Below are 112248 nucleotides of genomic sequence, written 5' to 3'. Positions count from 1 at the left end.
GGAAAAAGATCAACTGGCCGACGAACGGGTCGGTCATGATCTTGAAGGCGAGGGCGGAGAACGGATCGTCGTCTTTCGGATGACGCTCGATTTCGTTGTCGTGCTCGTCGTGACCGGTGATCGCGGGGATGTCGAGCGGCGACGGCAGATAGTCGATCACCGCGTCGAGCATGGCCTGCACGCCCTTGTTCTTGAACGCGCTGCCGCACAGCATCGGCACGATCTCGTTGGCGATCGTGCGCACGCGGATACCGTGCTTGATTTCCTCTTCGGTCAGCGTTTCGCCGCCCAGGTATTTCTCGAGCAGCTCCTCGCTCGCTTCAGCGGCGGCCTCGACCATCTTGTCGTGCCATTCCCTGGCGGTGGCCGCCAGCTCTGCCGGGATATCCTTGTACTCGAACTTGATGCCCTGGTTCTCCTCGTCCCAGACGATCGCTTTCATCTTGACGAGATCGACCACGCCCTGGAAATGCTCTTCCGCGCCGATCGGAATCTGGATCGGCACGGCGACGCCCTTCAGACGATCGCCGATCTGCCTCTGCACGCGGAAAAAGTCCGCGCCGACGCGGTCCATCTTGTTGACGAATGCAATGCGCGGCACCTTGTATTTGTTCGCCTGGCGCCACACCGTTTCGGACTGCGGCTGTACGCCGCCGACCGAGTCGTACACCATGCAGGCGCCGTCGAGCACGCGCATCGAGCGCTCCACTTCGATCGTGAAGTCGACGTGGCCCGGGGTGTCGATGATGTTGATCCGGTGTTCCGGATAGTTGCCGGCCATGCCTTTCCAGAAGGCGGTAGTAGCCGCCGACGTGATGGTGATGCCGCGCTCCTGCTCCTGTTCCATCCAGTCCATCGTCGCCGCACCGTCGTGAACCTCGCCGATCTTGTGGGTCACGCCGGTGTAGAACAGGATGCGTTCAGTGGTGGTGGTTTTACCGGCATCGATGTGAGCGCTAATGCCGATATTTCGGTAGCGCTCGATGGGGGTCTTGCGGGGCACGTGAACCTCCTTGGAATAGCGCGCCTGAAGGCGCTTGCCGGGCGGCAGTCTGTGCTGCCCGGGCAGTCTGGGTGCTGCGGTGTCAAGAATACTAGGATAGCGCGTCGGCCCGTCTTTTGCAGGAATCTTGCCAGCCGGATCCGAGCGCCTGCTGGCGGGGCTTCGGCGGCCGGAACGGCGCGCGCCGGGCAAATGAAAAAGCCGGCGCCCTGTAAAAGGCACCGGCTTTTTTGAAGCAGCGGTTGATGAAGCGGCGGGCGCCGCCATGGTCGACGCAACTTATTGCGCGGCCGGCAACCCCTGGATCTTCATCCCCGGTTTGATGCCCTTCGACGTGAACCAGCCTTTGCTCATCTCCAACGCATACACGCCGTTGTTCTTCGGGCAGTGATTGTTGGTGGTCTCGGCCTGCATCTCGTCAATGTCGGTGACCGTGCCGTCGGCGCGCATGAATGCGATCGACAGCGGGATCAACGTGTTCTTCATCCAGAAGCAATGCCCTGCGTTTTCATTGAAGACGAACAGCATGCCTTCGTTCGGTGCGAGGTTCGTGCGATACATCAAACCTTGCTCGCGATCCGCGTCGTTAGCGGCGACGGCGGCGTCGATCACGAACATGCCCGCTGTCAGCTTTGCGCGCGGAAAATCGCCGGGCTGCTTCGCACCGGCCGGCATCTGCTGCGCATGGGCGGGAAGAGCGGTAGTGGCGGCGAACGACAGTGCCGCGAGCGGCAGTGCAACGGCAAACGCGAAACGCGCAATCAACGAGCGCATGGAAAATCGCACGGCATGACTCCTGGCTGGAAATTAACCCGCGAATGTTACGCGAGCGCGTCAAAAACAAAAAGGCAGATTGCCTTGCGGCGATCTGCCTTTCAACGCCGTAAGAACGGCAATGAAGCGAGTTCTTGACTGCGTTTTTACAACAAACTTACTCCGAAGCGCCCGAAGCTGCAGCAGCTGCTGCTGCCTTCTTGTGCGACTTCTTGTGAGCGTGGTGCTTGGTGCTCTTCTTTGCCGACGAAGCTGCTGCTGCCGGAGCTGCCATCGGAGCGGCCGAAGCTGCTGCCGGTGCCGAAGCTTGTGCGAATGCTGCCGTTGCGAAGAGACCAGCGACCAGAGCGGCGATCAGTTTGTTCATTTTGTGAATCCTCAGCTTTAGTTAATTAACCAAATGACCCGGCTATATGTAGAGTCATGTCGGTAAACGTGCCATCCACCTTTCGGTTGACAGCCGCATCGAACAAATTTTTCGACGCGTCTGCTTTAGCGCTCAGACTCCCTGTGCCTCCCGCAAAAGCGGCTTGCACAAAGGCCCTTAAGGCTGAATGCCGGATAGCTTCGGGCGGCATCTGCGTCGAATAACGCGTGAGCTCGCGCACCGGTTGACGTAATTTTTCGCGAATGTTTATTCGTCGACACGCGAATGGAAATGGATCGCCAGCCAGTGCGCGTGGCCGCTATTGTTTCACGCGTGTTTCACAGCAGTTTCACGCGGAATTTTATATGCGAATACAACGAGTTAGCTTTTTCGATTCAGATGCAAAAATACACTACGTGTGTATGCAAAGTGGTTCAAACGATGCCGTCCCACGGCGCCTTAAGCGGCAATTCTGCGCTCTCGCCAGGTTGCAGCCCGAGCGAAAAAATATCGAGCGCGCCCACGCCGACGCGGACGAGGCGCAGCGTCGGAAAACCCACCGCCGCGGTCATACGGCGCACCTGGCGGTTCTTGCCTTCGGTGATCGACAACTCGATCCACGTGGTCGGAATCGCGGCGCGATAGCGAATCGGCGGGTTGCGTGTCCATAGTGCGTCAGTCGGTTCGACATATTCGGCGCGGCACGGCCGTGTGACGTAGTCGCCGAGATCGATGCCGCGCGCGAGCTTCTTCAGGGTGGCCTGATCGACCGCGCCTTCCACTTGCGCCCAATAACGTTTGACCAGTTTGTGACGCGGCTCGGCGATGCGCGCCTGGAGTGCGCCGTCGTCGGTGAGCAGCAGCAGCCCTTCGCTGTCCGAGTCGAGCCGGCCCGCCGGGTAGACGCCGGGCACCTTGACCCAGTCGGCCAGCGACGCGCGCGTTTCGTGCGGCGAAAACTGGCAGATGGTGCCGAACGGTTTGTTCAAAGCGAGAAGACGCATACGGGATCGGTGAAAGACGCGCGTGCCGGCCAGGGAAGCGCCGTTCAGGCCTTGAGCAGCGCGGGTTCAATAGTAAATGGCGGGATAATAATGCATAACAAGCGGCGGCAAGTCTTTTATCTTATATAAGACATAAAGGCAAGAAACGCTTCGGCGTGCATGTAATGTAGGAAAACCCCGACCCGCGGCCGGGCTCGCTCCAGCATCGGCGTGGGCTAGAATAGCGGCCTGGCCGCCTGCGGGCGTCCAGCATGCGCGTAGCGAGGAGCGCCCGGTTTCGCAGTCTCCCATCAGCTTTCAGCACAGCCTTCACTGGAGTCCGATCATGCCGTATCAGCACATCAAGGTTCCGACCGGCGGTGACAAGATCACTGTCAACGCAGATTTCTCGCTCAACGTTTCCGACCAGCCGATTATTCCGTTTATCGAAGGCGACGGCACAGGCGCCGACATCACCCCGGTGATGCTCAAGGTGGTGGATGCGGCAGTTGAAAAAGCGTATGCAGGCAAGAAGAAGATCCACTGGATGGAAATCTACGCCGGCGAGAAGGCAACCAAGGTGTACGGCCCGGACGTGTGGCTGCCGGAAGAATCGCTGCAGGTGCTGAAAGAATACGTCGTGTCGATCAAAGGTCCGCTCACCACGCCGGTGGGCGGCGGCATCCGTTCGCTGAACGTCGCGCTGCGTCAGGAGCTGGATCTGTATGTCTGTTTGCGCCCGGTGCAGTACTTCAAGGGCGTGCCTTCGCCGGTGCGTGAACCGGAAAAGACCAACATGGTGATTTTCCGCGAGAACTCGGAAGACATTTACGCCGGGATCGAATGGGCGGCGGAATCGGAACAGGCCAGGAAGGTCATCAAGTTCCTGCGGGAAGAAATGGGTGTGAAGAAGATCCGCTTCCCGGAAACGTCGGGCATCGGTATCAAGCCGGTGTCGCGCGAGGGCACGGAGCGTCTGGTGCGCAAAGCGATCCAGTACGCGATCGACAACGAGCGCCGCTCGGTCACGCTCGTGCACAAGGGCAACATCATGAAGTTCACGGAAGGCGCATTCCGCGACTACGGTTATGCGCTGGCGCAGAAGGAATTCGCCGCGGAGCTGATCGACGGCGGCCCGTGGATGAAGATCAAGAACCCGAAAACGGGTGGCGACATCGTGATGAAAGACGTGATCGCCGATGCGTTCCTCCAGCAGATCCTGCTGCGTCCGGCGGAATACGACGTAATCGCCACGTTGAACCTGAACGGCGACTACGTTTCGGACGCGCTGGCTGCGCAAGTCGGCGGTATCGGTATCGCGCCGGGCGCGAACATGTCGGATTCGGTCGCGATGTTCGAAGCCACGCACGGTACGGCGCCGAAATACGCGGGCAAAGACTACGTGAACCCGGGTTCGGAAATTCTCTCGGCGGAAATGATGCTGCGCCACCTCGGCTGGACTGAAGCGGCGGACCTCATCATCAAGTCGATGGAGAAGTCGATCCTGCAAAAGCGGGTCACGTATGACTTCGCGCGTCTGATGGAAGGCGCGACGCAAGTATCGTGCTCGGGTTTTGGTCAGGTGATGATCGAGAATATGTAAGCGATTCGAGCTGGTTTTCCCCAGCCTGGAATAGGACCCCGGCGCCGTGAGGCGGCCGGGGTTTTTGTTTTTTAGCGTGGAACATGGGTGGACGCGATTCAAGCGGGAGGTAAAAGCAGCTTGCGTTATGATTCTTCGACTACCTGCTTTTCGCGCATCGTACCTATTCATTCTGCAATGACCTCCGTGTGGCGAATCCTCATCGTGCTGACCCTCGCGTTGCTTGCGACGCAAGGTGCGTTCGCGCACGAACATGTCGCTGCGCCGATGCAAGGCGCTCGCGCGATGCAGACCGTCCAACCCGCCGACGGTGCGTTCGCCACCGTCGGTGAAACCGCACACCGCGCCAGCATGGCCGCCGCCGGGATGCCCTGTCGGCACGATCATTCTTTGTGCTGCTCGAACGCGTGCGGCGTGCATTGCGGCGCACTGTTCGTCGTGTTTGCTTTCGAGCCGCGCGCGTCCGGCGCGTCGCTGCCGCAAGCGCTTGCCGAACCGCAGCGCGCCGGTGTCATTCATGCGCCCCTGTTACGGCCGCCGATAGGCTGATCGTTGTGCGCGCACGCCGCGCACGCCACAAGGTGAAGGTCGCGCTTCCCATAGGCCGACCCTTGAACGATCGAGCGTGGACTCGCCCCGGCGCCTGTCCCGCTATCTGAACAAAACAGAGGAAATCATCGATGATTCGCAGGCAATTTCTCGCCCGCGCGCTGAGCGCGGCAGCCGCGTCGTTGTTCGCGCGCAGCGCGTTCGCACAGCATGACGCCGATTCGATGCACAAGATGTCAGGCATGGACGATATGAGCGGCATGGACATGTCCGATATGCCGTCGATGTCCGCGCACAAAGCGGCCAAGCCGGCGGCCGCGCCACTGGCCGCGCCTGACGCACTTCCGGCCGGCGCGCCGCTCGCCACTTTACGTACGCTCGCCAACGAAAGCCGTGAGCCTGGCGTGTTCCGCGCGACCTTGGTCGCGCAACCGGTCAAACGCAAGCTGCTGCCCGGCAAACCGCTCACCACCTTCTGGCAATACGACCAGGGCGGCGCGAACGCCGGCGTTACGCAGACCGCGGGTCCAGTCGTCGGTCCGTTGATCGACGTTCGCGAAGGCGACACGGTCGAGATCCGCTTCGTCAACCGTCTGCCGCAAGCGTCGACGATTCACTGGCACGGCTTGCCGGTGCCGCCCGACCAGGACGGCAATCCTTCGATACCGGTCGCGCCGGGTGCTTCGCATGTGTACCGCTTCACGTTGCCGCCAGGCAGCGCCGGCACCTACTGGTATCACCCGCATCCGCACATGATGTCGGCGGAGCAGGTATTTCGCGGGCTGGCCGGACCCATTGTGGTGCGCGCCGCCGACGATCCGCTTTCAGCCTGGCCCGAGCGCCATCTGTTCTTCTCGGACCTGAAACTCGCCAGTGACGGCACCATTCCGCCGAACGACATGATGGACTGGATGAACGGCCGTGAAGGCCAGTTCGTGCTGGTCAACGGCGCGCGCCGTCCACGCATCGAGGTAACGAACGACGAGCGCTGGCGTCTGTGGAATGGATGCAATGCCCGCTATTTGAGATTTTCGCTCGGCGCCGGGCAGCATTTTGCGCAGGTCGGCACGGACGGCGGCCTGCTGGAGCAACCGCGCGACGGACTCACGGAATTGTTGCTGGCGCCTGGCGAGCGCGCCGAGGTGATCGTCCGCGCGGGCGCGAACCCGTCGCAGGCGGTGCTGAGCGCCGACGTCTACGACCGTCGCAAGATGGCGATGTCGCACGGCAGCTTGCCGCCCGACCCAGCCCATGCGCTCGCCGACGTTAGCTTTAATCCGCCATCTGGCGTCAAGGCGCGCGAGTTGCCGGCGACGTTGCGCCCGGTGCCGCCGCTCGGCGCGCCGGCCGCGAAGAAATCCGTGGTGTTCTCGGAGCAGATGGACATGGCCGCGATGCACGACCCGAAGGCGTCAGCCGCGCATGGCGACACAATGCCCGCCGGTATGACTTTCATGATCAACGGACAGGTTTTCGACCCATCGCGCATCGTGTTGACCAGCCGGCGCGACGCAGTCGAACTCTGGTCGATCGAAAACCGCACCGACATGGATCATCCGTTCCATCTGCACGGCACGCAGTTTCAGATTGTCGAGCGGGAGCGGGGCGGCGCGGTCACGCCCGAGCCATATCGGGCGTGGCGCGATACGGTCAATGTGCAGCCGGATGAGATCGTGCGGATCGCCACCGTGCAGCGGATGGCCGGCGAGCGCATGTTCCATTGCCACATCCTCGAACACGAGGACCTCGGCATGATGGGCATGCTGAAAGTGGTGTGACGCGTGCGGTGAGCGCTCAACAGGTTTAGAAGGGGAAGCCAAAAAAAAGAAACCCGGCACGAAGCCGGGTTTCCAGGGAACGGGAATCGAACAGATTCAGGCGGGTGCCTGGATGTTCGATGCCTGCTTGCCTTTCGGGCCTTGCACGACCTCGAAGGTTACTTTTTGACCTTCCTTGAGGGTTTTGAACCCATTCATCTGGATGGCCGAGAAGTGTGCAAACAGATCCTCACCACCTTCATCAGGCGTAATGAATCCGAAACCTTTTGCGTCATTGAACCATTTGACCGTACCAGTTGCCATTCCAACTTCCCCTGTAACTCATGTCACTACCACGAGCCCTCGAAAAGCTCCACGACCACAATGCAGCCGCTCCCTCCTCACAAGCTCACCATCGGCATTTTTTCGAAATTATGGCTCGGTGAAAAAAGTGCCAGCTTGATTGTTGAGGCTCTTTATTCGAGTGTCAAGAAAATTTTGAGACGCTCGTTGCCCCGTTGCAAACAGTCGATTTCCAGGGTTTTTCCCGCTTTTGTTATGTGCGGTTGCGCAAGCGTGCCGTCTTGAAAAGTCGCATAATCGACTCACCTGCTGTTCTGCGGGTCGCCCGCTGCTGGCAACCCGCTCCGGCAGGTTGTGCGATACTCGATCCGACTGCGGCGCAGCACGGCCGCGAAGCATCACTGGATAGGGGCCGGCTCCGCAATCGGCTCGTGAAATGACGCACGTCTGGGGGTATTACCCATCAGGCGGCAGCGAACGGGCTCACCGGCCGGACGGTCGGGTTTTGACAGGATTGCGGGCCTGTCCTAGTTGTTTAGAATGGGTGTATGGCGATTATCCCGGACAAGCAGGACGGCACCGTACTGGAGCGGCAGGAAAAGAAGCTGAAGCCGCCTTCCATGTACAAGGTGGTGCTGTTGAATGACGACTTCACGCCAATGGAATTTGTCGTGATGATCGTGCAGGAATATTTCAATAAAGATCGTGAAACCGCAACGCAGGTTATGTTGAAGGTGCATCGCGAAGGCAGGGGAGTTTGTGGGGTCTATACGCGGGACATCGCGTCGACCAAAGTCGAGCAAGTCGTTACCCACGCACGGCAGGCCGGGCATCCGCTGCAGTGTGTGATGGAGGAAGCATGATTGCCCAGGAACTGGAAGTCAGCCTGCACATGGCGTTCATGGAAGCACGCCAGGCGCGGCACGAGTTCATCACGGTCGAACATCTTTTGCTGGCACTGTTGGACAATCCGACAGCCGCGGAGGTGTTGCGTGCATGCGCGGCCAATATCGAGGATCTGCGCCAGAACCTGCGCAACTTCATTCATGACAACACGCCTACCGTGCCCGGCACGGATGACGTCGACACGCAGCCCACGCTGGGTTTCCAGCGTGTGATTCAGCGCGCGATCATGCATGTGCAATCCACCTCGAATGGCAAGAAGGAAGTCACCGGCGCGAACGTGCTGGTGGCGATCTTCGGCGAGAAGGATTCGCACGCGGTGTACTACCTGCAACAGCAGGGCGTGACGCGCCTCGACGTGGTGAACTTCATCTCGCACGGCATTGCGAAGACCAGCAGCACGGACGCCGCGAAAGCGAGCGACGCGAATGCCGAGTCCGACGAGGCCGCCGCTCAGAAGGAAACCCCGCTGGCCCAGTTCACGCAGAACCTGAACCAGATGGCGAAAGACGGCCGCATCGATCCGCTGATCGGGCGCGAGTCGGAAGTCGAGCGCGTGGTGCAGGTGCTGTGCCGTCGCCGCAAGAACAATCCGCTGCTGGTCGGTGAGGCCGGCGTCGGCAAGACGGCGATCGCCGAAGGGCTCGCCTGGCGCATCACGCGCGGCGAAGTGCCGGACATCCTGGCGGATGCGCAGGTGTATTCGCTCGACATGGGCGCGCTGCTCGCCGGCACCAAGTATCGCGGCGACTTCGAACAACGCCTGAAGACGGTCCTCAAGGAATTGAAGGAACGTCCGCACGCGATCCTGTTCATCGACGAAATTCATACGCTGATCGGCGCGGGTGCTGCATCGGGCGGCACGCTGGACGCATCCAACCTGCTGAAGCCGGCGTTGTCGTCGGGCACGCTCAAGTGCATCGGCGCGACGACCTTCACTGAGTATCGCGGCATCTTCGAAAAAGACGCGGCATTGTCGCGCCGGTTCCAGAAGATCGACGTGACCGAGCCGACCGTCGAGCAGACGGTGGCGATCCTGCGTGGTCTGAAGTCGCGTTTCGAAGAGCATCACGGCGTGAAGTATTCGTCGGGTGCGTTGTCGGCGGCGGCTGAGTTGTCAGCACGCTTCATTACAGATCGTCATTTGCCGGACAAGGCGATCGACGTGATCGACGAAGCTGGCGCGGCGCAACGCATCCTGCCGAAGTCGAAGCAGAAGAAGACCATCGGCAAGAACGAGATCGAAGAAATCATCTCGAAGATTGCCCGCGTCCCGCCGCAAAGCGTGTCGCAAGACGATCGCAGCAAGCTGCAAACGCTGGATCGCGATCTGAAGAGCGTGGTGTTCGGGCAAGACCCGGCTATCGACGCGCTGTCGGCCGCGATCAAGATGGCGCGCGCAGGTCTCGGCAAGCTGGACAAGCCGATCGGTGCGTTCCTGTTCTCCGGCCCCACGGGCGTCGGCAAGACGGAAGTGGCAAAGCAACTGGCGTTCACGCTGGGGATCGAGTTGATCCGCTTCGACATGTCGGAATACATGGAGCGTCATGCGGTGAGCCGTTTGATCGGCGCGCCGCCGGGCTACGTCGGTTTCGACCAGGGTGGTCTGCTGACCGAAGCCGTCACGAAGAAGCCGCATTGCGTGCTGCTGCTCGACGAAATCGAGAAGGCGCATCCGGACATCTACAACGTGCTGCTGCAGGTGATGGACCACGGCACACTGACGGACAACAACGGTCGCAAGGCGGATTTCCGTAACGTCATCATCATCATGACGACGAACGCGGGCGCCGAGGCAATGGGCAAGTCGGTGATCGGCTTCACGAATCGCCGGGAAACCGGCGACGAAATGGTCGACATCAAGCGCATGTTCACGCCGGAGTTCCGTAACCGTCTGGACGCGACGATCAGCTTCCGCTCGCTCGATGAAGAAATCATCATGCGCGTGGTCGACAAGTTCCTGATGCAGCTGGAAGATCAGTTGCATGAGAAGAAGGTCGATGCGCTCTTCACCGACGCGCTGCGCAAGCATCTCGCCAAGCACGGTTTCGACCCGTTGATGGGCGCGCGGCCAATGCAGCGTCTGATCCAGGACACGATCCGTCGTGCGCTGGCCGACGAGCTGCTGTTCGGCAAACTGATGAACGGCGGTCGCGTGACCGTGGACGTCGATGCGGAAGACAAGGTGCAACTGACTTTCGACGAGCATCCGGCGCCGCGCAATCCGAATCCGGAAGCGGTCGAAGTCGAGTAAGGGCGAAGTTGACACTTCGTTTCAGTTGAAAGCAGAACGGCGCGGGTTGAATCCCGCGCCGTTCTGCTTTTTGCATTTCAATTTACTTCGCGTAGCAACCACGCCGCCAGGCGATAGATCAATGCTTGCCGGTGCTGCCGAAACCGCCCGCGCCACGCTCGCTTTCCGCGAAATCGTCGACGATGTTGAACGCGGCCTGCATGACCGGCACGATCACGAGTTGCGCGAGGCGCTCCATCGGATTCAGCACGAAGGGGGTTTCGCCGCGGTTCCACGTCGAAATCATCAGCTGCCCCTGGTAATCCGAATCGATCAGGCCGACCAGATTGCCCAGCACGATCCCGTGCTTATGGCCCAAACCCGAGCGCGGCAGGATCAAGGCCGCATAGCCCGGATCGCCGACGTGGATCGCCAGACCCGTCGGCACCAGTGCGGTGTCGCCGGGCGCGAGCGTCAATGGTTCGTCGAGGCAGGCGCGCAGGTCGAGGCCCGCGCTGCCGGTGGTTGCGTAGGCCGGGAGTTGGTCGCGCATCCGCGCATCGAGAATCTTCAGGTCGAGTTTCATGCAGGTTCGAAAGGTTAGGAGGTGGGGGCCCGGCGTCCGAGCTGGAACGCGTCGGCCAGGAGTTCATAGGAGCGCAGCCGGGCGCGATAGCTGCCCGCAACGGTGAGTACGATCAGTTCGTCGGCCTGGAATTGCGCCTGTAAGTCTTGCATGCGTTCGGTCACGGTTTCCGGTGTGCCGATGATACTGCGCGGCTTCTCGCGGTCGATGACCAGTTGCTCGCGCACGCCATATTCCTGCGCGGCGCCTTGCTCGACCGTTGGAATCGGCGCATTCAGGCCCAAGGCCATCTGCACGCGGCGCAGGTCGACCGCTTTTTCCAGGTCGGCGGCTTCCTGCTCGGTGTCCGCGCAAATCACGAACACGGCGGCGGCCAGGTACGGCTGTTCCGCGTCCAGGCTAGCCTTGAAGCGGTCACGATAAGTCAGCGCCACCTGATGCCCGAAGTGCGCGTTGATGAAATGCGCGAACGCGAAGCGGATACCAAGTTGCGCTGCCAGCAGGCCGCCGAATTCGCTCGAACCGAGCATCCAGAGTTGCGGGCGCGTGGCGACTTGCGGTTGCAGCAGCACGCCGCGCGCGAGATGGCCCTCGGGCAGCGTGCCATACATCAGACCGACCAGATCCGCAACCTGCTGCGGGAAAATGTCCCCGTGATTGTAGGCGCCGGCTGCCACCGCCTGCGCCGTTTGCATGTCTCCGCCCGGCGCGCGTCCCACGCCGAGATCGATACGATTGGGAAATAACGCCTCGAGCATCATGAATTGCTCGGCGACTTTGAACGGGCTGTAGTACGGCAGCATCACGCCGCCGGAGCCGATGCGGATACGTTTGGTCACGCTGCCGAGGCGCGCGAGCATCACCTCGGGGCAGGGGTTCGACACGCCGCGCAGGCCGTGGTGTTCAGCGCACCAATAGCGTGTGTAGCCGAGGTCGTCGGCAAGTTGCGCCAGTTCGACAGTGGCGGCGATCGCGTCCGCCACCGAGTGCCCGTCGATCACGGGCGTTTGATCGAGCACGGAAAGTAGCGTCATGTCAGTACTGCTCCAGATGATTCAGTGCGCTCGGGCGACTCGCGGCAAGGCATGCTGAATTCACAGCGTGCGTCGCAGCGGGCAGCTTCAGCGAATCAGACTAGTGTCGGACAGACGCCTGGCGATCTCCGCAATCAGCGCGCGCGCGAGCGTCTGCTTGTCGGCGCGTGGCAGCCTGGTCACGCCGCCTGCTTCGAACAGAATCACTTCGTTATCGTCGAGGCCGAAGGTCAGCGGGCCGAGATTGCCGATCAGGAGCGGCACCTTCTTGCGCACGCGCTTTTCTTCGCCGTGCACTTCGAGGTCGCCGCTTTCCGCCGCGAAACCGACCGCAAAAGGCGGATGCGGCAGCTTCGCCACCGAGGCCAGAATATCCGGATTTTCGACGAACGTGAAAGCCGGCATCGCGCGCTCGGCGGTCTTCTTGATCTTGTGCTCGCTCGCGTGATCGACGCGCCAGTCGGCGACCGCGGCCACACCGATGAAGATGTCGCAGTGGGCGACCGACTGCATCACCGCGTCGTGCATCTGCTGCGCGGTTTGCACGTCCTCGCGGAACACGCCCCATGGGGTGTCCAGCGCCACCGGACCGGCGACCAGATGTACGTCGGCGCCCGCTTGTTGCGCGGCGCGAGCGAGAGCGAAGCCCATCTTGCCGCTCGAACGATTGGTGATGCCGCGCACCGGATCGAGCGGTTCGAAGGTCGGGCCGGCCGTCAGCAACACGCGCCGCCCAGACAGAATTTTGGGTGAAAAGAATGAAGCGATCGCTTCATATGTCGCCGACGCTTCCAGCATCCGCCCGTCGCCGACTTCGCCGCACGCTTGCGGACCCGAGTCGGGGCCCAGCACTTCGATACCGTCCGCGCGCAGTTGCGCGACGTTGCGTTGTGTCGCCGGGTTCTGCCACATCTGCCGGTTCATCGCGGGCACGACCAGCAGCGGACAATCGCGCGCGACGCACAGCGTCGACAGCAGATCGTCGGCCATGCCGTGCGCGAGTTTGGCGAGGAAATCGGTGGAGGCGGGCGCGATCACGATCGCATCCGCTTCACGCGATAGATCGATGTGCGCCATATTGTTCGGCACGCGCGCGTCCCACTGGCTCGTGTAGACCGGGCGGCCCGACAGCGCCTGCATGGTGACGGGTGTGATGAACTGCGTGGCCGCTTCGGTCATCACGACCTGCACGGTCGCACCGGCTTTGGTCAGCAGCCGCGTGAGTTCGGCGATCTTATAGCAGGCAATACCGCCCGTCATGCCGAGGGCGAGGTGCTTTCCTGCGAGTTCTGCGGTTGCCAACGAAAGCCTCCGACAAAGCGTGGTGGCGAGCAGCGGCGCATTGCACCGCCGCCGGCCTTCAAACCGGACGTGAGCGCGGACCTAAGCGGACCTAAGCGGCGTTAGCGCGCGCCGCGCACACGCCGCAATTCGTCTAGCACAAGCAGGATCGCGCCGATCGTGATCGCGCTGTCGGCGAGATTGAACGCCGGCCAGTGCCACGTGCGCACGTGGAAATCGAGAAAGTCGATCACGTGGCCGTACGCCAGCCGGTCGATCACATTGCCGAGCGCACCGCCGAGAATCAGCGAGAGCGCCGTGCAGAACATCCGCTGCGCGCCGTGGCGCTTGAGCAGATAGCCGATCACCAGCGCCGCGACCACGCCGAGCGCGGTGAACGCCCAGCGCTGCCAGCCGCCCGCCATCGCGAGGAAGCTGAACGCCGCGCCGCGGTTGTACACGAGGATCAGATTGAAAAACGGCGTGACCTCGTGCGCGACACCGTACGCAAATACTTTCTGGACCGCGATTTTCGTCAGCTGATCGAACAGGATCACGATCAGTGCAACGCCGAGCCACGGCGCCAGCGAACCGTTTCCGGTTGACGATTTCGACATGCTTCTCGCCATTATGCCGCGCTCCTCGTTTCACCGTTGCCGAACAGATTGCTGAAGCAACGGCCACACAGCGTGGGGTGTTCGGCGTTCGCGCCGACGTCCGAGCGATAGTGCCAGCAGCGTTCGCACTTCAGATACTTCGACGCGATGACGTCGACGCCTTCTTCCGCTTCGCTGTCGACCTTCGCGACGTTCGCGGCCGACGTGATCAGCACGAACTTCAGGTCGTCGGCGAGGCTTGCGAGCGCGTCGTAGCGCGCGCCGCTCGCACGGATTTCGACTTCCGCCTGCAGCGACGAACCGATCAGGTTCGCCACGCGCGCTTCTTCCAGCGCCTTCGTCACGTCGCTGCGCGCGGCGCGCAGCGACGTCCATTTGTCGAGCAGGGCGCCGGCGTCCGGCACCGCCGGGAACGCGTGATAGGTTTCCGTGAAAATCGTTTCGCTGTCCGGCGAGAAGATCTTCCACGCTTCTTCGGCGGTGAACGACAGGAACGGCGCCATCAGACGCAGCAGACCGTGCGCGATGTGATACAGCGCGGTTTGTGCCGAACGGCGCGCGACGGAGTCGGCCGCCGTGGTGTACAGACGGTCTTTCAGCACGTCCAGGTAGAAACCGCCGAGGTCTTCCGAGCAGAACGTCTGCAGCTTCGCGACCACCGGGTGGAACTCGTACTTGTCGTAGTGCGAGAGGATGTCGTTTTGCAGATTCGCCGACAGTGCCACCGCATAGCGATCGATCTCGAGCCAGTCTTCGACCGGCCGCGCGTGCTGGGCGAAGTCGAAGTCCGACAGGTTCGCGAGCAGGAAGCGCAGCGTATTGCGGATGCGGCGATAGCCTTCCGTCACGCGCTTCAGGATTTCCTCGGAGATCGCCAGTTCGCCCGAGTAATCGGTCGATGCAATCCACAGACGGATGATTTCCGCGCCGAGGCGGTTCGCGACTTCATGCGGATCGATACCGTTGCCGAGCGACTTGCTCATCTTGCGGCCTTCGCCGTCGACGGTGAAGCCGTGCGTCAGCAGCGCGTTGTACGGCGGGCGGCCGTCGAGCATCGACGCGGTCAACAGCGACGAGTGGAACCAGCCGCGGTGCTGGTCCGAGCCTTCCAGATACAGGTCGGCCGGGAATTGCAGTTCGTCCTTATGCGAGCCGCGCAGCACGTGCCAGTGCGTGGTGCCGGAATCGAACCACACGTCGAGCGTGTCGCGATTCTTCTCGTACATGTTCGCGTCGTCGCCGAGCAGTTCGCGCGGGTCGAGCGTTTGCCATGCTTCGATGCCGGCCTTCTCGACGCGTTGCGCGACTTCTTCGAGCAATTCCTGCGTGCGCGGATGCAGTTCGCCGGTTTCCTTGTGCACGAAGAACGCCATCGGCACGCCCCATTGGCGCTGACGCGACAGCGTCCAGTCCGGGCGGTTGGCGATCATGCTGAACAGACGCTGCTTGCCCCACGACGGATAAAACGCGGTGTTTTCGATGCCTTCGAGCGCGGTTTCGCGCAGCGTCTTGTCGGTGTCGTTCGGCTTGATGTCCATACCGGCGAACCACTGCGACGTCGCACGAAAGATGATCGGCGTCTTGTGGCGCCAGCAGTGCATGTAGCTGTGCTCGTATTTCTCGGTGCGCAGCAGTGCGCCAGCGCCTGCGAGCGCTTCAACGATCTGCGGATTGGCCGCCCAGATCGACAATCCGCCGAACAGCGCGAGCGATTCGATATAACGGCCGTCGCCCATCACCGGATTGATGATGTCCGAATCGGCCATGCCGTGCGATTTGCACGACACAAAGTCTTCCACGCCGTACGCGGGAGACGAGTGAACGATGCCGGTGCCGCTTTCGGTCGTCACGTAGTCGCCGAGATACACCGGCGCCGTGCGCTTGTAGCCCGGATGCGCGGACGCGAGCGGGTGGTTGAAGCGCAGGTTCACGAGCTTCGTGCCCGGCGTGGTCGCGACGATCGTGCCTTCCAGGCCGTATTGCTTCAGGCATGCTTCGACGCGTTCTTCCGCGAGGATCAGCAAACCGCGCGGCGTATCGACCAGTGCGTAGACGATTTCCGGATGCAGATTGAGCGCCTGGTTGGCGGGGATGGTCCACGGCGTGGTGGTCCAGATCACGATGCCGCCTTCGTTGCGCGGCAGCGCTTTCAGGCCGAACGCATGTGCGGTCTTTTCCGGCTCGGCGAAGCCGAACAGCACGTCGATCGTCGGATCGGTCTTGTCCTTGTATTCAACTTCCGCTTCGGCCAAAGCCGAGCCGCAGTCGAAACACCAGTTGACCGGCTTCAGGCCGCGAAACACGTAGCCCTTTTCGATGATCTTTGCGAGCGCGCGGATTTCGCCGGCTTCGTTCGCGAAGTTCATCGTCCTGTACGGATTGTCCCAGTCGCCGAGCACGCCCAGACGCCGGAAGCCGACCTTCTGCTTCTCGATCTGTTCGGTTGCGTAGGCGCGGGCCTTCTGCATCACTTCGGCGGCCGGCAGCGACTTGCCGAACTGCTTTTCGATCTGGATTTCGATCGGCATGCCATGGCAATCCCAACCCGGCACGTAGACCGCGTCGAAGCCCGCCAGATTGCGCGCCTTGACGATCATGTCCTTCAGGATCTTGTTCACCGCGTGGCCGAGGTGGATGTCGCCGTTCGCATACGGCGGGCCGTCGTGCAGGATGAATTTTTTGCGGCCTTTACTGGCTGCGCGGATCTTTTCGTAGATCTTGCGCTCCTGCCATTCCTTGACCCATTGCGGCTCGCGCTTGGGCAGGTCGCCACGCATCGGGAACGATGTGTCGAGCAGGTTGACCGGGTAGCGGGACTGCGGTTTCGAATCGGCTTTCTTGTTGCTCATGATGAGATCGCGGTGAATTCTTTCTATGCGCAGCGGGGCGCGGTATGCGCAAGATGCGCAGGGCGTTGGGCGCGCCCGGCAGGCATGTCGCGTGATTCACGGACGCCCTTCGATGCGCGCAGCGAGGGTACATGCAGTGCAGACAGCGCTTGCATGTACCGCGGCGGCTATCTAATTCGGTCGGTGGCCGAGGTGGCGAAACCGGTGGAGCGGCTGCCCGGCGTGCCGGCGCCGACGGCCGCGAACCACGCGCGGGCATTGGCGACGTCGCGCGCGATGGCGGCAGTCAGCGTTTCGAGGTCGACGTACTTCTCCTCGTCGCGCAGCTTTTTGAGGAATTCGACGCGCACGAGTTTGCCATATGCGTCGCCGTGCCAGTCGAGCAGATGCACTTCGAGCAGCACACGGCCGGAATCGTCGACGGTGGGGCGCAGGCCGAGGCTGGCGACGCCCGGCAGCGGTTCGTCAGCCACGCCGTGCACGCGCACGACGAAAATGCCCGCGAGCGCCGGACGCTTGTGGGCAATCGGCAGATTGAGCGTGGGAAACCCGAGATCGCGGCCGAGTTTCATGCCGTGCACGACGTGGCCGCTGATCAGGTAGTCGCGGCCCAGCGCGACCCGCGCCGAATCCAGATCGCCCGCCACCAGTGCCGTGCGCACGCCCGAACTGGAAATGCGCGCGCCCGACGGATCGGCCACGGTTGCCATCTGCTCGACTTCGAAGCCGTACTGCTGACCCGCGGCCTTGAGCGACGCGAAGTCGCCCGCGCGCCTGGCGCCATAGCGGAAATCGTCGCCGATCATCACCCAGCGCGCATGCAGGCCGTTGACGATGATCCGTTCGACGAACGCATCCGGCGACTGGCTGGCGAAGGTGTGATTGAAATGCTCGACCACCACCCGGTCGACGCCGTTGGTGCGCAGCGCCTCGAGCTTGTCGCGCAGCATCGCGATACGCGGCGGCGCGCCAGCCGGGTTGAAGAACTCGCGCGGGTGCGGCTCGAAGGTCATCACGCAGACGGGCAGGCCGCGTGCATCGGCAGCCGCGCGCACATGGGCGAGCAAAGCCTGATGGCCGCGGTGGACACCGTCGAAGTTGCCGATGGTCAGTGCACAGGGCGCACGGCTTTCGGCATTGGGAAGACCGCGGAAGACTCTCACGATAGCGGGTTTGAGGTAGGGCGGCCGAGGTGCCGCAAAACAAATGATTATAAACGCTCAGCGCATGAGACGGCGGCGCGTCGCGGTTTCAGTGTCCCTCGAATGATAAAATCCGCGGATGAAAAAACTCGTCATCCTGATTTCCGGGCGGGGAAGCAACATGGAAGCTATCGTTCGCGCCTGTTCGCGCGAAGGCTGGCCGGCGCAAGTCGCCGCCGTGATCGCCAACCGTCCTGACGCCGCGGGCCTTGCGTTCGCGGCGTCGCACGGCATTGCCACGGCGGTGGTCGACCACCGCCAGTTTCCCGATCGCGAGCGCTTCGACACCGCGCTGGCGCGCGAAATCGACAGCTTCGCGCCCGACCTGGTTGTGCTCGCCGGCTTCATGCGAGTGCTCACGACCGGTTTCGTCGACCATTACGCCGGGCGCATGCTGAACGTGCACCCGTCGCTGCTGCCGAGCTTCCCGGGTCTGAAAACCCATCAACAGGCGCTCGACGCGGGCGTGCGGCTGCACGGCGCGTCGGTGCATTTTGTCACGTCGCAACTGGATCACGGGCCGATCGTCGTGCAGTCGGCCGTGCCCGTGCTGGCGGGCGACACCCCCGCCATGCTCGCCGAGCGCGTGCTGGCAACCGAACACATCATTTATCCACGCGCGGTGCGCTGGTTCGTCGAAGGGCGTCTTGCTCTTGACGGCTTGCGTGTCACGCTTACGCCGCCGGAGCCGCAATGGCTCTTTGCCGGTCACACCGCCGGAGAGGGCGCATGAGATTGCATGGTTTTCTGATTGGACAAACCGAGACTTTGCTGGCTGAAGTCCTGAAACTGAACGGCCCGGCCGACGCCACCACCAGCCGTTTTTTCCGCGCGCATCCGAAGCTTGGGCACGGTGAACGCGGCGTGATCGCCGAGGCGGTCTTCGCCGTGCTGCGCCGCCGGATGGAATTCGCCCACCTGGCCGAAAGTGGCGCCGGCAGCCCGGCGCGCCGGATGGCCCTGCTCGGCCTGATGCAGACGGCGGGCCGCACGGCGCTCAAGCCGTTCGTGTCCGAAGCGGAATCGAAGTGGCTCGAACACGTCGCGATGATCGACCCGGAGAGCCTGCCGCTGCGCATCCGGCTGAATCTGCCCGACTGGATCTATCAGGCGTTGACCAAGCGCTTTGAAGCCGCGGAACTGGCGCAACTGGCTGCCGCGCTGAACTATCCGGCGCCGCTGGACCTGCGCGCGAACCCGATCAAGGCAAGCCGCGACGACGTGCTGAACGCGCTGTCGAAGGTCGGCATCGAGGGCGGCGCGACGCCGTTCGCGCCGTTCGGCGTGCGGGTGGTCGGCAAGCCGCCGCTCACCAAGCTCGACGCGTTCCAGCACGGCTGGGTCGAAGTGCAGGACGAAGGCAGCCAACTGCTGTGTTCGCTGGTCGCGCCCAAGCGCGGCGAGATGATCGTCGACTTTTGCGCGGGCGCGGGCGGCAAGACGCTGGCGCTGGGCGCGGCGATGCGCTCGACCGGACGCCTGTACGCGTTCGACATTTCCGAGCGGCGTTTGGCCAAGCTCAAGCCGCGCCTTGCGCGCAGCGGCCTGTCGAACGTGAATCCGGTGCTGATCGACAGCGAACACGACGCCAAGATCAAGCGTCTGGCCGGCAAGATCGACCGCGTGCTGGTCGACGCGCCGTGCAGCGGCCTGGGTACGCTGCGCCGCAATCCCGATCTGAAATGGCGTCAGTCGCCGGAATCGGTCGCCGAGCTTGCGCCGAAGCAGGCGTCGATTCTGGCGAGCGCAGCGCGTCTGGTGAAGAAGGGCGGCCGGCTCGTCTACGCGACCTGCTCGATCCTGGAAGCGGAAAACGAAGTGGTTGTGCAGCAATTCCTCGCCGACCATCCCGATTTCGTGCTGGTGCCCGCCCGCGACGTGCTCGCGGAGCAGCGCATCGATCTGGAAATGGGCGATTACCTTTCTCTGTGGCCGCACCGCCACTCCACCGACGGCTTCTTTGCCGCCGTGCTGGAACGTCAAAGCTAAGCACAAGACACAAGAGGTTTTTTGCCGGCGCCCGCGTTCGTTCTTTGAACACGGCGCGCCGGCGCATTCGGCAACATCATGCAAAACCGTATTTTTCCTCACATGTTCGGCGACCTCGCGCGCGATTTCGGCCAGCCGGTAATGCTCTGGCAGGTCGGCGTGCTGCTCGGGACGCTGGCGATCGCGTGGCTGTTCGCACGGGTGTTGCGTCGCACGCTCGATCTGCGGCGCCAGACGCGCTACCAGACGCTGCGCTTCGGCGCGGAAAGTCTGAACCGCGCGGTTTTTCCGCTGATCGGCGCGATGCTCGTCTGGGTCGCCAAGACGATTGCCGGCCAGTTCATGCACACCTCGCTGCTCGATCTGGCGCTGGTGCCGCTGTTCGGCATCGGCTTGATTTACATCGTCTTTTTCTTTGCGCGACGGGTGTTCAGCCGTAACGGCGAGACCCATCCGTGGCTGTTTCTGGTCGAAAAGTTCGTCTCGCTGATTGTCTGGATCGGCATGGTGCTCACCGTGATGGGCATTCAGGACGACGTGATCCGATGGATGGCCAGCGTGCAGTTCCGGGTCGCCAACGCGCACATGACGCTGCTCTCGCTCACCACGGGGCTGTTGTGGGTGTGCGTGACGATGATCGTCGCGATGTGGCTCGGCTCCACGTTCGAAGACCGGCTGATGCGCTCGAAGACGCTCGACGCCAATCTGAAAGTGGTGGTGGCGCGTGTCGGCCGCGCGGCGTTCGTGCTGGCGGCGGTGCTGATCAGCCTGTCGCTGGTCGGTATCGATATCACCGTGCTGGGTGTGTTCGGCGGCGCGCTGGGCGTGGGGCTCGGGTTCGGGTTGCAGAAAATCGCCAGCAACTACGTGTCGGGCTTCATCATTCTGATCGACCGCTCGCTGCGAATCGGCGACACGATCAACGTCAGCGGCTTGCAGGGTATGGTCACGCAGATTCGCACCCGTTACACGGTGGTGCGGGGTCTCGACGGCATCGAAACGCTGATTCCGAACGAAAAGCTGATTACGGATGTGGTGCAGAACCAGTCGTCGTATCTGACCCGCGGCTATGCGAAGGTGGCGGTGCAGGTCGCGTACACGTCCGATGTCGAGCAGGCGATGGCATTGCTTACCCAGGCCGCTGGGGGCGTCGCGCGGGTATTGCGGGAACCGGCACCCACGGCCTATCTGGCGAGCTTCGGCGCCGACGGTATCAATCTCGAACTCGGTTTCTGGATCGAGGACGCGGCAACCGGTACCGCGGGCGTGCGCTCGGCTGTCAATCGCAATATCTGGCGTCTGTTCTCGGAGCACGACATCTCGATTCCGCTCGCGCAACGCGAAGTGCGAATCGTCGGCAACGTGAGCGACGCAATGCCGCGGCCGGTAACAATGACCGCCACAGCGGCGAGCCAGGCCGACAGCGCTCCCTGACGGGCACTTCGAACACGCCGGCATGTCTTAAGAAGACATCTGGTGTGTTCCTTCCGGTTGATACCGCACAAAAAAACTCTATTTGTTACAAACACTTGGAACGCTTCAAGTAGAATGTCGTCCAATCCCGCTGTATGCTTTCACTTTCTTGACATGCGCGTTTTGCGTGTGTCTCGTGTCTCTCGTTCCACAGGTAAATTGCCTTGTTGAATTCCTTGCTCGATTTCCTTGCCCATGGCCTGTTGCACTTCTCGTGGTTGCAACTTGTGCTGTACACGCTGATCGCAACGCACATCACGATCATCGGCGTGACGGTCTATCTGCATCGCTGCCAGGCGCACCGCGCGCTGGAGCTGCATCCGGTCGTCAGTCATTTTTTCCGTTTCTGGCTGTGGATGACCACCGGCATGCTGACCGGCCAATGGGCCGCGATTCACCGTAAGCATCACGCGAAGTGCGAAACCGAAGAAGATCCGCATAGCCCGCAAACGCGCGGCATCTGGAAGGTGCTGCTCGAAGGCGCGGAACTGTACCGCTCTGAAGCGAAGAACGAAGAAACGATGCGCAAGTTCAGTCACGGCACGCCGAACGACTGGATGGAGCGCAACGTCTACACGAAGTACCCGATTCTCGGCGTGAGCCTGATGATGGTGCTGAACGTCGCGCTGTTCGGTGTCGTCGGCCTGACGATCTGGGCCGTGCAGATGATCTGGATTCCGTTCTGGGCGGCCGGCGTGGTCAATGGCCTCGCGCACTTCTGGGGTTACCGCAACTTCAACTCGTCGGATGCGAGCACCAACATCTTCCCGTGGGGCATTATCATCGGCGGCGAAGAGTTGCATAACAATCACCACACGTATGCGACGTCGGCCAAGCTGTCGAACAAGTGGTACGAGTTCGATATCGGCTGGATGTACATCCGCATCCTGTCGGCGTGCCGTCTTGCCAAGGTGAAGAAGGTCGCGCCTACGCCGCGTCTGACCACCGGCAAGCTGGTGCTCGATCAGGACACGCTGCAGGCCGTGCTGGCGAACCGCTACGAAGTGATGGCGCGCTACGGTAAGGCGCTCAAGCGCGCGTACCGCCAGGAACTGGCGCATCTGAAGGAAGTTGGCGCACGTGAGAAGTATCAGGCGATGCGCGGTGCGCGTAGCTGGTTCCACAAGGAAGAGGCCGGTCTGGACGAGCCGCAGAAGCGTCTGCTGCCGCAAATCTCCGCGAACAGCCAGAAGCTCAAGACGTTCATCGAACTGCGCAACGAACTCGCGGCGATGTGGGAACGCTCCAATGCATCGCGCGATCAGTTGCTGATTCAGTTGCAAGACTGGTGTCATCGCGCTGAGCAGAGTGGTATTAAAGCGCTGCAAGAATTCGCGATGCGTCTGCGCCGCTATGCTTGACCACGAAATCTATTAAAATTTCGTTACGTCACAAAACCCCGCGTTGGCGGGGTTTTGCTTTTTGGGCCGCGGAAATTGCAACGGACAGCGATTGACAGGGCGCGGCGGCAGAGCGAAGGCAGAGGAAATCATGGAGCAGCAGGCGATCAGGAGCGTCGAGTACGACCGCCCACAGGCGCAGGGCACCGCCTGCGGAATCGGGCAGGCGTGGGCGAAGGTGCCCGACATGCCGTCGGCAGAAGAGAAGGTCGCGCTGAAGGCGCGTATTCGCGCATTGCTTGCACGTGAAAAAGCCGTGCTCGTCGCGCACTATTATGTCGACGCTGAATTGCAGGAGCTCGCCGACGAAACCGGCGGCTGCGTGGCCGATTCGCTGGAGATGGCGCGCTTCGGCCGCGATCACGAGGCGCAAACGCTGGTGGTCGCAGGCGTGCGCTTCATGGGCGAGACCGCGAAAATCCTGAGTCCAGACAAACGCATTCTGATGCCCGATCTAGATGCGACCTGTTCGCTCGATCTCGGCTGCCCGGTCGATGAATTTTCGGCTTTCTGTGATGCTCATCCGGATCGCACGGTCGTCGTGTACGCGAACACGAGCGCGGCGGTCAAGGCTCGCGCGGATTGGATGGTGACGTCGTCGATCGGTCTGGAGATCGTCGCTGATCTGCATGCGCGTGGCGAAAAAATCATCTGGGCGCCGGATCGGCATCTCGGCAGCTACATCCAGAACAAGACCGGCGCGGACATGTTGTTGTGGCAGGGTTCGTGTCTCGTGCACGACGAGTTCAAAGGCATCGAACTCGATCTGCTGCGCGCCGAATATCCCGGCGCCAAAGTGCTGGTGCATCCGGAGTCGCCGGCAAATGTGGTCGCGCAAGCGGACGTGGTCGGTTCGACAACCCAGCTGATCGACGCCGCGCAGAAACTCGACGCGACGCATTTCATTGTGGCAACCGATCTCGGCATTCTCCACAAGATGCAGCTCGCCGCGCCCGGCAAGACCCTCATTGCGGCACCGACGGCGGGCAACAGCGCGACTTGCAAGAGCTGCGCGCATTGCCCGTGGATGGCGATGAACGGGCTCGCGAATCTGGCCGACGTGCTCGAGCGTGGCCACAACGAGATTTTCGTCGATCGTGCGGTCGGCGAGCGGGCGCGTTTGCCGATCGACCGGATGCTCGACTTCGCCGCGCGTCACAAGAAGCGCGTGCAGGCGAGCGGCGATCTCGCGCGCGACGCGCAACTGTATTCGAATGTGGGGGCAGCGTAATGGGAGCGGTTGAACGCAGTCAGGTCGAGGCGGTGTCGCCGCTGTTCGCTGAAATTCGGGCGCAGTACGGCGCGGCATTCGATGCCGCGTTGGCGCGCAACGTCGCCGACGCGCTGGCCGAAGATGTCGGCGCAGGCGATCAGACTGGCCGCCTTGTGCCCGCGGACGACGTGCGCGATGCACGCATCATCGTGCGCGAAGGTGCTGTGCTGTGTGGTGTGCCATGGTTCAACGCGGTGATGCGCGAGGTCGATCCGCGCATCGACGTGCAGTGGCGCTATCGTGAAGGCGACCGGATGACGGCCGACACGCCGGTTTGCGAGCTGCGCGGCCCGGTGCGCGCGTTGTTGACCGCGGAGCGCAACGCGCTCAACTTCCTGCAACTGCTGTCGGGTGTGGCGAGCGCAACGCGCCGTTATGTCGACGCGATCGCGCACACGCGAACGCGTATCCTCGACACGCGCAAGACCTTGCCGGGATTGCGACTCGCGCAGAAATACGCGGTGCGCGTTGGCGGCGGCGCGAATCAGCGGCTTGCGTTGTACGACGGCATTCTGATCAAGGAAAACCACATCGCGGCGGCCGGCGGCGTCGGCGCGGCGATGGATGCGGCGCTTGCATTGAATGCGGGCGTGTCGATCCAGATCGAAGTCGAGACGCTGGCGCAATTGGAAACCGCGTTGGCGCATCGCGCGCAATCCATTCTGCTGGACAACTTTTCGTTCGATGCGATGCGCGATGCGGTCCGTATCACGGCAGGACGGGCGGTGCTGGAGGTATCTGGCGGCGTGAACTTCGAGACGGTGCGGACTATCGCGGAAACGGGCGTCGATCGCGTGTCGATCGGTGCGTTGACCAAAGACGTGCGCGCGACGGATTACTCGATGCGGATCGTCTGAGCGGCACGCAAGCGCTGCAGCAGCAAACGAAAGGCCATCGCGGGTTTATCCGCGATGGCTTTTTTTTACTCAGTTCGCACCAATCACACGTTGCGGTTGCGCACGTTTTCCGGCGAGAGAACCGTCGGCAGCGCCTTGGGCAAGGTTGCTGGCCAGTCGCGGCTGAAATGCAAGCCGCGACTTTCGCGCCGCGAGCGCGCGCCTTCAACGATCAGCGACGCCACGTCGACCAGATTGCGCAGTTCGAGCAGATCGCGGCTCACCTTGAAGTTCGCGTAATACTCGTGGATCTCGTCGCGCAGCAGCGCAAGACGATGTTTCGCGCGCGCAAGCCGCTTGTCCGTACGCACGATGCCGACGTAATTCCACATCAACCGGCGCAGCTCATCCCAGTTGTGCGCGACCACCACTTCTTCGTCCGGATCGGATACCCGGCTTTCGTCCCAGTCCGGCAGCGGGGCGTGAACGGCGGCGCTGAAGCCTTCTTCCTCGATTGCCTGCGCCGCGGAGCGTCCGATCACGAGGCATTCGAGCAATGAGTTGCTGGCGAGCCGGTTCGCGCCGTGCAGGCCGGTGCACGACGTCTCGCCGACCGCGTAAAGTCCCGCGAGATCCGTGCGCCCCGCCAGATCGGTCACGACGCCGCCGCACGTGTAGTGGGCGGCGGGGACGACCGGGATCGGTTCTTTGGTGATGTCGATGCCGAATTCGAGGCAGCGGGCAAGAATCGTCGGAAAGTGTTCGCGCAGGAATTCGGCCGGCTGGTGGCTGATGTCGAGATACACGCAATCGATGCCGCGTTTCTTGATCTCGAAGTCGATCGCGCGTGCGACGATGTCGCGCGGCGCGAGTTCCGCGCGTTCGTCGTGGTTCGGCATGAAGCGCGTGCCGTCCGGCAGCTTCAGGATGCCGCCTTCGCCACGCACCGCTTCGGAAATCAGGAAGGACTTGGCGTATGGATGGAACAGGCAAGTCGGATGGAACTGGATGAACTCCATGTTCGACACGCGGCAGCCGGCGCGCCACGCCATCGCAATGCCGTCGCCGGTCGCGGTGTCGGGATTGGTGGTGTACAAATAGACCTTGCCGGCGCCGCCGGTGGCGAGCACGGTGTGCGGCGCTTCGATCGTTACGGTACGGCCGCTTCGCAGATCGAGCGCGTACAAACCGTGGCAGCGGCGGCCTGGCAGACCGAGGCGGTCGGACGTAATCAGGTCGATTGCGTAGTGGTCTTCGAGCAGGGTGATGTTCGGGTGACTGCGCACGCGCTCGCTGAGCGTGGCGACCACTGCATGGCCCGTTGCATCCGCCGCATGAATGATCCGGCGATGGCTGTGACCGCCCTCGCGCGTCAGATGAAAGCCGAGTTCGGCTGCGTCGTCTTTGGTGAACGGCACCCCTTGCGCGATCAGCCATTCGATTGCCGCCCGTCCGTGCTCGACGATAAAGCGGGTGGCCGCTTCATCGCACAGGCCACCGCCGGCGATCAGCGTGTCGCGCACGTGATTTTCAATGCTGTCCGTCGAATCCAGCACGGCGGCGATGCCGCCTTGCGCCCAGTCGCTCGCGCCTTCGGTCATCGATCGCTTGGCGACCACCGCAACCCGCCGTGTTTCCGCAAGATTGAGCGCAACGCTCAAACCCGCCAGACCGCTACCGACAATCGCCACATCGAATTCCATCGCCTGCATCTCCGTCTTTCGTTTTGCCATGACGGCGCGCTATCCGCTCGCCGATAAACGAGAAAGGATACGCGCCACGGCGGACGAGGGAAAGCTGGCTGATAGGTTAAGGGGTAAAGCGCGGTTAAACGGCGCGGCAAAGAGGAGACAAAGACGAGACAAAGGCTAAAACAACGGCGCGCTGAAAACAAAAAAGCCTCGCACGAATGCGAGGCTTTTTTGCATATCATTTGCCTTCGTCAGGCAGGAGCCAAGACTTACTTGATCTTGGTTTCCTTGTACTCAACGTGCTTACGGACGACCGGATCAAATTTCTTGATCAGCATCTTTTCCGGCATGTTGCGTTTGTTCTTCGTCGTCGTGTAGAAGTGACCCGTACCTGCGGTCGATTCCAACTTGATCTTGTCGCGTGCGCCTTTTGCCATGATTTACTCCTTAGGCTTCACCGCGTGCGCGCAGATCCGCGAGCACAGCGTCGATACCGTTCTTGTCGATCAGGCGCAGGCCGGCGTTCGAAACGCGCAGACGCACCCAACGGTTTTCGCTTTCCACCCAAATACGGCGGTTTTGCAGGTTCGGCAGGAACCGGCGCTTGGTTTTGTTGTTCGCGTGGGAAACGTTGTTGCCGCTCATCGGCGCTTTCCCAGTTACTTGGCATACGCGTGCCATGAGAGCACTCCTAATACGCTAATTCTGAGTTCGAACGCCGTGAAAGTTTCCCGGAAAGAACCGCGCTGAAATTCAGTCGCTTTTCCTTTCCGGAAGGCCTTGATGGCTTCGGAACAGGGGGTTGGAAATAGGCAAACCGGAATTCTAGCAGAAAAAAAGCCGCAAAATCAAACCTTATTTGCGATGCCAGGCACGGCACTGTGCCTTTATACGCCAGGTTCAGGCCGTGTCACGGCCAGCCGGCGCGGGCGAACGAGTACGTGTGATCGGCGCCGATCACCAGATGATCGATCAGTTGCACGTCGATCAACGCCAGCGCGTCGCGCAGCGTGTGCGTCAAACGGCAGTCGCTCGCGCTCGGCTGGACGGCGCCGGAGGGGTGATTATGCGCGACGATCAGGCTGGCGGCATTCAGGCTCAGCGCCCGCCGCGCGATCTCGCGCGGATAGACCGCCATGCGCGTCAGCGTGCCCCGCGCGCTTTCCTCGCAACGGATCAGCCGGTGCCGCGCGTCGAGAAAGAGCGACACGAAGACCTCATGCGGGCGGCCGCCGATCAGGAGGCGCAGATAGTCCTGCACGGCTTCGGGCGAGTCCATGAGCGAGCGCGTGCGCATTCTGTCGATCAGCGAGCGCCGCGCCATTTCCATGATGGCGAGCAACTGTGCCTTTTTTGCCGGACCGATGCCGCGCAGGCCCTCGAAGTCCGTGTGGCTTGCGTCGAGCATCGCGCGCAGTGAGCCGAAGCGGTCGAGCAGTGCGCGCGCGACGTCGAACACGTTATGGCCCGGCAGGCCAGAGCCGAGCACCAGCACGATCATTTCGGTGTCCGACAGCACGCCCGGTCCGCCATCGAATAGCCGTTCCCGCGGCATGTCTTTTTTGTGCCATTTGCCGTTTGCAGACGGGCGGGGCGCGGGTGTGCCGGCATTCGCGGCGGCCGATGCGCAAGGCGCTCCAGGCGGCGTTGCGGACTGCACCCGTTCACGCTTCGCGGCAGCGGGCGTCCCGGCCTCGGGTATGGCCGCCTTTGGTGGCGTTTCGTATATCGTGCAGGCGCCATCGTCCATATGCTAATCCTCGTGGTTCGGGTTTGCGGCGACGGGCGGTGCCCGAGCTTCCCGGCGGCGCGCGCGACGGACCCAAGCCGCCGCCCGCTATGTGGCTTACAATAAGCATTTTGCGCACGGCACCCCGACGGTTTGCCACACGCGTCGACTGCGCCTGCGGCGCACGCGTGCTGCGCGCTTCGACTGAGCGAGCACTGCATGAGCATCATCGACATTTCCGAAGTGAAACCCGGTTCACATGTGACGCTTCACTACCGGCTTTCCCTTGCCGATGGCGCCGAAGTCATCAATACGTTTGCCGATAAGCCCGCTACGCTTCTGCTTGGGGCCGGCCAACTCGCGCCGCCGCTGGAAGATATTCTGCTGGGATTGAAGGTCGGCCACCATTCGACCTTTCAGCTAACGCCGGGTCAGGCGTTCGGCCCGCGCAATCCGGAGTTGATCCAGCGCGTATCGCTGGCAACGCTGCGTGAAAACAGCATGGTCGGCGAGGACTTTTCGCCGGGCGATCTGGTCGAATTCAACGCGCCGGGTGGCGGCCGCTACGCCGGCGTCCTGAAGGAAGTCGGCGAAACGTCGGCCCTGTTCGATTTCAACCACCCGCTTGCCGGCCAGGCGCTGGCGTTTGAAGTGAAAATCATCGGGATTCTGTAAACATGAGCATCACGGATACGACTCTTGCCGAAACCGAGATCCTGCTGGCGCAGCCGCGCGGGTTCTGTGCCGGCGTCGATCGAGCTATCGAGATTGTCGAGCGCGCCATCAAGTTGCACGGCTCGCCGATCTACGTGCGCCACGAAATCGTCCATAACGCCTATGTCGTCGAGGATCTGCGCAAGAAGGGCGCAATCTTCATCGAACAGCTTGAAGAAGTGCCGGCCGGCAATACGGTCATTTTCAGCGCGCATGGCGTGTCGAAGGCGGTACGCGCCGAGGCGGAGTCGCGCGGCCTGCGGGTGTATGACGCAACCTGCCCGCTCGTCACCAAGGTGCATATCGAAGTCGCGAAGATGCGCCAGGACGGCTTCGACATCGTCATGATCGGCCACAAGGGGCATCCCGAAGTGGAGGGCACGATGGGGCAGGCCGGCGAGGGCATGCATCTGGTCGAAGATATCGCGGACGTGCAGGCACTGACGCTGGCCGATCCCGAGCGGATTGCGTTCGTTACGCAAACTACCTTGTCCGTCGACGATGCGGCCGAGATCATCGGCGCCTTGAAGGCGAAATACCCGGCGATCCGCGAGCCGAAGAAGCAGGACATCTGCTACGCCACGCAGAACCGTCAGGACGCGGTGAAGTTCATGGCGCCGCAGTGCGACGTCGTGATCGTAGTCGGCAGCCCGAATAGTTCGAACTCGAACAGGCTGCGCGAGTTGGCCGAAAAGCTCGGTGTGCCCTCCTATATGGTGGACTCGCCGGATCAGATCGATCCGCTCTGGGTCGAGGGCAAACGCCGGATCGGCGTGACGGCGGGTGCCTCGGCGCCCGAGGCGCTGGCGCAGGCGGTAATCGGCCGGTTGCGCGAGCTCGGCGTGCGTAACGTGCGCGCGCTCGACGGCATTGAGGAAAACATCGCGTTTCCGTTGCCGCGCGGACTAGGTCTGCCTGCCTGACAGTCTGCCAACACTCTGAAAGAAAAGCGCGCCGAAGGGCGCGCTTTTTTTACGTCCGCGCGATGGCCGCTCCATCAACAATAAAGTGCCAGATCATAGGAAAGTGACGATTTCGGTGCCGCCGCGCGCAAATTATTTTGAATTGCGATCGCGTTTTTATTGAATTCGGCTTCGATGTGTCCCCGTTTATAAAGCGTCAAAGCGGTCGCATTGATTTTTGGCGCACTAAAATAGTGCGTGCGCCTTGATATCAATGGAAACGTAATACTTAGCGCGAACCACCATGAAATCAGGCGTCGCGCCGGATCGCTGCAACACTTGATGCCATTGGGCGCAAGGGTGGTGCAACTGATGCACGAAAAATAGTCGCAACCAGGTTGCGCCTTTTGGTGGATTTCGCCTCCAAAATAAGGTTGCAATGCAGGAAAACCCCACCGTTTCAACAATATTGCGCGTCGCATAATTGGAGTTACAATGCGCGCGTTCTCAAGGCCTCCGGGCCTCGAACAGCGGATTTTGCAAGGCGCAGGAGACCTACTTAATGCGAGTCAAATTTGCTTACGCCGTGTCCATCGCGGTCGCGGTTGCGATGTTGACCGCGTGCGGCAAGAAACAGGATAGCGGGGCGGGAGCGGGTGCATCGGCGGCTATGGCTGCGGCAGCACCGGCGAGCGAAGCGACTGTCGTGAAGATCGGTCATGCGGCCCCATTAACGGGCGGCATTGCGCATCTTGGCAAGGACAATGAAAACGGCGCGCGTCTGGCGGTCGAGGAAATCAACACGCGGGGCCTGACCATCGACGGTCGCAAGATCCAGTTGCAACTCGACGCGCAAGACGATGCCGCGGATCCGAAAACGGGTACGGCGGTCGCCGAAAAGTTCGTCGACGATCATGTCGTCGCCGTGGTCGGGCACCTGAATTCGGGCGTGTCGATTCCGGCGTCGAAGATCTATAGCGATGCCGGCATTGTGCAGATCTCGCCTTCGTCGACGAATCCGGGGTACACGCAGCAAGGTTTCAAGACAACTTATCGGGTGGTCGTGACCGATGCCCAGCAGGGCCCGGCGCTTGCCAACTACGCAACGAAAGTGCTTGGCGCAAAACGCATCGCGATCGTGGACGACTCGACCGTCTACGGCAAGGGACTGGCCGACGAGTTCGCGAAGACAGTACAGGCGAGCGGGGCGAAGATCGTCGCGCGCGAAGCCACGAATGACAGGGCTACGGAGTTCCAGGCGGTCCTTAAGAAGATCAAGAGTGTTCAGCCGGACGTGATCATGTTCGGCGGCATGGACGCGACGGGCGGGCCGTTTACGAAGCAGGCGGCCGCGCTCGGTATCAGGGCAAAAATCCTTGGCGGCGACGGCGTGTGTACCGACAAGGTGGGTGAGCTGGCGGGAACCGCCGTGCAGAACCTGGTCTGTTCGGAGGCAGGACTCGCGCTTTCGAAGATGGACAAGGGAGCGGACTTCGAAAAGAAGTACGTGGCCCGCTTCCACACGCCGGTGCAGATTTACGCGCCGTTCACGTATGACGCTGTGTACGTGATTGTCGATGCAATGAAGCGCGCTAATTCGATCGAGGCGCCCAAGGTGCTGGCTGCGATGCCGTCCACCGATTACAACGGGGTAATCGGCCACATCGCGTTCGACGACAAGGGTGATTTGAAAGAGGGCGCCATTACGCTTTACGACTTCAAGGACGGCAAGAAAGCGGTTCTCGACGTCGTGAAGATGTGATGACGGGACGTTCAGCCTGACGGCACCGAAACCACCCAACGGTGCCGTTTTTGCATCCGCCATCGGTTCGTCCCCGACTGCATCCCAGTCGTAAGACGAACCGGGCGGCGGATAACCCTTACCGGTCTTTTACATCAGTACCCGCAGTGCCGTTGAGATTCCGTAACGCATCACCGCCCACCGGCTGATGAATAGCGTGAATCCAGTCGCACGGGCTAAGGAGCATTAAATGGATATCTTCATCCAGCAGGTCCTCAACGGGCTGGTGCTTGGCAGCGTTTACGCCATCATCGCACTGGGCTATACGATGGTTTACGGCATCCTGGGCATCATCAACTTCGCGCACGGCGATGTGTTGATGGTGGGCGCGATGGTTGCGCTTTCAGCCATAGGCGTGCTGCAGAACCACTTCCCCGGCCTCGGCAACGTGCCGACGCTCGTCATCGCGTTGATCATCGCGGCAGTGGTTTGCTCGCTGGTCGGCTACACGATCGAGCGCGTGGCCTACCGGCCGTTGCGTAAAGCACCGCGTCTCGCGCCGCTGATCACCGCGATCGGCGTATCGATCCTGCTGCAGACGCTGGCCATGATGATCTGGTCGCGCAACCCGCTTCCGTTCCCGCAGCTGTTGCCCACCGACCCGATCAACGTGATCAAGGCCACCGACACGACGCCAGGCGCGGTGATCTCGATGACTGAAATCGTGATCATGGTCGTGGCGTTCCTCGTGATGGGCGGTCTGCTGTTGCTGGTTCACAAGACCAAGCTGGGCCGCGCGATGCGTGCAATCGCTGAGAACCCGGGTGTCGCAAGCCTGATGGGTGTGAACCCGAATTTCGTGATTTCGGCGACCTTCATGATCGGCTCGGCGCTGGCCGCTCTGGCCGGCGTGATGATCGCGTCCGAATACGGCAACGCACACTTCTATATGGGCTTCATCCCGGGTCTGAAGGCCTTTACTGCGGCGGTGCTGGGCGGGATCGGCAATCTCGGCGGGGCGATGGTGGGCGGCGTGCTGCTCGGCCTGATCGAACAGTTGGGCGCCGGCTACATCGGCAACCTGACGGGCGGTGTGTTCGGCAGTAACTACCAGGACGTGTTCGCATTCATCGTGCTGATCGTCGTGCTGGTGTTCCGTCCGTCGGGCCTGCTGGGCGAACGTGTTGCGGATCGAGCATAAGGAGTAGACAGACATGACCTCAATTCAACCGATCGAGCCGTCCACGACGCTCATCCCTGAAAAGAACCTGACGAAGACGCTGACCGTCGGCATCATCACCGCGATCTTCGTGATCGCCGCGCCGATGATCATCGGTGCCGCCGGCGGCAACTACTGGGTCCGCGTGCTCGACTTCGCGATGCTGTACGTGATGCTCGCACTGGGCCTCAATGTGGTGGTCGGCTTCGCCGGCCTGCTGGACCTGGGCTATATCGCGTTCTACGCCATCGGCGCGTACACCGCGGCGCTGCTGAGCTCGCCCCACCTGACCTCGCAGTTCGAGTGGATCGCGCACCTGTTCCCGGGCGGCCTGCATACGCCGATCTGGATCATCGTGCCGATTGCGATGGGGCTCGCCGCGACCTTCGGCGTGCTGCTCGGCGCGCCGACCTTGCGTCTGCGTGGCGACTACCTCGCGATCGTGACACTGGGCTTCGGGGAGATTGTGCGGATCTTCATTAACAACCTCGACCGTCCGGTCAACATCACGAACGGGCCGAAGGGGATCACCGGCATCGCTCCGGTGTCGGCAGGCGGCTTCAGCCTCGCGCAGACCCACACGTTCCTCGGCTTCTCGTTCCCGTCGGTGTACATGTATTACTACCTGTTCGTGCTGTGCGCGCTGTTCGTGATCTGGACCTGTACGCGTTTGCAGCACTCGCGTATCGGCCGGGCATGGGCCGCGATCCGCGAAGACGAAATCGCCGCCAAGGCGATGGGTATCAACACCCGTAACGTGAAGCTGCTGGCCTTCGCGATGGGCGCGTCGTTCGGCGGCCTGTCGGGCGCGATGTTCGGTTCGTTCCAAGGCTTCGTGTCGCCGGAATCGTTCACGTTCTGGGAATCGGTCGTGGTGCTGGCGTGCGTGGTGCTCGGCGGTATGGGCCACATCCCTGGCGTGATTCTCGGCGCGGTGCTGCTCGCCGTGTTCCCGGAATTCCTGCGCTCGACGATGGGTCCGTTGCAGAACATGATCTTCGGCCATGAAATCGTCGATACCGAAGTGATCCGTCAGTTGCTGTACGGCCTCGCGATGGTCGTGATCATGCTGTACCGCTCGGAAGGCCTGTGGCCGTCGCCGAAGCACGAAGACAAGATTGCGAAACTGGCGAAGCGCGCTGGCAAGAAGCCGGTGCGCGCCTGAGGCCGTGGGACCAGAGTAAGCGCTAAAGCGCCAACTCTGGTCGACAGCGATGCATGGGACCCGAGTAAGCGCTAAAGCGCTAACTCGGGTCGACAGGAGAAATCATATGAGCGATAACGTAAACAACAGCGTGGGCAGCGATCAGATCCGGCTGTCGGTGAAGGGCGTGAACAAGCGCTTCGGCGGCTTGCAGGCACTCTCCGAGGTCGGGCTTGAGATCAAGTCCGGCCAGATCTATGGTCTGATCGGTCCGAACGGCGCCGGCAAGACGACCTTCTTCAACGTGATCACGGGTCTGTACACGCCGGATTCGGGCGAGTTCAAGCTCGACGGCGCTGCATACACGCCGACCGCCGTCTATCAGGTGGCCAAAGCGGGGATTGCCCGTACGTTCCAGAACATCCGTCTGTTCGGCGGCATGACCGCGCTGGAAAACGTGATGGTCGGCCGTCACGTGCGCACCAAGCACGGCCTGCTCGGCGCGGTGTTCCAGACGCCGTCCGAGCGCAAGGAAGAGCGCGAGATCAAGGAGCGCGCCATCGAACTGCTGGAGTACGTCGGCATCGCGCAGTACGCGGACTACACGTCGCGCAATCTGTCGTATGGTCACCAGCGCCGGCTGGAAATCGCCCGCGCGCTGGCAACGGATCCGAAGCTGCTGGCGCTGGACGAACCGGCTGCCGGCATGAACGCGACCGAGAAGGTCGAACTGACCAAGCTGCTGGACAAGATCCGCAGCGACGGCCGCACGATCCTGCTGATCGAACACGACGTGAAACTGGTGATGGGCCTGTGCAATCAGATGACAGTGCTCGATTACGGCAAGGTGATTGCCCAGGGTCTGCCGCATGACGTGCAGAAGGACCCGAAGGTGATTGAAGCTTATCTGGGTGCGGGGGTCCACTGATGGCTACGGCAATGTTGAAAATCAAGGGCCTGCAGGTCAATTACGGCGGCATTCAGGCAGTCAAGGGTATCGACCTCGAAGTGGCGCAGGGCGAGCTGGTGACGCTGATCGGCGCGAACGGCGCGGGCAAGACCACGACGATGAAGGCGATCACGGGTCTGAAGCCGTACTCGGCAGGCGACATCGAGTACATGGGCCAGTCGATCAAGGGCATGCCCGCGCACGAACTGCTCAAGCGCGGTCTGGCGATGGTGCCGGAAGGCCGCGGTATTTTCGCGCGCATGTCGATCGTCGAAAACATGCAGATGGGCGCCTATCTGCGTAACGATACGGACGCCATCAAGGCGGACGTCGATCGCATGTTCGGCTTTTTCCCGCGCCTGAAGGAACGGGCGACGCAGTACGCGGGCACGCTCTCGGGCGGCGAGCAGCAGATGCTGGCGATGGCGCGCGCGATCATCAGCAAGCCGAAGCTGCTGTTGCTCGACGAACCGTCGATGGGTCTGTCGCCGATCATGGTCGAGAAGATCTTCGAAGTGGTGCGATCGATCTCGGCCGAAGGCATGACCGTGCTGCTGGTCGAGCAGAACGCGCGTCTGGCGTTGCAGGCGGCGAATCGCGGCTACGTGATGGACTCGGGTCTGGTGACGATGTCCGGCGACGCCAAGCAGATGCTGGATGATCCGAAGGTGCGGGCGGCTTATCTGGGTGAATGAGTCGGTGAGTAAGCTGGATTGAGTTTGCTATGCCTATGAAAAAGGCCGCATGCGAATCGCGCATGCGGCCTTTTTCTCTTCTGGGCGCGCCCGGGGCTTAAGCTGCCGATGCAGCCGCTTCACCCAGACGCTTGCCGAGACTGATCACCTCATCGGCGCGATAACCGAGCGCCTCATAAAACGCGCGTATATCGGCCTTCGCGGACAACACCTGCAAATTCAGCTTCGGACACCCGCGTTCGGTCAGCGTTGTTTCGACGTGCGCGACGAGACGCGTGCCGATGCCATGCCGACGCAGCGAAGCATCCACGGCAAGCGAATACAACCATCCTCGGTGCCCGTCGTAACCGCCCATCACCGTGCCGACAATTTGTTCGCCGAGCACGGCGACAAAGAACAGTTCCGGCTGTGTCGCCAGCTTGTTGGCGATCGACAGATGCGGATTGCGCTGCGGTTTCGTCACGTCCCGATACTCCGGGAATGCCTCTTGCCACAGCGCGACCACGGCATCGGTGTCGCTCGCGTCGAAGCGGCGGATCGATAGCGTTGCGGCCGTCGTCATACGCGCGCTCCGGGCGGTTACAGCGTGTCGAGAATCGAACGCAGCATCGCCATCATCTGGTCGATTTCTTCGTTCGTCACGTTCAGCGCCGGCATGAAGCGCAGCAGGTTCGGACGCGCCGCGTTCAACAGCAGGCCGTCGGGCTGCATCACGCGCGCTTTCTCGACGATCTGATTGCCGATGTCCTTGCCCAGCAGCAGCGCACGCAGCAGGCCTTCGCCGCGTTCGCCTGCGAAGCCGCGTTCTTCCGACAATTCGAGCAGCTTCGTGCGCAGATACTCGCCGCGCGCACGCACGCCTTCGAGGAAGCCCGGCGCCGTCAGTTGCGAGATCACCGAATAGCCGACCGCGGTCATCAGCGGATTGCCGTTGTAGGTGCCGCCCTGATCGCCCGCTTCGAACACGGCGATGCCGGCCTTTGCCAGCAGCGCCGCGAGCGGCACACCCCCGCCGATGCCCTTGCCGAGCGTCATGATGTCCGGCTCGATGCCCGACAGTTCATACGCGAACAAGGTGCCTGCACGGCCACAGCCGCTTTGCACTTCGTCGACGATCAGGAGCACGTTGTGCTGTTTGGTCAGCGCGCGCAGTTGCTGCATGAATTCGCGGGTGGCCGGAATCACGCCGGCTTCACCTTGAATCGGTTCGAGCATCACCGCGACGGTCTTCGCGGTGATGAGCTTTTCCACCGACGCGATGTCGTTCAGATCCGCCTTCGGGAAGCCCGGCACTTGCGGCGCGTAGATCGTGTCCCAGCCCGGCTTGCCGCTTGCCGACATCGTCGCGAGCGTGCGGCCGTGGAAGCTGTGGTCGAACGTGATGATTTCGAACGCGCCGTCCTTGAATTTCTTGCCCCACTTGCGCGCGAGCTTGATCGCGCCTTCGTTCGCTTCGGCGCCGCTGTTCGCGAAGAACACCTTGTCGAAGCAGCTGTGCTGCGTGAGGAGGGCGGCGAGTTGTGCCATCGGGCCGTTGTAGAACGCCGGCGACGGATTGATCAGCAGTTGCGCCTGCTTGTTCAGCGCTTCGATCATCCCGTCGTTGCAGTGGCCGAGGCTATTGACCGCCCAGCCCTGGATGAAATCCAGATATCGCTTGCCGTTATTGTCGTAGAGCCATGAACCTTTGCCGTGCGTGAAAACGATTTCGGGCCGGTTCGTGATGTACATCAGCGACTCGATCGGGTACTCATTGAAATTCATGACGGCAGGCTCCAGGCGACGGGGTGAAGGATGAATGAAGGTTTGGCCAAATGCGAAACGGGGCCGGGGGAAACGAAAAAGCAAACAAAAAAGCCACGGCATGCCGTGGCTTTCATGATTCGAACAGCTTGCGCCTTGTGCGGCGCGAATCCGTGACGAAGCCAGCGGCGTCCCTAGGGGAGCGGCGAGCGGCGACGTCGGAGTTCGGACTGGATGCGGTTCATGCGCGAAAGAATACGACAACGCGTGCGATGGTGTAAACCATGAATTTGCATGGATGCGCGTCAAGGTGGATTTTTGCGCATCCGCCTTATCGCTGACATGTTGCTCACGAATGGCCCGACCGTCATACGATCAGGCCGCGCATCCCCTCAAACCGCGTTCGCCAGATCCGCCGCGCTGGTAAACGAATCCGCATAGAACTCGTCTTCCGGCAGCCCATGATGCTGGGTGAAATCGCGCTGCGCCGATTCGACCATCACCGGGGCGCCGCACGCATACACCTGGTACGCCGACAGATCGGGCAGATCCTCGATCACCGCGCGGTGCACGAAGCCGACGCGGCCCGTCCACGCATCGCTCGCGTCCGGCTCCGAGAGCACCGGCACGAACTTGAAGTTCGGAATCTCTTGCGCCCATTGCTCGGCCAGCTCGAGCAAATACAGATCCTTCTTGCGGCGCGCGCCCCAGTAGAGCGTCATCGGCCGGTCGAGGTTCTTGAACACCGCGTGTTCGACGATCGCCTTCAGCGGCGCGAAGCCGGTGCCCGAGGCCAGCAGCACGATCGGCTTGGCCGAATCTTCGCGCAGGAAGAAGGTGCCGAGCGGTGCCTCGAAGCGCAGGATGTCGCGCTCTTTCATTGTGTTGAACACGTGATCCGTGAAGGCGCCGCCAGCCATGTGACGAATGTGTAATTCGATCGGGCCTTCGGCGTGCGGCGCATTCGCCATCGAATAGCTGCGGCGCTTGCCGTCCTTCAGTATGAATTCGAGGTACTGCCCGGCCAGATACTGCAGACGTTCGTTAGCGGGCAATTGCAGTTTCAGCACCACGACGTCGTCGGCCTTGCGCTCGATTGCGTTGACGCGGCACGGCAGCTTCTTGACCTGCACGTCGCCGACGCCGGCTACTTCGCGGATATCCACTTCGAGATCGGAGCAAGCCGTCGCGCAGCAGAAGAGCGCCATGCCGCGCGTCTTCTCGTCGTTCGACAACGCCGACGACGAATGCTGACGCTGCTCGATCTCGCCGCTGACCACGGTGCCTTTGCAAGAACCGCAGGCGCCGTTCTTGCAGCCGTACGGAAGGCCGATGCCCTGGCGCAACGCGGCGCTGAGTACCGGTTCGTCCTGTTCTACCTGAAACTGCCGGCCGCTTTGCCGGAGAGTGACGTTAAATGCCATAGAGTGTTCGTTCGAAATCGAAAAGTCGGTAATCGTTGTCGGACCCGCGGTGCCAACTGCGCGGTACCTGCCGCGCTTGACGGCTACAATGCGTCCACCATGAAAGCGACACGAAACTTCCGCCGGCCGCGCGTGTTGATCGTCGGTTGCGGCGATGTCGGCATGCGCTGCGTGCCCCTGCTGCTGCCGCGCGCGCATGTCTTCGCGCTGACCAGCCACGCCGGGCGCCGCGTCGAATTGCGCGCGGCCGGCGTGACGCCGCTGATCGGCGACCTCGACGCGCGCCATAGCCTGAAACGGCTCGCGGGCCTCGCGCCGACCGTGCTGCATCTCGCGCCGCCGCAAAAGACCGGCGATGATGACCGCCGTACCCGCGCGTTACTCGCTACGCTGAGCGCCCGCCGGAGTCGTGCTCCGCGTGCCGCGCGCGGCACGGTAGTGCCGGTCGCGCGGCTGCGCCGCGTTCGTGCTGCATGGATGGAATCTGAAGCAGCCAATATTGTACCCGACGGGGTGCGGCGAACCGCCGGCTCGCGCACCCCCGTGCGGCTGGTTTATGCCAGCACGACGGGCGTCTACGGCGATTGTGGCGGCGCATGGATCGACGAAACGCGGGCGCTGCAAGCAGCCAATCCGCGCGCCAGGCGTCGCGTGTCGGCCGAGCGGCAACTGCGGCGCGCGACGGCTCAGGGCGCGATCGCGGCAAGCATTGCGCGGATTCCGGGTATCTATGCCGGCAACCGTCTGCCGCTGGCGCGGCTCGAAAAGCGCACACCGGCGCTGATCGACGCCGACGACGTCTACACCAACCATATCCACGCCGACGATCTCGCCGCGATTCTCGTGCGCATGGCCACACACGGCCGCGCGGCGCGCGTGATTCACGCGTCGGACGACACGTCGCTGAAAATGGGCGAGTACTTCGATGAAGTGGCTGATGCGTTCGGCCTCGAGCGTGCACCACGCATCACGCGCGCGGCGGCCGAGCAGCAGATCGAGCCGACTTTGCTGTCGTTCATGCGGGAGTCGAGGCGGCTCGTGAACCGGCGCCTCAAAGAGGAATTGCGCGTACGACTGCGTTATCCAAGCGTTGAAGATTTTCTGCGTGAGATTCGCGGTACAACTGACTCTCGAACCACCGGCGAAGTTAAAGGGCGCGATTAAGCTCCACGGTTCGATCCAATGTGTCCGCCGCGAGCAAAAAGCAACCGCCCAGGCATCGCCCGGAAAAACGCGCGCCGAGCCGGCTGTGCGCCGGCCGCGCGTGACCCAGCCGACTTACGTCAACGCAGGCAGTGCCTCCAGTAACAGGAAGCACAGCAAGGCGCCGATCAAGGCGCCGATAAGGTTCGGATGATACTTGTGCCGCAGCCGCATCGTGGCCAGCAACCCGCCGATCAGGACCACCCCGAGGCACGTGAAAGCAATCATCACGTACGAGATCTCGACAGTGTCGTGGATGACCATGGCGCCCCTCCTTGAACTCTTTGTAGTCTTTGTTTAATCGAGTATAGAGCGGGTCGTAAGGAAGAGCATGCTGCGATGCAGCGCGCGACGAGGCTTCCGGCAAGGGATTTGTGCGGATGCGAACGTTTTTTTCGTGGCCGCTCAAGGCTTTAAAAGCGCGCTACCTGTTTACCCGCTCCGTAAAGATCCGAGGTCGGTTTCGTCGAGCCATTGCCACGCGCCTTCAGCGAGTGTGGCCGGCAACGCCAGTCCGCCGATCTGCTCGCGATGCAACGCTTCGCAGCGGTTGCCTGCCGCGGCGATCATCCGCTTGACCTGGTGATACTTGCCTTCCATCACGGTGAGTTCCAGCGCGTGATCGCCGCGCGCCTGTGCATTCACGGCGGCGATCGGTTTGGGTTCGCCATGCAGCAAGACGCCGTCGCGCAAGGCGCTCAGTTGAGTGTCGTCGATCGGATGGCGGGTGGTTGCGACGTACACCTTCGGCACCTTGCGCTTGGGCGACGTGAACGCGTGCACGAACTTGCCGTCGTCGGAAAGCAGCAGCAGGCCGGTGGTGTCCTGGTCGAGTCTGCCCACGCACTGCACGCCGCGTGCGGCGAACTGCGGCGGCAGCAAATTGAACACGCTCAGGTGATGCTGCGGCTCGCGCGAACATTCGTAGCCGGCGGGCTTGTTCAGCAGCAGATAGGCATGCTCGCGATACGGCCAAACGACGCCGTCGACGCTGAACTGGAAGGCGCTGTCATCGGTTGCGAAATCGGCGTCGGGATCGGTGTGGGCAATGCCGCCGATTGTTACGCGAGCGTCGGTGATCAGCGCGCGGCATTGGCGGCGCGAGCCGAAGCCTTGAGTAAAGAGGATGCTTTCGAGATTCATGGCGAGCGAAGAATAACACCGCAAGAAGCGGAGCGCCGCGCAGCGCTGACGCGGCCACGATGGTCTCCTCGTGTCCAGTCCAGGGAGTTCATCGATGCACGCCACGTCCTCTTCATCCGCAGCTCGTCTGCCAGCCGCTTTCCACCGCCTCGCATGGTCGAATCTGGTCGCGCAGTCCGCTGAACAGATCAGTCTGGCCGCCGCGCCGCTTGTCGCAGTATTCGCGCTCGGCGCCAGCGCGCGCGACACGGGTCTGCTGCAAACCGCGCAAACGCTGCCGTTCCTGTTGCTGTCGATTCCACTCGGCGTATGGGCCGATCGCCGCTCGCGCCGCACCTTGATGACGCTTGCCGAAAGCGTGCGGGTCGCCGCCATGCTGAGCGTGCTCATGCTCGTGACGGCGCACGCGCTCAGCTTGCCGCTGCTCGCCGTACTCGGGTTTGTCGCCGCGACCGGCACCGTGGCCTACAACGTCGCGGCGCCTTCGCTGGTGCCTTCGATCGTGCCGCGCGAAGCGTTCGCGAATGCCAACGGCCGGCTCGAACTCGCGCGCAGCGTCGCGTATTCGGCGGGGCCGGCGCTCGGCGGTTTGCTGGTCGGCTGGATCGGCGCGGGTTGGGCATATGGCTGTGCGGCAGCGCTGTCGGCGCTGGCCGTCCTGCTGCTGGCAGGTTTGCGCGAACCGCCGCGGGCGACCAACGCGCAACGTCACTTTTTGCTGGAACTACGCGACGGCACGCGCTTCGTGCTGCGCGATACGCTGCTGCGCCCGATGCTTGCAACGGCGGTTTTCTTCAACCTCGGTTTCTTCGTACTGCAAGCGGTCTACGTGCCGTACGCCGTGCATCGGCTGGGCTTGAGCGCCTCGGCGGTCGGCGTGACGCTTGGCGCGTACGGCGTCGGCATGGTGTGCGGCGCGCTTGCCGCACCGGCAATCTCACGGCGCCTCGCGTTCGGCCGCGTGCTGATCATCGGACCGTTTTGCGGTTTGCTCGCGTCGCTCGTGATGGTGGCGACCATCGCCGCGCCGTCGTTTTTTCTAGCGATGCTGAGCTTCTTTCTGCTCGGCGTCGGACCGATTCTGTGGGTAGTCGGCTCGACCACGCTGCGCCAGGCGATCACACCCAAACGGATGATGGGCCGCGTCTCCGCGATCAATAGCACCGCGACCTATGGCGCGCGGCCGCTGGGCGCATTGCTCGGTGCGGCGATCAGCGCACGGTGGGGAATGGAGCCCTGTCTGGTTGCGGCGGCCGCGGCCTTCGCCGTGCAGGCGCTGATCATCGTCATGTCGCCGGCCGCACGTCTTGCACAGCTTCCCGAGCGTGCCGCAGCCGCGTGATGAAAACGGATTTTCATCGCGCAGCGTTATTGCGTGGCTAGTCCCGCCCGGTCGTCGGGGAAAACCCGCGAAAATGAAAATAAATTTTTTTTGAGAAAGTTTTCATGTAAATATAATTTCATGCATTTTGATTACGCCCCGCAGGAAGTTCTCTTGGAGAACAGTGGCAGCGCCACTTCGCTCGCATGATCCATCACACATCCGCTGCATCGAATCCTGCCGAGCAGGCAATCGCCGCGCGCATCACTGCGGCGATGCCGGTTTTGACGCCGATCCATCGGCGCATGGGCGATTACGTGCTGGCCAATCTGTTTCGCTCCGCCACCATGCGGATCGACGAACTGGCCAGTGTAGTGGGCGCATCGGTGGCAACGGCGAATCGCTTTGCTCGCGCGCTCGGTTTCGATGGCTATCCCCAGTTTCGCGAAGCGCTCGTGCGCGGTTTCGAAGCCACGCTCGCTCCAGTCGAACGGCTGCGTAGCGCGCAAGAGTCGCTCGCTGCTGGCGACGATCTGATCGACGCGTCGCTGGAACAGGCGGCAACCAATCTTCACTCCACCCGCACCGCGATCGATCGCACCGCCGCTGAAGCGGCCGTCGAAGCAATCATTGCCGCGCGCCGTGTGTTCGTGCTCGGCGCGGGCTCCAGCGCGTTTCTCGCGGGCTTGATGGAGCACGGCCTGATGCCGTATCACGACAACGTGCAGTCGCTCGCGTTGATCGGCGGACCCTCGCATGCCGCGCGGCGTCTGTTCACTTCGGACGAAGGCGATCTCGTTGTCGCGATCGCGTTCCCGCGTTATGTCGAAGACACCATCGAACTCGCACGCCGTGCCGCAAGCCGCGGCGCACGCGTGCTCGCGCTGACCGACAGTCCGCGCTCGCCGCTCGCGCAATTCGCCAATCTCACGCTCTATATCCGCTCCGAACGGCGGCTTGCGGCGAACGCCGATGCCGCCGTGCTGGCCGTCATCGAAGCGCTCTGCGACGCAGTTGCGTATCGCGCGAAACGCTCGGTGAAAGCGGCAGCAGGCGTGACCGAATTCGTGTTGCCGTGGCTGACCGATCCACAGGCCGTGCCGCCCAGTACGACGGATCAGCCCGCGCGCGCTTCTACCCGTACCACCCGCACGACCAAAGCGAAACGATGAATTCCAACGCAGTCGTTGCCATTCACGGCGGGGCAGGCACCATCCTGCGCGCGTCGATGTCGGCCGGTGCCGAAGCCGAATATCACTTCGCCTTGCACGCGGTGTTGAGCGCCGGTCAGCGCGTGCTCGCCGACGGCGGCAGCGCACTCGACGCCGTCAGCGAAGCCGTGCGCCTGCTCGAAGACTGCCCGCTCTTCAATGCGGGCCGCGGTGCGGTGTACACGGCGGCCGGCACGCACGAACTCGACGCGGCCATCATGGACGGCAGCACGCTCGAAGCCGGCGCGATCTGCTGCGTGAAGCGCGTGCGCAATCCGATTCTGGCGGCGCGCCGCGTGCTCGAAGGCAGTGAACACGTGCTGTTTACCGGTGAAGGCGCGGAAGCGTTCGCGGCCGCGCAAGGTCTCGAATTCGTCGAGCCGGCGTATTTCCATACCGAAGCGCGTTATCGTCAATGGCTGCTCGCGCGCGATCAAAAACGCGCGATGCTCGATCACGACGGCGCGACGCTCGCTGCAGCGCGGTCTCCGAATGACGACGACCCGATACCGCACGAACCGATTGATCCGAATCGCAAGTTCGGCACCGTCGGCGCGGTCGCGCTCGACCGGCACGGCCATGTGGCGGCGGCAACGTCGACGGGCGGCGTGACCAACAAGCAGGTCGGCCGGGTCGGCGATACGCCGCTGATCGGCGCGGGCTGCTACGCGGACGACGCAACCTGCGCGGTCTCGACTACGGGCTCAGGCGAGATGTTCATGCGCATGGTCGCCGCCTACGACGTCGCCGCGCAGATGGCGTATCGCAACGTCTCGCTCGAAGAAGCGGCGAACGACGTAGTGATGAACCGTCTGCCGAAGATCGACGGCCGCGGCGGTCTGGTCGCCGTCGATGCGCGCGGCAATGTCACGCTGCCTTTCAACACCGAAGGCATGTATCGCGGGTTTGCCCGCGTTGGCGAGACGCCGGTGACGGCGATCTATCACTAAGTCCGTCCCGCGCAATCACGGCTGCTGCCACTTTCACCGCATGAGCCACTGCATGAACTACCGCTAGCCGCGTTCGAATTCAAAGGAATCCATCGTGCCGACTTCATCGCGCATCGCCCGCCCGCTTATCGAAACCTTGCCGCCGCAAAGCGTGCTCGCGGTCGACGATCTGTCCGTCGCGTTTCGCAGCGGCGAGACGACCTTCAACGCGGTGCGTAATCTGTCGCTGACGGTCGAGCGCGGCGAGACGCTGGCGATCGTCGGCGAATCGGGTTCGGGCAAATCGGTGACATCGCTCGCGTTGATGCGGCTGATCGAGCATGGCGGTGGGCGCCTTGCCGGCGGCAGCATCGCCTTCCGGCGCCGCGACGGCAGCGTGCTCGATCTCGCGAAAGCGTCGTCCGGGACGATGCGTTCGATTCGCGGCGCCGACATCGCGATGATTTTCCAGGAACCGATGACTTCGCTCAATCCGGTCTTCACGGTCGGTGATCAGATCAGCGAGGCGATCGCGTTGCATCAGGGCAGGAGCCGGGCCGCCGCGCATGCTGAAACGCTGCGTCTGCTCGAACTTGTGCGCATCCCTGAAGCGCGCCGCGTGGCCGCGCGCTATCCGCATCAGTTGTCGGGCGGCATGCGGCAACGCGTGATGATCGCGATGGCGCTGTCGTGCAAGCCCGCGTTGCTGATCGCCGACGAACCGACCACCGCGCTCGACGTGACGATTCAGGCGCAGATCCTGCAACTGATCCGCGGCTTGCAGGACGAGATGAACATGGGCGTGATCTTCATCACGCACGACATGGGCGTGGTGGCCGAAGTGGCCGATCGCGTGCTGGTGATGTATCGCGGCGAGAAAGTCGAAGAGGGCGCGTCGGATGCGCTGTTCGCCGCGCCGTCGCATCCCTATACGAAAGCGCTGCTCGCAGCCGTGCCGCGACTGGGCGCGATGGACGGCACCGATCAGCCCGCCAAATTCCCGATTCTGACGGTCGAACAAGCGGCCTTGACCGGCACCGAAGAAGCCGTTCGGCCCGCGGCCGCCGTAGCCGAAGAAGCGCAACCGTCGATCGACGACCGCACGCCGCCAATCCTGCGCGTGCGTGATCTGATTACGCGCTTTCCGGTCAGGAGCGGTTTGTTCGGCCGTGTGACGGGCCGTGTGCACGCGGTCGAGAAAGTCAGCTTCGATTTGCGTCCTGGCGAGACGCTCGCTCTCGTCGGCGAATCGGGTTGCGGCAAATCGACGACGGGCCGTTCATTGCTGCGTCTCGTCGAAAGCCAGAGCGGCTCGATCGAATTCAACGGCAAGGACATCAGTTCGCTGACAGGTCCTGCGCTGCAAGCGCTGCGCCGCGATATCCAGTTCATCTTCCAGGATCCGTTCGCGTCGTTGAATCCGCGTTTGACGGTCGGCTTCTCGATCATGGAGCCCTTGCTCGTGCACGGCGTGGCGCAGGGCGCGGAAGCCCAGGCGCGGGTTGCGTGGCTACTCGAGAAGGTCGGTTTGCCGCCCGAAGCCGCGCGCCGTTATCCGCACGAGTTCTCAGGCGGTCAACGGCAACGCATCGCCATCGCGCGCGCGTTGGCGTTGAATCCGAAAGTCGTGATCGCCGACGAATCCGTTTCCGCGCTGGACGTCTCCGTGCAAGCGCAGATCGTCAACCTGATGCTCGATCTGCAACGCGAACTCGGCGTCGCGTATCTGTTCATTTCGCACGACATGGCGGTGGTCGAGCGCGTCAGCCATCGCGTCGCGGTGATGTATCTCGGCCAGATCGTCGAGATCGGTCCGCGCCGCGCCGTGTTCGAAGCGCCGCAGCATCCGTACACGAAGAAGCTGATGGGCGCGGTGCCGGTGGCCGATCCGGCACGCCGCCACGCGAAACGGATGCTTGCCGCCGATGAAATTCCGAGCCCGATTCGCGCGCTCGACGACGAGCCGATCGTGGCGCCGCTGGTCGCGGTTGGACCGGACCATTTCGTCGCCGGGCATCGGATCGGCGGCGCTTATTAAATTCTGCTTATTAAACCCTGATTTTTAAACCCGACTCTTCACTCGCAACACACAACGCTGTTTCATTTCGCAGCCTGGAGCCAACCTCATGAACCTGCTGGTCCCGTCTTCTCCGTTTCGTTTGCGCGCGCTGGTCAGCGGCGGCGCGGTGGTGTTCGCGATGCTCGCGGGCAATGTGGCGCACGCCGAAACGACTGCTGTGATGGCGGTCGCCTCGACCTTCACGACGCTCGATCCGTACGACGCTAACGACACGCTGTCGCAAGCTGTTGCGAAGTCGTTCTATCAAGGCATGTTCGGTTTCGACAAGGACATGAAGCTGGTCAACGTGCTGGCCGACAGCTACGAAGCAAGCGCGGATGCGCGCGTCTACACGATCAAGTTGCGCCAGGGCGTCAAGTTCCAGGACGGCACCGACTTCAACGCCGCGGCGGTGAAGGCCAACTTCGACCGCGTCACCGATCCGGCGAACAAGCTGAAGCGCTACAACATGTTCAACCGCATCGACAAAACCGAAGTGGTCGATCCGTACACAGTGAAGATCACGCTGAAGGCGCCGTTCTCGGCGTTCATCAACGTGCTCGCGCATCCGTCGGCGGTGGTGATCTCGCCGACCGCGCTTAAGAAATACGGCAAGGACATTGCGTTCCATCCGGTCGGCACCGGACCGTTCGAGCTGGTGAAGTGGGACCCGGCAGGCGATCTGACGGTGAAGAAGTTCGACGGCTACTGGAAGAAGGGCTACCCGAAAGTCGACGCGATCGACTGGAAGCCGGTGGTCGACAACAACACGCGTGCTGCGTTGATGCGCACCGGCGAAGCGGACTTCGCGTTCCAGGTGCCGTTCGAGCAGGCCGCGCAATTGCAGTCGAGCCCGAAGGTCGATCTGATCGCGTCGTCCTCGATCATCCAGCGCTATATCAGCCTGAATGTGAATCAGAAGCCGTTCGACAATCCGAAGGTGCGCGAAGCGCTGAACTACGCGGTCAACAAGGAAGCGCTGACGAAGGTCGTGTTCGCCGGTTATGCGACGCCGGCTGACGGCGTCGTGCCGCAGGGCGTCGATTACGCAACGAAGCTCGGCCCCTGGCCGTACGATCCGGCGAAGGCGCGCGAACTGCTGAAGGAAGCGGGCTATCCGAACGGTTTCGAAACGACGCTGTGGTCGGCCTATAACTACTCGACCGCGCAGAAGGTGATCCAGTTCGTGCAGCAGCAACTGGCGCAGGTCGGCATCAAGGCGCAGGTCGAAGCGCTCGAGGCGGGTCAGCGTGTCGCCAAGGTCGAGAGCGCGCAGGACGCGGCAACCGCGCCGGTGCGGATGTACTACGCGGGCTGGTCGTCGTCGACGGGCGAAGCGGACTGGGCGATCACACCGCTGCTCGCATCGGTTTCCTTCCCGCCGAAGATGGTCAACACCGCCTACTACAAGAACGACACGGTCGACAGCGATCTGAAGCAGGCGCTCGAAACCACCGATCGCACGCAGAAGGCCGCGCTTTACACCGATGCGCAAAAGCGTATCTGGGCCGACGCGCCGTGGATCTTCCTCGTCAAGGAGAAGGTCGTGTATGCGCGCAGCAAACGTCTGTCGGGTGCTTACGTGGCGCCGGACGGCTCGTTCAATTTCGATGAGATCGCAATCAGGTGATGAGCTGACCGTTCAGCGCGGTGTGTTCCATAAGGGCACGCTGGCCGGACGGTCGCTTTCTAGCGATCCATCGTTGTCTGCACCATTGCCGGATTGGGTTTCATGCTGAACTTCCTTGTCAAACGTCTCTTTGGCCTGCTGCCGACGCTCTTTATCGTCTCGGTGCTGGTCTTCCTGTTCGTGCATCTGTTGCCGGGCGATCCGGCGCGGCTCGCCGCCGGCCCCGATGCCGACGAAGCGACCGTCGCGCTGGTGCGCGCCGACCTCGGCCTCGACAAGCCGATGCCGCAGCAGTTTGCCCACTTCTTCGTGAAGATCGCGCACGGCGACTTCGGCACGTCGACGCGTAGCAAGCGGCCGGTCAGCCAGGAAATCGGCGAGCGTTTCATGCCGACGCTGCTGCTCACGCTTGCCAGCATGGTGTGGGCGGTCGTGCTCGGCATGGGCATCGGCATTGTGTCGGCGGTCTGGCGCAATCGCTGGCCGGACCGGCTCGGCATGACGCTCGCGGTGTCGGGCATTTCGTTTCCGGCCTTCGCCCTCGGCATGCTGCTGATGGAGATTTTTTCGGTGAAGCTCGGCTGGCTGCCGATTGTCGGCGACGGTTCGTGGCAGAGCTACGTGCTGCCGTCGCTCACGCTCGGCGCGGCGGTGGCCGCGGTGATGGCCCGCTTCACGCGCGCCTCGTTCGTCGAAGTGATGAACGAAGACTTTGTGCGCACCGCACGCGCCAAAGGTGTGCCGGAGCGGCTCGTGATCGTCAAACACTGCTTGCGCAACGCGATGATTCCCGTCGTCACGATGATGGGTCTGCAATTCGGCTTTCTGCTGGGCGGCTCGATCGTCGTCGAAGTGGTGTTCAACTGGCCGGGCCTCGGACGCCTGCTGGTGGACGCGGTTTCGATGCGTGACTATCCGGTGATTCAAGCGGAGGTGCTGTTGTTCTCGCTCGAATTCATCATCATCAATCTGGTGGTGGACGTGCTGTACGCCGTCATCAACCCGACCATCCGTTTCAAGTGAGGCCCGCATGAGCACGACAGCCACCGAGGCGAATGCGGGCAAGGCCGCCCGCGCAGAACGCGCGATCCGCACTCCATGGAGCGAGTTCTGGCGCAAATTCCGTAAACAGCACGTGGCGCTCGCCGCGGGCATTTTCGTGCTGCTGTTGATCGTGGTCGCGATCGTCGCGCCGCATATCGTGCCGTACGATCCGGAAAACTTTTTCGATTACGACGCGTTGAACGCGGGACCAACGGCTGCGCACTGGTTCGGCGTCGATTCGCTGGGCCGCGACATTTTCAGCCGCATTCTGGCGGGCTCGCGTATTTCGCTCGAGGCAGGTTTTCTGTCGGTGGCGATCGGCGCGGTGATCGGCACGTTTTTCGGTTTGCTGGCCGGTTACTACGAAGGCTGGTGGGACCGCATCACGATGCGGGTCGCCGACGTGCTGTTCGCCTTCCCCGGCATTCTGCTGGCGATCGGCGTGGTGGCGATTCTCGGCAACGGCATGATCAACGTGATCTGCGCGGTGGCGATTTTCAGCATCCCCGCGTTTGCTCGGCTCGTGCGCGGCAATACGCTGATGCTCAAGCAACTGACCTACATCGAAGCGGCGCGCAGCATCGGCGCATCGGACTGGACCATCATCGTGCGGCACATTCTGCCGGGGACGATTTCGTCGGTGGTGGTGTACTTCACGATGCGTATCGGCACGTCGATCATCACGGCGGCGAGCCTGTCGTTTCTCGGACTCGGCGCACAGCCGCCGACGCCCGAGTGGGGCGCGATGCTCAACGAGGCACGCGCCGACATGGTCACCGCGCCGCATATCGCGCTGTTTCCGAGTCTCGCGATTTTCCTCACCGTGCTGGCGTTCAACCTGCTCGGCGACGGTTTGCGCGATGCGCTCGATCCGAAGCTCGATCGGCCATGAGTTTTATTGAACCTCAAAACGCGCCGCATATCGGCGTATTGCCGCGCGGCCCGCTTGGCACGATCGCCGATGTGCAAGGGGTGACAGCCGGCCATTGCACGTTGGACGAAGGCGCTGTGCAAACCGGTGTCACCGTGATTCATCCGCACCGTGGCGATCCGTTTGTCCACAAGGTGCCGGCTGCTGCGTCGGTGATCAACGGCTTTGGCAAGAGCATCGGGCTCGTGCAGGTCGAAGAACTGGGCTTGCTGGAAACGCCGATCGCGTTGACCAACACCTTTGGCGTCGCGGCGGTGGCGCAGGCGCAGATTCGCGCGGCGATCCACACGCATCCGCAGATCGGACGCGGGTGGTCGACGCTCAATCCGTTGGTGTTCGAATGCAATGACGGATACCTGAACGATATCCAGGCGCTGGCAGTCGGTGAACAGCATTACAACGAGGCCTGCGCTGCGGCAAGTGATGACGTTGCAAGCGGTTCGGTCGGCGCGGGGCGCGGCATGTCGTGCTTCGATCTGAAGGGCGGGATCGGCAATGCATCGCGCGTGGTCGGCGTAGCGAGGCAGTCCTATACCGTCGGCGCATTGGTGCTGGCTAACTTCGGCCGCCTGCCGATGTTGACGATCGACGGCGTGCCGCTCGGCCGCGTGCTGGCCGGGCGTGCCTCCAAAGCCGCCGCGGCGGCAGCGGCGCCAGGCAAGCCGGAACAAGGCTCGATTATTATGATCGTCGCCACCGACGCGCCGCTCGACGCGCGCCAACTCAAACGTCTGTCGTTGCGTGCGGCGGCCGGTCTTGCACGAACCGGTTCGGTGTACGGCCACGGCAGCGGCGATATCGCGCTGGCGTTTTCAACGGCCTACACCGTGCCGCACGATGCCGATTTTGTCGCGCTGCCGCGTTTGCTCGCAGACGCGCGCCTCGATCCGTTATTCCGTGCCTGTTCGGACAGCGTCGAGCAAGCGATTGTCGATGCGTTGTGGAGCGCCACTTCGGTGACGGGCCGCGACGGCCATCGGCGGTTATCGCTGCATGACACCGCTGCCGACCTCGCTCAACTTCTCAAGCAATCTTCCTGATGAAAGTCCTGATTTCCGCCGATATCGAAGGCGTGGCCGGTGTGTTCCATCCTGAACAAACGCGCGCGGGCAACGGTGAATACGAAGTCGCGCGCCGCTGGATGACGCTCGAAGCCAATGCCGCGATCGAAGGCGCGTTCGCCGGCGGCGCGACGCACGTATGGGTCAACGACTCGCACGGCGGTTTCCGCAACCTGTTGCCCGATCTGCTCGATGCGCGCGCCCAGGTGGTGCTGGGCAAGCCGCGCACGCTCGGCATGATGGCCGGGCTCGAATACGGCGCGGCGCTCGTGTTCATGATCGGCTATCACGCCATGTCGCAAACGCGCGGCATCCTCGCGCACACCATCAATAGCTTCGCGTTCGCGCGGGTTTCTCTGAACGGTGTCGAAGTCGGCGAGGCGGGATTGTATGGCGCGCTGGCGGAAGAATATGGCGCACGTGTGGCGCTTTTGTCCGGTGACGATGTATTCGCCGAGGAAACGTCGCCGCGTTTTCCTGGTGCCCGGTTTGTCGTCACCAAGAGCGCGACGGGGCACGCGAGCGGCGTCACGCAAACGCCGGCCGCCGTACGTGATGCGATCGAAAGTGCCGCGCGGGAAGTAGTGCAACAGCACATCAAGGCCGGTCATGCGCCGCAAGCCGCTCGCGCTGAAGTAAAACCCGTCGAATGCGAATTGCGTGTGCAAACCACCGCGCTCGCCGATCTGTTTTGCCAATGGCCGACGCTTACGCGCGTCGACGCCGTCACGTTGCGCTTTAGTGCGGCATCGGCGGAACATGCAGTCCGCATGTTGAACTGCCTGTCGGCGATGTCGTTCATGTTGCGCTAGCCGTATGCCGAAGAACGATGCCGGGCAAAGCTCGCGCATACGCCTGAAGTTGCCTACTGCTGCCGGCTGAGTTCTCTCGCCGCCCGATCGATCACATCGGCGATCGCGCCGGCATGCGACACCGGCGCGAGATGGCTCGATGAGATCGGCACGACCTTCGCACGCATCCGGTCGGCCATGAACTTTTCGACGTCGGGCGACACCGCGCGATCCTTCGTTGTCAGTACATACCAGGAGGGTTTTTCTTTCCATGCCACCTGGCTGACGGTTTCGCTGAACGCCTTCGCGGCGATCGGCTGTTGCGCGGCAGAGAGCACGCGCGTCAGGTTTTCGGGGACATCGGCGGCGAAGTCGGCGTGATAGCTGGTGCGGTCGAGCCAGAGAAAGCCGGTCGGGTCGGCGACGATTTTTTTGCCCGCGGGCATCGGCGCCGCGCGTTTCATCAGATCCATCGTCGATTCATGCAAGTCCGGCGCGATCGCCGCCACGTAGACAAGGCCGGCGACGTTCGGCGCATTCGCGCCCGCTTCGGTGATCACCACGCCGCCCCAGGAATGTCCAACCAGCATGGTCGGGCCATCCTGACGCGCGAGCACGCGGCGGGTGGCGGCGACGTCGTCGGCGAGAGAGGTGAGCGGGTTCTGTACCGAACTCACGTGATAGCCCTTCTGCTGCAGCTTCGCGACGACGCCATTCCAGCTCGACCCATCGACGAAGGCGCCGTGAACCAGCACGACGTTGCGCACGGGTCCGGTCATCGGCGCTGCGGATGGCGTGGGGGCGGCTGCGGCCGGCGCAGCGGGTGCTGCTGGTGCTGGCGCGGGTGCTGCTGCTGGCGTCGCCGGCGCTTCGGGAGCCGGTGATTGCATGTCTGGCGCGGACGCCGGTTCGGCGGCGGGTTCGGCCGTGGGTGCCGCGGTTTGCGCGATGGCGCTGGCCCCAGCGAACCAGAGACACAAAGCAGCAGCGCAAAGCAGACGTTTGGGCGACATGTTGAATCTCCGAAGGCTGAAACCTCGACTAGGGCAACATACCGAAGCGGCACGCCGTGTCAATCGATATCGTCGCGGTTAGGTGCGGCGCAGAACCAAGCACGGGTTGGTCCCAGTACTTAGGCAATATCGGCCGCGGTAAAATTTTTGGTTCTGCCCGGCCGGACCATAAGTCTGATCGGGTGATTGATATCCATACTCTGGGGCGCAATTTTGAATAGTGCACAGCAGCAAGATGGCCTGAAGCGCGGGCTTAAGAATCGCCATATCCAGCTGATCGCGCTGGGCGGGGCGATCGGCACGGGCCTGTTTCTCGGCTCCGCCAGCGTGTTGCAGGCAGCCGGCCCGTCGATGATTCTCGGCTACGCGATCGGCGGCATCATCGCGTTCATGATCATGCGGCAGCTCGGCGAGATGGTCGCGCAGGAGCCGGTCGCCGGTTCGTTCAGCCACTTCGCGTACAAATATTGGGGCGATTTTCCCGGCTTTCTGTCCGGCTGGAACTACTGGGTGCTGTATGTGCTCGTGAGCATGGCCGAGCTGACCGCAGTGGGTACCTACGTGCATTACTGGTGGCCGGGTGCGCCGACGTGGGTGTCGGCGCTGGTGTGCTTCGCCGGCATCAACGCGATCAATCTCGCCAACGTCAAAGCCTATGGCGAAACCGAATTCTGGTTTGCGATTATCAAGGTGGTCGCGGTGATCGGCATGATCCTGTTCGGCGGCTATCTGCTGATCAGCGGTCACGGCGGTCCGCAGGCCTCGATCACCAATCTCTGGGCTAATGGCGGCTTTTTCCCGCACGGTTTCCAGGGCCTGTTCATGATGCTCGCGGTCATCATGTTTTCGTTCGGCGGCCTCGAGCTGATCGGTATCACGGCGGCTGAAGCCGACGATCCGCAGCGAAGCATTCCGAAGGCCGTGAACCAGGTGATCTACCGGATCCTGATTTTCTACATTTGCTCGCTGACGGTGCTGCTCTCGTTGTATCCGTGGAATCAGGTGGCCGCCGGCGGCAGCCCGTTCGTGATGATCTTCTCGCAGATCGGTTCGACGCTGACGGCGAATGTCCTCAACGTGGTGGTGCTGACCGCGGCGCTGTCGGTGTACAACAGCGGCGTGTATGCGAACAGCCGGATGCTCTACGGTCTTGCGGAACAGGGTAATGCGCCGCGTGCGCTGATGAAGGTCGACCGGCGCGGTGTGCCGTATATGGCGATCGGTTTGTCGGCGCTCGCCACCTTTACCTGCGTGATCGTCAACTATCTGATTCCTGCCGAAGCACTCGGCCTGCTGATGGCGCTGGTGGTCGCCGCGCTGGTGCTGAACTGGGCGCTGATCAGCCTGACGCATCTGAAGTCGCGCAAGGCGATGGTCGTGGCAGGCGAGACGCTGGTGTTCAAGTCGTTCTGGTTTCCCGTCAGCAACTGGATCTGCCTCGCGTTCATGGCGCTGGTCCTCGTGATTCTCGCGATGACGCCGGGCTTGTCGGTATCGGTGTGGCTCGTGCCGGCGTGGCTGGTCGTGATGTGGGTCGGCTATGCGTTCAAGCGTCGACGTGCGGCAGCGGGGGGCGGCGTGACGGTGGCGGAGTGACAAGGGGCGTTAGGCGGCGTGGCGTGCGGTCTTCCGTGCGCACGCCGCTTGAGCCACGCGGGTGGCGCGAGTGGCTGGTTGGCTTGCAATATGTAGACTGTCGGCGAGATCGCCAGAAACGACAAACCCCGCAGGCAGAATGCGCTGGCGGGGTTCGAGGAAAAGCTGAAGACGGCGGGCTCGGCGCAAGTGAACCCGAAGTATTTGGACATGATTCGACTCCGCTTGACCAACATACTCGGCATCCATCAGCATCGGATGTGATTTTATAAACGTTTCATCGTAATCACGCATATGCGTCGGGTATCCGGCCGTGGCGAAGATCGCGGTTTGACTAAATGGAAGTTGAGAGCCTGACTCGATTAATTCATGCGGAAGGTATTCCCCAAAATGGTTGGCGTCCAGTTCGTCTCATCGGCTTCCCTAATGATCACATCGTATCGGTCAACATCGTCGGGGTCGCCGCCCGTACCTTCTCAGTCGTCTGATTGCAGCTTTGCTGGGCGGCAGGGGTTTCGCGCGGCGTTGGGCAGTGCATCAATTGCGCATCAAAGCACGTCACCTTTCGTGCTTTATGCATTTAGCGTTAGGAAATATCCGAAAATTGATGCCCGCGAGTAAAAACGCTCATCTTTCATGCCAAGATCAGTCGCATAGCCTTGCGTTATTTTCATGAAAGGGACCCATGTCGACGTCAAATTCGCCCAATGCCGATTCCGGCGATTACAAAGCCCTCGAAGTTGCGCTCTCTGAATTACAAGCAACCGCAGCTCAGTTCGCGGCCACATGCATCAGCGATTCACGCGCTCGCACGCGGTATGCACAAGACATTGCCGCCGCCGCGAACGAGTTCCGGCTGGCCGCCAACTCTGGTCGACTTTCGATGCGAGATGCGGCGGAACAAGCTCGTGCGATGCGGAACCAGATTATGGAGTTATCGCGCCTTCGTAGCAGCCCTGTGATTCGCGCCTATGCGACCCGCATCAAAGGGCAGGGGCGCTCCCTTTCATATCTTGCTGAGAAATATGCGCAGGTACGGTACAGCATCCCTTTCGGAGCGCTATCTGAACAGCAACAAACCAGCGTCTATGCGGACATCATTCGCGCGGCGGGGCGGCCAGATCAAAACGTCATGAAACTGGCTGAGAAAATGGGAAAAGCTGGTCGGCGTGTGCTGCTCGTATCGCTGGCGATCGGCGTATATGAAGTCGCAGAATCGGGCAACAAGCCGCGCGAAGTTGCTCGACAGGGGATGCTGGCAGGCGCCGGGATTGTCGGCGGCTGGGCGGCTGGCGCGGGTGCTGTAGCTGCTGGGGTATGCGTTGCTACCGCGCCGGTATGTGTCGCCATTGCCGCGTTCGTGGGAGGCATGCTGGCCGCCTGTGGTGCGGACGCTGCCTTTGGTACGCTATACCCCCGCCCCAGCCGATAAGACCGTGAGTCAACCACTGGACACCAATCGCCGCGCCCCCGTGTGGCAAGCACTCGCCGAACTCTTCGTCGGTCGCGAGTTGCAGGACCACGACTACAAATGGGTTGCTGGCATTCTGCGAACATCGAAGTATTCGCTTGATGAACTTGATCACATCCTCCGCGAAGAAGTCGCGCCAGTCTATCGACATAACATTTCCGCACTGGTGATGCCCAATGAAATCGACGGTTGGACCCTGGAAGAAGTAACAACTGACATTTGTGCCTACCTGGAGCGCCGGGGCCAAGGCTTGCGGAGGCTCTTGCAATGCTTCGCGACACGTAAGCTACCGGAACCCGTTGATATTCGTTGGACTACGGTCCGGTCGCTGCTTGACGCCTCGCATCAAACCGCGTCATCCGCGCATTAAAACGCATCACTTTTTCATGTCGAAAAACGCCCGGAGACCCGCGCCGCAAGACGCGTCCGGTCGAAGGGCGTAGCGCATTAGAACCGTTGACCCAAACAAAGCCCGCAGGCGCGGAGGGGACTGCGTTTGGGCGGCGGGGGGCGGTCGAGGCGGAGTCGGGCGCGCTGGGGAGCGTCCGTGGGAGACCGCCAGGGCTTCGCTGGCCGCCTGGATGATATTGACGCAGCCTCCATCTGGGCGAGCGGCGCACTGAGCCGCCATAGCGCCTATCCCGCGCGGGCTGAATGTGCGGCGGTCTCCATCGTATGCTGCTGTCGCCTTGAGCAGTTCCGGCACCTCAGTTTCGCTGACGCGCGCCATGTGCGTTGCGGGGCGTGTCCTGAGAGCGCCGCGAAGATCTGGCGAGGGATCGCGTTCGGCTTTGCCCGTTGCAATGGCAAAGCGGAAGATTTGCCCGCAGCTCTGGAGCGTTTTGCGCGAAGTTTCCAGTGCGTTACGCGCCTCGATCCGACGAATGTCCTGGTCTGCGGCGTACCCCCATATCGAGGAAGCCGTACCCCCTATTTTTGGGAATACTCTGGACCGTTCTGGGACAACCTGAAACAAAAAACCCGCGAAGCCTTGGGCTGTCGCGGGTTTCTGGAATTCTCTGGAACTGCTCGGAATATTTTCTGGTGCCCAGGGCCGGAATCGAACCGGCACGCCTTGCGGCGGGGGATTTTGAGTCCCCTGCGTCTACCAATTTCACCACCTGGGCAGGTCTTGCAGCGCACGCGCCAAGTCATGGCGCGCGGCGGAGACCGGGATTATGGCCGAAAATTCGACAGCGGGCAAGCCGGTCACGTCCAACGCCTCCACAGTTTTCAAACCGTGCGGGAAAACCGTTCGAGGGTTTGCTGGCCGAGGTAACGGTCGAACACCATCGCGATGTTGCGCACCAGCATGCGTCCGGCCATCTGCACTTCGAGCTTGCTGCCGCTCACCGACACCAGCCCGTCCTCCTCGAAGCCGCGCAAGCGTTCCAGTTCCGGCGCGAACGTATCGGCGAAACGAATCCCGTAAGCGGCCTCGAATTCGTCAAAGCGCAACTCCAGATTGCACATCAGTTGCGTGATCACGTCGCGACGCAGACGATCGTCCGCGGTGAGCCGCACGCCGCGCGCGATCGCGAGCCGGCCTGCGTCGATCGCCGCGGCATAGCCGGGCAGATCCTTGACGTTCTGTGCATACACATTGCCGACCTTGCCGATCGACGACGCGCCGAAGCCGATCAGATCGCATTCCGCACGCGTGCTGTAGCCCTGAAAATTCCGATGCAGCGTGCGCTGTGCCTGAGCGCGCGCGAGTTCGTCGGTGGGCAACGCGAAGTGATCCATGCCGATGTAGACGTAGCCAGCGCTCGTCAGCCGCTCGACGACCCGTTGCAGGATCGCAAGCCGCACCGCGGGCGAGGGTAGCGTGGCAGGGTCCATCTGACGCTGCATCTTGAAGAGCTGCGGCATGTGCGCATAAGCGAACACCGACAGCCGATCGGGCGCGAGCTCGAGCATCGTGTCGAGCGTGCGGCTGAAGCTGTCGACGGTTTGATGCGGCAGGCCGTAAATCAGATCGACGCCGATCGAGTGGAAGTCCGTGTCACGCGCGGCCTGCATCACCGAAGCGGTCATCTCCAGCGGCTGAATCCGGTTGATCGCGTGCTGCACCACTGGATCGAAGTCCTGCACGCCGAGGCTGAGCCGATTGAAGCCGAGCTTGCGCAAATGCGCGATGGTCTCGGGCGACGCCTCGCGCGGATCGACCTCGATCGAATACTCGCCCTCTGCATCGGGCAGCAACGTGAAGTGCCGGCGCGCCGCTGCCATCAGTTCGGCCATTTCGTCGCGCGATAAAAAGGTCGGCGTACCGCCGCCCCAATGCAGTTGCGACACCGGACGCCGCGTGTCGAAATGCGCCGCCTGCAGGGCCATTTCACGCTTCAACCGGTCGACGTACGGACGCGCGTGCGCGCGGTTCTTCGTGGCGACCTTGTTGCAGCCGCAATAGAAGCACACGGTGTCGCAAAACGGAATGTGGAAGTACAGCGAGAGATCCGTGGCGGATGCGCCTGGGTCGGCGGCGGCGCGTAAATAATCGGCGGAATCGAACTCGTCGCGGAACTGCAGGGCGGTCGGATAGGACGTATACCGTGGGCCGTTCGCGCTGTATTTGGCGAGCAGGTCGGGGCGGAATAGCGTGTCGGCGGTGGTCATGAGGGGCTCGGGTCTGACGGCCACCGTTGAAGAGGCAGGAGCCGGCGACGTCGCGCGACCGGATCGAACAGCGCAGGCACCTCTTGAGCGTGGCCTTTCGTGTCCGTCAAGTTTACGTGGGCGATTGCATGCCGGATTGTGTAAAAAGGTCGCACGTGAGGCGATGGCACAATGCGGGTCTGGTGACGTGTTGCCGATGTTCGAGTTCAGGAAAAATGCTGTGATCGATTTAGTGACAAGCGGGGTGAACAGCGTTATGAAGCGCGAGTCCCCGTTTCATGTGGACGGTCACGCGTGCCGCCCCGATTGCGGCGCGTGCTGTATCGCGCCGTCGATTTCGAGCCCGATTCCAGGCATGCCGCACGGCAAGCCGGCGGGCGTGCGCTGCGTGCAGCTCGGCGACGATCTGCGCTGCGCTATCTTCGGTCAGCCAGAGCGGCCGGCGTGCTGTTCCGGTCTGCAACCACAGACGGAAATGTGCGGCACGAGCCGCGGCGAAGCGCTCGCCTGGCTCATCGAACTTGAAACGCAAACTCAACCGCAACCGGCGATGCGCCGATAGCACGCGCGACGAACCGCCACGCAATCCAGCACGGCAAACCAGTCCAACACAACGCAACCGCATGCTCGAGAAGGCTTCCACAGGAGATTTCGCATGACTCGACCCGCTGCGCCGACCCGGCGCCGCTTCCTGCTTGCAGCGCTGACCAGCTGCACGGCGTTTGGCATCACGGTGTCGCTGACAGCCTGCGCCGCGTCGATTTTTCCGTTCATCCCGTCGCATTACACGTTCTCGCAGCAGCAGGTGCAGGACGCGGTGCAGCGTAAATTCCCGTATCAGCGCACGGTCTCGCAGGTGTTCGAGGTCGCGCTGACCAATCCAGTGGTGGGCTTGCTGCCGGACGCCAACCGGGTCTCTGTGAAGCTCGACGCGCGGCTCGCGAGCCCGTTCATGCCGCAGCCGGTCGACGGCGTATTCACGCTGTCGAGCGAACTCGCCTACGACGCCGCCAGCAAGTCGGTCGTGCTGAAGTCGCCGAACGTCGACAACGTAAGCGTGGGCGGTCAGGCGCAGGCTTACACGCAACAGATCAGCGCCGCCGCCGTGCTGCTCGCCACGCAGTTGCTGACCAACTATCCGATCTACACCTTCAAGCCTGAACAGCTGCAATTTGCCGGTGTGAACTACGAACCCGGTACAATCACCATCCTTACAAACGGCATACGCGTACAAATCGTCGAGAAGTGACGACGTGCGCGGCCGGCGGGGCCGCGCACTAACGTGCCGACCCTGTTCCGACTATCTACAGCGATAAGGGTCACGGATGGACTGGCTAATGGCTTGCAAGGCGCTGATTCTGGGCGTCGTCGAAGGGCTGACGGAGTTTTTGCCGGTGTCGAGTACCGGCCATCTGATCGTCGTGGGCAGTCTGCTCGATTTCACTGACGAACACGCGAAAACCTTCGATGTCGTGATCCAGCTCGGCGCGATTCTGGCCGTCTGCTGGGAATTCCGCCGTCGTATCGGCAGCGTGGTGGCGGGCTTGCCGAGCCGGCCTGACGCGCGCCGCTTCACGCTGAACGTGATCATCGCGACGATTCCCGCAGTCGTGCTCGGCTTGCTGTTCGAAAAAGCCATCAAGGCGGCGCTGTTTTCGCCGGTGCCGGTTGCGTTCGCGCTGGTGGTGGGCGGCGTGGTGATCCTGTGGGCGGAGGCGCGCCAACGCGCGCGAGGCGACGCCGCGCCGCGCGTGCAGAACGTCGACGATCTGACCCCGCTGGATGCGTTGAAAGTCGGCCTCGCCCAATGTTTCGCGCTGATCCCGGGCACGTCGCGCTCGGGCTCGACGATCATCGGCGGGATGCTGTTCGGTCTCGATCGGCGTGTCGCCACGGAGTTTTCATTCTTTCTCGCAATCCCGATCATTTTCGGCGCGACCGCGTACGAGCTCCACAAAGGCTGGCAAGTGCTGTCCGCCGACACGCTCGGCATATTCGCGCTGGGCTTTGTGGCCGCGTTCGTTAGCGCCTTCATATGCGTGCGCTGGCTGCTGCGCTATATCGCCGCGCACGACTTCACCGTGTTCGCTTGGTACCGCATCGGCTTCGGACTGTTGATCCTGCTGGTGGGCTACAGCGGGGCGTTGAGCTGGGCGGAATGAGCTTTTAGTCGCCGCTCGAAAGAAGTGAAAAAGGTCCGCGAAATGCGGACCTTTTTTACTTCTGGTGAACGCGCTATGGCGCTGTTTTACGCGGCTTTGCGCTTCCTGAACACCAGATCCCACACGCCGTGTCCGAGCCGCAGCCCGCGGCGCTCGAACTTCGTCACCGGACGATACTCGGGGCGCGGCGCGTAGCCGTCGGCGGTGTTTCCCAGCGCGGGCTCCGCGCCCAGCACTTCGAGCATCTGTTCGGCGTAGTTCTGCCAGTCGGTCGCGCAATGCAGATACGCGCCCGGCTTCAGACGCGAGACAAGCAGCGCGACGAACTTCGGCTGGATCAGCCGGCGCTTGTGATGACGCGCCTTGTGCCACGGGTCGGGGAAGAAGATATGCACGCCGTCGAGGCTGTCCGGCGCGATCATCTGTTCGAGCACTTCGACTGCGTCGTGTTGAATGATGCGGATGTTCGACAACCCTTGCTCGCCCATCAGCTTGAGCAGCGCGCCGACGCCCGGTTCGTGCACTTCGACGCCGAGAAAATCGTCGTCCGGACGATGCGAGGCGATCTCCGCAGTGGTCGCGCCCATCCCGAAGCCGATCTCCAGCACGCGCGGCGCCTCGCGGCCGAATACGCTGTTCCAGTCGGGCTGCTGCGGCGTGAACGGCACGACGAAACGCGGTCCGAGTTCGTCCATCGCGCGGCGCTGGCCGGTCGAGACGCGGCCGGCGCGCGTGACAAAGCTGCGAATGCGGCGTCGATGCGGTGCTGCTTCGGCGGGTGCGTCGCCTTCGATGAGTTCGCCTTCAGTTTCACCGGAATTCGGCGGGAGGTCGTCCGGCAAGCCGGCGTCGTTTGGATCGTGGATCATCGTCGATGCTGCTACAAGGGTGAGGGCTTCGAGGCTGCATGGCGTGCCGTAAGGCGCGGTCCGTGCGGTCGTGCGGCTCGGGCCGCCGCTCGCACGGGTCGTCATGCCAAACCGCCGCCACTACAAAAAAGCCGCCTTCATGGAGGCGGCTCGTGCTGGATTCTGCTGAAAGCTCAGCAGGAGGTGGAGCGGGCGTTGCAAGTGCGCGTAAGGTAGCACAACCGAAAAGGGTGCGTCCAGACGGCGGGTGGACTGAAATCGGGAATGAGATTACATTCTGATTACCGAAATTTCGATTCGTATGATCTAATTGATCTGAAAACCATCCCGTTGCAACGATTATCAAAAACGAAAATCAACCATGGGCAAATACGCACACAATCATCGTCAGACAAAAGCGGCCAAAGAGAGTTGGGTCGCTATCGATCCGACTGACGTTCCGACTACCTCGCAGAATGCGCTTCGTAAAGCGATGTCCGTTGAAGGGGTGCCGCTGACTCAATTCAACGATTTACTGTGGCTGATGGCACAGGAGTCTGGCGGCGTTGTGGACTTGCGCAATCCGAAGTCCTCCGCGCGCGGGCTTTACCAATTATTGCCGCTTCAATATGAGCTGAATCCGAATGGCGAAAAATCGTTCGGTAATGCAGTCGAAGAATGCCAGGGCGGAATTCGCTATGTTCTCGGCCGGTATTACACCGCCGCCTCCGCGCGCGTGGTATGGGAAGCGAATCATTGGTGTTGAAGCAATGAGAAGGTTTCTGTTGATGGGCTTTGTTTCCGCCATTTGCTGTATCGGTGTGGCGCGAGCGGCGGATGTCAACGCGCCGCGCTTTGAAGATTTTGCCGTCAGCGATACGTTTACCGGTAAAGCGGCGAAAGTGCCGCTCGTATTCGCGGACGATAAGGAATATGCCGCGCGGATCCGCGAAGCCAGCCATCAGAAGCCGAATTTCGCCGGGCGCTATGTGCTGGCAAGCCGGGGATGCGGGGCGTCCCGTGTGTCGAGCGTCGCGATCGATGCGAAGACCGGTCACGTCGCCTAGCTGCCTTTCACTGTGTATTGCTGGGATTTGGATGTGAAGGAGCCGATCGAGTTCCGGCGCGACAGCCGCATGATCGTGGTTCACAGCAGCAGGAACGAAACGGGCAGCGAGACTTACTACCCCGCGTTGGACAAAGGCGGCTTCAAGCTGGTCAAGGCCGTTGAGAAGACCGCGAAGAAGTGGGTTGGAACTGGCAAGTCGCCAAGGCAGGCTGGAAAGCATTGGAGCGGGCGATGGGAATCGAACCCACGGCTCTAGCTTGGGAAGCTAGGGTATTACCATTATACGACGCCCGCAGAGCGCATGATTTTACTCGGGAAAGGGCGGTTTGCGCAAATCGCGCTGCTGCCACCCTTTCCCAACCGGCGCATCGAGCGCCGTTCAGATCACGAAGTAAGTCAACTGAACGGCCACGTGCGTCACTACCATCAACAGCACCTGCACGATCACGAACAGCAGAATCGGCGACAGGTCGATGCCGCCGAGCTGCGGCACCACACGGCGCAGCGGATTCAGAAACGGCGCGGTCAGCTGATACAGGATCGGCATGGCGGGCGAATGCGGATTGAGCCACGACAGTAGCGCCATCAGGATCGTTAGCCAGATGATCAGGTAGAGCGCCCATTTGATGAAGGTCAGCACCGCAACGATCAGCAAAGTCGGCACGAGCGTGAGCGGATCGGCGCCGTTGAGCCACGCCATCAGCACCACGTAGACGATCGCGGCAATCAAGGCCGCGACGACGCTCGCCCAGTCGATATTGCGCGTACTCGGCAGGATGCGCCGCAGCGGCAGCACGATCCAGTTGGTGCCTTGCAGTACCGCGTTCGTGACCGGGTTGTACGGTGGCATGCGCACGACTTGCAGCCAGGCGCGCAGCAGCAGCGCGGTGCCAAACAGCGTAAAGACGGTATTGAGCAGAAAACGGGCGATATCGCCAAACATCTCGTGTCCTTATCCTTCGAATGACGGCCGTCGATCGGCCGCGGGGCGCTGACGCTGACCAATCGGTGCGCCGGCAAGTTCATTTGGATTCCATGCGCCGTGCCCGCGGGACTGCGTGTCCCCAGCGGTGGCGCGGTGATTCGATACCACGGTATTCAGGCAAGCCGAATCGACGGGCACCACACCGCCGAGCCGTCCTGGCTCACCGCAAATCACTGCGAAATCTTGATCTCACTGATCAGAATCGTACCGTTGCCGCCGTCGGTGTAATTGGGGATGTCGGCGACCAACTGCTCCGAAGCCGGCTTGAAGACCTTGTAGAAGTCGTCCGCGCTGTCGAACAGGAAGTGTCCTGCCGCAACATACGGCGGTGGCGTGCCCGGCGGCCCGGCGTTGATGCCGACGTCAACCGACCAGCCTTTGAGCGACGGCCCGAACAGCCTGGCCGCAAGCGGCATGTGCGTGACGCAGTAATACTCCACGTCGAAGTGGCCGTTTTCCCGGTACGGATAGAGGATGCTGACCTTGATCATTGTGCGTTCTCGTCTGTTGGTCCCGAAGCGCGGCGCTGGCGGATTGCGCGCGGCGCCGGTCGTCACATTATCACGGCTTACTTGACGCTTGCACCTGCTGCCGCCTGATTCAGCGAACGGTTAAGCGATTCTTCGACGACCTCGGCGATCGCGTCGATCGCAGCGGGTGGCTTGGCGCGGCGCTCGGCCAGCCCCACTGCGCGCCGCGACAGCAAACCGTACAGCGCGGCATGATCGCCGCCCAGACCTTCCAGCAGCGCCAACTGCTTCTCCACGACGCCAGTGTCGCCGCGCGACACCGGGCCGGCCAGCGCATTGGACAGGCCTTTGTCGCGGGCGGTTTCGATGGTGCCGGCCAGCATCGGCAGCAGCGCGCGCAGCGCGTCGTCTTCGGCAAAACCCAGCGTGCGCCACAGCGCGACGCATTCAGCGAGGCTGCACAGCGCGAAACTGGCGGCGTAGTGCGCGGCAGCGTGATACAGCATGCGGCCGCCCGCCGGGATCGACAGCGGATGGCAGCGCAACGCGACGGCCAGCGCCGTCAGCGCCTCTTTAAGCGCGCCGTCGGCCTCGATCGTGACCGAGCAGCCGGCGATCCGTTCGATGTCGGCGAGATCGCCGCTAAACAGGTACAGTGGATGAAAGCCGCCGATCGATGCGCCCTGGTCGCGCGCCGGCGCCAGCAATTCGACCGGCGAGGCGCCGCTGCAATGCACGAGCGCCTTGGCGTGCGGACCGTCCGCGGCGTCCGGGGCGAAGCGCAGTGTGTGCGCTGTCGTACCGATACTGTCATCGGGAACAGCTAAAAAGACGATATCGGCGGCGTCGACGGCCTGTTGTGGATCGTCGAATGCCGCGCAATGCTGGATTTGACTGGCGAGCCGGTTGGCCGAGGCTGCCGTGCGACTCGCCACCGCCGTGACCGGATAGCCGGCGCGAGAGAAGCCGTGCGCGAGACACCGCGCGAGTCGGCCCGCACCGATGAAACCGAGACGTGGCAGAGAGGGCTGGGACATGGTTGCCTGCTCCAGACGGGACAGTTGAACGGGAAAGCAGAAGTATCGCGCATCCGCCCGCCGATGGCGCGGCTTGGGCGCCCGCTTTCCTCAGATCAATTTGCGCGCGATATGGCGTGCCCGGCCGGTCATCCGGCGGCGTGCGTCCTGTGGACTCAAAAACTGCTCACAATTTGCTGCTGAGCCGGTTTGGCAGTTGCTGTTCTGGGTTGTTCGTCTCGCAGTCAGATTCGGGAGGTAACGATGAATATTTTTTCTTACCGAAAACACTTGCGGTTCTTGACGCATTCGCAGCGCCGTCGCTGGTGGGATCAGAGGAAGCGCTTGACCCCTCGCGTGCGCATCAGTGGCGCATACGTCCCACCTAACGTCTCCAGAGAATTCGCCTATGTGAAAGTAGGCTGAAAGCTTCGCCTGCTTGAGGGTAAGAGGTGCCCGGCGCGGTTGTGCCGGGCATTTTTCGTTTGGGCCGTCAGGATTGAAGCTAATTTGTAATCAAAGATTACTGACAAGTCAGCGCATTGCGCGCCGGGATCCGTCAGGAGGCTCATTCTCGCCCTTCGGACTCGCTTAACCCCTTAGTTTTCAGCCCGCTACGCCATCCGATCGCGGCGCGTCATACGAATGCCGCTTGCGACCTATTTCCACCGATTGCAATTTGCAACAAATGCGAACAGATACGCGATGACTTTTTCGATACATTGATTTTGTAGCATGCAAAGCATGCAAGTCGGCGACCTTAGTGGGCCGCGCCAGGAGAACAAAAGTGAAAAAGGTCGTTCCGTTTGTCGTTGCCGCCGCACTCGGCGTGGGGCTCGCCACTGCTGCGCAGGCGCACGTTTCTGTCGGTATCGGTATCGGGATTCCGATCGCGCCGGCGTATCCGGTTTACGCCGCGCCGCCGCCGGTCTATTACGCACCGCCACCGCCGGTCTACTATGCACCGCCGCCGGTCTACTATGCACCGCCTGTCGTGGTAGGCGGTTATTACGGTTATGGCCGTCCTTACTACCGTGGCTATTACGGCCACGGTTATTACGGGCATGGTTACTATCGCCGCTAATCACGGCAGAGTGAGTGTTAGATGAGTTGTTGACGGCGTAACGCCGGCTTGATCGCCGGGTTACGCCGTTGCTGTTTTGCGAGGCCGCGTTAGTCCTGAGGGCAGAGGGCCGTCGCACGAGTACATTCCAAAGCATTGTCGAAGCTGGGAGAATGGCTGTTTAGCCACCGCTCTGGAGAGTTTCGCCGATGCAAGTGCTTCCCGCCCCCACTTTCGACGATGTACTCGACGCCGCTGCACGCCTTGAAGGCGTCGCGCACCGCACCCCCGTTCTGACATCGAGCACGTTCAACGAGCGCACGGGAGCCTCGGTGTTCTTCAAGTGTGAAAATTTTCAGCGCATGGGCGCGTTCAAGTTTCGCGGCGCTTACAACGCGATCTCGCACTTCGATGCGACGCAGCGCGCGGCGGGTGTGCTGACGTATTCGTCGGGCAATCATGCGCAGGCGATTGCGTTGTCGGCGCGCCTTGCAGGCATCCGCGCGACGATCATCATGCCGCACGACGCGCCCGCCGCCAAAGTCGCGGCGACCAGGGGCTACGGTGGTGAAGTGATCAGCTACGACCGCTACACGGAGAATCGCGAAGAGATCGGCCGGCGGCTCGCCGAAGAACGCGGTATGACGCTGATTCCGCCGTACGACCATCCGCACGTAATCGCGGGGCAGGGCACGGCTGTCAAGGAACTGATCGAAGAAACCGGGCCGCTCGACATGCTGTTCGTCTGCCTCGGCGGCGGCGGCCTGATCGGCGGCAGCGCATTGTCGGCGGCGGCCTTGAGCCCGGCGTGCACGGTGATCGGCGTCGAGCCCGAAGCGGGCAACGACGGCCAGCAGTCGCTCGCGCGCGGCGAGATCGTGCATATCGACGCGCCGCGCACGATCGCGGACGGCGCTGCTTCCACCCATCTCGGCGACTACACCTTCGCGATCATCCGGAAGCTGGTCACGCAAATCGAAACGGTCAGCGACGAGCAGTTGATCGAGACGATGCGCTTTTTCGCGCAGCGCATGAAGATCGTGGTCGAGCCGACGGGCTGCCTTGCCGCGGCCGCGGTGCTCAACGGCATCGTGCCGGTGAAGGGCAAGCGCGTGGGCGTGGTGGTGAGCGGCGGCAACGTCGATCTGGCGAAGCTGGCGCAGTATCTCGCCTGATACGTCGGTTGCTACGTATTAGGCTACGGTTTTGGAAAGACGGAAAACGGCTCGTCGACGCGAGCCGTTTTTTTTAGCTCGCCGCGTGCGCCGTCTGCACGATCAGATCGCGATACCCGTTGACGATCACGCTATACGAGAAGTACGCGAACAGCAGTGCCGACAGCACGTGACAGGCGCGCAGCAGACCGGTGCCGGCGCGTTTGCGTCCGTGGCTGCCAAGTCCGCAGATAAAGATCGTCCAGCACAGGCCGCCGAGAAAGAAGCCGCCGAGGAACACCGGCGCGGTGGTCACGCTGGTCGCACCGGCTTTCGCGATCAGCGCGCCGCCGACTGCCGCGAACCACAGAATCGCAGACGGCGACGACACCGCCAGCAACACGCCGCGCAGAAAACCGCGCCACGCTGACAGATGCGGCGCATTCGGGTCCGCCTCGCCTGCAACCGGCGGCGCCGATGCCGGGAACATCGCTTCGCGCGCCATCTTCCAGGTGAGAAACAGCAGAATCGCCGCGCCGCCGATCCACACGACCCAACGGACCGATTCGAACTGTAGCAACGCCGCCATGCCCGCGAGCGCGAGCGCCGCGTAAATCAGATCGCCGATGCAGGAGCCGAGACCCAGCCAGAAGCCCGGTTTGAAGCCGTGCGAGAGCGTCAGCGAAATCATTGCGACGTTGACGAGACCGATATCCAGGCACAACGACAACGACAGAAAAAAGCCATCCGACATCATTGAAAAGGCATGCATTCGCGCAACTGTTCCATCAGTTTTGTTATTCAGACTTGTTCTGTTTTACAGGCTCGCGTTACAGGTCCAACTCGTTCCAAAGCGTGTCGATGCGATGTTTGATCGCGTCGTCCATCACGATTGGGCGGCCCCATTCGCGATCGGTTTCGCCGGGCCATTTGTTGGTCGCGTCGAGTCCCATCTTCGAACCGAGCCCCGCCACCGGCGACGCGAAATCCAGATAGTCGATCGGCGTGCGATCGACCAGCACGGTGTCGCGCGCCGGATCGATGCGCGTGGTGATCGCCCAGATCACTTCCTTCCAGTCGCGAATATTCACGTCCTCGTCGACCACGACGATGAACTTCGTGTACATGAATTGCCGCAGGAAGCTCCACACGCCGAACATCACCCGTTTGGCATGGCCTGGGTAGCTCTTCTTCATCTGCACGATCGCCATCCGGTAGCTGCATCCTTCAGGCGGCAGGTAAAAATCGGTGATCTCGGTGAACTGCTTCTGCAACAGCGGCACGAACACTTCGTTGAGGGCGACGCCGAGCACGGCGGGTTCATCGGGCGGCTTGCCGGTATAGGTGGAGTGATAGATCGCGTCGCGCCGCATCGTGATGCGCTCGACCGTGAAGACGGGGAACCACTCCTGCTCGTTGTAATAGCCGGTGTGGTCGCCATACGGGCCTTCCAGCGCGTGTTCGTACGCGGCCGAGGCGCCCTTGGCCGGACGCGGCGGCGCACCGGCCGGGGCAGGCGAGGGCGCGCCTTCCTGCGGATAGATGAAGCCTTCGAGCACGATCTCGGCGCGCGCCGGCACCTGCAAAGTGTCGACGCCCGGCGTAATGCACCTGGCGAGCTCCGTGCGCCCGCCGCGCAGCAGTCCGGCGAACTGGTATTCGGACAGCGTGTCGGGCACCGGTGTGACCGCGCCGAGGATGGTTGCCGGATCGGCGCCAAGAACCACGGCCACGGGATACGGTTTGCCCGGATTCTGCAGCGCGAATTCGCGGAAATCGAGTGCGCCGCCGCGATGGGCGAGCCACCGCATGATCAATTTATTGCGGCCGATCAGTTGCTGGCGGTAGATGCCTAAGTTTTGGCGGCTCTTATTCGGACCTTTTGTGACAGTCAGGCCCCATGTGATCAGCGGTCCCGCATCGCCCGGCCAGCAGGTCTGAATCGGCAGCTTCGCGAGGTCGACATCGTTGCCTTCCCAGACGATTTCCTGGCAGGGCGGCGCGCTCACCGTTTTCGGCGCCATGTCCCAAACAGCCTTCGCAAGCGAAAACAGTTTGCCGGCGTCCTTGAGCCCCCTGGGCGGCTCCGGTTCCTTGAGTGCCGACAGCAGGCGTCCGACGTCGCGCAGCGACTCCAGCGCGGCGCCATCCCCTTCACCGGCTTGCGCGTCGACACCCATGCCGAGCGCGACGCGGCGCGGTGTGCCGAACAGGTTGCCGAGCACCGGGAACGCATGCTCCTGCTTGCTCTCAAACAGCAAAGCCGGACCGCCGGCGCGTAGCACGCGATCGCACAGTTCGGTCATTTCCAGGATTGGCGAGACGTTTTGCGGGATACGGCGCAGTTCCCCGATCGTTTCGAGACGGCCGACGAAGTCGCGCAGGTCTTTGTATTTCATCTGGTCCGGTTCAGTGCCGCGCGAGCGGCTGGAATGAAGGGCGCAGCAGGTCTTTGCAGCGCCAAAACGATTGTCGATTTTACCTGTGTTGACTGGGGCACGTAGATCAGCCGAATGATCCTACTGGCTGGCGCTAATCGAGATAGCCGAAGAGGCGCGTACGGCGCGGTTTTCCACGCGCTGAACACTGTTCATTATTACAATTAGTTATACATTTACCTGTCTATAGTGTTGACGATCTATAAAACCCTGCATAGAATCCGTCCACATTGGTTGCAGGGCGTGAACCTTTTTACCACCGCCCCCGGTCCCTTCAGACGCAACGCGTCACCGTTTACCGACCCCCCTGCACGGTATTTGACGGTCTTACTGAAGTCCTCGCCAGCGCCTGTTGACGCTGGTTTTTCGCGTGGGAGCCTCCGCCTGCATGTTTTTTTGGCATGCCGCGGTCTCTTTGCAAGATGGCTCCCCACAAACGGTATTTGCCGTTTTCCCGACGTCGCAGCTGCCCTAACCAGACAGAGCGCGCGATGTCTTGACTCTGCGAATGTGTGTTACCGCCTGTTCAACTGGCGGAGTTCGCGGATCATGCAACATGGGAGATCTGAATGAACGCCTGGTTATCGTGGCGTCCCGATGAGCGTATCGCGCAAGTTGTGCGTGGTGCGTTGCGTCGCGGGACGCGAATGAGTCATCACCTGTTCAGCATCGTCGGCGGTTTCGCTGTCGTGCTGGCACTCGCGCTGTGGCTGATGCCGGCCTGGCGCGGAACACTCGCCGCCAAGTTGATGCCGGTCATTTCGGCCGCTGTGCAAGCCGGTCCCGCCCGTCTGCTGCAGGGCAACCCGCTGCCGGCTTTCGGGCCGCCCGCCGGCGCGTCCTCTGAAGACTCGCTGTCCGCGAATTCGACCAGCAACGACGCCGCTAGCGGCTCGAACAACGGCAACAATGGCGTTACCGCCAGCAACACCAGCTTCGACGGCGCTTTCGACGGTAGCGGCACGGCCGGAATGGGCGTGGCGGCGCTAAACGGGCTCGACCCGCGCACCATGCACAGCGTCAGCGCGCTGGCGCGGCTGATTCCGCAGCAACGCGTCTCGGCCGACGCACGCGACGATCGCGTGCTGGTTTCGAGCCGCGAGCAGGATCTGGTCTCTTCGTACCTGGCGCGGCGCTATCGCGTCGCTCAGGGGCCGGTCGGCGAGCTCGTGAAAGCGGCGTTCGACACCGGCCGCGAAGTCGGTCTCGATCCGCTCCTGCTGCTGTCCGTGATGGCGATCGAATCGGGCTTCAACCCGTACGCCGAGAGCGGCGTGGGCGCGCAGGGCCTGATGCAGGTGATGTCCAAAGTGCATTCGGACAAATTCCAGTATTTCGGTGGCCAGAGCGCGGCGCTCGAACCGGTCGCGAACATCAAGGTGGGCGCACTGGTGCTGAAGGATTGCATCGCACGCGGCGGTTCGCTGCCGGGCGGCTTGCGTCTGTACGTCGGCTCGACCTCGCAGGACGATGGCGGTTACGGCGCCAAGGTCATGGCCGAGCGGGGCCGTCTGCGCGATGTGGCGCGTGGCCGCAAGGTGCCGGTCAACGCACCGCAGGCGCCGGCTCTGACCGCGTCGACCACGGCTACGGCTACCGCAGCGGGTAACGGCAAGCGCGTGCAGGTAACGCTCGATAATAGTCATCCGCTGAGCGCGGCAGCACCGGTGAAGGCGCCGGTTTCGGAGCAGGACGACGCTAGCTCCAACGCTACCAAGCATGTGGCGTCGGCTTCGGAGTTGGGCGCCTGAGGTTGCTGGCTCCCGGTCGGCGTGACGCGAGAGGCGGCTCCAATAAGAAAAAGGACACCCTAGGGTGTCCTTTTTTCGTTTGGCACTGCGCCGCGCGGCAATCAGTCTCGTCAGACCTTGCTGCCGTTCCGTGCCTTCGATCAATGCCGCCCGAACAGCTTTGCCAATCGTTCGACCGCTTCTTCCAGCTTCGGATAGGCGGTCGCATACGAGAGCCGGATGTACGCCTTCGGCGCATGCGTGCCGAAGTCCATACCGGGGACCAGCACCACGCCCGCATCGTGCAACATTGCCTTGGTCAGCGCCGCGCTGTCGCCGGCTGCCGGATGCGCGACCGTGCCGCAATCGGCGTACACGTAGAACGCGCCGTCAGGCATGACCGGCACCGAGAAGCCCAGCGATTCCAGCGCCGGTGCAATGAAGTCACGGCGGCGTTTGAATTCGAGGCGGCGCGCTTCGTAAATCGCGATCGTTTCCGGTTCGAAACAAGCCAGCGCCGCGTGCTGCGCGAGCGCCGACGCGCAGATGAACAGATTCTGTGCGAGCTTTTCGAACGCGCCGACCATCGCCGGCGGCACCACCAGCCAGCCCAAACGCCAGCCGGTCATGTTGAAGTACTTCGAGAAGCTGTTGACGGTGATGACGTCGTCGCCGAAGGAGAGCGCCGAAACGGGTTTCGCGTCGTAGCTCAGGCCCTGGTAGATTTCATCGACGATCGTAAAGCCGCCGCGTGCGCGTACGGTCTTGACGATGCGCTCGAGTTCGGCCGGTTCGATCGACGTGCCGGTGGGGTTCGACGGCGACGCCAGCAGCACGCCTCGGGTGCGCTCGTTCCACAGACGCTCGACATCGGCGGTGGTCAGTTGGAAACGTTCGGCCGGGCCGCTCGGCACCATTACCGGCTTGCCTTCGGCGGCGATCACGAAATGCCGGTTGCACGGATAGCACGGGTCGGGCATCAGCACTTCGTCATCGCGGTCGACCAGTGCCGCGCACGCTAACAGCAACGCGGCGGACGCGCCCGCCGTGACGACGATCCGCGCCGGATCGACGCTGACGCCATAGGCCTCGGCGTAATGCGCCGAGATCGCTTCACGCAGCGCGTGCAGGCCGAGTGCATTGGTGTATTGCGTGACGCCGCGGCGCAGCGCGCTGGCGGCGGCCTCGATGACCGGCTCAGGGGCGGTGAAATCGGGTTCGCCGATTCCCATGTGAATGATGTCGCGCCCATCGCGCTCCAGCAGCGCGGCTTCCTTGGCCAGCTCCATCACATAGAAAGGCTGGATGGCGTCGACGCGGGCAGCAAGCCGCACCAAGGGTTCGGTCACGGAGTTCATACGATCCAATCCAATTCAGAAGCAAAGGCGGGACGGCGCCCCGCGCATGCGTTCATGCGCGCAGCGGCGTCCTTGCGAACGGTCCAGCGGTCCAGTTGCCGGCACTCCGGCGTTTCCAGCGAGGCGCATGGCGCATGCGCCTCACGCTCAATGCTTGCGAGCCGCCTGCGTTTCAGCGGCGCGCAGTTGCGCTGACAGCTTGTCCAGCACGCCGTTCACGTATTTGTAGCCGTCCGCGCCGCCAAACGTCTTGGCCAGTTCGACCGCCTCGTTGATGACCACGCGATAGGGGATATCGACGTGATTCTTCAGTTCGAATGCGGCGACCAGCAGCACCGCGCGTTCGACCGGCGAGAGCTGGTCGATCGGACGGTCGAGGCACGGCGCGATATCGGCTGAGAGCGCTTCCGAGTCACGGATCACGCCGTGCAGGATGGCGTCCAGATGTTCGTGGTCGGCCTTGTCGAAGCCCTGCGCGCCGCGCAGTTGCGCGTCGATTTCACCGCCGGGCGAGCCCGACAGCAGCCACTGGTAAAGCCCCTGCGTGGCCAGTTCGCGGGAGCGTCGGCGTGCGCTCTTCATGCCTCTTCCTCTTCTTCGTCTTCTTCTTCGTCATCGCCGCCGAGTTGCTCGAGCGCGACAGCGAGATTGGCCATTTCGACGGCCACGCGCGCCGCGTCACGACCCTTTTCGGTCATGCGTGCGACAGCTTGCTCGTCGGTTTCGGTGGTCAGCACGGCGTTGGCGACCGGAATGCCGAAATCGAGGCCGATGCGCGTGATGCCCGCGCCGCTCTCGTTCGACACCAGTTCGAAGTGGTACGTCTCGCCGCGAATCACGGCGCCCAGCGCGATCAGTGCGTCGAATTGCGCGCTTTCGGCGAGCTTTTGCAGCGCCAGCGGGATTTCCAGCGCGCCCGGCACGGTGACCAGCAGCACGTCTTCGCCGGTGACGCCAAGGCGTTCGAGTTCTTCAATGCAAGAATCGGCGAGGCCGTTGCAGACGGGTTCGTTAAAACGCGCCTGGACGATGCCGATGCGCAGTCCGTCGCCGTCGAGATTCGGTTGGTATTGTCCGATTTCCATGTGAATTCCGTAGTGTTTTGAGTGAGCGCTAAGCGCGTGAATGGTCGGATCAGCCTTGATGCGGAACCGGCGCGGTGCTGCCCGGCATTGGCACGAAGCCGGTGACTTCGAGGCCGTAGCCCGACATGCTGCCCAGCTTGCGCGGGTTCGACAGCACCTGCATCTTGCCGACCCCGAGTTCGCGCAGAATCTGCGCGCCGATACCGTAAGTCTTGAAGTCGACCGGCCGGCGTTTGAGCGCCTCGGCTTTTTCTTTCGAGTCGAACGCCTTGAAAACGTCGATCAGGTGGTCTTTCGAATCGCCGCAGTTCAGCAGCACGATCACGCCGAGGTCGCGCTGGGCGATCTCTTTCATCGCCGCATCCAGCGTCCACGAGTGGGTCGATTCGCCGACTTCGAGCAGGTCCAGCACCGACAGCGGCTCGTGCACCCGCACCGGCGTGTCCAGCTCCGGGGTCGGCGTGCCGCGCACCAGCGCGATATGCGGCTGGCCGCTCGGCTGGTCGAGATACATTACCGCGCGAAACGCGCCGTGCGCGGTTTGCATGGTGCGTTCGCAAATGCGCTCGACGATCGATTCGGTGCGGCTGCGATAGTGAATCAGATCCGCGATCGTGCCGATTTTCAGATCGTGCTCTTTGGCGAATTCCATCAGGTCCGGCAGGCGCGCCATCGTGCCGTCGTCCTTGATGACTTCGCAGATCACCGCGGCCGGCGTGAGGCCTGCCAGCGCGGTGAAGTCGCAGCCGGCCTCGGTGTGGCCGGCGCGCACCAGCACGCCGCCGGGCTGCGCCATGATCGGGAACACGTGGCCCGGTTGCACGATGTGCTCGGCTTTCGCGTCCGGCGCGACCGCGGTGGCGATCGTGCGGGCGCGGTCGGCCGCCGAAATGCCGGTGGTGACGCCTTCGGCTGCTTCGATGCTGACGGTGAACGCCGTGCCGTACTGGGTGCCGTTGCGGTAGGTCATCAACGGCAGGTTCAGCAGCTTGCAGCGTTCCTGCGTGAGCGTGAGGCAGATCAAGCCGCGGCCATAACGGGCCATGAAGTTGATCGCTTCCGGCGTGACGAATTCGGCGGCGATCACGAGGTCGCCCTCGTTTTCGCGGTCTTCTTCGTCGACGAGGATCACCATCCGGCCTGCTTTCAGTTCGGCAATGATCTCTGGAGTGGAGGCGAGCGTCATGTTGGCAAGATTTTCGAAGAAAGCGCGTATTTTACGCCACGCGCGCCTCCAAGTCGCCTGCGCCGGATGGCATAGGCCGTTTGGCTGACTGGCGGGCGCCAGGCATCTCGATGCACGCCGCCAGCGAGGGCGCTCGCCGCGGTCGATAGGACGGTTTAATCCAGCGCCGTTACTTACAGCGCAAGTCGACCATTACCCCGCGTTTTGCGACGTCGACAGCATGCGCTTCACATACCGCGCAATTGCGTTGAATCTAACGGCAAACGCTTGGCCTGCAAGGCGGTTACGCAAAAATGTGGCTGGTATACCGTCGGAAATACCGTCAAGTGGCAGCGTCTGTCGCGAGACTGCAATGGACGCAAATGACGCTTCACATGATGCGGGCGTTTTGTTTCACTCGTTCTGCACCGAGGGCGATCACTACTCCGTTGCTCACCGCTTTGGCTCCCACATATACCCAGCCTTCGTCAACCGGGTAACCCAGGCCCTGCGTTTCCCGTGCTGCGCCATCAGTCGTACAAGCCGGCGTCGAAATGTCGCCTCGCGTTTGGCGCCTGAGTACGCTTCGGCAAGATCCTGCAGTGCCCGGAAAGCCTGATCATAGGACGATCCTGATCCACGCTGGAGCTTTGTATCGATGGCGGACCAGGCGCTGTCCTCATCTTCAAGTAGCGACGTAAGGTAGCTGGTGCGCTCTGCCTTGCGTCGCGCTTCGGCGGCCTCGCGCGCCTTGCGCTCTTGATGTTCGCGAATGGCACGGTGAGAACCGACCTGTGCGGCAATCTCGACTACAGATCGGCGTTCGGGCAGTGCGGCACGATTGGGCACCCGTGCCTGCTCCCGCATGAGGAACCTGCGCCGAAGGGTTCGTTCGGCTTCCTGGCTCCGTCCTTCGAGCAGCATGCACAGCGCAGCCCGCATTTCATCTTTCGTCAACTCGAGCAGCCAAGGATCGAACCGGCCATTATCGTCGGACCCGGCAGCCAGTGGAGCGCTCGTTTCTGCCGCAGCGGCGAGCCAGTCCGGATCGAGCATCAGGAATTCAGCAAGGGCGTTTTGCGCAGGCGTCAGTGTCTTGAGTCCGTCCGGCAACTGCGGTTCACAATCATCGTCGCGCAATTCGCCATTGCCTAGCCGGGCTAGCCAGCCGAGATAAAGCGGACGTGTATCGCCTCTGAGCAGTTCGTCGCGGATGGGCAGCAGCCGCACCATCCACCCTTCGCCGCCAGCTTCTTCCGAGAAGTGAACGTGCTCTCCAGCGTCGCCGTTGAACCACCAGTCGAGGAGGCAATGTTCGCCGGCGTCGATGACATCGAATGCCTTCGCAAATTGCGACCGTATCGGGCGCTTCCTGCGACCAGTGTATTCGAGCAGCGACCGTGCATCGAATATTGCCCGCGGCAGTCGCAAGAGAAGGCGGCAGCTACCCCAGTTAGCGGAGTAGACGTGGGCGTCGAAATAGCGCTCTACCTAGTCGAGCGGATCACCTTTGAGATTGCCCCAGTGGTATTCATTGACGAAGCTGGAGGCGGTGATCGTCGCGCGCGTGGAGCGGTTTCGCAACTCGGCTTGCTGTTGCCCGGTAAGCGGTCGGTCGACTGCGGCAAATTCGTAATATTGGTATTCGCTCACGTTTCAATCTTCGTTGTCGATGTCGGCAGTTACTGTTCGCTACGTTGCTGCTGGCTGAACCTTTGCACCTCCGGCCTCTGGACGACCACTATAGAAGCCGGTGGGTCGGGTTTGGACTATCTATCCTATATCCCATTGCCCGATAGCCGGCCTGGCGCTTGTCCCACATCCGAAGCAAGCCCGGATGCCCTGTGTCGACGAAGTCGATGATACGAACATCCACTTTCGTTATGTGCTCGCGGTGTAGTCGTCCAGCGTATTGCTGGAGGGTACCTTTCCACGAAATGGGCATTGCGAGGACGAGCGTATCGAGTGGCGGATGGTCGAAACCTTCGCCCACGAGCTTGCCGGTTGCCAGAATCACTCGTGGAGCATCTGCCGGCAACGCTTCGAGTTCGGCGATTACGAGATTTCGTTGTTTCTTCGACATGCGCCCATGCAGCGTGAAAATCTTTCCCACTCTTTCGGTCAGGACTTCTCCGATGGCGGTGACGTGTTCGGTGCGCTCGGTCAGAACGAGAATCTTGCGCCCGCTCGAAAGCGCATTGACCACCTCGTTCCCGATGGCCGCTGTACGGTGCGGGTCGGTAGCGACATGCCGGAAAACATCCTGAATGCCTGCTTCGGCGGGCAGATCAATCGTCGCGGACTGGATTCGGGGAATGACCTCAAGGTCGTGTGGCGCTGTGTCCGGTCGTGAGGCTGTATGGCGGATCGATCCGCACTGCATGAATATGATCGGATGCTGACCGTCTCGCCGGATCGGCGTCGCGGTAAGCCCGAGCACATACTTTGCCTTGGCGCGCTTCAGCAATGCCTCGAATGAGACGGCGGAGAGATGGTGGCATTCGTCCACGATCACATGCCCGTAGTGCTCGATCAACTCGTCCGTGTCGCCCTGACGCGAAAGCGACTGCATGACGGCAATATCGATTTTCCCGCTTGGCTTCGCCTTGCCACCGCCAATTGTGCCGACCATGCCTTTGCCGGCACCCAGAAACGCACGCAGCCGTTCCTGCCATTGCCTGAGCAGTTCGGTTCGGTGTACAAGGACCAGCGTGTTGACCCCGCGTCGGGCGATCAGGGCTGCCGCGGTCACTGTTTTGCCGAATGCGGTTGGAGCACATAGCACCCCAGTGTCATGTCGAAGCATCGCCGCGATGGCGTCTTCCTGGTCGGCTCGCAACGTGCCTGAAAAGGCAACATCAAGCGGCTTGCCTGAAAACCGCTCGTCGTGGAGTTCGCAGCGAATCCTGTTGTCACGAAGCAACTTGCGGGCAGCGTCGAGACATCCGCGCGGTAACGCGATGTGCTTCGGGTAGTTTTCCGCACAACCGATAACCCGTGCTTTGTCCCAGACAGGGAAACGCATGCTCTGGGCCTTGAAAAATTCGGGATTTGGAAAGGCGGCAAGGCGGATCAGCCGGTTTAGCAGGGGTTGGGGGAGGTGCGCCTTCTCGAAATAGACGAGATTGGCCGCGGTGACAGAGAGCGAAGCCGGCATAGGACGCGGCAATGCGTCTTGCCGGCTTCTGCGCATTTTCCACGGTTCCTGCTGGTCCTCCTCGGTGAAGGTTATGTCGAGAGGGTGAGTGCCGCCCGTAGCATCCACGATGGTCTGCTCGATCGAGTCAGCTGCCATCGACTGGATCGACGCCAGATAGGCCCACTGGTCCGCGTAGGGCTGGAAGTCCCCGTCGACGAAAACGCTGCAACCCTGCTCACGCGGCGTCTTTTGCAGGGGCAGTGCAATCAGGTTGCCGAAACCACCCTTCGGCATCGTATCTTGGTTTGGGAAAAGCCGATCGTAGGACGCCAGTTTAAGTTGCCGCATCCGCGCGCATGTGTGGCTGATAATCGCGGTGCCAAGGCGCCTTGCATCCCGTGCAGGGACGGCAGACTGGAAGAAAATCCAGATGTGCGCGCCATTGCCGGAGCGCGATATTTCGAGCGCGGCCGGTACGCCTAGTTCGGTGCATGAAGATCTGAAAGCCCGCGCATCTTCCCGCCAGTCGGCCTCATCGAAATCGACGGCAAGAAAACGACAGGTATCATCAGCCAGCAAGGGGTAGACGCCAATCGTATGCTTACCGGCAAGGTGGTCATAGATGATCTGATCGGATAGCGGTATCAGAAGGCGGTGGCCGCAGTCGGCGCATTTGATGCGTGGCTTTTCACAAATGCCGGGTCTCCATTCGTTGGCACACGCGGGCGAATAGCCAGATTTGCCGGCCTTGCTTTCCCACCTAACCGGATATGCGTCTGTACGACCCTGAAACAGACGACGGAACAAAATGATTTTCTCGTCCGTGCTCAGGCGAGATGGCTCGGGCCGCTGCAGGGCAACAGGTACCGCCATCGACGGTCGCGCGTCAATGCCGTGCGCTTCGAGCAAGGCACGGAGTCGCGCGTTTTCGGCTCGTAGCTGCTTCAACTCGTTTATTTCAGGGGGCGTGGCAGCGTCGCGAATGGGATGGTCATGTTTCTGCCCCTGAACACGAACTGGGGGGAAGCCGCTCAATCCTTGTCCTTTTGGTGATTGGCTGCTATATAATAATCATTATATAGTGCGGAGGGCGTCATGCTTACATTCAAGGTCACGACAGTCGGGGCTTCGGCAGGTTTCATTCTTACCAAGGAGGCGATGGTACGGCTCAAGGTACAGAAGGGCGATACGGTGTATCTGACCGAGGCACCTGAAGGTGGCTACCGGATTACGCCGTACAACCCGGATTTTGAACGCCAAATGAAACTTGCGGAAGAGATCATGCACGATGATCGCGATATCCTGCGAGCGTTGGCCAAATGACGGCATGGCGGTGGGTTCGTGCCGATTTGACCTACGCTGTCCATGATCGACAACTGGCTGAGCACGGCGGCCTTGATGGCGTGCGCGACAAAGGGGCTGTGGAATCAGCGCTGGCGCGGCCACAGAATCTCGATGTGTATGCGGGTGCGGACGCGGCGGCGCTCGCCGCCGCGTATGCCTACGGGTTGGCGCGGAATCTTGGCTTCGCGGACGGCAACAAGAGAACCGCTTGGGTGGTTGCGCGCCTTTTCCTTGCAGACAACGGCTATCGGCTGAAGTTTGATCCCGCTGACGCGGTCAGGACTATGGAAATGGTGGCTGCTGGCGCGCTCGAAGAAGCTGCGCTGGCGGAGTGGTTCCGGCAGCGGATCGCCGAGTAAGTCGGCGACGATTAAACCCAAAACTCGGTCTGGTTCAACAAGTTACGAGCGTCCTGTGGGTGACGCTGCCGACAGCATGCGCTCCACATATCGCGCAATCAGATCGATCTCCAGATTCACCTGCGAATCTTCATGCAGATTCTTCAGCGAGGTCACCTGAACCGTATGAGGAATCAGGTTGATCGAAAACTCGCAGCCGTCGTCGCGATCTTTAACCGAGTTGACGGTCAGGCTCACGCCGTTGACGGTAATCGAGCCTTTGTACGCTAGATAGCGGCCGATCTCACGCGGCGCTAAAACGCGCAGTTCATGCGATTCGCCAACCGGCGCGAAATGCGTGACCGTGCCGAGGCCGTCCACATGCCCGGACACGATATGGCCGCCGAGCCGGTCATGCGCGCGCAGCGCCTTCTCGAGATTCACCTCGCCGGGCTCGCCTAAGCCGACCGTGCAGTTCAGGCTTTCGCGCGACACGTCGACTTCGAACGAATGCGCGGTTTTTGCAACGACCGTCATGCAGGCGCCCTGGATCGTGATGCTGTCGCCCAGTTGCACGTCGTCGAGATCGAGGCCGCCGGCTTCGACGTTCAGGCGCACGCCCGCGTCGCCGTCTGTCTTGCCGTCGTCAGCGAGGGGTTTGACTGATGCGATGCGGCCGACCGCCGCGACGATTCCTGTAAACATCGTGCTGGTTCCTTGATCAATTCGAAGTAGGTTGGGGTGCGGGTCCGGGCTCGGTTTCGGGTGCGGGATGAGGCACGAAGCGCGCGAGAATCCGCAGATCGTCGCCGATCCGGTCGACCGCGTGGAAGTTCAGTTGCACGCGGCCCTCGAGCGTGTCGGGCGCGAGCAGATTGAACATGCTCATCGAGTCCGTGCCGAGCAGACTCGGGGCGAGATAAACCAGCAGTTCGTCGACACAGCCTTCGCGCAATAGCGAGCCGTTCAGCTTGTAGCCCGCCTCGACATGCAGTTCGTTGACGCTGCGTTCGCCGAGTACTTTCAGCATCGCGGGCAGGTCGACCTTGCCGGCCGCATTGGCCAGTTGCACGATCTCCGCGCCGCGATCGCGCAGCGCGTTAGCGCGTTCGGTATGACGCTGATCGAGATTACCGCAGAAGATCAAGGTCGGCGCGCCCGCCAGAATCTGCGCTTCAGGCGGCACGTCGAGCTGGCTGTCGATCAGGATGCGTTGCGGCTGGCGCGGCGTGTCGACGGCGCGCACGGTCATGCGCGGATCGTCTTCCTTGACGGTGCCGATGCCGGTCAGAATCGCCGATGCACGGGCGCGCCACGCGTGACCGTCGGCGCGCGCCGCTTCGCCGGTAATCCATTGACTGGCGCCCGAGGGCAAACCGGTGCGGCCGTCCAGCGACGCCGCCACTTTCATGCGTACCCACGGGCGGCCGCGCGTCATGCGCGACACGAAGCCGATGTTCAGTTCGTGTGCTTCGTTGGCGAGCAGCCCGCAACGCACTTCGATGCCGGCATCGCGCAGCATCGCGAGGCCGCGCCCGGAGACCTGCGGATTCGGGTCTTCCATCGCCGCGACCACTCGCTCGACCTGCGCGTCGATCAACGCATTCGCGCACGGCGGCGTGCGGCCGAAGTGGCTGCACGGCTCGAGCGTCACGTAGGCCGTCGCGCCGCGCAGGTCATGGCCGCGCGAACGCGCGTCTTTCAGTGCGCGGACTTCGGCGTGGTCCTGGCCGGCCGGTTGCGTGAAGCCTTCGCCGATCACCTCGCCGTTCTTGACCAGCACGCAACCGACACGCGGATTCGGGTCGGTCGTGTACATGCCGCGCCTGGCCAACGCGAGCGCGCGTTCCATATGGACGAAATCGGTTTGCGAAAACATCGGTGTCCGGTCGGGTACGGTAACTAGGCTGTCGTTGAGTGTCGGGTTCGCGTTCGTGTTGTCGCCGGCCTCAGGCCGCAAGCGAGGCGAACGCGCCACGCGCTGCGTCGATCGTGGCGTCGACGATCGCCTCGTCGTGCGCGATCGACACGAAGCCGGCTTCATACGCCGACGGTGCGAAGTACACGCCCGCGTCGAGCATCTTGTGGAAGAACGCATTGAAGCGCGGCACGTCGCTCTTCGTGACTTCGGCGAAGCTCGTCGGGATCGACTCGGTGAAGTACAGGCCGAACATGCCGCCGAGCGAATCGGCCGCGAACGGCACCTTCGCTTCGTGCGCGACATTCGCAAGACCTTGCACGAGACGCGTGGTGCGCGCGGCGAGCGTGTCATAGAAGCCCGGCGCCTGAATCAGTTGCAGCGTCTTCAGGCCCGCGGCCACCGCGATCGGATTGCCCGACAGCGTGCCCGCCTGGTAGACGCCACCGAGCGGCGCAAGGTGAGCCATGATGTCGCGCCGTCCGCCGAAGGCTGCCGCCGGCATGCCGCCGCCGATTACCTTGCCCAGACACGTGAGATCCGGCGTGATGCCGTAGACCTCTTGCGCGCCACCCAGGGCGACGCGGAAACCGCACATCACTTCGTCGAAAATCAGCACCGAGCCGTACTCGGTGCACAGACGCCGCAATGCTTGCAGGAATTCGGGCGTGGCGCGCACGAGGTTCATGTTGCCCGCGACCGGTTCGACGATCACCGACGCGATCTCGTTGCCGAACGCCTTGAACGCTTCCTCGAGTTCGGCGACGTTGTTGTATTCGAGCACGGTGGTGTGCTTGGCAATGTCCGCCGGCACGCCTGCCGAAGTCGGATTGCCGAACGTGAGCAGGCCCGATCCGGCTTTGACGAGCAAACTATCCGCGTGGCCGTGATAACAGCCTTCGAACTTGACGATGCGACTGCGGTTCGTGAAGCCGCGCGCGAGACGCAGCGCGCTCATGGTCGCTTCAGTGCCGCTCGATACCATGCGGACCTGCTCGATCGACGGCACCAGTTTGCAGATTTCTTCGGCGATTTCCACTTCCGATTCGGTCGGGGCGCCGAACGAGAAGCCGTTCACCAGTACGCGCTGGACCGCTTCGAGGACTTCCGGGTGGACGTGGCCGAGGATCATCGGGCCCCACGAGCCGATGTAGTCGATATAGCGGGTTTTGTCGGCGTCCCAGAAGTAGGGGCCTTCGGCGCGCTCGATGAAGCGAGGGGTGCCGCCTACTGAGCGGAATGCTCTTACCGGCGAGTTCACGCCGCCTGGGATGGTGCGCTGTGCGCGGTCGAAGAGGGTCTGGTTTTTGGACATGGGTGGTGGCGATGCCTTTGAATTCGGGATTGCGCAGCGGCGCGGGAGGATGCCTTTTTTGCGCTTCGCGCGGCGCTGGGGTTGGTGGGGAAATTGTACCGGAGTCAGCGTGAAGAGGTTTTGTGTTTGCCCCTCTGGGGTGGGGGTGCTGTTTCCTGTGCTTTTTCCTGATTTTCTCTGCCTTCGCGGCGCTTTATCTCTGTGTGCCTGTGGTGTTGCCTTTCCTTGCTTTTTTATTGGTTTATTGGCGCTGCCCCTGTGCGGGGCGGCACCTACTTTTCTTTGCCGGCCGCAAAGAAAAGTAGGCAAAAGAAAGCGGCTTCACACCGCTGATATGACTCCCGGTGTCAATCGGGATCGGTTTTTCGGTTTCTCAAATTCATATTTACCTGAATTTCCTGAGGGCGACGTAGCAGTACATCTCGACGGTGGATCACGCTGATATCCGCGGGTTGGGTACCGCATTACAGAGGTCCGCCCAATGAGCCTGCCGCAATCTAAAGCCGCAAGTCGGATGCAATCCGTTGCGTAGCGGTGTCGCGGGTTACTCGTGTGCCGGGCTACGCCGCCTTCAGGAAACTCCTCCAGTGTCAGGTTGGGGCAACGGGGCTGGATGTTGCATCATGCCAGGCGCACCTCGTGCGGTACGGCCAGCGACATCGCGAGCCGGCTGACGTCCCAGATAAAACCTGCCAGTTCGCGGGCAACCGCGACCACCGCGATGTTCTTCTGCTTGCCGCGCGCGATGAGCTTGCGATAGCGTCGGCACAGCCGCACCTGTGCGTCCCAGGCGCGATCAACGATCGGCTTGGGGATGCCTTCGTGGCGGCGCTGGATGTCGGGACTGACACGGGCCGTATGCCGGTAGCTCCAGGCAGCTTCGACGAGCAGCTTTCTCGCGTAGCTGTTGCCGTTCTTCGTGATACTGCCCTGACGGCGCTTCTCGCCTGACGAGTGTTCCGAGGGCGTCACGCCCAGCCAGGCCATCAACTGGCGCAGGTGTGCAAAACGTGACAGCTCACCCAGTTCCGCGAGCATGCCCACGGCCGTGGTGAACTGCACGCCGCGCATGGTCTGCAGGGCCAGCACGGCCGGATAGAAGCGCCAGTTGACGACGGCCTCGCGCAGCGCGGCTTCGAGGCGCTCGCATTGCGCGAGGCGGTCCTCGATCGCGCGCCGATGTTCCTCGAACGCCAGCTGCTGCCATGCACTGTCGAATGCATGCGCGCCCAGCCAGCGCCGGTGCGCCGCTCCCCAGTCGGCGCGGCCTGTATAGCGCACCCCATGCGAGAGCAGAAAGGCTTTCAGCCGTTGCCGCGCACGCTTCAGATCGTCTTTGGCACTGACCCACGTACGCGCCAGATCGCGGAACGCTTCATCCTCCACGGTGGGCACGTACACGGCTGACAGGTCGCCTGCGCGCAGTGCGCACGAGCTTCACGGCATCACGTCGATCGGTCTTCACACGTTCACCGGGCTTTCTGGGAATCAGTGAAGGTGCGCACACCATGCAGTCGAACCCTTTCTGGATGAGTTGCCGGTAAAGCCCATAGCCGCACGGGCCCGCCTCGTAGACGACGCGGATGCGGCGCGCCTTGGACTGCAGGCGCTTGCACAGGCGATCGATATCGGTCCGCGTCGTACCGGTCTTGCCGAGCAGCTGGACCTCGCCCGAGCCGAGGGCATAGGCAACCGTGATCGAGTCCTTGTGTACGTCCAGACCGACGTACAGCGTGCTATCGTCTTCCATGCTGGCCTCCGAGTGGAAATCGCCGGGTGTGGCCCTGTCCACACCGCGCGGCTCTGGCAGCAATGCTAACCCGCGTTTGATTCCTCACGGCAGGCCAGCCTTCGCCTCACGGGAGTCATACTGTCTAACGCTTAAGCGGGTCTCCTGGCTTGGAGGGGGTAGTGGAGCATCTGGAGTCGGTGTCCTCGCGCACTCCACGTGAGTGACAAGGCAGTCATTCTTCCGGCGGCGCTGCACGCGCCGAACGGTACTTCGCAAACCGTAGGTCTGACTTGGCCTTGCGGTTGCTCCTCGCCGTCGATCAGATTTTGCGCGTTTGTTTCGTCGCCGGCGCTTTGAGCCTTGGCTCGGCGTGGCCTTTCGCAGCGGTTTTCTCGGCCGCTGCCGCGTGGGCCGTTGCCTTGCTGGAGCGTGTAGGTCCCGTCGGGGCGTCGAGCTTCGGTGGTTTGCGCTTGCCGGTTAGCTCGGCCCAGCGCTTTTCCAGCGCGCCTTCAGCGATCGGCTTGATGATCGTGCCCGAACTCTGTGCGTCCCACGTCTGTACCGAAAACGGATGCGTGCGCAACATCTCGCGCGGGATCACAACCCCCTCGTGTGCGTCGACAAGCCAGTCGTACACGAAGTCGATGCATAAGCGGTAGCCACGCCTGGTCGCCGGGTCGGGGACTTCGTACGGGGCTCGCGTCACATAGCCGGAACCGAAGACGCCCTTGGGTTCCTGCGCGACACGGTGCAGGAACACGCGGTCGCCAGGCAGGATGCCGCGCGCAAACCCGCAACCCCACACGTCCGCTACCGCCACGCCCGCGGCAACACGCTTCGCCACGTCAGGTAACTCGGGCCACGGCCATTTTTTGGGGCTCCAGATCAGCAGGAAAGCAGTCATGACAAGGTCGGGAGAAAGCGATGAAGAGGGCGCAACGGCGCATGTTCGCATTGCGCAAGAATCGTTCAGGCGGCAGCTTAACCGATCGGCGCCGTGCTTGTCGTAGCGCTCGGACGCCCCGCTCTATACGGACGGGACGCGGCGATTGTTGTATCCCTCGCGTACAATTGACGCCGTCAAGCTGCTGTTTTCCCCGTTTCACCGTGTTTCGCTGCCAATGACGGCGGAGCGCTTCATCTGGATTCCCATGTCTCACGTCACCAGACGCCGGCCTGATGGCCGGCTGATTCTGTTGCTCGGCGCGCTTGCCGCGTGCGGGCCGATTTCCATCGACATGTATCTGCCCAGTCTGCCGACCATTGCGCAGGCCTTCGCGGTCGGCACCGGTACCGCGCAGACGACGCTCACCAGTTTCATGTTCGGCTTTTCGATCGGCATGCTGTTGTACGGTCCGCTATCGGATACGTACGGTCGACGCCCCGTGCTGCTCGGCGGCATCGTCATGTATGCGCTGGCGAGCGTCGCGTGCGCGCTGTCCTTCTCGATCGGGTCGCTAGTGACGTTCCGTTTCGTGCAGGCGCTGGGCGCGGGCGCGGCCTCGGTGCTGGCGCGCGCCATTGCCCGCGATGCGCACGGGCCGTCCGACGCCGCGCGCGTGCTGTCGATGCTCGCCATCGTGACGTCGATCGGGCCGTTACTGGCGCCGCTGATCGGCGGGCAGTTGCTGCTGCTCGGCGGCTGGCGCGTCGTCTTTGTCGTGCTGACGCTGTTCGGTGCCGTGTGCGCCGTCACTGCATTCCTCAAGGTGCCGGAAACGTGGCCGCGCGAAAAGCGTGCACAGTCGGCGTTGCTGCAATCGTTCGGCGCCTACGGCAAGTTGCTGCGCGATCCGGTCGCGTGGGGACACATGTTATGCGGCGGGATGGCGTTCGCGTCGATGTTCGCCTACATCACGGCGACGCCGTTCGTGTACATCGAGTACTTCCATGTGTCGGCACAGCATTACGGGTTTCTGTTCGCACTGAATATCGTAGGCATCATGTTCGGCAACTTGATGAATACGCGTCTGGTCGGCCGGCTCGGCTCGCTGCCGATCATTTCGTTTGCGGCTACCGTCAGTTGCGGCGGGTCGTGGTTTGTCTGTCTCGTGTCGTTGACCGGCTGGGGCGGCTTGTGGTCGATCGTGTTCGGCCTGTTCTTTGTGGTCGGCGTGGTGGGGCTGCTGTCCGCCAATTGCACCACCGATCTGATGCATCGCTATCCGATGAATGCCGGCGCTGCGGCCGCCGTGTTCGGCGCGGTGCAGTTGGCGCTTGGCGCTCTGTCGAGTCTGGCCGTTGGGCTCTGGCAGGACGGCTCGCCCAAGGGAATGGGCATCGTGATCGGTGTCGCGGGCACGCTGTGTTACGTCGGCCGGATTCTGGTGGTCAGGTGGCATGGAAAGAAGGCGCCCGTGGTTGCTGCCTGACGGCGCTCTGCTCGGCGACAGCGATCCGGTTTGCCTGAATGAACTGCGCAACGGCTCCTGAGCCAACGCGCAGGGTGCTTCCGCCAGCCCGCCCTGCACGTAGCAGAGCGACTACGGAAAACACCAGGTGTTGCGTGCGCGCGACCGTGCGGTTCAATTTGCGTTGCTATGATGGAGACACTGTTCCTCGGAGCGGCAATCATGGCGATCAGAGATTTGATGAACGGCGAGCGGCAACATGCTGCCTTCGCCGAAGCGCAGAAGCTGGCAGACAGCGGCGTATATCACGATTACACGGACATCGAATACGTCTTGCGCTTTGATTACGGTTTGTCTGACGTATCGACACTGCTCGATAGTCAGTTGATGCACCGTGACCTGAATCGCCGTTGCGCGGACGCGCGCGAAAAGCTGGATCTGCTTGGCGTTTGACGCGTGCGGCGCGTGGTTTGAACGGATTTGCTCGGTGGATCACGCGAGGCGCTGCATCGTCCGCAGCGGTAAAGTCTCGCGTGACGCCTTCAGTGCTTTCGCGAAAGAGGCGCGGCCGCGTCGGTAACTCGCGTGCAGCGTCATGCGCATAGCCACGCGCCGTCATTTGGAGTTGCTTCATGGCTGGTACCCAGCACAGCACGCCTCTGCCGCACACGGATAACCCCGCTGGTCTCGCGAAGCCGGGCGGCCACTATAGCCACGTCGCGATCGCAAATGGATTTGTGTTCGTCTCAGGACAGTTGCCGATCGACGCGCAGGGCGAGAAGCGCTCCGGCGCTACGTTCGAGGTTCAGGCCGAACAGGTGCTGGCTAATGTGCAGGCTGCGCTCGAAGGAGCGGGCAGCAGCATCGCGCAACTGGTGCAGGTGCGGGTCTATATCGTCGATGTCGAACACTGGGCGAGCTTCAATCAGATCTACGCGCGCTGGGCGGGTGAAGCACGGCCGGCGCGCGCGGTCGTGCCGGTCCCTCAATTGCATTACGGCTTGAAGATCGAGGTTGAGGCGACTGCGCTGGTTTAGGCCGGACGAGGTCGGACGCGGCGTCGAGTTGTCGCCGGCCGCGGTACAGCGTTGATCTGGACGCGCCCTTTGCTGGCGCGCAGAGCGTCATTCATTGAGGAAGCCGATGAGGCGACTGCTCGCATGGTTTGCTGCCCAACGCTGGCGGCTCTCGCTGTCTCACTGCGTTGAAGGGCTGCTGATTCAAATCCCGCTCGGCCTGCTGTTCGATTTCCGGGTCGGCGCGCTCGCCGTGGTCGTTTGGTACTGGTCACGCAAGAAGTTAGAGATGGAAAGCGCGACCAAGACGCCCGGCGCATCCGACACCACGGTCTGGGCGGTCGGATGGTTTCCGTGGCAGTGGGATAACTATAAGGTGCTCGACGTGGTGCTGCCGGCGTTGTCCTCGAGCGCGATTGCGTACGTGGCGATGACCTGTCGCGGCATCGCAGGGTGCTGACCGGGACTGTCAACCGTGATCGTCCAACGTTAGTACCCGCGGCGGATGCCGATGGCTCGGTATTGGCGGGTTCTTTGCCGGGAACAAATGAAAAACGGGCCGAAAGGCCCGTCTTCACTGATTGTCCTGGCGGAGGCGGTGAGATTCGAACTCACGGAAGGATCACTCCTTCGCCGGTTTTCAAGACCGGTGCCTTAAACCACTCGGCCACACCTCCAAGCCCGAAATTGTAACCTGAAAAATCCCGGCTGCGTCGTCCTGAAGAGCCGCAATCACTGCGGATCTTTCAGAAACAACGCCTGCAGATCGTTCAGAAAGGCCTGACCGAGCGGCGTCGGTGCAATCTTTTCGTGATCGCGCGTAATCAGCTTGCGCCGTTCCGCCTCCTGCAAAGCCGGCTCGATCGACGTCATCGACAGCCCCGTGCGCTCGATAAACCGATGCACCGGAAACCCTTCCACCAGCCGCAGCGCGTTCAGCATGAACTCGAACGGCAGATCGCGCGGCCCGACCTCGTGTTCTTCCTGTACCGCCGTGCCGGCCTTGGCCTGCTCGATGAAGGTGGTCGGATGCTTGTAGCGCGCCTGACGCAGCACGCGGTTCGGAAACGACAGTTTGGTATGCGCGCCAGCCCCAATGCCGAGATAGTCGCCAAAGCGCCAGTAGTTCAGATTGTGCTTGCTTTGCCGGTGCGGCTGCGCATACGCCGATACCTCGTAGCGGGTGTAACCGGCCGCCGTCGTACGCTCGTGAATCCAGTCCTGCATGTCGGCGGAGGCGTCGTCGTCGGGCAGCGCGGGCGGAAATTTCGCAAACAGCGTGTTCGGCTCGAGCGTCAGGTGATACAGCGACAAGTGCGGCGGCGCGAACGACAACGCCGTTTCAACGTCGGCCTGACATTCGGCAAGCGTCTGCTGCGGCAGCGCGAACATCAGGTCGAGATTGAAGTTGTCGAAGGTGGTCGATGCCACTTCGACCGCGTGGCGTGCTTGCGTCGCGTCGTGAATCCGGCCGAGCGCTTTCAGATGCGCCTCATTGAAACTCTGAATGCCCACCGACAATCGATTCACGCCGCTCGCGCGAAACTGCGCGAACTTCGCGGCTTCGAAGGTGCCGGGATTGGCCTCGAGCGTGATTTCCGCGTCGGCGTCGAGCGGCAGCAGTGCGCGCACGTCGGACAGCATCCGGTCGAGCCCGGCCGCCGACAGCAAGCTGGGCGTGCCGCCGCCGATGAACACCGTATGCACCTGACGGCCCCACACGAGCGGCAAGGCCATCTCGAGATCGGCGCGCAACGCATCGAGGTATTCGGTCTCGGGAAACGTGTCGCCTTTCCACTCGTGCGAATTGAAATCGCAATACGGGCACTTGCGCACGCACCACGGAAAATGCACGTACAGCGCCAATGGAGGCAGCGACGTCAGACGAATGCTGCCCGGCGACGTAAATGCCTTGATGACGCCATTGCCGATATCGGTAGGGGCCGGTTTGATCGGAATCACGCTTCCTCCGTCAAACGCGCGAGCAGATGCCGCAACGCTATCGCGCGATGGCTGCTGGCGTTTTTCACCGAGGGTTCGAGCTCAGCCGCGCTCGCGTTCAGCGACGGCAAGAAAAAGTGCGGGTCATAGCCGAAGCCGTTGGCGCCACGCGGCGTATCGAGAATCTCGCCTTGCCAGCGGCCTTCGGCGATCAACGGTTCGGGATCGTCCGCGTGACGCACCAGCGCCAGCACGCAGTAGTAATACGCACGGCGATCGGCTTCGCCTTGCAGCGCCGAGACGAGGCGCGCGTTATTCGCCGCGTCGCTTTTCTCGCCGCCGGCAAGCTGTGCGTAACGCGCCGAATAAACGCCCGGCGCGCCGCGCAACGCGCGCACGCACAGGCCGGAATCGTCGGCGAGTGCGGGCAGGCCGGTGAGCTTCGCCGCATGACGCGCCTTGGTCAGCGCGTTTTCGACGAAGGTTGGATGCGGCTCTTCCGCCTCGGGCACGTTCAACGCGCCTTGCGTAATCAGCTCGATGCCGGCCGCGCCGAGCAGCGCCGCGAACTCGCGCAGCTTGCCCGCGTTGTTCGACGCCAGCACGACTTTCCGCAACGGCGAGCCTGCAGCAACGCCGCCGTTGGTTTGATGAACCTCACTCACCCTTGTGCTCCAACGCTGCCTTCTGCTTCGCGATCAGCGTGTTGATGCCGTCGCTCGCGAGATCGAGCAGCGAATTCATTTCGTCGCGCGAGAACGGCACGCCTTCGGCAGTGCCCTGAATTTCGACAAAACCGCCGGCGCCTGTCATCACGACGTTCATGTCGGTGTCGCATTGCGAGTCTTCCTCGTAGTCGAGATCGAGCACCGGCACACCGTCGTACACGCCGACCGAAATCGCCGCGACGTAATCGCTGATCGGCGAGCTTTCGATGCGGCCGGTCGCCAGCAGTTTCGACACGGCGTCATGCGCGGCGACGAACGCGCCGGTGATGCCGGCGGTGCGCGTACCGCCGTCGGCCTGGATGACGTCGCAGTCGATATGCAGCGTGCGGGCACCGAGCTTCTCGAGATCGAACACCGAGCGCAACGCGCGGCCGATCAAGCGCTGGATTTCCTGCGTGCGGCCGGTCTGCTTGCCGCGCGCCGCTTCGCGGTCGCTGCGCGTGTGAGTGGCGCGCGGCAGCATGCCGTATTCGGCGGTCAGCCAGCCCTGGCCGCGATCGCGCAGGAACGACGGCACCGTTTCAGCGATGCTGGCCGTGCAGATGACCTTGGTGTCGCCGAATTCGACCAGCACCGAGCCCTCCGCATGCTTCGTGTAGTGGCGCGTGATGCGCACGTCGCGCAGCTGATCGGCCTGGCGGCCGCTGGGGCGTTGAGTGTTATTGGTCATGTTGGGAATGGTCTGGAAGAACCGCGGGAGGGAAAACACAATTTTACCGCTGATCGTGGGCGCAGCCATCCGCCGGGCAGCTGCCCGCGTGTGCCGGGGCTCTCCAAGGGGTCTTACCGTCAAAAATGGGATAATGCCGATTCTCCGCCCCGCGTCTCGTACACGCCGGGCGATTCGACTCTACGGCCATCGTCGAACGCATGGCCACAATCGCGAGATATACGATGATCTACAGCATGACTGGCTATGCGAGCGCCACGCGCGAACTCGTCGCGGCCTCAGGCACAGGTGGCGTGAGCGTATCGGTCGAACTGCGCACGGTGAACTCGCGCTTTCTCGATCTGAACTTCCGCATGCCGGAAGACGTGCGCGTCTGCGAGCCGACGCTGCGCGAAATGCTGATGAACAAGCTCTCGCGCGGCAAGGTCGATATTCGTATCAACCTGCAGCGCAGCGAACAGTCGGCCAACGCCGGCTCGGTCAATCGCGATGCGCTGACGCAACTCGCGTTGCTCGAGCGCACCGTACTGTCGACGTTCCCGGAAGCAGGGCGTCTGCGCACCGGCGAAATTCTGCGCTGGCCGGGCGTGCTGGCCGAAACCGGCGTCGCGCCGGAAGTGCTGCGCGATGCGGTGCTGGCATGCGGCAAGCAGGCGATTACCGATCTGATCGACGTGCGTGCCCGCGAAGGCGCGCAACTCGCGACGATGCTGCTCGCCAACGTCACCGAAATGGAAGCGATCGTCACGAAGATCACGCCGCTCGTGCCGGAGTTGATCGCCAGGCATCAGCAGAAGATCGTCGAACGCTTGCAGGAAGCGCTCGGTATCGCCGCGCCGGATACGGCCGCGACGACGGTCTCGCGCGAAGAAATCAACGAACGGATTCGTCAGGAAGTCACGATGTACGGCATCCGCATCGACATCGCCGAGGAACTGTCGCGCCTTACGGCTCACCTGAACGAAACGCGTCACGTGATCGAGAAGGGCGGCAAGGTCGGCAAGCGCCTGGACTTCATGATGCAGGAGCTGAATCGCGAAGCGAACACGCTCGGCTCGAAGGCGGCCGCGAAGGAACTGGCGGATTCGTCGATGACCTTGAAGCTGCTCATCGAACAGATGCGCGAGCAAGTACAAAATCTGGAGTAAGGCTGGAGCACCGACAATATGACCGACCACACACGCGAAACCAGCGCACCGCGCAATCCTTACGCCGGTGCCTATCCCGGCAACCTGTTCATGGTGGTCGCGCCTTCGGGTGCGGGCAAGTCGACGCTCGTGAACGCGCTGCTCGCCAGCGACGAAGCGATCCGTCTGTCGATCTCGTACACGACGCGCCCGCCGCGTCCGAAGGAGCAGGATGGCGAGCACTATCACTTCACGACCGTCGACGATTTTCTGACGCGTCATGCCGCCGGCGAGTTTCTGGAAAGCGCGGAAGTGCACGGCAACTACTACGCGACCTCGCGCGTGTGGATCGAAGAGCAGATGAAAAGCGGCCACGACGTGCTGCTCGAAATCGACTGGCAGGGCGCGCAGCAGGTGAAGAAGCAGTTTCACAACGCGGTCGAAATCTTCATCTTGCCGCCATCGCTCGACGCGCTCGAAGAGCGTTTGAAAAAGCGCGGCCAGGACGAGCCGAATGTGATTACGCGGCGTCTGCTTGCCGCCGGTAGCGAGATGGCGCACGCGGCCGAAGCGGAGTACGTCGTGATCAACGAAAACTTCGATCGCGCGCTCGGTGAACTGCGGTGCCTCGTGGCCGCGACGCGTTCGCGCTTCGCCTCGCAATACGCGCGCCACACGCAGCTTTTCGTGCAGCTCGGCATTCACCTGCCGCACGCGTGAGCGCGGCGGTGTACCGAGCACATAAGGTAGAATAAGCAACATACTGAGAAGGAATCCAACATGGCCCGCATTACCGTCGAAGACTGTCTCAAACAGATCCCGAATCGTTTCGAACTCGCGCTTGCCGCAACCTATCGCGCGCGTCAGCTCGCTCAAGGCCACACGCCGAAGATCGAAAGCCGCGACAAGCCCACGGTCGTCGCATTGCGTGAAATCGCAGCTGGCCAGGTCGGCGTCGAAATGCTGAAGAAGGTGCCTGTTTAAGGCGCACTGTTCCGTTTTCGATTGCCATGTAATTGCATCAACGTGCAGACCGGCGTCCAACCCTAACCGCTACGGAGGCGAAAATGAGTGCTACCCCGCCCGCCGCCACGGAAGTGGAACACGACGCCGACTCGCCCTCGTCTGCACGGAAGTACATCGACGCGGTCCTCGAACAGTCGTTTCGCCATCTGTTCGGGCCGACCGCCACGCCGGAGCAACCGCGCCGGCATGACGTCGTTTCGATCGCCAGGCTGACGTCCGTCTTGTCCGGCTACCTCCAGCCGGAAGAGATCAAAGAGATCAAGGCGGCGTTCCATTTCAGCGACGAAGCCCACCTCGGCCAGTATCGCCAGAGCGGCGAACCCTACATCACGCATCCTGTCGCCGTCGCGGAAATCTGCGCCGGCTGGAATCTCGACGCCCAGGCGATCATGGCGGCGCTGCTGCATGACGTGATGGAAGACCAGGGCGTGACCAAAGCCGAACTTGCCGAGCGATTCGGCGCGAAGGTCGCGGAACTGGTCGACGGGTTGTCGAAGCTGGACAAGATGGAGTTTCGTAATCGCGAAGAGGCGCAGGCGGAAAATTTCCGCAAGATGCTGCTCGCGATGGCGCGCGACGTCCGCGTGATTCTGGTGAAGCTCGCCGACCGGCTGCACAACATGCGCACGCTGGGAGCGGTGCCGCATGAAAAGCGCCGCCGCGTGGCGCGCGAAACGCTGGATATCTACGCGCCGATCGCGCACCGGCTCGGCTTGAACAACACGTATCGCGAGTTGCAGGACCTGAGCTTCGCGAACTTCAACCCGCATCGCTACGCCACGCTTGAAAAAGCGGTGAAGGCGGCGCGCGGCAACCGTCGTGAAGTGGTCGGCAAGATTCTCGAGTCGGTGCAGCGCGCGATTGCCGACGCGAAGCTCGACGCCGAAGTCACCGGCCGTGAGAAAACCATCTTCAGTATCTACAAGAAGATGCGCGACAAGCAGTTGTCGTTCTCGCAGGTGCTCGACGTGTATGGCTTCCGCGTGGTGGTCGAAAGCGCGCTGGAGTGCTACACCTGCATCGGCGCGCTGCATGCGCTCTACAAGCCGGTGCCGGGCAAGTTCAAGGATTACATCGCGATCCCGAAGGTCAACGGTTATCAGTCGCTGCACACCACGCTGGTCGGCCCGTTCGGCGCGCCGATCGAGTTCCAGGTGCGCACGCGCAAGATGCACGAGATCGCGGAAGCGGGCGTGGCCGCGCACTGGCTGTACAAGAATGGCGGCGCGGATCTGAACGATGTGCAGAAGCGCGCGCATCAGTGGCTGAAGTCGCTGCTCGACATTCAGAGCGAAGCGGGCGACTCGAGCGAATTCCTCGAACACGTGAAGATCGATCTGTTCCCGGATGCGGTCTACGTGTTTACGCCGAAGTCGAAGATCATGGCGCTGCCGCGCGGCGCCACCGCGCTCGACTTCGCGTATTCGATCCACAGCGACCTGGGTAACCAGTGTGTCGCGGTGAAGATCAACAACGAACTGCTGCCGCTGCGCACCGAGCTGAAGAGCGGCGATATCGTCGAAGTGATCACGGCGCCGTATTCGAAGCCGAATCCGGCCTGGCTGGGTTTCGTGCGCACCGGCAAGGCGCGTTCGGCGATCCGCCATTACCTCAAGACGATGCGGCTGAACGAATCTGTGCAGCTCGGCGAGCGCCTGGTCGATCAGGCGCTGAAGGGCTACGGGCTGGCGCTGTCGGACGTGACGCCGGAAGCGTGGGAAAAGCTGGTGCAGTGGACGGGTAACAAGAACCGTCAGGAAATCTTTGCGGATATCGGCTTGGGCCGGCGTGTCGCCGCGGTGATGGCGAAGCGCATCGAAGTGCTGATGAGCGGCCGGGATGCCGACGACGACGGCTCGCGTTCCGACGGCTCGGCGCCACATGCGCCTCCAGTGGTCATCACCGGTACGGAAGGTATGTCCGTGCAACTGTCGGCGTGCTGTCGTCCGATCCCGGGCGACGACATCATGGGCTACATCGGCATCGGCCTCGGCATGGCGATTCACACCACCGACTGCCGCGTCGCGCAACGGATTCACCGGCGCGATCCGGGCCGCTGGATCGACGTTGCCTGGGCGCCGCAGCCCGGGCGTCTCTTCGACGTCGCCGTCAAGGTGCTGGTCAAGAACACCAAGGGCGTGTTTGCCCGCGTCGCCGCCGACATCACGTCGGCGGATGCGAACATCGTCCACATCGCGATGGACGAAGACCTGTCGCAGGAATCGACGGTGCTGCGCTTCGTGATTCAGGTCAGCGATCGTGTCCATCTCGCGAACGTGATGCGGCGTGTGCGGACCAATCCGGACGTGATGCGCATCGCCCGCGAACGGCCGAGCGAGGAAGGGCATCACCGTCACGACGGCGGCATGCGGATCGATCGCGAGCGGGCGGACTACTGATCTGACGGCTGCGCCAGGTTACCTCGGGTTGCTTCGGTTGCTTTGGGTTGTTTCAGGCGGCCCAGTTCGAATCTGAACGTCCGGCGCACTCGCGAGTCTCACCTGAACTTCAGGGAGGACGCGTATGCATGTAACCGACCTCACCGGCGTGGCGCTCGACTATTGGGTCGCCCGCAGCCTGCACGACTTCGTGCGCGAAATCCACTTTACCGACAGCGGCGAAACCGTCTCGATCCGCGGCAACGACCGCGGCCGGCCATGGGATGGCCGCTTCACGCCCTCTACGTCATGGGAAGCGGCAGCAGTGGTGCTGGAGCGCGCGCAGCGGCTGGAGGTGCGCGAGCGGGCCGATCACGGCCCGGCGCATTGCGTCGCTGAATTCGAAGGCGGACATCGGACGGTGGAAGGGCGAGGGGAATCTCTGCGGGTCGCGCTGCTGCGGGCGTTTGTCGAAAGCCGTTTCGGCGACAGCGTCGACGACCTGATGCATCAGGCGCAGGCGCTGTTTGGCGAGAGGGCGGAGCCGATCGATGAGCAAAGTGCCGGGGCGTCATTCGAGGACGTACCGAGGCACGATGCGCAGATAGGCGATATCAAATCGGCGCCGCGATAGGCATGGCAGCGGTTCTGCCGTGACGGTCGGGCATTCGGGTGGACGCGGTCTGACAAAAGCCGGCCTGAAAAAACAAAGGGCCTTCCGATCGGAAGGCCCTTCATAGGTGGTGCGGCTGGCAGGATTCGAACCCACGACCCCTTGGTTCGTAGCCAAGTACTCTATCCAACTGAGCTACAGCCGCACGCTAAAAACGGTAAATCTCGCTTTACTACGATGAAACTGGGGTGAAACGAAAGGGCCTCCCCAGAGGAAGGCCCTCAAATAAGTGGTGCGGCTGGCAGGATTCGAACCCACGACCCCTTGGTTCGTAGCCAAGTACTCTATCCAACTGAGCTACAGCCGCACGCAGAAACGAGATTATAGCAAAGCTTTTAAAAAAGGGAAGCGTGTAACTGCGATTTGTCTCATTGCCCTGATCGTGTACCCTTGATAGGCAGTCGTTTGCTGCAGTTAACGGACCATCATGAACAAGGCCTTTGTCAAAGAGTCGAGTGAAGAGAATGACGACGACCTCGACGTCGTGCAGCCCGAGATCCCCGCGGGTGCGAAAAACTACATCACGCCCGCCGGTTACCGGCGCATGCGCGATGAACTACTGCATCTGATCGACAATGAGCGGCCGGAGGTGGTCAAACTGGTGTCGTGGGCGGCGTCGAACGGCGACCGCTCCGAAAACGGCGACTATATCTACGGCAAACGCCGTCTGCGCGAAATAGACCGGCGGATTCGCTTTCTGACCAAGCGCCTCGACCTTGCGGAAGTGGTCGATAGCAGCAAGCAGGAAAACGTCGATCAGGTTTTCTTCGGTGCAACCGTCGAATACGCAACGGAAGACGGCGAGGTGCATACCGTTACGATCGTCGGTGTCGACGAGGTCGATCTGGATATCGGTCACGTGAGCTGGATCTCGCCGATCGCGCGTGCGTTGCTCAAGGCGAAGATCGGCGATACGGTCACGCTGCACACGCCGGCTGGCCCGCAGCCCATCGACGTCCTGGACGTCAAGTATCCGCCGCCCGATACCGGCGGCTAGGCCGGCCATCAGGGCGTCAAGTGGGCGTCAAATTGGCGGGCGAGGGCGTGCGGTTCAGTTCGTTCCGATGCAATTACCGGCGCCCGGCTCGGCGCAGTTGTGTATGCCGCTTCCGAGCAGTGCGCGAACCTGATCCAGTGTGCCGCTGCGTTTCCATTGCAGATATCTGGCGTAGCAGGTCTGCTGCGGCGGAAAGTGCGCAGGCAGATACATCCAGCGCGCGCCCGTGCGTTCGATCCACAGGATCGCCTCGAGCACGGCGCGCGAATCGGCAGTCGGTCGGCCAATGATTTTTTTGGCGCCTGCCGTTGGAAACAGATGACTGACGCGTTCCCATTCGGCGTCTGACAGCCGGTTCATTGTCTTTCTCCTCTTCAAAAGCCTGTCTTCTTCAGCATAAAAAAAGGCGCCGCGAGCGGCGCCTTTCCATACTGCGGGTATTGCCAGCCGCTTTAGAAGCGGTGACGCAGACCTGCGGTAACAGCGATTTGCTTGTTGTTGCCCGAAGCGCCCAAGCCGTTGATGTCGGCATCGACGATGGCGTTCTGGTTGACTTGCTGGTATTCGCCTTGCAGGTACACATCGGTACGCTTGGACAGCGCGTACGCGGTTTGCAGGTTGAACTGGTTCCAGTGCGGACGCGTGCCAGCCAGGCTCGCGCGCGTGTACGTGTACGAACCGGCGATGCTCACTGCCGGCGTCAGAGCGTAACGAGCGTTAGCTTCGAAGTTCTGGAAGTGGGCGCTGCTGCCGCCGAAGCCGCCGATACCGCCCGTTTGACCCGATGCGCCTGCACCGATGCCAGCCAGACCCGACAGGTTCGTTTGCGAGTACACGAGGCCGACCGTTGCCGGGCCGAACGCGTAGTTCGCGCCTGCCCCCCACGTTTGCTGGCGGCCAGCAAAGAACGTGTTGTCGCTCGACACTGCGCCGCCCGAGTTGAACGCCGCAGCGGCGCCGGTCGCGCCGTTGCTGTTCAATTGCAGGTAAGCAGCCGCAACGTTCAGGCCGCCCCAGTTGTACGATGCGCCCGCGCTGTAAGCACGGTTGTTCGCGAAGCCGTTTGCCTGATTCGAGAAGCCGTACATGCCGCCGAACTTGAAGCCGCCATAGTTCACGCTTTGGTACTTGACCGAGTTGTTGACGCGGAACGAGTTGTTCAGGTTGTCGTTGTCAAACGGGTGCGCGAACTGCGTGCCGCCGTATTGCGTGCCGGTTAGTGCCAGCGGGCCGACGTAGTCGACCATGCTGTCATATTGACGGCCCAGGGTCACGGCGCCGAACTGGTCGCTCGTCAAACCAACGAAGGCTTGACGGCCGAATTCACGGCCACCTTGTTTCAGGGTGCCGTCGTTGATGCCGAAGCCATTTTCCAACGTGAAGATAGCCTTGAGACCGCCGCCCAGATCTTCAGCGCCGCGCAGGCCCCAACGGCTGCCGTTCACCGAGCCGCTCGTTTCTTGCCAGTTGCTGTGGCCGTGCTGGTTATTCGTATAAGTGATGCCGGCGTCGATCAAGCCGTACAGCGTGACGCTGCTTTGCGCGTGCGCCGCCGTTGCAAAAACGCCCGTGAGGGCCGCGACCATAAGTGTCTTTTTCATCTTTGTAACTCCGAGAGCAAGAGTGGGCTTTACAACCCAGGCTTTAAGGAGACCTTCACGCGGGAGCTGCGAGAGGCTAAATCCGCGTGAGAAGCGCGCCGTACTCCAGGCGCACCGGTTTCCGGTTAGGCAGAGTGTAGAGAGGCGCTTGGAAAGTGGGCGTTCCGAATTGCGCAATAAAGTATTACGCGATCGGAAACGATAGGCGAGTCGCGTTCAAGCCTTGCTGCTAAAGGCTTGCGGCGTTTTTGAGGGGGTGTAAAAGACGTGTCAACCGAATGGCGTTGCTCATTTGCTACAGTAATCGACGTAAAAAAACAACGCGATAAATCGTAAAAACAGATTGTTGTCGTTATCGCAACAGATGATTGTTGATTGTGCGAATAATCGATAGTGACGGAGCAGTTATACTGAAGTCTCTGCTTTCCGAAGCAGACTTTTTCGTTGACGAAAAAGATCTCCAAACCTTTGTCGGCGCGACCTTCCAGTCGCGCTTTTTTTACGCCTGTCGTTCCAGGATCCTAGCGGGCTGGCGCCGCCGCGTTCGCTGTTGTCCAGTCAGTCTCAATCGAGACGCTCCAATCTTCCATTACGTAGCGACGCGCGTCCATTGGGGAAGACAGCAGGTTCTGCCAGTGATCGCCGTGCCACATGGGATCGGGATCGAACTCGAAGGCAGCAGCCGATTCGGCGAGCGGCTGGTGATCGGTGACAGTCTTTGTGTGCGATTGGGTGAGCCAGGTGATGAAACGGCGGAATTCGTTGAACAGCATGGCAATCTCCTGATACGCGCTACTACTCACTACCGCTTTCCATCTTGCTGTGAACTACCTGGTTGAACAACTCGGACAAACACTTACGAAAAACATGTTTTGTTACATATTTTAGACTTCAATGCTGAAATTTTTCCCGATATTAGTCATGCCGCGAATTGAGGGAGTAATAATGACGCGCAATCTATTCAGTTGTTACTGAAAAATTCCTTCGTATTTTTTCGATTCATTTAGCATTGGCTTGTCGCGCGACGTGCTAAGCGCATATGAAAAATTCGCTTGACGATCATTCTTCGTTCCCCGTATAACGGCAATGCTGAATTTCAATTGTCAAGTCTGATGGCCAGAGGCCGTCAGGGATATCCGCTAATGGATTGAATGGCAAAAGGTTCGGTTTGAGGGCAATGCCCGCTTTTATAAAACATCGAGGGAAACTGGAACATGGAAACTGGTATCGTAAAATGGTTCAACGATGCTAAGGGCTTTGGCTTCATCACATCGGATTCGGGCGGCGAAGATCTGTTCGCGCACTTTTCGGAAATCCGCAGCGAAGGTTTCAAGTCGCTGAAGGAAAATCAGCGCGTTTCCTTCGACGTGAAGACGGGCCCGAAAGGCAAGCAAGCGGCTAACATTCAGCCGCTGTAAATCTCGCGCCGCGCTGACCGGCGCATGCCGTCGCGCAGCCAGTCGAAGAGCCCTCGCATTGACGAGGGCTCTTTTATTGATGACACGCTATTTTCTAGCGCGACGGACGCCATTAACTATTCGGTTCGAACGAGCCGCGCAAAAAGATAGGGAAAGCATGAAAATACGCAGAGTGTTTTAAATAACCGCCATAAAACCACAATAATTCGACGGCTGGTTTGCGGTTCGTGACCCAGCAGCACATGCCGTCTTTTGCACCGCATGGCTGCTATGAAAATGCGAGGCTGCCCGTATGCGGAGCGGCCAACTGGTGCATACTTGCCGCAAAGCCACGCATCCAAAGTATCCCTTTCCATGTCTGAACAGTTTTTGCCGGAACCGGCTCTCGATGTGCCGATCGCCTTCGTCGACCTTGAAACCACGGGCGGCACGACCAGCGAGCATCGCATCACCGAAGTCGGCGTGGTCGAAGTAGGGCCGGCCGGCATGTCACGCTGGAGCAGCCTGGTCGATCCTCAGCAACCGATTCCGTCCTTCATTCAGCAACTCACCGGCATCACCAATGCGATGGTGCGCGGCGCGCCGACGTTCGACGCTATCGCGCCAGCCCTTTTTGAGCGCCTGAGCGGCAAATTATTCGTGGCGCATAACGCCAGTTTCGATCGCGGTTTTCTACGCAGCGAGTTTCGTCGGGTTGGGCTTGCATTCGATCCGGACGTGCTGTGTACCGTGCGTTTGTCACGCGCGTTGTTTCCCGCGGAAAAGCGCCATGGGCTCGATGCGCTGGTCGAACGTCACGGGCTGGTGCCGTCCGATCGCCACCGCGCGCTCGCTGACGCCGACCTGATCTGGCAGTTCTGGCAGCGTCTGCATGGCCTCGTGCCACTCGACGTATTGCGGGCGCAGATCGAGCGCACCACGCGGCGCTACCGGCTCGCAGGCGACATCACTGAAGATTTGCTCGATACCGCGCCGGCCGGATGCGGTGTCTATGCATTCTATGGCGAAGAGGACCTGCCGCTGTATGTCGGGCGCAGCGTGCGTGTCCGTCAGAGGTTGCGCTCGCATTTGACCGGCGAGCGGCGTTCTTCGAAGGACGTGCGGCTCGCGCAGCAGGTGCGGCGGGTTGAATGGCGCGCAACCGGCGGCGAATTGGGCGCTTTGCTTACGGAGGCTCAATGGATCGCGGCACTGCGTCCAGGACACAACCGCGTGCCGCGTATCGCGAAGAGCGATCCGGCGGATGCGCCTTGGCCTTTTGACGGCCCGATTGTTTTCGAGGAGCGTGAAGAGGCTTCGCACGCGCGAGCCTTTCACGTTGTCGATAGATGGCGCTACATCGGCCATGCGCCGTCGCTCGCGCAGGCGGCGACGCTGCATGCGTCCAGTGGCGCCGGGCCGTTCGAGCTGTCGACCTATCGCATTCTGCAAACTCATCTTGCGCGCGGCTTGCGTGTGATGCCGTTGAGCATCCCGGCCGACGCGGCAGCGTCGCTGGGCGCGCCGAGCCTCGCTTAACCGGGAGCTTCACGCGGGTTTGCCGCACGTTTGAACGTGCGGCAAACCGATTAGCCGGTCGCGCCGACCCCTCCGGTTTCGCAAACATGGCCAAGCGCGCGCGTTAGCGCGCTCGAGCGGGTCGAGTCGTAACGGGTCAACGATTTCCAGTTAGCAAGCGATTGCGCAACGCGTGACGGACAATCCGGCGCTGCGCGCAGTGGTTGCACGCGCGCGAGCCCTGCCACCAGCGACTGCGTCAGCCGGTCCAGTTGAGGCCTCGTGCTGCTCGCAAGGTCGGGCGCCGGCCCTTCCGGCGGCCGCGTGCTGCGCCAGCCGTCAAATAGCGCGTTCTGCACGTCCTTGCTCGCGTCGATCTGATCCTGGAAGAAGGCATGAGCGAACGCCGGATCGACGTTCGCCGCAATGGCGCGCTTCTCGACATCGGCCAGCAACGCGTTTTCGCGCGGCGTATCAGTGATCGCCTGATGGTTGGCCCACTTCCAGCGCGCAACGGGTTCTGCCAGCGCCAGACGTTGCGAAGCCAGCGCGATCAGATTGGTGAGCGCGGTGTCATCGCCGTCCGCGACGGCGGGGGCAGGCACGAGCGCAAGCGCGGTGAATAACGCGAGCGCGCATGACGCGCCAAAGCGATACGAACGATTCATGGAAAGCAGGATTGGCCGAACAGCCGCGGAAGAAAAACCAGAAGAATAGACGATGCGCCGATCAAGCGGCGTGTTGACCACTTAAAAACAGGTGACTGAAATATTCAAGCGGACATCTGTTTAGGAGATGTATATGAACTGACGCTGGACTGCACGACCCGGCGCCGCGATCAAACGGCAGTAGTCAGCGCCCCGAAGCGGGCGCACGACGATTGTTCAGGCGTGTGCAAACCCTCGCCGCGCGCCGGACGCGCGGACGCCGATGCTGCATCGCGCCACCGCATGATTACTTCGAGTCGCACGACTTGCGTTGTTCGTCGAAAAAGGCGCGAACGTGCTCAGGCAGTTCTGCACCCAGGAACTCGACGCCAGCGGGTTCCGGATCCGGGCTAAAAACTTTATCCGGGGTCGGAATCTTCGGTGGTTTGGCATCCATGATCTCTCTCTCCTTTACAAACCGATTATCTGCCTCGGTCCCCGTTTTGCACCAGTATCTGATGCGGCTTACCTGACGTTTGTTGCTTTAACGGCACACGCCAGCCTGGGCGCGGAATGTTTGAATAGAATTTATCGGTTGGCGGTGCATCTTCCGGCTCTTGTTGCCGCCAATCCAACAATTTCGTTATTCCTTGCTGCACCCTTCCCAGCCTTGCCCCGCGTGCCTTCAACGAATTAACTTTCGTACGTCAGTGCATCACTCGTTCATATGTGTTGATATGAACAAATCAACTCATTTTTTGTGCGCTGCCGCATCGGCAGGATTTTCTTGCAGTGCACCCGAACGTTCGTTAATTACCGATCCGTTCAATCGGCCCCTAATCTTTTTGTTAACGAACGATTTAGCGGGTTCGTTGACGAACGAGAATACTTTTAAGGCATTCTCCGCAAATAAATACGCGCCACGTTCCCAGCGGAACGCAGCGCGTGGCGGAGCGCGGTGAGTGGCGTTCGCAATGGGCGAGCTCTTATGCGCGGGGAGCGGGAATCTTCACTGGCGCGGAGTAGGCCGCCGATTTGTCGCTGACTTCAACTTGGCCGTGAATTCGCGCCTGGTGGCCATCGGCGAACATGTAGTACGGGAAGGGGCGGGCCGGTTCCGATGCCGCGTCGAGCCGGGCGATCAGTTCCGGCGCGAGCGTGAAGTCGAGTGAGCCGAGCGACTCCTGCAATTGCTCCGGCTTGGTCGCGCCGACGATGATGCTCGACACGCCGCGCTTCTGATGCAGCCAGTTGAGCGCGACCTGTGCCATCGGCCGGCCTGCCAGATTCGCGACGGCCTCCAGTTCCGCGACGATCTGAAAGTTGCGTTCGGTCAGTTTGTCGAAGCCCGGCGGCGGCGCGCTTGCCACGCTCGCCAGCCGTCCGCTGCCTGAGACGCCGCCAGAAGTTCCGCTTTGCGAGGGCCGATATTTTCCCGACAGCACACCCATGCCGAGCGGACTCCACGGCACGAGCCCCATACCCAGATTGGCGGCGAGATCGGCGAACTCGTGTTCCGCGTTACGCTCGATCATCGAGTATTCGAGCTGCATCGCCGCGACCGGTTCGAAGCCGCGCCAGTCGGCGAGGGTCTGTGCGCGCCCGGCGAACCACGCCGGCGTATCCGACAGACCGACATAGCGGATCTTGCCGGCGCGCACCGCGTCGTCCATGGCGCGCATCACTTCGTCCACCGGCGTCACGCGGTCCCACGTGTGCAGGTAGTACAAGTCGATGTAGTCGGTACCGAGACGCTTGAGCGAGCCGTCGAGCGCGCGCAGCAGATTCTTGCGATGGTTGCCGCCCGCGTTCGGATTGCCGGTCTCGGCGTTGTAGCCGTATTTGGTCGCGATCACCAAACGGTCGCGCAGGCCGCGCGCCGCGACGAATTTGCCTAGCCATTTTTCGCTGGTGCCTTCGGTGTACAGATCGGCGGTATCGACAAAGTTGCCGCCGGCATCCACGTACAGGTCGAAGAGACGTTGCGCCGATTTTTCCTCGGCACCCCAGCCCCATTCGGTGCCGAAAGTCATCGTGCCGAGTGCGATTGGGCTCACGCGCAGACCCGAGCGGCCCAGCAGGTTATAGCGGTTCATCGTCATGTCAGTCTCCTTGAACAGTGACGCGAAACGAATCGCGTCGATGTGGCTATCGTGCGCCGATTCGTTTCGTGGAAAAATGCCGCTTGTCTGCAAGAATTATGAAGCCACGCTTAACAATAGGAGGTGCGATGGATCCTGCTCAGTTGCCGGCGCTGATGGCGTTCGCCTCTGTGGCGCGTCACGGCAGCTTTACGCATGCGGCCGGCGAAACCGGCGTGACGGCGTCCGCGCTGTCGCAAACCATCCGCGCGCTCGAGACGCAGTTGAATGTGCGTCTGTTCAACCGGACCACCCGGCGTGTGGCGCTGACCGAGGCCGGCGCGCAGTTCCTCGCGGGCGTGAAACCTGCGCTGGCCGCACTCGAGGCCGCTTTCGAAGCGCTCGACGAAACCCGTGACCAGCCCGCCGGCACGCTGCGCATCAATCTGCCGAGGGTGGCGAGCGAGTTGCTGGTGCTGCCGCATCTGGCTGAATTCACGCGCCGCTATGCGCAGATCCGCCTGGACATGACGCTCGACGACGGGTTTGCCGACGTGGTCGGCGAAGGCTTCGACGCGGGCATCCGGCTCGGCGAGCGGGTGGCGCAAGACATGATCGCGGTGCCTCTGGGCGGCGAGATCCGCATCGTCGTGGCCGGCTCGCCGGCTTATTTCGAACGCTACGCGCCGCCGGCAACGCCCGCCGATCTCGCCGCTCACGATTGCCTGCGTTATCGCTTCTCGACCAGTGGCGGCATCTATCGATGGGAGTTTGCGCCGCCTGACGACCCGGCGCGCGTATTCGAGGTCGAGACGCGCGGCAGTTTCGTGACGAACGATCTGCGCACGATGGTGCAAGCGGCGGAGCAGGGCGTCGGCTTGCTGCACGTGATCGATGATTACGTACGCGAGCAACTTGAAGACGGCCGGCTCGTGCGCGTGCTGGATGCGTGGTGCCCGAGCTTTCCGGGGTTCTATCTGTACACGGCGAGCCGCGTGCAGATGCCGCTCAAGCTGCGTGCATTGATCGATTTCCTGAAGGAAAAACGCGGCGCCGGCTGAGCACGCACTTCGTTCAGGCCAGTAATCGCTGCTGCAGATACGCAGCAGCGCGGCTGCCGTCGCGCGGTGATCTCATTTCGCAACATAGGTAGATGACCGCCTGGTAAGCGCAGACGGCGCGGTCCATTATTAAGATATCTATCCGTGGCCTGGAGTGCGGTGGATAACGGACGCCCAGGAACCAGCACGGAAGATGGCTATCTTTGCCCTTCGGAGGGTTCATCATGGAAAACGCGGTCTACTGGAATGGACGCCAGGTCGGAATCGAGTGCGCCGGCCGGATCTTATGGTTTTCGTCGGCGCCGAAGGAGGCGATCGCTGCGTACGGCACTCAGCAGACCACGAAAGACAAAGCCATCACCGAAGATGTCTTCGTGGCTCGCAACCTGGTCGTGATCGCCCGATGCGACAGGCTGGGTTTTTGAACCCATGACTGACTGGGGCGTTGCCTTTCTTCGGGAAAGTCTGCGCCGAGCCACTGAAGTAACGCTGATTGATTGAACCTGATTGCGAAGCGGTCGCGCGTTCTGCAGAAAGCAAAAAGCCCAGTCGCGATGACTGGGCTTTTTGCTTGAATCTTGTTGGTGCCGGAAAGAGGAATCGAACCCCCGACCTTCGCATTACGAATGCGCTGCTCTACCGTCTGAGCTATTCCGGCATCAGGAGAAACGAGATTATAGGGACTTCTTTACGAGCTTGGCAAGCCCCGATGCTCACTTTTTTGCTTCGAGGTGGTAGCGCGTAACGCGGTCGACTTCGTTCTTCGAGCCGAGGAACACGGCCACACGTTCGTGCAGGCTTTTCGGGATAATGTCCAGAATGCGCTTCTCGCCATTGGTAGCCGCACCGCCCGCCTGCTCGACGATGAACGCCATCGGGTTTGCCTCGTACATCAGGCGCAGCTTGCCCGGCTTGTCCGGCGTGCGTTTGTCGGCCGGGTACATGAAGACGCCGCCGCGATTCAGGATACGGTGCACGTCGGCCACCATCGACGCGACCCAGCGCATGTTGAAGTCGCTTTGGCGCGGGCCGTCCTTGCCGGCGTTCAGCTCGCCGACGTACTGCTGGACCGGTTCGTACCAGTGGCGCGCGTTCGACGCGTTGATCGCATATTCACGCGTTTCCACCGGAACGCGCATGTCGCTTTGCGTGAGCACCCATGAGCCGAGTTCACGGTCGAGCGTGAAGCAGTTCACGCCATTGCCGGTGGTCAGCACTAGCACGGTTTGCGGACCGTACACCGCATAACCGGCCGCCACTTGCTGCGTGCCCGGTTGCAGGAACGACTGTTCGGTGGGTTGCTGGCCGTCCGGGCAGCGCAGCACCGAGAAGATCGTGCCGATCGACACGTTGACGTCGATGTTCGACGAGCCGTCGAGCGGATCGAACACCAGCAGGTATTCGCCCTTCGGGTAGTTGGCCGGGATCGGGAAGAACTGTTCCATTTCCTCCGATGCCATGCCGGCCAGGTTGCCGCCCCATTCGTTCGCTTCGAGCAGGATTTCGTTCGACAGGATGTCGAGCTTCTTCTGCACTTCGCCCTGGACATTCTCGCTGCCCGCCGTGCCGAGCGCATCGCCCAGCGCGCCCTTGCTGACGTGGTAGCTGATCGCTTTGCACGCGCGCGCAACGACTTCGATCAAAAGGCGCAGGTCGGCCGGCAGGTTGTTGGTCTCGCGCTGCTGCTCGATCAGGTACTTCGTGAGAGTGGTACGACGTTGCAAAGCCATTGCTGTACTCCGGGGAGGCTTGAGGAATATCTCGATTTTAACCGCTGGTTGTGTCGACTCCGTGCTTTTGAGATGTAAGGGTGCGCGGTGGTGTCGCCGAGCGCTGTATTGCGCGGCGAAATTCAGGCTTTGCGGCGTGCCTTCACGGCGGTGGCATTACCGGTGAGGCTGGCGGCGAGCGCTGCGGCACGAGCATGTTCGGGCGTGATTTTCGGCATTTTCGGCCGGTTCGCCTTCGGCATCGGCTCGATCTCCCGTTCGATCTGCTCGCCGGCCGCCGCGGTGGCGACGCGCAGGTCGTAGCCGATCTGCAGGTTCAGCCAGAACTGCGCGCTCGCGCCAAAGTAGCGCTCGAGTCGCAGCGCGGTATCGGCCGAGATGGCGCGCTTGCCGCGCACGATGTCGTTGATGCGCGGCGCCGGTACGCGCAGCGCAAGCGCGAGCGCATTGACGGACATGCCGAGCGGTTCGAGGAACTCGCAGCGCAGAATCTCGCCCGGATGAATTTCCGGGATGCGTTCGCCGGTATCGATGTCGGAGAAATCAATGCTCTCCAGATCGGAGCGTTTAATGACCATGCCGGTCTCCCAATAATCAGTGATAGTCGACAATCTCGACATTCAGCGGCCTCGCCGTCGACAAAATGAAAACAGATGCGCCACTGCGCGTTGATGCGAATGCTCCATTGCCCGCTGCGCTGACCCTGCAAAGCTTCGAGCCGGTTGCCGGGCGGCGTATGCAAGCTGATGATCGAATTGGCCGCGTCGATCATCAGCAGCTTGCGCCGTGCGAGTGCCTGCATGTGAAGCGGCAGTGAATGCACGAACCTGCCCTGAAAGATTCTCGCTGTAGCTTTGTCGCCGAATGTCGTGATCATGGGATGATATAACGCGTAGCGTTAAACGTAAACCGTTAAATGAACGCGCTTACTTTCGCCCTGCCAATACGATACGAACAGTCGTCCAGATGGCTAACGTGACCGTCAAACCGCCGCGTCAGGACGAAAAAGAGCCGGCAACACGTGCCGGCTCTTTGCATGCCAAAAGTGCTTTCAGATAGTCGTCACGCCAGCGCCTTCTCCACAATCTCCCGCACGTCGCGCGACTTCACCTGCGAAGCGACTTTTTCCAACGCCGCGCGCATGCCTTCGCGCAGCGTCGGCGTAAAGCGGCGCCACAATTCCAGCGAGCGGGCGAGGCGTGCGGCCACTTGCGGATTGAGTGCGTCGAGCGCGATCACCTGGTCTGCCCAGAACGCGTAGCCCGAGCCATCTTCAGCATGGAACTGCGCCGGGTTCGCTGCGCAGAAGCTGAAAATCAGCGAGCGCGCGCGATTCGGGTTCTTCAGGTTGAACGCCGGATGCGCCATCAGCTTGCGCACGATGTCGATCACCGGCCGCTGCGCGCTGCCGCGTTGTGTTGCTTGCAAAGCGAACCACTTGTCGATGACGAGCGGCTCCTTTTCGAAGCGCCGGTAGAAGTCGTCCAGCGCCTGCTGCGCCTCCACGCTGCCGCCGTTGGCCGCCGCCGCATTGAGCAGTGCCGACAACGCCGCCGAGCGGTCGGTCATGTTGTTGGCCGCGTCGTACTGCGCGGACGCGAGGCGCACGGCGTCAGCCGGATCGTCCAGTTCCGCGAGATACGACAGCGCGAGATTCTTCAACGCGCGGTGACCCGAAGCGGTCGGCGTCGCCTCGTATTCGCCCGGCGTGCCATGTTGCTCGTACACCGTCAGCCAGTCTTTCTTCAGCGCGTTCGCGAGACGCTTGCGCACGAACTGGCGTGCCGCGTGAACCGCCGCCGGATTCGATTCGGTCATCTGTTCGGCCAGATACGCTTCCGACGGCAGCATCAGCGCCAATTCGCGGAACGCCGGCGAGAGCGTCTCGTCGGTCAGTACGCGGGCGAACGCGGCGACTACCGAATCGTCGAGTTGCAGCGGCGCGCCGGCCGCCGCGCGCCCGGCCAGCCCCAGCAATTCGCGCGTGGCGAGCCGTTGACCGGCTTCCCAGCGGTTGAACGGGTCGCTGTCATGCGCGAGCAGGAACGCCAACTGGTCGGCCGAATAGTCGTATTCGACGATCACCGGCGCCGAGAAATTGCGCAGCAACGACGGCAGCGGTTCTTGCGCGACGTTGACGAACGTGAAGGTCTGTTCGGTCTGCGTGAATTCGAGCACACGCGTGGTGGCGGGGCCGGCTTGGGCTTCGCCCTCCAGTTGCAGCGGCAGATCCGCGCCATCCTTGCCGATCAGGCCGATCGCGAACGGGATCAGCAGCGGTCCTTTTTGCGTTTCACGCGCGGCCGGCGCGGCCTCGCCGTAACCTTGCGTGAGCGTCACGCTGTAGCGTTGTTGCGCGGCGTCGTAGGTGGTTCGAACGGACACGCGCGGCGTGCCGGCCTGGCTGTACCAGCGCTCGAATTGCGCGAGATCGCGGCCGTTCGCATCGGCAAGCGCGTGACGGAAATCGTCGCAGGTCACGGCCTGCCCGTCGTGGCGCTTGAAGTACAGGTCCATGCCCTTGCGAAAACCGTCGCGGCCGAACAGCGTCTGATACATCCGCACGACTTCCGAGCCTTTCTCGTAGACCGTCATCGTGTAGAAGTTGTTGATCTCGACGTAGCTTTCCGGGCGTACCGGATGCGCCATCGGACCGGCATCTTCGGCGAACTGCATCTGGCGCAGCACGCGCACGTCCTCGATGCGTTTGGTGGCGCGCGCGGCTTCATCCGTCGCGCCGCCGGCCATGTCGGCCGAGAATTCCTGATCGCGGAACACCGTCAGGCCTTCTTTCAGGCTCAACTGGAACCAGTCGCGGCAAGTCACGCGGTTGCCGGTCCAGTTGTGGAAGTATTCATGGCCGACCACCGCCTCGATGTTCGCAAAGTCGGTGTCCGTTGCCGTTTCGGGGTTCGCCAGCACGTACTTCGTGTTGAAGATGTTGAGCCCCTTGTTCTCCATCGCGCCCATGTTGAAGTCGCTCACCGCGACGATCATGAAGCGGTCCAGATCGAGTTCGAGCCCGAAGCGCTCCTCGTCCCAGCGGATCGAGTGGATCAGCGAATCCATCGCGTGACGGGTCTTGTCCAGGTCGTGCGGTTCGACCCATACTTGCAACAGCTTGTCCTTGCCCGAGCCGCTCTTCACGCGTTCTTCGAGCGCGACCAGCTTGCCCGCGACCAAAGCGAACAGATAGCTCGGCTTCCTGAACGGATCTTCCCAACGGGCGAAATGGCGGCCGTCCGGCAGATCGCCTTCTTCGAGCAGGTTGCCGTTCGACAGCAGCACCGGATAGTCGGTCTTGTCGGCGCGCAGCGTGACCGTGAAGGTCGCCATCACATCCGGGCGGTCGAGGAAATAGGTAATGCGGCGAAAGCCCTCGGCCTCGCACTGCGTGAAGAAGTTGCCGCCCGACACATACAGGCCCGATAGCGTGGTGTTCTCCGCGGGATTGCAAATGCTGACGAGCGTCAGCTCGAAAGCGTCGGGCACGTTGTCGAGGATCAAGCCGTGCTCGTGCGCCTGCGTATTGGTAAAGGGCGCACCGTCGATCGCGGCGCTGACGAACTCGAGTTGTTCGCCCATCAATTCGAAATGCGCGGCGCGGGCGGCGTCCGGATTGCGGCGCACACGCATCGTGTTTTTGACGGCGGTACGTTCGGGGACCAGATCGAACTCCAGTGCGACGGTGTCGATCAGGAAGGCGGGCGGCGCGTAATCGGCGCGGCGGATCACATTGGGCGTTGCGGTATCGGCCATGGCGTTCTGTAGTGATGGGACTCGAGCCGTCACGCGCGGGAAGGACACGCGAGCCGGGCTTGTCGAGCCATTGTACAAAGCCTCGGCGGATCGTGCGGGGCGAACTTTTTACCGAATCGCCAGGTCAGCGTATTATCGGTCGCGCTTTTGCGTGGCGCGCCTTAGCGAGGCGCGCCTTAATGCACGAAAGCATGCGGACGCACGAACCCGGTCAAGACTGGCGATAACAG

Annotated in this window: 108 protein-coding genes, 6 tRNA genes and 3 pseudogenes (1 of these 117 only partly in view); 56 read left to right on the top strand and 61 right to left on the bottom strand. The window is 62.1% G+C overall.

Features of this window, described 5'->3' with window-relative positions:
* The 4 genes from fusA to AC3WOG_RS16810 all read right to left on the bottom strand — a co-directional run.
* Positions 1 to 1003, bottom strand: partial view of an elongation factor G gene (gene fusA, locus AC3WOG_RS16825; RefSeq protein WP_492579031.1) — the start only. The gene continues 1103 nt to the left of window position 1, outside the view; only the first 1003 of its 2106 coding nucleotides appear in the window; its start codon is at positions 1001 to 1003; its stop codon lies beyond the left edge, outside the window.
* Between the two features lie 279 nt (positions 1004 to 1282).
* The gene (locus AC3WOG_RS16820; RefSeq protein ID WP_492579030.1) at positions 1283 to 1789 is read right to left on the bottom strand and encodes a DUF192 domain-containing protein; all 507 of its coding nucleotides are present in this window, start codon (positions 1787 to 1789) and stop codon (positions 1283 to 1285) included.
* 145 nt (positions 1790 to 1934) lie between these two features.
* On the bottom strand, positions 1935 to 2144 hold the full coding sequence (locus AC3WOG_RS16815; protein ID WP_492579029.1) for a hypothetical protein: 210 nt from the start codon (positions 2142 to 2144) through the stop codon (positions 1935 to 1937).
* Between the two features lie 434 nt (positions 2145 to 2578).
* Positions 2579 to 3148 (bottom strand): pseudouridine synthase, encoded by a 570-nt coding sequence (locus tag AC3WOG_RS16810; protein WP_492579028.1) that lies wholly within the window; start codon positions 3146 to 3148, stop codon positions 2579 to 2581.
* Positions 3149 to 3473: 325 nt separating this feature from the next.
* Here AC3WOG_RS16810 and icd point away from each other — a divergent pair, with 325 nt between their 5' ends.
* The 3 genes from icd (at position 3474) to AC3WOG_RS16795 (ending at position 7057) form a co-directional block, all read left to right on the top strand.
* Complete coding sequence (gene icd / locus AC3WOG_RS16805; protein ID WP_492579027.1) at positions 3474 to 4730, top strand: NADP-dependent isocitrate dehydrogenase; 1257 nt, start codon at positions 3474 to 3476, stop codon at positions 4728 to 4730.
* Between the two features lie 186 nt (positions 4731 to 4916).
* Complete coding sequence (locus tag AC3WOG_RS16800; protein ID WP_492579026.1) at positions 4917 to 5279, top strand: hypothetical protein; 363 nt, start codon at positions 4917 to 4919, stop codon at positions 5277 to 5279.
* Positions 5280 to 5410: 131 nt separating this feature from the next.
* Positions 5411 to 7057, top strand: coding sequence for a multicopper oxidase family protein (locus AC3WOG_RS16795; RefSeq protein ID WP_492579025.1), 1647 nt, complete (start codon positions 5411 to 5413; stop codon positions 7055 to 7057).
* A gap of 96 nt (positions 7058 to 7153) precedes the next feature.
* Here AC3WOG_RS16795 and AC3WOG_RS16790 read toward each other — a convergent pair whose 3' ends face one another.
* Positions 7154 to 7360, bottom strand: a complete 207-nt coding sequence (locus tag AC3WOG_RS16790; protein WP_007180614.1) for a cold-shock protein — start codon at positions 7358 to 7360, stop codon at positions 7154 to 7156.
* Positions 7361 to 7887: 527 nt separating this feature from the next.
* Between AC3WOG_RS16790 and clpS the strand changes: the two genes are divergently transcribed.
* Both clpS and clpA read left to right on the top strand, forming a co-directional pair.
* Positions 7888 to 8202: an ATP-dependent Clp protease adapter ClpS gene (clpS, locus tag AC3WOG_RS16785; RefSeq protein ID WP_006050100.1), complete on the top strand. Its 315-nt coding sequence runs from the start codon at positions 7888 to 7890 to the stop codon at positions 8200 to 8202.
* Positions 8199 to 10496, top strand: a complete 2298-nt coding sequence (gene clpA, locus AC3WOG_RS16780) for an ATP-dependent Clp protease ATP-binding subunit ClpA (RefSeq protein ID WP_492579024.1) — start codon at positions 8199 to 8201, stop codon at positions 10494 to 10496. Before clpS ends, clpA begins: the two co-directional genes overlap by 4 nt.
* A 118-nt stretch (positions 10497 to 10614) precedes the next feature.
* Here the strand turns inward: clpA and dut are convergent, their stop codons facing one another.
* The 6 genes from dut to AC3WOG_RS16750 form a co-directional block, all read right to left on the bottom strand.
* A complete protein-coding gene (dut, locus tag AC3WOG_RS16775) occupies positions 10615 to 11061 on the bottom strand; it encodes a dUTP diphosphatase (RefSeq protein ID WP_492579023.1) in 447 nt (148 codons plus the stop codon).
* A gap of 14 nt (positions 11062 to 11075) precedes the next feature.
* The gene (locus tag AC3WOG_RS16770) at positions 11076 to 12095 is read right to left on the bottom strand and encodes an LLM class flavin-dependent oxidoreductase (RefSeq protein ID WP_492579022.1); all 1020 of its coding nucleotides are present in this window, start codon (positions 12093 to 12095) and stop codon (positions 11076 to 11078) included.
* Positions 12096 to 12182: 87 nt separating this feature from the next.
* Positions 12183 to 13397: a bifunctional phosphopantothenoylcysteine decarboxylase/phosphopantothenate--cysteine ligase CoaBC gene (coaBC, locus tag AC3WOG_RS16765; protein ID WP_492579021.1), complete on the bottom strand. Its 1215-nt coding sequence runs from the start codon at positions 13395 to 13397 to the stop codon at positions 12183 to 12185.
* A 101-nt stretch (positions 13398 to 13498) separates the two neighbouring features.
* On the bottom strand, positions 13499 to 14005 hold the full coding sequence (gene lspA, locus AC3WOG_RS16760) for a signal peptidase II (RefSeq protein ID WP_492579020.1): 507 nt from the start codon (positions 14003 to 14005) through the stop codon (positions 13499 to 13501).
* A complete protein-coding gene (gene ileS, locus AC3WOG_RS16755) occupies positions 14005 to 16842 on the bottom strand; it encodes an isoleucine--tRNA ligase (protein WP_492579018.1) in 2838 nt (945 codons plus the stop codon). Before ileS ends, lspA begins: the two co-directional genes overlap by 1 nt.
* A gap of 167 nt (positions 16843 to 17009) precedes the next feature.
* The gene (locus AC3WOG_RS16750; protein ID WP_492579017.1) at positions 17010 to 18005 is read right to left on the bottom strand and encodes a bifunctional riboflavin kinase/FAD synthetase; all 996 of its coding nucleotides are present in this window, start codon (positions 18003 to 18005) and stop codon (positions 17010 to 17012) included.
* A gap of 118 nt (positions 18006 to 18123) precedes the next feature.
* Here AC3WOG_RS16750 and purN point away from each other — a divergent pair, with 118 nt between their 5' ends.
* The 6 genes from purN to nadC all read left to right on the top strand — a co-directional run bounded on the left by purN (position 18124) and on the right by nadC (position 25036).
* Positions 18124 to 18777 carry a phosphoribosylglycinamide formyltransferase gene (gene purN / locus AC3WOG_RS16745; RefSeq protein WP_492579016.1) on the top strand — a complete coding sequence of 218 codons (654 nt, stop codon included), beginning with the start codon at positions 18124 to 18126 and terminating at the stop codon, positions 18775 to 18777.
* Positions 18774 to 20033 (top strand): RsmB/NOP family class I SAM-dependent RNA methyltransferase, encoded by a 1260-nt coding sequence (locus AC3WOG_RS16740; protein ID WP_492579015.1) that lies wholly within the window; start codon positions 18774 to 18776, stop codon positions 20031 to 20033. Before purN ends, AC3WOG_RS16740 begins: the two co-directional genes overlap by 4 nt.
* A 78-nt stretch (positions 20034 to 20111) precedes the next feature.
* The gene (locus AC3WOG_RS16735; protein ID WP_492579014.1) at positions 20112 to 21467 is read left to right on the top strand and encodes a mechanosensitive ion channel family protein; all 1356 of its coding nucleotides are present in this window, start codon (positions 20112 to 20114) and stop codon (positions 21465 to 21467) included.
* A 203-nt stretch (positions 21468 to 21670) separates the two neighbouring features.
* On the top strand, positions 21671 to 22867 hold the full coding sequence (locus AC3WOG_RS16730) for a DesA family fatty acid desaturase (protein ID WP_492579013.1): 1197 nt from the start codon (positions 21671 to 21673) through the stop codon (positions 22865 to 22867).
* Positions 22868 to 22997: 130 nt separating this feature from the next.
* The gene (gene nadA, locus AC3WOG_RS16725; RefSeq protein WP_492579012.1) at positions 22998 to 24137 is read left to right on the top strand and encodes a quinolinate synthase NadA; all 1140 of its coding nucleotides are present in this window, start codon (positions 22998 to 23000) and stop codon (positions 24135 to 24137) included.
* Positions 24137 to 25036, top strand: a complete 900-nt coding sequence (nadC, locus tag AC3WOG_RS16720; RefSeq protein WP_492579011.1) for a carboxylating nicotinate-nucleotide diphosphorylase — start codon at positions 24137 to 24139, stop codon at positions 25034 to 25036. Before nadA ends, nadC begins: the two co-directional genes overlap by 1 nt.
* Before the next feature lie 83 nt (positions 25037 to 25119).
* Here the strand turns inward: nadC and nadB are convergent, their stop codons facing one another.
* The 4 genes from nadB to radC all read right to left on the bottom strand — a co-directional run bounded on the left by nadB (position 25120) and on the right by radC (position 28456).
* On the bottom strand, positions 25120 to 26718 hold the full coding sequence (gene nadB / locus AC3WOG_RS16715; RefSeq protein ID WP_492579824.1) for an L-aspartate oxidase: 1599 nt from the start codon (positions 26716 to 26718) through the stop codon (positions 25120 to 25122).
* Between the two features lie 257 nt (positions 26719 to 26975).
* Positions 26976 to 27143, bottom strand: a complete 168-nt coding sequence (gene rpmG / locus AC3WOG_RS16710) for a 50S ribosomal protein L33 (protein ID WP_007180630.1) — start codon at positions 27141 to 27143, stop codon at positions 26976 to 26978.
* Positions 27144 to 27153: 10 nt separating this feature from the next.
* Positions 27154 to 27387, bottom strand: a complete 234-nt coding sequence (gene rpmB, locus AC3WOG_RS16705) for a 50S ribosomal protein L28 (protein ID WP_007180631.1) — start codon at positions 27385 to 27387, stop codon at positions 27154 to 27156.
* 229 nt (positions 27388 to 27616) lie between these two features.
* Complete coding sequence (gene radC / locus AC3WOG_RS16700) at positions 27617 to 28456, bottom strand: RadC family protein (protein ID WP_492579010.1); 840 nt, start codon at positions 28454 to 28456, stop codon at positions 27617 to 27619.
* Positions 28457 to 28654: 198 nt separating this feature from the next.
* Between radC and AC3WOG_RS16695 the strand changes: the two genes are divergently transcribed.
* Both AC3WOG_RS16695 and ispH read left to right on the top strand, forming a co-directional pair.
* Complete coding sequence (locus AC3WOG_RS16695) at positions 28655 to 29110, top strand: FKBP-type peptidyl-prolyl cis-trans isomerase (protein WP_492579009.1); 456 nt, start codon at positions 28655 to 28657, stop codon at positions 29108 to 29110.
* Between the two features lie 2 nt (positions 29111 to 29112).
* Positions 29113 to 30072 carry a 4-hydroxy-3-methylbut-2-enyl diphosphate reductase gene (gene ispH, locus AC3WOG_RS16690; protein WP_492579008.1) on the top strand — a complete coding sequence of 320 codons (960 nt, stop codon included), beginning with the start codon at positions 29113 to 29115 and terminating at the stop codon, positions 30070 to 30072.
* 74 nt (positions 30073 to 30146) lie between these two features.
* Here the strand turns inward: ispH and AC3WOG_RS16685 are convergent, their stop codons facing one another.
* Positions 30147 to 30515 (bottom strand): hypothetical protein, encoded by a 369-nt coding sequence (locus AC3WOG_RS16685; protein WP_492579007.1) that lies wholly within the window; start codon positions 30513 to 30515, stop codon positions 30147 to 30149.
* A 98-nt stretch (positions 30516 to 30613) separates the two neighbouring features.
* On the opposite strand from AC3WOG_RS16685, the gene AC3WOG_RS16680 reads away from it, so the two are divergent.
* The 5 genes from AC3WOG_RS16680 to AC3WOG_RS16660 all read left to right on the top strand — a co-directional run bounded on the left by AC3WOG_RS16680 (position 30614) and on the right by AC3WOG_RS16660 (position 35799).
* Complete coding sequence (locus AC3WOG_RS16680) at positions 30614 to 31813, top strand: branched-chain amino acid ABC transporter substrate-binding protein (RefSeq protein WP_492579006.1); 1200 nt, start codon at positions 30614 to 30616, stop codon at positions 31811 to 31813.
* Positions 31814 to 32042: 229 nt separating this feature from the next.
* Positions 32043 to 32993, top strand: coding sequence for a branched-chain amino acid ABC transporter permease (locus AC3WOG_RS16675; RefSeq protein WP_341314507.1), 951 nt, complete (start codon positions 32043 to 32045; stop codon positions 32991 to 32993).
* A 13-nt stretch (positions 32994 to 33006) separates the two neighbouring features.
* On the top strand, positions 33007 to 34176 hold the full coding sequence (locus tag AC3WOG_RS16670; protein WP_171926115.1) for an ABC transporter permease subunit: 1170 nt from the start codon (positions 33007 to 33009) through the stop codon (positions 34174 to 34176).
* Between the two features lie 106 nt (positions 34177 to 34282).
* Entirely contained in the window at positions 34283 to 35083 is an 801-nt protein-coding gene (locus tag AC3WOG_RS16665) for an ABC transporter ATP-binding protein (protein ID WP_492579005.1), read from the top strand.
* Positions 35083 to 35799 (top strand): ABC transporter ATP-binding protein, encoded by a 717-nt coding sequence (locus AC3WOG_RS16660; RefSeq protein WP_492579004.1) that lies wholly within the window; start codon positions 35083 to 35085, stop codon positions 35797 to 35799. Before AC3WOG_RS16665 ends, AC3WOG_RS16660 begins: the two co-directional genes overlap by 1 nt.
* Before the next feature lie 97 nt (positions 35800 to 35896).
* On the opposite strand, the pseudogene AC3WOG_RS16655 reads toward AC3WOG_RS16660, so the two are convergent.
* The 3 genes and pseudogenes from AC3WOG_RS16655 to AC3WOG_RS16645 all read right to left on the bottom strand — a co-directional run.
* A pseudogene (locus AC3WOG_RS16655) lies at positions 35897 to 36364 on the bottom strand (GNAT family acetyltransferase); the annotation flags it as partial.
* Positions 36365 to 36378: 14 nt separating this feature from the next.
* Positions 36379 to 37563, bottom strand: a complete 1185-nt coding sequence (locus AC3WOG_RS16650; protein WP_492579003.1) for an acetylornithine transaminase — start codon at positions 37561 to 37563, stop codon at positions 36379 to 36381.
* A 371-nt stretch (positions 37564 to 37934) separates the two neighbouring features.
* Complete coding sequence (locus AC3WOG_RS16645; RefSeq protein ID WP_492579002.1) at positions 37935 to 38966, bottom strand: CDP-6-deoxy-delta-3,4-glucoseen reductase; 1032 nt, start codon at positions 38964 to 38966, stop codon at positions 37935 to 37937.
* A gap of 99 nt (positions 38967 to 39065) precedes the next feature.
* Here AC3WOG_RS16645 and AC3WOG_RS16640 point away from each other — a divergent pair, with 99 nt between their 5' ends.
* Positions 39066 to 40130 carry an NAD-dependent epimerase/dehydratase family protein gene (locus AC3WOG_RS16640; RefSeq protein ID WP_492579001.1) on the top strand — a complete coding sequence of 355 codons (1065 nt, stop codon included), beginning with the start codon at positions 39066 to 39068 and terminating at the stop codon, positions 40128 to 40130.
* Positions 40131 to 40244: 114 nt separating this feature from the next.
* On the opposite strand, the gene AC3WOG_RS16635 is transcribed toward AC3WOG_RS16640, so the two are convergent.
* On the bottom strand, positions 40245 to 40433 hold the full coding sequence (locus AC3WOG_RS16635; RefSeq protein ID WP_492579000.1) for a hypothetical protein: 189 nt from the start codon (positions 40431 to 40433) through the stop codon (positions 40245 to 40247).
* A gap of 168 nt (positions 40434 to 40601) precedes the next feature.
* Positions 40602 to 41312: a pseudouridine synthase gene (locus tag AC3WOG_RS16630; RefSeq protein WP_492578999.1), complete on the bottom strand. Its 711-nt coding sequence runs from the start codon at positions 41310 to 41312 to the stop codon at positions 40602 to 40604.
* Positions 41313 to 41406: 94 nt separating this feature from the next.
* On the opposite strand from AC3WOG_RS16630, the gene AC3WOG_RS16625 reads away from it, so the two are divergent.
* The 9 genes from AC3WOG_RS16625 to AC3WOG_RS16585 all read left to right on the top strand — a co-directional run bounded on the left by AC3WOG_RS16625 (position 41407) and on the right by AC3WOG_RS16585 (position 52310).
* Entirely contained in the window at positions 41407 to 42654 is a 1248-nt protein-coding gene (locus AC3WOG_RS16625; protein WP_492578998.1) for an MFS transporter, read from the top strand.
* A 185-nt stretch (positions 42655 to 42839) separates the two neighbouring features.
* Complete coding sequence (locus AC3WOG_RS16620; RefSeq protein WP_492578997.1) at positions 42840 to 43805, top strand: MurR/RpiR family transcriptional regulator; 966 nt, start codon at positions 42840 to 42842, stop codon at positions 43803 to 43805.
* A complete protein-coding gene (locus AC3WOG_RS16615) occupies positions 43802 to 44794 on the top strand; it encodes an isoaspartyl peptidase/L-asparaginase family protein (RefSeq protein WP_492578996.1) in 993 nt (330 codons plus the stop codon). Before AC3WOG_RS16620 ends, AC3WOG_RS16615 begins: the two co-directional genes overlap by 4 nt.
* 94 nt (positions 44795 to 44888) lie before the next feature.
* Positions 44889 to 46811 carry a dipeptide ABC transporter ATP-binding protein gene (locus AC3WOG_RS16610; protein ID WP_492578995.1) on the top strand — a complete coding sequence of 641 codons (1923 nt, stop codon included), beginning with the start codon at positions 44889 to 44891 and terminating at the stop codon, positions 46809 to 46811.
* Positions 46812 to 46899: 88 nt separating this feature from the next.
* Positions 46900 to 48462 (top strand): glutathione ABC transporter substrate-binding protein GsiB, encoded by a 1563-nt coding sequence (gene gsiB / locus AC3WOG_RS16605; protein WP_492578994.1) that lies wholly within the window; start codon positions 46900 to 46902, stop codon positions 48460 to 48462.
* 102 nt (positions 48463 to 48564) lie between these two features.
* A complete protein-coding gene (gsiC, locus tag AC3WOG_RS16600; protein ID WP_492578993.1) occupies positions 48565 to 49485 on the top strand; it encodes a glutathione ABC transporter permease GsiC in 921 nt (306 codons plus the stop codon).
* Positions 49486 to 49492: 7 nt separating this feature from the next.
* On the top strand, positions 49493 to 50398 hold the full coding sequence (gsiD, locus tag AC3WOG_RS16595; RefSeq protein WP_492578992.1) for a glutathione ABC transporter permease GsiD: 906 nt from the start codon (positions 49493 to 49495) through the stop codon (positions 50396 to 50398).
* Positions 50395 to 51477, top strand: a complete 1083-nt coding sequence (locus tag AC3WOG_RS16590; RefSeq protein ID WP_492578991.1) for a DmpA family aminopeptidase — start codon at positions 50395 to 50397, stop codon at positions 51475 to 51477. The genes gsiD and AC3WOG_RS16590 overlap by 4 nt, the downstream gene beginning before the upstream one ends.
* Positions 51477 to 52310 (top strand): M55 family metallopeptidase, encoded by an 834-nt coding sequence (locus AC3WOG_RS16585; RefSeq protein ID WP_492578990.1) that lies wholly within the window; start codon positions 51477 to 51479, stop codon positions 52308 to 52310. The genes AC3WOG_RS16590 and AC3WOG_RS16585 overlap by 1 nt, the downstream gene beginning before the upstream one ends.
* 53 nt (positions 52311 to 52363) lie before the next feature.
* On the opposite strand, the gene AC3WOG_RS16580 is transcribed toward AC3WOG_RS16585, so the two are convergent.
* Positions 52364 to 53302 carry an alpha/beta fold hydrolase gene (locus tag AC3WOG_RS16580; RefSeq protein ID WP_492578989.1) on the bottom strand — a complete coding sequence of 313 codons (939 nt, stop codon included), beginning with the start codon at positions 53300 to 53302 and terminating at the stop codon, positions 52364 to 52366.
* A 213-nt stretch (positions 53303 to 53515) separates the two neighbouring features.
* On the opposite strand from AC3WOG_RS16580, the gene AC3WOG_RS16575 reads away from it, so the two are divergent.
* The 3 genes from AC3WOG_RS16575 (at position 53516) to AC3WOG_RS16565 (ending at position 56739) form a co-directional block, all read left to right on the top strand.
* Positions 53516 to 54898, top strand: a complete 1383-nt coding sequence (locus AC3WOG_RS16575) for an amino acid permease (RefSeq protein ID WP_492578988.1) — start codon at positions 53516 to 53518, stop codon at positions 54896 to 54898.
* A gap of 685 nt (positions 54899 to 55583) precedes the next feature.
* Entirely contained in the window at positions 55584 to 56330 is a 747-nt protein-coding gene (locus AC3WOG_RS16570) for a hypothetical protein (RefSeq protein WP_492578987.1), read from the top strand.
* A gap of 4 nt (positions 56331 to 56334) precedes the next feature.
* Positions 56335 to 56739 carry a DUF7079 family protein gene (locus tag AC3WOG_RS16565; protein WP_492578986.1) on the top strand — a complete coding sequence of 135 codons (405 nt, stop codon included), beginning with the start codon at positions 56335 to 56337 and terminating at the stop codon, positions 56737 to 56739.
* A gap of 6 nt (positions 56740 to 56745) precedes the next feature.
* On the opposite strand, the gene AC3WOG_RS16560 is transcribed toward AC3WOG_RS16565, so the two are convergent.
* The 3 genes from AC3WOG_RS16560 to hemN form a co-directional block, all read right to left on the bottom strand.
* Complete coding sequence (locus AC3WOG_RS16560) at positions 56746 to 57441, bottom strand: phage integrase central domain-containing protein (protein ID WP_492578985.1); 696 nt, start codon at positions 57439 to 57441, stop codon at positions 56746 to 56748.
* Positions 57412 to 57496, bottom strand: a tRNA-Leu gene (locus AC3WOG_RS16555). The genes AC3WOG_RS16560 and AC3WOG_RS16555 overlap by 30 nt, the downstream gene beginning before the upstream one ends.
* A gap of 106 nt (positions 57497 to 57602) precedes the next feature.
* Positions 57603 to 58988, bottom strand: a complete 1386-nt coding sequence (gene hemN / locus AC3WOG_RS16550; protein ID WP_492578984.1) for an oxygen-independent coproporphyrinogen III oxidase — start codon at positions 58986 to 58988, stop codon at positions 57603 to 57605.
* Positions 58989 to 59244: 256 nt separating this feature from the next.
* On the opposite strand from hemN, the gene AC3WOG_RS16545 reads away from it, so the two are divergent.
* The 3 genes from AC3WOG_RS16545 to AC3WOG_RS16535 all read left to right on the top strand — a co-directional run bounded on the left by AC3WOG_RS16545 (position 59245) and on the right by AC3WOG_RS16535 (position 61150).
* Positions 59245 to 59550, top strand: a complete 306-nt coding sequence (locus AC3WOG_RS16545) for a YkgJ family cysteine cluster protein (RefSeq protein ID WP_492578983.1) — start codon at positions 59245 to 59247, stop codon at positions 59548 to 59550.
* A gap of 93 nt (positions 59551 to 59643) precedes the next feature.
* Positions 59644 to 60237, top strand: a complete 594-nt coding sequence (locus AC3WOG_RS16540) for a DUF1439 domain-containing protein (protein WP_492578982.1) — start codon at positions 59644 to 59646, stop codon at positions 60235 to 60237.
* Between the two features lie 76 nt (positions 60238 to 60313).
* The gene (locus AC3WOG_RS16535; RefSeq protein WP_492578981.1) at positions 60314 to 61150 is read left to right on the top strand and encodes an undecaprenyl-diphosphate phosphatase; all 837 of its coding nucleotides are present in this window, start codon (positions 60314 to 60316) and stop codon (positions 61148 to 61150) included.
* Between the two features lie 86 nt (positions 61151 to 61236).
* Here the strand turns inward: AC3WOG_RS16535 and trmB are convergent, their stop codons facing one another.
* Complete coding sequence (gene trmB / locus AC3WOG_RS16530) at positions 61237 to 62019, bottom strand: tRNA (guanosine(46)-N7)-methyltransferase TrmB (protein WP_492579823.1); 783 nt, start codon at positions 62017 to 62019, stop codon at positions 61237 to 61239.
* Between the two features lie 361 nt (positions 62020 to 62380).
* Between trmB and AC3WOG_RS16525 the strand changes: the two genes are divergently transcribed.
* Genes AC3WOG_RS16525 through AC3WOG_RS16515 form a run of 3 tightly spaced genes read left to right on the top strand, consistent with a single transcriptional unit; the run spans position 62381 to position 63323 of the window.
* Positions 62381 to 62764 (top strand): aggregation-promoting factor C-terminal-like domain-containing protein, encoded by a 384-nt coding sequence (locus AC3WOG_RS16525; protein WP_492578980.1) that lies wholly within the window; start codon positions 62381 to 62383, stop codon positions 62762 to 62764.
* Positions 62765 to 62768: 4 nt separating this feature from the next.
* Positions 62769 to 63065 carry a hypothetical protein gene (locus AC3WOG_RS16520; protein ID WP_492578979.1) on the top strand — a complete coding sequence of 99 codons (297 nt, stop codon included), beginning with the start codon at positions 62769 to 62771 and terminating at the stop codon, positions 63063 to 63065.
* Positions 63066 to 63098: 33 nt separating this feature from the next.
* On the top strand, positions 63099 to 63323 hold the full coding sequence (locus AC3WOG_RS16515; RefSeq protein WP_492578978.1) for a hypothetical protein: 225 nt from the start codon (positions 63099 to 63101) through the stop codon (positions 63321 to 63323).
* Here the strand turns inward: AC3WOG_RS16515 and AC3WOG_RS16510 are convergent.
* From AC3WOG_RS16510 to AC3WOG_RS16495, 4 genes are all read right to left on the bottom strand, one after another.
* A tRNA-Gly gene (locus tag AC3WOG_RS16510) sits at positions 63288 to 63361 on the bottom strand. The genes AC3WOG_RS16515 and AC3WOG_RS16510 overlap by 36 nt on opposite strands.
* Before the next feature lie 85 nt (positions 63362 to 63446).
* The gene (locus AC3WOG_RS16505) at positions 63447 to 64010 is read right to left on the bottom strand and encodes a YggT family protein (RefSeq protein WP_492578977.1); all 564 of its coding nucleotides are present in this window, start codon (positions 64008 to 64010) and stop codon (positions 63447 to 63449) included.
* Positions 64011 to 64222: 212 nt separating this feature from the next.
* On the bottom strand, positions 64223 to 64543 hold the full coding sequence (locus AC3WOG_RS16500) for an EthD family reductase (protein WP_492578976.1): 321 nt from the start codon (positions 64541 to 64543) through the stop codon (positions 64223 to 64225).
* Between the two features lie 77 nt (positions 64544 to 64620).
* Complete coding sequence (locus AC3WOG_RS16495; RefSeq protein ID WP_492578975.1) at positions 64621 to 65559, bottom strand: Rossmann-like and DUF2520 domain-containing protein; 939 nt, start codon at positions 65557 to 65559, stop codon at positions 64621 to 64623.
* A 766-nt stretch (positions 65560 to 66325) separates the two neighbouring features.
* On the opposite strand from AC3WOG_RS16495, the gene AC3WOG_RS16490 reads away from it, so the two are divergent.
* Both AC3WOG_RS16490 and AC3WOG_RS16485 read left to right on the top strand, forming a co-directional pair.
* Positions 66326 to 66622, top strand: coding sequence for a hypothetical protein (locus tag AC3WOG_RS16490; protein ID WP_492578974.1), 297 nt, complete (start codon positions 66326 to 66328; stop codon positions 66620 to 66622).
* Positions 66623 to 66810: 188 nt separating this feature from the next.
* Entirely contained in the window at positions 66811 to 67776 is a 966-nt protein-coding gene (locus AC3WOG_RS16485) for a threo-3-hydroxy-L-aspartate ammonia-lyase (protein WP_492578973.1), read from the top strand.
* Positions 67777 to 67849: 73 nt separating this feature from the next.
* On the opposite strand, the gene AC3WOG_RS16480 is transcribed toward AC3WOG_RS16485, so the two are convergent.
* Together AC3WOG_RS16480 and AC3WOG_RS16475 are read right to left on the bottom strand one after the other, a co-directional pair.
* On the bottom strand, positions 67850 to 68527 hold the full coding sequence (locus AC3WOG_RS16480) for a LysE family translocator (RefSeq protein WP_492578972.1): 678 nt from the start codon (positions 68525 to 68527) through the stop codon (positions 67850 to 67852).
* 58 nt (positions 68528 to 68585) lie between these two features.
* A complete protein-coding gene (locus tag AC3WOG_RS16475; protein ID WP_492578971.1) occupies positions 68586 to 70154 on the bottom strand; it encodes a UbiD family decarboxylase in 1569 nt (522 codons plus the stop codon).
* 608 nt (positions 70155 to 70762) lie between these two features.
* Between AC3WOG_RS16475 and AC3WOG_RS16470 the strand changes: the two genes are divergently transcribed.
* Entirely contained in the window at positions 70763 to 71944 is a 1182-nt protein-coding gene (locus AC3WOG_RS16470; protein ID WP_492578970.1) for a transglycosylase SLT domain-containing protein, read from the top strand.
* 140 nt (positions 71945 to 72084) lie between these two features.
* Here the strand turns inward: AC3WOG_RS16470 and AC3WOG_RS16465 are convergent, their stop codons facing one another.
* From AC3WOG_RS16465 to AC3WOG_RS16435, 7 genes are all read right to left on the bottom strand, one after another.
* Complete coding sequence (locus AC3WOG_RS16465) at positions 72085 to 73281, bottom strand: pyridoxal phosphate-dependent aminotransferase (protein ID WP_492578969.1); 1197 nt, start codon at positions 73279 to 73281, stop codon at positions 72085 to 72087.
* A 147-nt stretch (positions 73282 to 73428) separates the two neighbouring features.
* Positions 73429 to 73863, bottom strand: coding sequence for a transcription antitermination factor NusB (gene nusB / locus AC3WOG_RS16460; RefSeq protein ID WP_054037337.1), 435 nt, complete (start codon positions 73861 to 73863; stop codon positions 73429 to 73431).
* The gene (gene ribH, locus AC3WOG_RS16455) at positions 73860 to 74366 is read right to left on the bottom strand and encodes a 6,7-dimethyl-8-ribityllumazine synthase (RefSeq protein WP_115098789.1); all 507 of its coding nucleotides are present in this window, start codon (positions 74364 to 74366) and stop codon (positions 73860 to 73862) included. Before ribH ends, nusB begins: the two co-directional genes overlap by 4 nt.
* A 49-nt stretch (positions 74367 to 74415) precedes the next feature.
* Positions 74416 to 75552, bottom strand: coding sequence for a bifunctional 3,4-dihydroxy-2-butanone-4-phosphate synthase/GTP cyclohydrolase II (ribBA, locus tag AC3WOG_RS16450; RefSeq protein WP_492578968.1), 1137 nt, complete (start codon positions 75550 to 75552; stop codon positions 74416 to 74418).
* Positions 75553 to 75984: 432 nt separating this feature from the next.
* The gene (locus AC3WOG_RS16445; protein WP_492578967.1) at positions 75985 to 76962 is read right to left on the bottom strand and encodes a hypothetical protein; all 978 of its coding nucleotides are present in this window, start codon (positions 76960 to 76962) and stop codon (positions 75985 to 75987) included.
* Positions 76963 to 77022: 60 nt separating this feature from the next.
* Positions 77023 to 77184 carry a hypothetical protein gene (locus AC3WOG_RS16440; RefSeq protein ID WP_492578966.1) on the bottom strand — a complete coding sequence of 54 codons (162 nt, stop codon included), beginning with the start codon at positions 77182 to 77184 and terminating at the stop codon, positions 77023 to 77025.
* An 88-nt stretch (positions 77185 to 77272) separates the two neighbouring features.
* Positions 77273 to 79705 carry a TOTE conflict system archaeo-eukaryotic primase domain-containing protein gene (locus tag AC3WOG_RS16435; RefSeq protein WP_492578965.1) on the bottom strand — a complete coding sequence of 811 codons (2433 nt, stop codon included), beginning with the start codon at positions 79703 to 79705 and terminating at the stop codon, positions 77273 to 77275.
* Between the two features lie 60 nt (positions 79706 to 79765).
* Here AC3WOG_RS16435 and AC3WOG_RS16430 point away from each other — a divergent pair, with 60 nt between their 5' ends.
* Together AC3WOG_RS16430 and AC3WOG_RS16425 are read left to right on the top strand one after the other, a co-directional pair.
* Positions 79766 to 79993, top strand: a complete 228-nt coding sequence (locus tag AC3WOG_RS16430) for an AbrB/MazE/SpoVT family DNA-binding domain-containing protein (RefSeq protein ID WP_408442142.1) — start codon at positions 79766 to 79768, stop codon at positions 79991 to 79993.
* Positions 79990 to 80373, top strand: a complete 384-nt coding sequence (locus tag AC3WOG_RS16425; protein WP_492578964.1) for a type II toxin-antitoxin system death-on-curing family toxin — start codon at positions 79990 to 79992, stop codon at positions 80371 to 80373. The genes AC3WOG_RS16430 and AC3WOG_RS16425 overlap by 4 nt, the downstream gene beginning before the upstream one ends.
* 42 nt (positions 80374 to 80415) lie before the next feature.
* Here the strand turns inward: AC3WOG_RS16425 and AC3WOG_RS16420 are convergent, their stop codons facing one another.
* From AC3WOG_RS16420 to AC3WOG_RS16400, 5 genes and pseudogenes are all read right to left on the bottom strand, one after another.
* The gene (locus tag AC3WOG_RS16420) at positions 80416 to 81057 is read right to left on the bottom strand and encodes a riboflavin synthase (RefSeq protein ID WP_492578963.1); all 642 of its coding nucleotides are present in this window, start codon (positions 81055 to 81057) and stop codon (positions 80416 to 80418) included.
* Positions 81058 to 81073: 16 nt separating this feature from the next.
* Positions 81074 to 82231, bottom strand: coding sequence for a bifunctional diaminohydroxyphosphoribosylaminopyrimidine deaminase/5-amino-6-(5-phosphoribosylamino)uracil reductase RibD (gene ribD, locus AC3WOG_RS16415; RefSeq protein WP_492578962.1), 1158 nt, complete (start codon positions 82229 to 82231; stop codon positions 81074 to 81076).
* Positions 82232 to 82301: 70 nt separating this feature from the next.
* Positions 82302 to 83585 (bottom strand): glutamate-1-semialdehyde 2,1-aminomutase, encoded by a 1284-nt coding sequence (hemL, locus tag AC3WOG_RS16410; protein ID WP_492578961.1) that lies wholly within the window; start codon positions 83583 to 83585, stop codon positions 82302 to 82304.
* Between the two features lie 621 nt (positions 83586 to 84206).
* Positions 84207 to 85335 (bottom strand): annotated as a pseudogene (locus tag AC3WOG_RS16405) (IS110 family RNA-guided transposase).
* A 301-nt stretch (positions 85336 to 85636) separates the two neighbouring features.
* Positions 85637 to 86221: a hypothetical protein gene (locus AC3WOG_RS16400; RefSeq protein ID WP_492578960.1), complete on the bottom strand. Its 585-nt coding sequence runs from the start codon at positions 86219 to 86221 to the stop codon at positions 85637 to 85639.
* Positions 86222 to 86468: 247 nt separating this feature from the next.
* Here AC3WOG_RS16400 and AC3WOG_RS16395 point away from each other — a divergent pair, with 247 nt between their 5' ends.
* The 4 genes from AC3WOG_RS16395 (at position 86469) to AC3WOG_RS16380 (ending at position 89144) form a co-directional block, all read left to right on the top strand.
* Positions 86469 to 87689, top strand: a complete 1221-nt coding sequence (locus tag AC3WOG_RS16395) for a Bcr/CflA family multidrug efflux MFS transporter (protein ID WP_492578959.1) — start codon at positions 86469 to 86471, stop codon at positions 87687 to 87689.
* Between the two features lie 201 nt (positions 87690 to 87890).
* Positions 87891 to 88121, top strand: coding sequence for a hypothetical protein (locus AC3WOG_RS16390; RefSeq protein WP_492578958.1), 231 nt, complete (start codon positions 87891 to 87893; stop codon positions 88119 to 88121).
* A gap of 179 nt (positions 88122 to 88300) precedes the next feature.
* Complete coding sequence (locus tag AC3WOG_RS16385) at positions 88301 to 88705, top strand: RidA family protein (protein WP_492578957.1); 405 nt, start codon at positions 88301 to 88303, stop codon at positions 88703 to 88705.
* A gap of 106 nt (positions 88706 to 88811) precedes the next feature.
* Positions 88812 to 89144, top strand: coding sequence for a hypothetical protein (locus AC3WOG_RS16380; protein WP_492578956.1), 333 nt, complete (start codon positions 88812 to 88814; stop codon positions 89142 to 89144).
* Between the two features lie 127 nt (positions 89145 to 89271).
* Here AC3WOG_RS16380 and AC3WOG_RS16375 read toward each other — a convergent pair.
* The 4 genes from AC3WOG_RS16375 to rph all read right to left on the bottom strand — a co-directional run bounded on the left by AC3WOG_RS16375 (position 89272) and on the right by rph (position 92023).
* Positions 89272 to 89361: transfer RNA gene (locus tag AC3WOG_RS16375), tRNA-Ser, on the bottom strand.
* A gap of 55 nt (positions 89362 to 89416) precedes the next feature.
* The gene (hemW, locus tag AC3WOG_RS16370) at positions 89417 to 90646 is read right to left on the bottom strand and encodes a radical SAM family heme chaperone HemW (protein WP_492578955.1); all 1230 of its coding nucleotides are present in this window, start codon (positions 90644 to 90646) and stop codon (positions 89417 to 89419) included.
* Complete coding sequence (rdgB, locus tag AC3WOG_RS16365) at positions 90643 to 91290, bottom strand: RdgB/HAM1 family non-canonical purine NTP pyrophosphatase (protein WP_492578954.1); 648 nt, start codon at positions 91288 to 91290, stop codon at positions 90643 to 90645. Before rdgB ends, hemW begins: the two co-directional genes overlap by 4 nt.
* Positions 91283 to 92023 carry a ribonuclease PH gene (gene rph, locus AC3WOG_RS16360; RefSeq protein ID WP_492578953.1) on the bottom strand — a complete coding sequence of 247 codons (741 nt, stop codon included), beginning with the start codon at positions 92021 to 92023 and terminating at the stop codon, positions 91283 to 91285. The genes rdgB and rph overlap by 8 nt, the downstream gene beginning before the upstream one ends.
* A 224-nt stretch (positions 92024 to 92247) precedes the next feature.
* On the opposite strand from rph, the gene AC3WOG_RS16355 reads away from it, so the two are divergent.
* The 5 genes from AC3WOG_RS16355 to AC3WOG_RS16335 all read left to right on the top strand — a co-directional run bounded on the left by AC3WOG_RS16355 (position 92248) and on the right by AC3WOG_RS16335 (position 97188).
* Positions 92248 to 93171, top strand: a complete 924-nt coding sequence (locus AC3WOG_RS16355) for a YicC/YloC family endoribonuclease (RefSeq protein WP_492578952.1) — start codon at positions 92248 to 92250, stop codon at positions 93169 to 93171.
* A gap of 18 nt (positions 93172 to 93189) precedes the next feature.
* Positions 93190 to 93870 (top strand): guanylate kinase, encoded by a 681-nt coding sequence (gene gmk, locus AC3WOG_RS16350; RefSeq protein ID WP_492578951.1) that lies wholly within the window; start codon positions 93190 to 93192, stop codon positions 93868 to 93870.
* Between the two features lie 60 nt (positions 93871 to 93930).
* On the top strand, positions 93931 to 94134 hold the full coding sequence (gene rpoZ, locus AC3WOG_RS16345) for a DNA-directed RNA polymerase subunit omega (protein WP_006025620.1): 204 nt from the start codon (positions 93931 to 93933) through the stop codon (positions 94132 to 94134).
* Positions 94135 to 94217: 83 nt separating this feature from the next.
* Positions 94218 to 96575, top strand: a complete 2358-nt coding sequence (locus tag AC3WOG_RS16340) for a RelA/SpoT family protein (protein WP_492578950.1) — start codon at positions 94218 to 94220, stop codon at positions 96573 to 96575.
* Positions 96576 to 96699: 124 nt separating this feature from the next.
* Positions 96700 to 97188: a phage protein NinX family protein gene (locus AC3WOG_RS16335; RefSeq protein ID WP_492578949.1), complete on the top strand. Its 489-nt coding sequence runs from the start codon at positions 96700 to 96702 to the stop codon at positions 97186 to 97188.
* A 107-nt stretch (positions 97189 to 97295) separates the two neighbouring features.
* Here the strand turns inward: AC3WOG_RS16335 and AC3WOG_RS16330 are convergent.
* Together AC3WOG_RS16330 and AC3WOG_RS16325 are read right to left on the bottom strand one after the other, a co-directional pair.
* Positions 97296 to 97372, bottom strand: a tRNA-Arg gene (locus tag AC3WOG_RS16330).
* An 85-nt stretch (positions 97373 to 97457) separates the two neighbouring features.
* A tRNA-Arg gene (locus AC3WOG_RS16325) sits at positions 97458 to 97534 on the bottom strand.
* A 120-nt stretch (positions 97535 to 97654) separates the two neighbouring features.
* Between AC3WOG_RS16325 and greB the strand changes: the two genes are divergently transcribed.
* Positions 97655 to 98224: a transcription elongation factor GreB gene (greB, locus tag AC3WOG_RS16320; protein WP_492578948.1), complete on the top strand. Its 570-nt coding sequence runs from the start codon at positions 97655 to 97657 to the stop codon at positions 98222 to 98224.
* Between the two features lie 54 nt (positions 98225 to 98278).
* On the opposite strand, the gene AC3WOG_RS16315 is transcribed toward greB, so the two are convergent.
* The 3 genes from AC3WOG_RS16315 to AC3WOG_RS16305 all read right to left on the bottom strand — a co-directional run bounded on the left by AC3WOG_RS16315 (position 98279) and on the right by AC3WOG_RS16305 (position 100598).
* On the bottom strand, positions 98279 to 98584 hold the full coding sequence (locus tag AC3WOG_RS16315) for a transposase (protein WP_492578947.1): 306 nt from the start codon (positions 98582 to 98584) through the stop codon (positions 98279 to 98281).
* A 92-nt stretch (positions 98585 to 98676) separates the two neighbouring features.
* Positions 98677 to 99825, bottom strand: coding sequence for a porin (locus AC3WOG_RS16310; protein WP_492578945.1), 1149 nt, complete (start codon positions 99823 to 99825; stop codon positions 98677 to 98679).
* A gap of 521 nt (positions 99826 to 100346) precedes the next feature.
* Positions 100347 to 100598 carry a hypothetical protein gene (locus AC3WOG_RS16305; protein ID WP_492578944.1) on the bottom strand — a complete coding sequence of 84 codons (252 nt, stop codon included), beginning with the start codon at positions 100596 to 100598 and terminating at the stop codon, positions 100347 to 100349.
* A 441-nt stretch (positions 100599 to 101039) separates the two neighbouring features.
* On the opposite strand from AC3WOG_RS16305, the gene AC3WOG_RS16300 reads away from it, so the two are divergent.
* Positions 101040 to 101243, top strand: a complete 204-nt coding sequence (locus AC3WOG_RS16300; RefSeq protein ID WP_280996009.1) for a cold-shock protein — start codon at positions 101040 to 101042, stop codon at positions 101241 to 101243.
* 354 nt (positions 101244 to 101597) lie between these two features.
* Positions 101598 to 102761, top strand: coding sequence for an exonuclease domain-containing protein (locus AC3WOG_RS16295; RefSeq protein WP_492578943.1), 1164 nt, complete (start codon positions 101598 to 101600; stop codon positions 102759 to 102761).
* 50 nt (positions 102762 to 102811) lie between these two features.
* Here AC3WOG_RS16295 and AC3WOG_RS16290 read toward each other — a convergent pair whose 3' ends face one another.
* The 3 genes from AC3WOG_RS16290 to AC3WOG_RS16280 form a co-directional block, all read right to left on the bottom strand.
* The gene (locus AC3WOG_RS16290) at positions 102812 to 103408 is read right to left on the bottom strand and encodes a chorismate mutase (protein WP_492578942.1); all 597 of its coding nucleotides are present in this window, start codon (positions 103406 to 103408) and stop codon (positions 102812 to 102814) included.
* A gap of 286 nt (positions 103409 to 103694) precedes the next feature.
* Positions 103695 to 103844 carry a hypothetical protein gene (locus AC3WOG_RS16285; protein ID WP_028200145.1) on the bottom strand — a complete coding sequence of 50 codons (150 nt, stop codon included), beginning with the start codon at positions 103842 to 103844 and terminating at the stop codon, positions 103695 to 103697.
* Between the two features lie 529 nt (positions 103845 to 104373).
* Complete coding sequence (locus AC3WOG_RS16280; RefSeq protein WP_492578941.1) at positions 104374 to 105489, bottom strand: aldo/keto reductase; 1116 nt, start codon at positions 105487 to 105489, stop codon at positions 104374 to 104376.
* A gap of 128 nt (positions 105490 to 105617) precedes the next feature.
* Here AC3WOG_RS16280 and AC3WOG_RS16275 point away from each other — a divergent pair, with 128 nt between their 5' ends.
* Both AC3WOG_RS16275 and AC3WOG_RS16270 read left to right on the top strand, forming a co-directional pair.
* Positions 105618 to 106529 carry a LysR family transcriptional regulator gene (locus tag AC3WOG_RS16275; protein ID WP_492578940.1) on the top strand — a complete coding sequence of 304 codons (912 nt, stop codon included), beginning with the start codon at positions 105618 to 105620 and terminating at the stop codon, positions 106527 to 106529.
* Positions 106530 to 106753: 224 nt separating this feature from the next.
* Positions 106754 to 106954 carry a hypothetical protein gene (locus tag AC3WOG_RS16270; RefSeq protein WP_492578939.1) on the top strand — a complete coding sequence of 67 codons (201 nt, stop codon included), beginning with the start codon at positions 106754 to 106756 and terminating at the stop codon, positions 106952 to 106954.
* Positions 106955 to 107111: 157 nt separating this feature from the next.
* On the opposite strand, the gene AC3WOG_RS16265 is transcribed toward AC3WOG_RS16270, so the two are convergent.
* The 5 genes and pseudogenes from AC3WOG_RS16265 to pepN all read right to left on the bottom strand — a co-directional run bounded on the left by AC3WOG_RS16265 (position 107112) and on the right by pepN (position 112018).
* Positions 107112 to 107187, bottom strand: a tRNA-Thr gene (locus tag AC3WOG_RS16265).
* A gap of 55 nt (positions 107188 to 107242) precedes the next feature.
* Positions 107243 to 108259 carry a class 1 fructose-bisphosphatase gene (locus AC3WOG_RS16260; RefSeq protein ID WP_492578938.1) on the bottom strand — a complete coding sequence of 339 codons (1017 nt, stop codon included), beginning with the start codon at positions 108257 to 108259 and terminating at the stop codon, positions 107243 to 107245.
* Between the two features lie 122 nt (positions 108260 to 108381).
* Positions 108382 to 108837, bottom strand: a complete 456-nt coding sequence (locus AC3WOG_RS16255; protein ID WP_492578937.1) for a HigA family addiction module antitoxin — start codon at positions 108835 to 108837, stop codon at positions 108382 to 108384.
* A gap of 16 nt (positions 108838 to 108853) precedes the next feature.
* A pseudogene (locus AC3WOG_RS16250) lies at positions 108854 to 109136 on the bottom strand (type II toxin-antitoxin system RelE/ParE family toxin).
* A gap of 185 nt (positions 109137 to 109321) precedes the next feature.
* Positions 109322 to 112018, bottom strand: a complete 2697-nt coding sequence (gene pepN / locus AC3WOG_RS16245; protein WP_492578936.1) for an aminopeptidase N — start codon at positions 112016 to 112018, stop codon at positions 109322 to 109324.
* Positions 112019 to 112248: the final 230 nt, after the last annotated feature.

The sequence above is a fragment of the Paraburkholderia sp. FW306-02-B genome, from assembly GCF_058782725.1.
The sequence above is the reverse complement of the archived record's forward strand: the minus strand, read 5'-3'. Positions and strand labels throughout refer to the sequence as shown.

Coding starts and splice junctions, on each gene's coding strand:
- trmB (WP_492579823.1), bottom strand. CDS start 62,019: ATGATCCACGATCCAAACGACGCCGGCTTGCCGGACGACCTCCCGCCG.
- AC3WOG_RS16570 (WP_492578987.1), top strand. CDS start 55,584: ATGTCGACGTCAAATTCGCCCAATGCCGATTCCGGCGATTACAAAGCC.
- AC3WOG_RS16475 (WP_492578971.1), bottom strand. CDS start 70,154: ATGAAATACAAAGACCTGCGCGACTTCGTCGGCCGTCTCGAAACGATC.
- AC3WOG_RS16795 (WP_492579025.1), top strand. CDS start 5,411: ATGATTCGCAGGCAATTTCTCGCCCGCGCGCTGAGCGCGGCAGCCGCG.
- AC3WOG_RS16635 (WP_492579000.1), bottom strand. CDS start 40,433: ATGGTCATCCACGACACTGTCGAGATCTCGTACGTGATGATTGCTTTC.
- hemL (WP_492578961.1), bottom strand. CDS start 83,585: ATGTCCAAAAACCAGACCCTCTTCGACCGCGCACAGCGCACCATCCCA.
- dut (WP_492579023.1), bottom strand. CDS start 11,061: ATGAAACTCGACCTGAAGATTCTCGATGCGCGGATGCGCGACCAACTC.
- AC3WOG_RS16335 (WP_492578949.1), top strand. CDS start 96,700: ATGCATGTAACCGACCTCACCGGCGTGGCGCTCGACTATTGGGTCGCC.
- AC3WOG_RS16665 (WP_492579005.1), top strand. CDS start 34,283: ATGAGCGATAACGTAAACAACAGCGTGGGCAGCGATCAGATCCGGCTG.
- AC3WOG_RS16390 (WP_492578958.1), top strand. CDS start 87,891: ATGGCGATCAGAGATTTGATGAACGGCGAGCGGCAACATGCTGCCTTC.
- gsiB (WP_492578994.1), top strand. CDS start 46,900: ATGAACCTGCTGGTCCCGTCTTCTCCGTTTCGTTTGCGCGCGCTGGTC.
- greB (WP_492578948.1), top strand. CDS start 97,655: ATGAACAAGGCCTTTGTCAAAGAGTCGAGTGAAGAGAATGACGACGAC.
- rpmB (WP_007180631.1), bottom strand. CDS start 27,387: ATGGCACGCGTATGCCAAGTAACTGGGAAAGCGCCGATGAGCGGCAAC.
- AC3WOG_RS16675 (WP_341314507.1), top strand. CDS start 32,043: ATGGATATCTTCATCCAGCAGGTCCTCAACGGGCTGGTGCTTGGCAGC.
- ispH (WP_492579008.1), top strand. CDS start 29,113: ATGAGCATCACGGATACGACTCTTGCCGAAACCGAGATCCTGCTGGCG.
- AC3WOG_RS16485 (WP_492578973.1), top strand. CDS start 66,811: ATGCAAGTGCTTCCCGCCCCCACTTTCGACGATGTACTCGACGCCGCT.
- hemN (WP_492578984.1), bottom strand. CDS start 58,988: ATGACCACCGCCGACACGCTATTCCGCCCCGACCTGCTCGCCAAATAC.
- gsiD (WP_492578992.1), top strand. CDS start 49,493: ATGAGCACGACAGCCACCGAGGCGAATGCGGGCAAGGCCGCCCGCGCA.
- AC3WOG_RS16815 (WP_492579029.1), bottom strand. CDS start 2,144: ATGAACAAACTGATCGCCGCTCTGGTCGCTGGTCTCTTCGCAACGGCA.
- ribH (WP_115098789.1), bottom strand. CDS start 74,366: ATGGAAATCGGACAATACCAACCGAATCTCGACGGCGACGGACTGCGC.
- AC3WOG_RS16300 (WP_280996009.1), top strand. CDS start 101,040: ATGGAAACTGGTATCGTAAAATGGTTCAACGATGCTAAGGGCTTTGGC.
- AC3WOG_RS16590 (WP_492578991.1), top strand. CDS start 50,395: ATGAGTTTTATTGAACCTCAAAACGCGCCGCATATCGGCGTATTGCCG.
- AC3WOG_RS16255 (WP_492578937.1), bottom strand. CDS start 108,837: ATGGTCATTAAACGCTCCGATCTGGAGAGCATTGATTTCTCCGACATC.
- AC3WOG_RS16385 (WP_492578957.1), top strand. CDS start 88,301: ATGGCTGGTACCCAGCACAGCACGCCTCTGCCGCACACGGATAACCCC.
- AC3WOG_RS16585 (WP_492578990.1), top strand. CDS start 51,477: ATGAAAGTCCTGATTTCCGCCGATATCGAAGGCGTGGCCGGTGTGTTC.
- AC3WOG_RS16275 (WP_492578940.1), top strand. CDS start 105,618: ATGGATCCTGCTCAGTTGCCGGCGCTGATGGCGTTCGCCTCTGTGGCG.
- AC3WOG_RS16650 (WP_492579003.1), bottom strand. CDS start 37,563: ATGAATTTCAATGAGTACCCGATCGAGTCGCTGATGTACATCACGAAC.
- AC3WOG_RS16580 (WP_492578989.1), bottom strand. CDS start 53,302: ATGTCGCCCAAACGTCTGCTTTGCGCTGCTGCTTTGTGTCTCTGGTTC.
- AC3WOG_RS16280 (WP_492578941.1), bottom strand. CDS start 105,489: ATGACGATGAACCGCTATAACCTGCTGGGCCGCTCGGGTCTGCGCGTG.
- AC3WOG_RS16810 (WP_492579028.1), bottom strand. CDS start 3,148: ATGCGTCTTCTCGCTTTGAACAAACCGTTCGGCACCATCTGCCAGTTT.
- nadC (WP_492579011.1), top strand. CDS start 24,137: ATGGGAGCGGTTGAACGCAGTCAGGTCGAGGCGGTGTCGCCGCTGTTC.
- rpoZ (WP_006025620.1), top strand. CDS start 93,931: ATGGCCCGCATTACCGTCGAAGACTGTCTCAAACAGATCCCGAATCGT.
- gsiC (WP_492578993.1), top strand. CDS start 48,565: ATGCTGAACTTCCTTGTCAAACGTCTCTTTGGCCTGCTGCCGACGCTC.
- AC3WOG_RS16480 (WP_492578972.1), bottom strand. CDS start 68,527: ATGCATGCCTTTTCAATGATGTCGGATGGCTTTTTTCTGTCGTTGTCG.
- AC3WOG_RS16430 (WP_408442142.1), top strand. CDS start 79,766: ATGCTTACATTCAAGGTCACGACAGTCGGGGCTTCGGCAGGTTTCATT.
- AC3WOG_RS16540 (WP_492578982.1), top strand. CDS start 59,644: ATGACTCGACCCGCTGCGCCGACCCGGCGCCGCTTCCTGCTTGCAGCG.
- AC3WOG_RS16425 (WP_492578964.1), top strand. CDS start 79,990: ATGACGGCATGGCGGTGGGTTCGTGCCGATTTGACCTACGCTGTCCAT.
- AC3WOG_RS16315 (WP_492578947.1), bottom strand. CDS start 98,584: ATGAACCGGCTGTCAGACGCCGAATGGGAACGCGTCAGTCATCTGTTT.
- AC3WOG_RS16295 (WP_492578943.1), top strand. CDS start 101,598: ATGTCTGAACAGTTTTTGCCGGAACCGGCTCTCGATGTGCCGATCGCC.
- AC3WOG_RS16290 (WP_492578942.1), bottom strand. CDS start 103,408: ATGAATCGTTCGTATCGCTTTGGCGCGTCATGCGCGCTCGCGTTATTC.
- AC3WOG_RS16660 (WP_492579004.1), top strand. CDS start 35,083: ATGGCTACGGCAATGTTGAAAATCAAGGGCCTGCAGGTCAATTACGGC.
- radC (WP_492579010.1), bottom strand. CDS start 28,456: ATGGACGATGGCGCCTGCACGATATACGAAACGCCACCAAAGGCGGCC.
- rph (WP_492578953.1), bottom strand. CDS start 92,023: ATGACCAATAACACTCAACGCCCCAGCGGCCGCCAGGCCGATCAGCTG.
- AC3WOG_RS16620 (WP_492578997.1), top strand. CDS start 42,840: ATGATCCATCACACATCCGCTGCATCGAATCCTGCCGAGCAGGCAATC.
- AC3WOG_RS16260 (WP_492578938.1), bottom strand. CDS start 108,259: ATGGCTTTGCAACGTCGTACCACTCTCACGAAGTACCTGATCGAGCAG.
- AC3WOG_RS16470 (WP_492578970.1), top strand. CDS start 70,763: ATGAACGCCTGGTTATCGTGGCGTCCCGATGAGCGTATCGCGCAAGTT.
- nusB (WP_054037337.1), bottom strand. CDS start 73,863: ATGAAGAGCGCACGCCGACGCTCCCGCGAACTGGCCACGCAGGGGCTT.
- AC3WOG_RS16630 (WP_492578999.1), bottom strand. CDS start 41,312: ATGAATCTCGAAAGCATCCTCTTTACTCAAGGCTTCGGCTCGCGCCGC.
- AC3WOG_RS16310 (WP_492578945.1), bottom strand. CDS start 99,825: ATGAAAAAGACACTTATGGTCGCGGCCCTCACGGGCGTTTTTGCAACG.
- rpmG (WP_007180630.1), bottom strand. CDS start 27,143: ATGGCAAAAGGCGCACGCGACAAGATCAAGTTGGAATCGACCGCAGGT.
- AC3WOG_RS16400 (WP_492578960.1), bottom strand. CDS start 86,221: ATGACTGCTTTCCTGCTGATCTGGAGCCCCAAAAAATGGCCGTGGCCC.
- clpA (WP_492579024.1), top strand. CDS start 8,199: ATGATTGCCCAGGAACTGGAAGTCAGCCTGCACATGGCGTTCATGGAA.
- AC3WOG_RS16380 (WP_492578956.1), top strand. CDS start 88,812: ATGAGGCGACTGCTCGCATGGTTTGCTGCCCAACGCTGGCGGCTCTCG.
- AC3WOG_RS16680 (WP_492579006.1), top strand. CDS start 30,614: ATGCGAGTCAAATTTGCTTACGCCGTGTCCATCGCGGTCGCGGTTGCG.
- AC3WOG_RS16545 (WP_492578983.1), top strand. CDS start 59,245: ATGAAGCGCGAGTCCCCGTTTCATGTGGACGGTCACGCGTGCCGCCCC.
- ribD (WP_492578962.1), bottom strand. CDS start 82,231: ATGTTTTCGCAAACCGATTTCGTCCATATGGAACGCGCGCTCGCGTTG.
- AC3WOG_RS16625 (WP_492578998.1), top strand. CDS start 41,407: ATGCACGCCACGTCCTCTTCATCCGCAGCTCGTCTGCCAGCCGCTTTC.
- AC3WOG_RS16395 (WP_492578959.1), top strand. CDS start 86,469: ATGTCTCACGTCACCAGACGCCGGCCTGATGGCCGGCTGATTCTGTTG.
- AC3WOG_RS16355 (WP_492578952.1), top strand. CDS start 92,248: ATGATCTACAGCATGACTGGCTATGCGAGCGCCACGCGCGAACTCGTC.
- ileS (WP_492579018.1), bottom strand. CDS start 16,842: ATGAGCAACAAGAAAGCCGATTCGAAACCGCAGTCCCGCTACCCGGTC.
- AC3WOG_RS16270 (WP_492578939.1), top strand. CDS start 106,754: ATGGAAAACGCGGTCTACTGGAATGGACGCCAGGTCGGAATCGAGTGC.
- AC3WOG_RS16420 (WP_492578963.1), bottom strand. CDS start 81,057: ATGTTTACAGGAATCGTCGCGGCGGTCGGCCGCATCGCATCAGTCAAA.
- AC3WOG_RS16695 (WP_492579009.1), top strand. CDS start 28,655: ATGAGCATCATCGACATTTCCGAAGTGAAACCCGGTTCACATGTGACG.
- nadA (WP_492579012.1), top strand. CDS start 22,998: ATGGAGCAGCAGGCGATCAGGAGCGTCGAGTACGACCGCCCACAGGCG.
- AC3WOG_RS16735 (WP_492579014.1), top strand. CDS start 20,112: ATGCAAAACCGTATTTTTCCTCACATGTTCGGCGACCTCGCGCGCGAT.
- AC3WOG_RS16500 (WP_492578976.1), bottom strand. CDS start 64,543: ATGATCAAGGTCAGCATCCTCTATCCGTACCGGGAAAACGGCCACTTC.
- icd (WP_492579027.1), top strand. CDS start 3,474: ATGCCGTATCAGCACATCAAGGTTCCGACCGGCGGTGACAAGATCACT.
- pepN (WP_492578936.1), bottom strand. CDS start 112,018: ATGGCCGATACCGCAACGCCCAATGTGATCCGCCGCGCCGATTACGCG.
- AC3WOG_RS16790 (WP_007180614.1), bottom strand. CDS start 7,360: ATGGCAACTGGTACGGTCAAATGGTTCAATGACGCAAAAGGTTTCGGA.
- lspA (WP_492579020.1), bottom strand. CDS start 14,005: ATGGCGAGAAGCATGTCGAAATCGTCAACCGGAAACGGTTCGCTGGCG.
- AC3WOG_RS16525 (WP_492578980.1), top strand. CDS start 62,381: ATGGGCAAATACGCACACAATCATCGTCAGACAAAAGCGGCCAAAGAG.
- AC3WOG_RS16465 (WP_492578969.1), bottom strand. CDS start 73,281: ATGAACTCCGTGACCGAACCCTTGGTGCGGCTTGCTGCCCGCGTCGAC.
- AC3WOG_RS16740 (WP_492579015.1), top strand. CDS start 18,774: ATGAGATTGCATGGTTTTCTGATTGGACAAACCGAGACTTTGCTGGCT.
- AC3WOG_RS16505 (WP_492578977.1), bottom strand. CDS start 64,010: ATGTTTGGCGATATCGCCCGTTTTCTGCTCAATACCGTCTTTACGCTG.
- clpS (WP_006050100.1), top strand. CDS start 7,888: ATGGCGATTATCCCGGACAAGCAGGACGGCACCGTACTGGAGCGGCAG.
- nadB (WP_492579824.1), bottom strand. CDS start 26,718: ATGGAATTCGATGTGGCGATTGTCGGTAGCGGTCTGGCGGGTTTGAGC.
- AC3WOG_RS16495 (WP_492578975.1), bottom strand. CDS start 65,559: ATGTCCCAGCCCTCTCTGCCACGTCTCGGTTTCATCGGTGCGGGCCGA.
- AC3WOG_RS16670 (WP_171926115.1), top strand. CDS start 33,007: ATGACCTCAATTCAACCGATCGAGCCGTCCACGACGCTCATCCCTGAA.
- AC3WOG_RS16285 (WP_028200145.1), bottom strand. CDS start 103,844: ATGGATGCCAAACCACCGAAGATTCCGACCCCGGATAAAGTTTTTAGC.
- AC3WOG_RS16615 (WP_492578996.1), top strand. CDS start 43,802: ATGAATTCCAACGCAGTCGTTGCCATTCACGGCGGGGCAGGCACCATC.
- AC3WOG_RS16645 (WP_492579002.1), bottom strand. CDS start 38,966: ATGGCATTTAACGTCACTCTCCGGCAAAGCGGCCGGCAGTTTCAGGTA.
- purN (WP_492579016.1), top strand. CDS start 18,124: ATGAAAAAACTCGTCATCCTGATTTCCGGGCGGGGAAGCAACATGGAA.
- ribBA (WP_492578968.1), bottom strand. CDS start 75,552: ATGACGCTCGCCTCCACTCCAGAGATCATTGCCGAACTGAAAGCAGGC.
- AC3WOG_RS16770 (WP_492579022.1), bottom strand. CDS start 12,095: ATGACGCTACTTTCCGTGCTCGATCAAACGCCCGTGATCGACGGGCAC.
- AC3WOG_RS16535 (WP_492578981.1), top strand. CDS start 60,314: ATGGACTGGCTAATGGCTTGCAAGGCGCTGATTCTGGGCGTCGTCGAA.
- gmk (WP_492578951.1), top strand. CDS start 93,190: ATGACCGACCACACACGCGAAACCAGCGCACCGCGCAATCCTTACGCC.
- AC3WOG_RS16640 (WP_492579001.1), top strand. CDS start 39,066: ATGAAAGCGACACGAAACTTCCGCCGGCCGCGCGTGTTGATCGTCGGT.
- AC3WOG_RS16305 (WP_492578944.1), bottom strand. CDS start 100,598: ATGCTGTTCAACGAATTCCGCCGTTTCATCACCTGGCTCACCCAATCG.
- AC3WOG_RS16520 (WP_492578979.1), top strand. CDS start 62,769: ATGAGAAGGTTTCTGTTGATGGGCTTTGTTTCCGCCATTTGCTGTATC.
- AC3WOG_RS16340 (WP_492578950.1), top strand. CDS start 94,218: ATGAGTGCTACCCCGCCCGCCGCCACGGAAGTGGAACACGACGCCGAC.